Source organism: Micromonospora ferruginea, from assembly GCF_013694245.2.
Classification (GTDB): domain Bacteria; phylum Actinomycetota; class Actinomycetes; order Mycobacteriales; family Micromonosporaceae; genus Micromonospora; species Micromonospora robiginosa.
This window is the reverse complement of record NZ_CP059322.2, coordinates 917,556-1,032,898: the sequence shown is the minus strand read 5'-3', so window position 1 is coordinate 1,032,898 and position 115,343 is coordinate 917,556. Positions and strand designations below refer to the sequence as shown.

Genomic DNA, 115,343 nt, shown 5'->3' with positions numbered 1-115,343 from the left:
TACGAACGGCCGGCACTGAGGTCGACCAGCGTCAGATCGAACTCCTCCTCCAGCCGGAGGAAGAGTTCGGCGCAGCGCTTGGCGATGTCGTTGGTGAAGCCGAACTCGCTGCCGTTGCGCTGGCCGGGCAGGAGCACCAGCGGCCCCGAACCGATGGGCCGCTGACGCAGGCTGGACCGCTCCGAGGCGCCCCAGACGTCCAACTGTTCCGGAAAGGGGATCTCGCCACGCAGGTAGCGGTGCAGGCCGCCGCCGTTCGGCCCCGCGCCCTCCACCCCGTTGACGGCGTGCGGGATCTGGAACGTGATGCCGGCCGTCGGCGAGCCGAAGTCGAAGTCCAGGTAGCAGGTGGGGCGACCGGACAGGGCGCTGCGATAGGCGATGTTCGCGGCGGTCACCGACCGCCCGGTGCCACCCTTGTGCGACGTGACGAAGACCAGCATCAGATCCCCTCGCTGGCTTTCTGCTGCCCGGTGGTGACGTCGTTGAGCAGGAGCAGCAGCGTGTTCGCCAGGGCGGCGGCGGTGCCCGGGCGTTCGTCCACCAGCAGTTGCGCCCGGCGCAGGCTGGCCCGGATGCTGCGCATGCTGCGTTGCATCGCCTCACCGGCGAACGTGCCCCGCATCAGCTCGCGGTCGAACAGGTATTCCGCCTCGTCGATCAGATCCTGCGCGTACGCGGCCAGGCCGGCGGCCCGGGGGAAGGGCCGCTCCCAGAGCAGTTGACCGGCGTTGACGAGCGCGTGCACCACCCGCTCGGTCAGGTACCAGGAGGGGGCGTCCGGTCGGGGCGCCAGCCCCGGGAAGGCACCGCCGGCGTGGTCCCACAGCCCTCGGTGCCGGCCGTCGGGAACGCGGCGCAGCAGCAGGTGCTCCCACACCTCGTCAGCCAACTCGAGCAACTCACTGCGCCGCCGGGCGTTGCTCAGCAGGCCGGCGACGGTGATCGCCCGCTGGAGCAGGACGGTGGAGAACTCGTTCACGTTCCACGTCATGATCGGCTTGGACGTGTCGTCGTTGAGGACGACCCGCTTGCCCGGCGCGTGCACGAGCAACGCCAACTCGCCGGGCGACGCACGTCGGGTGACGCGGGCCCGCTGCGCCAGCTCCACGAGCACCGCGGCGATGCGCCCGAGTTCCTCGTCGCCGCCGCGGCCGACGGCGAGCAGTCCCTTGACCGCCAACGACGTCGCCTGGAGGGTGTAGTAGTCGGTACGGTCGCCGTCGGTCGTGCGCCACGGGATGTCCTCGATGGGCCAGCGCCGCCGGTTACCGAAGGTCGCCACCGTCGCCCAGTAGGTCCGGGTCAGTTCCCAGCGCAGTTGCAGCGCCCGCGACAGCCGCTGCTGTTCCTCGTTGAGCAGGCCGAGCAGGCGGGTCCGCTCGGAGTTGAGGTCTTCGATGGCGTCCATCGCGATGACCGTGAAGTAGAGGTAGGGGGCGTTCTCCGCCGAGCCCTCACGTTGCCGGCCGATCGGCTCGCTGGTCGGGACCTCCTCGGCCCCGGCGATGGTGCCCCACGACCAACCGCACTCGAAGAGCATCTCGCTGTTGTCCAGGTCCTCGGTGACCCGCCCCGACCCGATCACCACGCTGCGCAGGCTGGCCATGGTGTCCCGCAACTGTTCGCGCAGCGCCGCCACGAGTTCGCGGCGCGGTAACTCGTCCTGGTTGACCATGTCGCACAGCCGGCGGCCGTACTCGTCGGTGGACGTGAAGACGAAGGTGCTGAAGCTGCGCAACAGGCCCACCATGGCGGCGGTGAGCCGGACGCCGGCCATCGCCTCCAGGTCGTCCAGTTGCGCGAGCAGTTCCCGTCGCTGGGTGGCCCGGCGGTAGACCTTGACGAAACCGATTGTCGCCAGGGTGAGAGTGACGGAGACGGCGAACGAGTCGACGATGTCGAGGGACCGTTGCTCGTCGGTGAGCTCCGGGCCGCCCTCGCCCGGGTTGAGGTAGCTGCCGCCGCTGAAGATGGGCGTGCCGTCCTCGGCGGCGTACCGTCTGAAGTAGTCGACCATGACGCCGACCAGCCGGCGGGGAATCTCGATCGCGCCGCCGATCGGGCTGAGGGCCTCGATCACCTCGTCGTCGGCGCGGTCCGGGTCGTCGAGCGACAGCACGGGGACCTTGGCCGCGGGCAGGAGCAGGACCAGTAGTTGCTCGGCGTCGCTGATGGAGTTGCTACCGCTGCGGCCGCCCCAGTGCCACTCGCCGCCGTCCCAACAACTGCGCACCGTGGCCCGCCAGATGTCGAGGATCTCCTGACGCGGCTGTATCCGCATGATCCACCGCCGTCTGCATGTAGTCGCCGACTCGGAACCGCTGGTGTTGCCGTGCGCACGATGATCCACGATGACCGGCGCCGATGTGCAGTGCCATGGTAACGGGCCGGTCGAGTGCCGCCGGAGACTCGCCGCCGGCCGCGTGTCGGCGGGCCGGACGGACGCGCGCCGGCACTATCCGCGGACGCGCCCGGTGACCAGCATCATGCTCAGGTATCCGTCCCGCAGCGGCGGTCGGGGGCGCTCCTCGTGGACGCTCACGTCGTACGCGCCGGCCGCGATGGCGGCCACCACCTCGGCGCGTTGCAGCGCCACGGCGGGGAACGGACGTGGGCCGACGTGGTAGCCGGCGGACCCGAGCATGACCGCCACCGCGAAGGGCGAGCCGGGGCGCAGCGCCCCGAGGAAGCAGCCGACGGCGTCCTCGGCCTCCGCCCGCTCGGCCGAGATGGAGCAGGCCACGAAGAACATCGTGCCCGCGTCCCAGGTGGCCCGCGGCAGGTCGAAGACGCTGGCCCGCCGGACCCGGCCGACCTGTGCCAGACGCCGCCGCGGATCGGGCAGCGCCGCGTACGCCGGATGCTCGGCGCAGACCTGCCAGTACGGGTCCCAGAGCTCGTCGTAGCCGTCGACCTGGCGGCGCAGCCAACGCACATTCGACACCGACCATTCACAAAGGTCGACGGTGTGTGCGAACGGCAGGAGCGTCAGGGCCGGATAGAGGTTGGCACCCGACCCGACGTCGACACAGCGCGCGTCGGCCAGCGTCGCCCCGCCGAAGAAGTCCCGGGTGCGGCGGAGCAGTTCCCGATCGTCGGGGCGCAGGTCCGCGTAGTTGTGCCGGACGTAGGCCTGCGGGTCGAAATCGTCCCACTCGACCTCGGCGTTCAGCGGCCTCGCCGCGTGGATCGGCACCGAGGACACGGGCGAGTCACCACCAGCCCCGGCCGCCGGGGTCAACGCCATGGACGTGCCTCCATCGGTCTCGGCGGATCACGCTCGGTCGTCACCGCGGCGCGCTCGGTGTTCCGCCCATTGTGTATCGAACCTGATGGTTGCCCGCAAGGGGCGGCACCGCACCGCGGCGGCGCAGCCGGGCATTGACAGACGTCACTCTACTTGAGGGAGCCGCGGGGTGGCGGCCCGGAACGCTTCCTCCCCGCCCGGCGGGACACCGCGCCGAAGGTGCTGTCCGGCGCGTCACTCGTTCGGCAGAATGAACCGCACGACGAAGAGGCGCCGAGGCTGGAAATAGCCGGCCGGATTCGAATCGAGAACCCTGACCTCCCAGTTCCCCACCTATTCTGTCGCGTCATGCCGGAACGGCTCCGATCTGGTTGAGCCGACGCCTGCGAGCACTGTTGCCACGCTCTCGGCGCCACGGCCACCGACCGTATCTGGGAGATTCCACCCCTATCACCCCGAGCGGGTCGGACTGCGGTCCAGCCCGCACCTAAACCCCGAACCGCTCTCCGACAGTTGCGAGGCGTTGACATCGAGTGCACATCCCGGCAGGCTTTGCGAAACTCCCTGGGGCTGACGGCTCAAGGTTTTTCAAGTGGCGCAAGTCGATGCCTTGCAGTGATGTCAGGGAATGCGTAAAGCCTCGTGACAGCACCACGTCTTCTCTCGACGGATCGGAGAACTGATGCGCGTCGCCCTCCTCACCACGACTCAGCATGGTCACCTGAACCCGTATGTTCCGGTGGTCAACGCGCTCCGAGCCGCAGGCAGTGAGGTTGCGCTGCTGCTGCTGTCCGCGGACGGTGGCGCGCTCGACGAGCGGCGCCGCCAGGCACTGGGCGAGACCGAGGTCCACGCGGTCGGGCAGGTCGAGATGGCCCCGTGGAGCGGCGACCCGGCGAAGATCGGCCCGATGCTCCAGTCGTCGCCGGTGGCGGACCGGACGGCTGACGTGCTCCGCGCGACGGCACCGGACTTCGTGCTCGTCGATTCGCTGCCGGTCACGGCCTCGGCCATGGTCGGCGCGCAGGCGTCCGGCGTGCCGTACGGGATGAGCTGGGCCAACCTCGGTGGGGTGTGCCCGAGCGAGCATCGACGAGGTCGCTGGCCGTACGACGAGCAGGTCGGCGACTATCTGACCAGGCACGGAGTGTTGTGGTCGACCCGGACTCATTCGGCGCGTTCGCCGATTCTCAACGTGATGCCGACGATCCCCGCTCTCGTCGGGGACGACGCGGTCACCGACGACGGTGTGCGGCTGGTGGGGTTGCCTGGTGCGGCGGGCACCCGCGGCGACGAGGTAACCTTCTCCGGCCTGGATCGACTCGCCCCCGACCGGCCGGTGGTGTACGTCTCCTTCGGCACGATCTTCTACCGTCGGCCGGACCTGCTGCGCACGGTGATCATCGGGGCCGCGGCGACCGGCGCACAGGTGGTCGCCTCGGTAGGAGATCTCGCCGAGGAACTCGCGCTGCCCGACGACGTGCTCACCGCCCCGTACCTGCCGCAGCGTGAGGTGCTCGAGCGCGCCGACGTGTTCGTCACCCACGGCGGCTACAACTCCGTGGCGGAGTCGATCCGGGCGGCGACACCGATGCTGGTGATCCCGCTGGCTGTGGATCAGCCGATCCAGGCGCACTTCGTGGGTAGCGCGGGCTTCGGGGCGGCGTTGGAGCCGGCCGGCGTCACCGAGCAGGCGGTCGCCGCCGCCGTCACCGATCTGCTCGATCCCGCACGGGACTACCGGGCCCGGCTACGCGCCGCTCAGCCGGAGTGCGGCGATTCCGCCGCGCGCACGGCCGAGTTGGTCATCGGCACGGTCGAGGCGCTACCGCGGAAGGGGGAGCTGTGACCATCGAGCTGCGGCGGCCGGTGCGCGACCCGATCGTGATCGAAGATCTTGAGCGCCTCTCGTTCCGGGTGGATCGCCGCGCCTACACCGACGAGGAGTTGGCCGCCCGGGAGATGACCAGGATCTTCGATCGTTGCTGGTTGTACGTCGGACACGAGTCGGAGGTGCCCGGACCGGGCTCCTACGTGGCACGCGACGTCGGCGGGCGTCCGGTGCTCATGACGCGCGGGTCCGACGGCGTGATCCGGGTGTTCGCGAACAGCTGCACCCACCGCGGGGCTCTGCTCTGCTCGCAGCCGACCGGACGGGCCAGGTCGTTCCGGTGCCCGTACCACGACTGGACGTTCTCCAACCAGGGCGACCTGGTCGGGGTCCCGATCCCGGACGGGTACGGGCCGGGCTTCCGGAGGGCGGACTTCGACCTGGCGCGGCACCGCAGTGACACCTACCGCGGTTTCGTGTTCGTCACCTTCGACCCGGCGCAGCCGCGCACCCTGACCGAGTACCTGGCGGGTGCGACGGAGTACCTCGATCTGATCGACGACCAGTCGGAGGTCGGCATGGAGGTGATCCAGGGCGCGCAACTCCACGGGGCTCGGGCCAACTGGAAGCTCATGATGGAGAACAGCGTCGACATCTACCACTTCCGAGCCCTGCACAAGCGGTACGTCGGCTACATGGAGTCGCTGGGGTCGGTGCCACCACGACGACGAGGCGGCTTCGGCTGCGCCCTCGGGCTGGGGCACGGCGCCAACGAGCTGCCCCCGGCGGCGGCCCGGCCGCTCGCCTACTGGACGCCGATGTTCGGCGCCGAGGTCCGGCCGCGGATCGAGGCGACGGCCGCACGGTTCGTCGACCGGTTCGGCGCCGAGCGCGCCGGGCGGATCACCGGCACCAACCGGGCCGTGCTGATCTTCCCCAACCTGATGATCATCGACGCGATCGCCATCACGATCCGCAAGATCGACCCGGTCGGCGCCGGTCAGATGGCCATCACCTCGGTCGCCCTGGCCCCCCGTGACGAGGATCCGGACATCCGGGCACTCCGCAAGAGCCACTACCTGACCTTCCTCGGCCCCGCCGGCTTCGCCACCCCCGACGACATCGAGATCGTCGAGTCGTGTCAGCGGGGCTACCTCAACCGCACGGTCCGCTACTCGGATCTGTCACGCGGCATGAACAAGAAGGTTCCGGAGACGACCGACGAGCTTCCCGCCCGGGAGTTCTGGCGGCAGTGGGACCGGCTGATGTACGGGGCGGACCCGCGATGACCATCGAACTGACGGTCGACGACGCGATCCAGGTGCGGTTGTGGCACCGGGTGAGCCAGTTCCTGTTCCGGGAGGCGCGGTTGCTCGACGAATGGCGCCTGCTCGAGTGGTACGACGAGATGCTGACCGACGACATCCGCTACTCGGTCCCGGCCACCGACGTCCGCGGCGAGCCGGCCGACGCGCTCGGGCTCATCGACGACGACGCCGCCCGGCTACGTCAGCGGGTCGAACAACTCCTCAACGGTGAGGTGTGGTGCGAGAGCCCACGGTCACGAACGAATCGGATGATCAGCAACGTGGAGATCCTGGCCGATCGGGGCACGCACCTCGACGTGGCGGCGAATGTCGTCGCGTACCGGTTCGGGCACGGACGCTCTGACGCCTACGTCGGAAAGTACCGGTTCCAACTCGTCGTCGAGGGCGAGTCGTTCCGGGTCCGGAGACGGGTCGTGGTGCTCGACCACGAGACACTGTACGAGCACGCGAAGCTCAGCATCATCCTGTGACCGGACAGTGACGGCGGCCGACACCGGCAGCGTCCCACCCGTCGCCGCCGCCCAGCCGAGCCTCCCGCGCGAGGTCTACGTCCTCAGTGTCGTCGGTGGCTGCGTCATGCTGGGCCTGGGACTGGTGCTCCCGGTGCTCCCGGTGTACGCGGCGACGTTCGGGGCCGGGCCCACCCAGATCGGCGCGCTCGTCGCCCTGTTCGCGTTGATGCGGCTCGCCGCCAGTCCGTTCTGCGGCCCGCTCGGAGCACGCTTCGGGGAGCGGCGGGTCCTCGTCGCCGGCCTGCTGCTGTGTGCGGTCTCCTCGGCCCTGACGGCGTTCGCCGGGTCCTACGGGCAGTTGCTCGTGTTCCGCAGCCTCGGCGGCGTCGGCTCGGTGCTGTTCTCGGTGTCCGCGCTGGCGACACTCCTGGCGATCGCGCCGGCCGGCCAGCGGGGCCGGGCCGGCGCCGTGTTCGAAGCCGGCTTCCTGCTCGGCGGGATCTGCGGACCAGCACTGGGCGGACTGCTCGCGCTCATCGCCCTGCCCGCGCCGTTCGTGGCGTACGCCGTGCTGTTGCTCGCCGCCGCGGCGCTGGCACAGGCGGTGCTGCGCACCGGCCGAACCGCCGGCGCGGAGCCTCGCCGGGACGTGGTCCGGCTACCGGTCCTGCTGCGGGATCGACGCTACCTGGTCGCCTGCCTCGCCGCGTCGGCGCAGGGATGGGTCCTGTTCGGACTGCGCAGCGCACTGGTCCCCACGGTGGTGATGGCGTGGCGACATGACGTGACGTGGGTCGGCTGGGCGTTCACGACATCCGCTGTCGTCCAGGCACTGCTGATCGTGCCGGCCGGCCGGATCGTCGATCGGGCCGGACGCCGGCCCGCCATGATCACCGGCACCGGTGTGGCCGCGGCGGCGATCGGCAGCTTGGCGTTCGTGGACAGGTACGCCTGGCTCGTCGTCCTGCTCTGTGTGTACGCGGCGGGATCAGCGCTGCTCAACGCCGCGCCGGCCGCGCTGATCGGTGACGTCGTCGCCGGCCGGGCCGGCAGTGGCGTCGCCGTCTTCTCGATGTGCACCGATGTCGGCGCCGTCGTCGGACCGGTCGTCGTCGGGCTCATCGCCGAGCGGGCGGGTGTTCCGGCCGCCTTCGGCAGCGGCGCCGCGCTGCTGGTCGTCGCCTTCACGGCGTCATGGACGTTGACAAGTGTTCGACCAACCCGAAGGAGTTGAGCGATGGATCAGCCCTCTGCCCGACGTGAGCGGGGTGAGGCCATGTTCCGGCAGGTCTTCGGCCGTGAACCGCGCCCGGGTTCCTACCCGGAGTTCCTGCAGATCACCGTCGACCACCTGTTCGGTGAGATCTGGAGCCGCCCGCACCTGAGCGTCGAGGAGCGTGAGCTGGTCGCACTGGCCGCGGTCACGCTGGCGCGCACCGATTGGGAGTTGCGCGGCCACATCGGCGCGGCCCTGCACCTCGGGATGTCGCGGGAGAAGATCGTCGAAGTCATCATCCAACTCGCCTACTACGGTGGCTGGCCGGTCGCCAACAACGGGCTGCGCGTCGCCCAGGAGGTCTTCGCCGAGCTCGACGACGCCACCGGAAGGGACGCGGACCGTGGCCGGTGACACGAGTCCCCTCGACCCGGCCGAGAAGGTCGACCTGTGGCGCCAACGGTTCTTCGAGGCCCAGGCCGCTGCGGAGGAGTTCGTCCTGGGCGAGCACGGCGAAGCGGGGCTCGCCGCGTGGATCGCGGCGAACTCCCGCATCACCGCGACGCTGCTGCGAGCGCAACAGCCCGCCGACATGTCCGCCACCGATCACTTCATGACCCGACTGGAGCGTCAGTTGTTGCTGTACGACTCGGCAGTGACCAGTGAGTCGCAGCCCTCGGGCACCGTCCTGCGCAACGCCGACTGTGGGATCCTCCGCTACCGCAGACGGGCCGCCCGCGCCGGCGTCACACTGACGTTCTCGTCACCGTGCCCGTACTGCCAGGAACTCAACACCGCCATCGCCGCCCGCTACGTGGAACCGGACGTCACGGTCTCGTGCGAACAGGCAGGCGACGGATGCACCTGGCGCGCGGAATCTCCTCACGCGCCAGGAGCGGACGCGGCCGGGTCACCGCACCGCGGGCGAGCCGATGGTTGAACCAACGGCAGTGTCGCCCGTTCGACGGCCGGTGACCGGCTGACGTCGAGCGTCATGCCCAGTTGCCGCCCCACGGCCACACACAGGTCGACCGCGGCGGTACGGGTCAGGTCCGGATGGACGTTCTGGGTGACGCACGCCGACGCCACGTTCTTGTTCCGTAGCCGCAGATACCACGGGAACAACGATCCGAGAGCGGGCTCGGTCAGCATCGTCCGCGAATGCACGATCGTCCCCACCAGCAGGTCGCCGAACGGGCGTTGCGTGGCGTTCATGAAGCTCTTCAAGCGTTCTTGGAAGATCTTCAGCACCGCGGGCACGTTCCCCGCGTACACCGGCATGGCGAGCAGCATCGCCTGCGCACCCTCGGCCAGGTCGACGACGCGCGCGAAGTCGTCGTCGATCGTGCACCGGCCCACCTCGGGATCGAGGCAGGTGTCCTCGCCCTCGCACATCGCGATGCGATGGTCGATCAGCCGGATCCGCTGAATCTCCGCGTCATCGACCTCCCGGACGACACCGGAGATCGCCGCCTCGAGCAGCGCGTCGGTCAGCGACGGCAGCCGCCTCTGCGTGCAGGACAACGCAATGATCTTCATCCGAAGGCCCCTTGCCCGCTCGGCGCCACCCAGGACCGGGGGACCTGACGAGATCCCCCACCTGGCCACCCCAGAGGCAGCCCAATCTACCCACGATCGCGCACCACCGAAACGCGCGCGCGGTAGACGGAGTAGCCCAGTGGCCGGGCGGACCTGACATGAGCTCCAGTCGCCCCGAGCCCCACCGGCGGCGCGCGAAGGAGCTGTCGCGCCTATTCGAATCCTGCTCCGCCCCACCGCCGCCGTCATGGTCGTCGCGCTCGCGACCAGTGGCTGCACGTCCACGAGAAGCTCCACGAAGACCACCGCGACTACGACCGTGGCCGGGCCGCCACCGGGTGGGCGGCGATACCGATCGTGTCCGCCGGGCCGAGGGCAGACCACAGCGGTTTCTGGTACGGCTCCGACGACAGCGGACCGTGCCGTCGAGGCACGTGAGTTGTTCGCGTCAGCCGACTGTACCGGCAGGTCTGTCGGTCACAGCTCGAACAGGGCTTCCTGCTTGGTGTCGTGCAGGTCGATGGGGTGCCCAACGCCAGGCGTGTACAGGTGCGTGTCCTGCATGAAGAGTCGCCGGAACTCGTCGTCCCGAACGAGGCGTCGCAGCAGAGCCTTGCTGACCACCTGAAGGTCGTCGCCGTTGGACAGCAGACCCAGTATCCGGTCGACCGGCAGGTCGCCGCCAACGCCGGTAACGTAGTAGTTCTGCCGCAGCTTCCTCCGGATGAGCTGCTCGAACTTCTTGATGCCCTGGTCGATAGTCGGAAAGCTTGACCGCTGTGACGGACGAGCCCGCTGCTGGCGGTCACCCCACGTCGAAGCGACGGTGCTCTGTGCCTGGTCGCAGAGCAGCAATGCGGTGTAGGCACGGTTGCGGTGGTGGCCCGGATCGAGCAGCGCCATGTCGACCTTCAGGACAGAGGCGCCGGTGCTCCCGCCGAACTGCGCGTTGATTGGTGTCGTCGCAATACCGCTGAGGGCGAGCCTGGATGGTTCGAACAGCGGCCTCGGCAACGCATCGAGCGCGAAGTAGTCGAGCGCCGAAAACCGCTCGTCAGGAATGATCCTGGGCGTGCCAAGTGTCGAGTCGAACAACACGGGCACATGGGCGTAGGGAATCTCGGTGCCATAGGTGAAGAACGTCGGCCCGATGAGCGCGGCCTGTCCGAGCAGGCCAGTCTCCTCAAGAAGCTCTCGCCGCGCGGTCTCAACCGGGGATTCGTTCCATTCGACATGCCCACCGGGGAGGGCCCACTGCCCCTCGCCCGCCGTGCGGTACCGCTTGCCGAGAAGCACCCGGGTCGTGGCCGCATGTTGCGGACGTTGCAGCACGATGCACTGCACACCGCAGTAGAATTCCTGGTTAGTGTTCTGTGCTGGCATCTCGGCCACCGTGAACCACCCTGTCCCAAATCTTGACAGCGGCATCCGCCACATCTTCGGCCGCGTGCCCGGTGGTGTCGATCACGTGAGTGTTCGGGCCGGACCGCAACCGTCGGGCGACAGCGGTCCGAAACGGCTCGCTGTCGTTGAGCGCCTTCTCGAATGGATCGAGGGGAGTGGCTCGGCCGTTGAGACGGGCGCGCCTGCTCTGCTCGTCGGCGGTGAGATACACCGTGAGCGTCGGCGCCGGAAGCGGCAGGTCGCGCAGGATCTGGGCGGCTTCCCCCGCCACGTGAAGGTGCAACGCATGGGCCGACGCGACATACCGGTCGGCGACCACCAGCACACCGGATTGGGCAACGACATCGGTCGCGGCGGCGGCACTCAGGTAATAGAGATATCGGGCGAGCGAGTCGTGACGACGGAGCAACGCCGTCGTCCGCAGCAGCAGTTCGGGAGGTGGCAAGGCGACATGAGCAGCGTTGAGTCGCGCGGCGAGAAGTCGGCTCACCGTGGTCTTACCGACCCCGTCCAGGCCCTCGACAGCAAGAATCACGAGCCGCTCCGGATCCTGGCCTTACACGGACGCGCAGAGGCCCGGCTCAGGATGTTTAGAACAGTCGATGGTGCAGGGTCGCTGAGCCGGTCCAATCCTCGGTTGACCATGCAGTTGTAAACGAAGCCCCGCGGGTCTATGCGGGTGCCGGTCAGCCAGCACAGGTCGAACGCGCAAAGATATCGACAGTATCGGATCTCGATGCCGTCGATCCGACAGGCGACATTGGACTCACCGAACTCGGGCGTTGGGACCAGTTCGACTGTGGTCCCCAGAGCCTGGTTGAGCTGTCGCTCGAAGTGTTCCACCGGCACCTGTGGCCGCGGCAGCATCTCGCCAACGTTGTCCACCGTGCCGTACTCGTCGACCTCCACGTGCTCGAAAAACTTGATCGACAACCCGTTCGTAACCGCGAAGCGTGCCAGGTCACCGAGTTGATTCCGGTTGTACCGAGTCACTACGGTGTTCAGGTCGACGAGAATCCCGAGCGCCCGTGCCGACGCCACGAGCTCCTGAATCCGGAATGGTGCCGCCAGCCTGCCGGGCGACGGGCGCGGTTTCGTGTCGTCGAGGGAATCCACGCCGAGACGCAACTTCCGGAGTCCTCTCCGCGCAAGGATCCCAAGTTGCGCCGGACGTGCCAGGATGCCATTGGAGACCATCGTGACGTGATCGGCGAAAGCGTCGGCGAGCCCGATGATCTCGGCCAACTCCGGGTGGAGCAGAGGCTCACCCCCGCTGATCGTGACCTCCGACGCCCGCAGCGAGGCGGCATCGAGGGCACCGCCGATCACTTCGACCTGCACCGGCGAGATGAACGTCTCCTCTTTGGCCTGACCTTCGTTATGGCAGTAGAAGCAGTCGAGGTTGCACTTCGCTGTGACGATCAGGCGGATCTTCTCATTGGCCAGCGCAGGCATGGGGAGTGGTCCCGTCAGTCGAAGGGCGTGGGCCACTGACTCGTGTAGTAAGGATTGCTCCATGGCGGTGCCGCGCACCAGGCCAGAAAACGCGGGTCAGCAGAGGAACGTGACAGGTGGTAACGAGCGGGTGGCGGAAGAATTGCGGCCCACCAGTTGGAGCCGCTGAAGTCAGCGAGCTCGACGTTCGCGCATGATCGAAAATCGGCGAGCAGCAATTCGCAGTCGATGAGCCGCCATGCTCGGACGTCTTGAGCACCCAGGTGGGCACGCTGCAGTCGGCAGTGGATCGCCGTCAAGCTGCCGGTCATGGCAGGAGGGAGGTCGAGTGAGGCGACGTAGGCCCGCGTAGTGGCATCGATCTGGTCCCACGCGCCGTCATTGACCCCATCCCAGACGTCCGCGAGGTACTGCTCAACCGGGTCGTGACGGCCGCTCAGGCAGGAGTGCAACGCTGCCACGTTCCCGCTCATCAACTTGGTGGTCGCACCGGTCACCGCGATGTCGAGAATGTCCTCGTATCGCCACGACCCGTCGTTCGGCAACAGTTCCGCGAGGGTCGACTCAGCCGAGGCCCGCAGTGGCAGCCCAGAGGCCCATGCCCGAGCGGTTAGCCAGACACGACTACCGCCCCGATATGCGCTGTGTTCGCTGGCCTGCACCTCGTTCAACATCCGGACGAGGCCAGGCAGCGAACGTCGCATCGCGTGCAACAGTGCCGCTTCGACCGCGGCCGCTACTTGCGGGCCGATCGTCCGCACCTCGGAATGGTCCGGCCCTTGCAGGGACAGGTCTCGGAAGACGAGCAACTCGTCAGGAGAGAGGCGCGCACGCAGCGTTGCGAGGACCGGACCCAGGTACCCCATCGCAGTGAAATCGGCTCCCGCGATCGATGTCAGTTTCCGGTCGACTTGGGCGGTCAGGTCGCCCGGATCGTACAAACCTCTCAGGGTGTCGAGCACAGAGGTGCGCAGTGGTGAGATGATCGGCGTAGTGGTGCGTACGGCGAGGACGCTACGTAGGACCCGGGCGGCCGCGAGGTCGGCCCACGCGGGCGAGTCTGGCTCCACGTGCTCGGCCTCCAAACGCAACGGACCGCCGACCTGGGCGCGCAGATGCGCGCGGTCGAACCGATCGTCCAGCAGGTGACTGAGCTGTTCCAGGTCAAGGACGACCGGCTCGCCCTGCAGTGTAAGCGTTCCCACCAGCTCCCACATAGCACGCCGCGCGTCCCGGTCGAGGGAGCCATTGCCTGCTTCGATCCACCGCGCGGCCAGTACGTCACGAATGCGAGACGGGGTCGCCTGCGGCCACTGCTCGGACGTGTTCGAGGCCATCGCCAGCACTCCGGCGCGACGAAGCGACACATCACGGTAGCCGTCGGCATCGAGGCCGAGCTCACCGCAGAGCGTCGCGAGCTCCTCGTCCGAATAGGTGCGGAGAAAATGAGCCTCGAACGGCACGTCGGGCAGGGCCTTGTTGAGCATCACCTCCGGCGGTAGGCGGTAGACCTCGGTAAAGCTCGTTCGCCAGTCCGTGCTGAGCGCGAGGATCAGGCGGGACAGCCCGGCCGAGAAGAGCGCGGGTAATACCCGGTCGAAGATGTCGAAAGCGGCCCGAAACCTTTCAACCTCCGCGATTCGGTCCAGGTGGTCGATGAAGACGACCGATGCTGCAGGCTGGGTCGGCAGGGCTTGGCGCCAGTCGACCAGGGACAGATCGAGGTAACGAACGTCGTCGCCCTGATCGCGATAGTCCACGACCAGCTTCCGCAACAGTGTCGACTTTCCCGATTCATCGATTCCTATGAGCACGTCGATCCGACGGTGACGATTCTCGGCGAGTCGGGCCAGGAACTGGCCGACATCCATACGAGTTGCACTGGGAATCGGGAGTAGCCGTCGAGTGGCGTCCCCAGGCTGCGGTAGCGAGAGCGGTGGCTGCGCGGCACCGGTGAGGTCACGCAACCGGCGTACGAAGTCCGCGCGCGGCATCCGTCCGCTCGTCACATCTTCGTGCTGGATGCGGCTGAGGCCGAACGTGACGTTGCCCTTCAACAGCAGCGGCAGGAGCGGCTTGCCGTGAGCGCGCGCCCGATCGACTTCCGCGTTCACCCAGTTCGACTCCTCGGCTGCGGGGGACATGACCAGGACGACCACGGCAGCCGTATCAATTCTATCCTTGAGCACCTGGTCCCACCGGGTCCCGTTGGGGATTTGCTCATCCATCCATACGTCGATGTGGAGGTCGCGAAGGAAAGCGACGAGACGTCGGACGTACCCGATGTCGCGGCGGGAGTAGCTGACGAACACGTGCCCCCGCCGGCCGGATTTCGAAACGTCGGGCGCCCGAGACTGGCGGCGTGCGTTCGCCACGGCCCAGAGGACAGCTGCCGCGGACATCAACAGGCCGGTTCCGGTGACAGCGAGATACGCGCTCGTGGTGGTCGTGGATGCGGCGAGCGCCATGAGGACGACCGCTACGGCGGTCACCGCCCCGGCAAGGCCGAGTCGGGCTGTCCGGGACATCACGACCTCCACTCCGGGCATCGTGCTGGTTTGCCGGTCGAAACCGATTCGGTCTCGATTGGCGAGCGGTGAGGATTGCTGATGCGGACGGTCATCCTCCGCGGCTGCCGACCAGTTGTGCGCCTGGGATCACAATCTCCAGGATGACACTGACCGGCGAGTCGGATAGTCCCGTCACGGGCGGGGTCATCCCCCACCCGTCCACCGGCGGTGGCCCAGGCCGGCCCGGCACCGTCGAGGACGTTCCTGGCCTACCGGTCGGCGAAGGGTCACGCGCTGATCGACCGGCAGCTCTACCTTCCGACGTCGTGGACCGATAACCGGGAGCGGTGTCGGGCCGCCGGGATCCCGGACGAGGTGCAGTTCGCCACGAAGGTGCAGATGGCCCGCCGGATGCTGGGCCGCGCGTGCCGGTGGGGTGGGTGACGATGGACGAGGCCCACGGGCAGTCGAAGTCGCTGCGGCTGTGGTTGGAACACCGGGATGTGGGTTATGCGGTCGCGACCCGCCGCTGGCGGTGGGCACTGCCGACCATTCAACCGGATCTGGCCTTCTCCACCGCCGCGGTGCGCGGATGACGCCGACAGACGCCCTTGGTGCCGGCCCACGCCAGCCGACGTTCGCCGGTCCCGCGCCGGCGGGAGGGCGAAGACGGCGACCTCACCCTCCCGCCGGTTCTACTCATGACCTGCGGTACGCGTCCCCGGCCGGGGTCAGGACGCCCTCCTCGCGATACAGGCCGATCGCCGCCGTCTCCCCCGACGCGGGCAGCGCGAACAGGGCGAAGCGCTCGACGTACGGGGCCGCCTGCAGCCGGGCGGTGGCCTGGCGGACGAACTCGGTCAACTGCCCGGCGCTCGGGTAGCGCGGATGACCAGCGAAGTTGATCAGGCTGAACTCGGTGACCCACACGGGCAGTCCGTAGCGCTCGTGCACCGCCTGCACGTAGTTCATCAGGTGTTGCGGGGCGGCCTCGCCGAAGTCCGAGCCGTACCAGTGCAGGGCGATGAAGTCCACGCGCATGCCGCGCTGACGCGCCCCGCTCAGGAAGCGGTCCAGCCACCCGCCGGGGACCTCGCCACCGAACGCGACGGCCGGGCTGCCCAGGCGCATACCGGTCCGTTCGAGCCGCGGCCACAGCTCCAGCGCCTGCTCGACGCTCATGTTCGCCTGCTGCGGCAGGTCGGGCTCGTTGAAACCGAGCAGCGTGGTGCCCGAGCGCCGCGCGGTGTCGAGTTCGCCGTCGTCGACCGCGCCGGCTCCCCAGATCATCGGTACGAACTCCGCCTGCGCCGGGACGTCCGCCGGGTCCGCGGACCAGTCGTAGTACCAGCCGGCCCCCACCGCGTGGACGCCGTCGGCGACGCGGGGGAAGGTCCACGTGCTCACGCCCTTCTTCCCCGCCCCGCCGGCCGGCCGCGGCGCGCCCGGCACGTTCCACCGCTGGTTCGGGCTGCCGGTGCAGGTCCACAGCCGCAGGTGCGTGCCGTCGGCGTCGCCGGGGGCGTCGAGGCACTTGCCGGAGCCGGTGTTGACCAGTTGCCCGTCGGTGAACCGCCACTGTTGCGCGCCGGTGCCGTTGCAGTCGAACAACTGGATGCGCGTGCCGTCCGCCCAGACGCTGCCGGCGACGTCGAGGCACTTCCCCAGCGCCCGCACCGACCCGGAGCCGTCGTGGGACCAGTCCTGGGCGATCGTGCCGTTGCAGTCGGCGACCTGGATCGGTGTGCCGTTGGCGGTCCGCGTCCACGCCACGTCGACGCATCGACCACCGGCGCCGACGATGGTGGTGCCGGAACCGGCCCGCGCGGTGGGCACGACGGCCAGCCCCGCTCCGAGCACGACCCCGACCGAACCGAGGACCACGACGGCGCGTACCGCCCGGTTCGCGCCGTCCCGCTGCCACCTGTGCATTCGACCCTCCACCACTCGCCGGACCCGCCCCACGGCGGGCGGGACTGCGCCTTCAACGTTCGGAGGCGGCCTTCGGTTCACCGATCACCAGATCCGGGCGGTCCGCGGTCGCCGCCCGCGAGACGTACGTGTTCACCCCGACCGGACCGCAGCTCGTGCCGACGCCGCGCGCGTTGTCGACGGCCGAGGCGCCGGGTGAGGTGGAGTCCATCGCGGCGGCGGATCCGTCTCCGGGCGCATCCGGTTCGCCGTGGAGGCGGTCGCGGCCACGATCGGCGCGCACCGCATCGGGTTGCGGTTGTCGCCCGGCGCCGGCATCGCCGACGCCATCGACACCGACACCGACACCGACGAGGTGTACGCCGCGCTGCTCGCCGAACTCGTCCCGCTCGGACCGGCGTACGTGCACCTGGCCGGCACCGACGAGCCGACGGCTACCTCACCTATCCGGCGTACGCCCACCCACGCCTGACCGCGACGCCGGCCTGACGTGGGTGCCGCTAGGGACCGGCCGTCTCCTCGGCGAGGTCGACCGGCCGGACCTTGAGCTTGGTGGCGATGCGCATCAGCGCGCGTCGGTCGGCGGGGGTGAGGGGGTCGAGCACGTACCGCCGCACCGAGCGCACGTGCGCGGGCGCGGCGGCGACGACGACGTCGTAGCCGGCGTCGGTGAGGGTGGCGATCGTGTACCGGCGGTCCCCCGGGTCGGGGAAGCGCTCCACCCAACCGCGCTGCTCGAACCGCTTGACCACGTTGGAGAGGCGGGACAACGAGCCGTTGGCCAGGTAGGCGAGTTCACTCATCCGTAGGCGTCGGTCCGGCGCCTCGGACATGTGGCTGAGGGTCAGGTAGTCGAACAGGCTCAGGCCGGCCGCCTGCTGCAGGGGCGTCTCCAGCCGGCCGGGCAGCAGCAGGACCAGCGAGGCCAGGCCGGTCCAGGCGTCCTTCTCCTCCGGCGAGAGCCAGAGCGCCCGGTCGGCGTGCTCGCCGTCGGGACCGGGGGTGGCGGTGGTGGCCATGCCGACACGATACCCAGCCGGCATCACTTCATGCTTGAAGTTATTCGTGCTACGTTGACTTCAAGCATGAAGTCATAGACAGGAGAAGAGCATGACTGAGCCACAGTTCTTCGACACGCCCGGCTACGGCCTGTGGATGCTGGAGAACCGGCACTACCACCAGGCCGTCCGGATCGGCGACCGGGTCGACATCTCCGGCCAGGGCGGCTGGGACGACCGACTGGCCTTCCCCGAGTCGATCGAGGAGGAGATCGTCCGGGCCTTCGACAACGTCGAGCGCACCCTGGCCACGGCCGGAGCCACCTGGCGGGACGTCGTCTCCGTCGACTCCTTCCACGCCTCGGACTCCCCCGACGTCCTCGGCGAGGTGCACGCCCCGGTCATGATCGAGCAGTTCCGCAAGCGGATGGGCGACCGGTCGCCCATCTGGACCATGCTCGGCGTCGCGACGCTGGCCGCGCCGAACATGCGCGTCGAGATCAAGGTGACCGCCGTCGTCGGCCGCACCTGACCCGTCACGGTCGACCCGTGACGACGCGGACCGGGTGTGCCGGGCCGGCCCGCCGCCGACCCGGCGCACCCGTCGGGAAGCCGCCCGCCCGCCAGCGGCGAGCATCGAGGTCAGTGCGGAAGCTCGGCGGCGCAGCACGCCTCACCGTCGGCGGAGAGCAGACCCTCGAAGTCCGCACACTTGATCTTGAATCGGCCGCGCTGGCCCCAGCCGCTCCCCCACGAGTTCTGGAACAGGTACGCCTGCTCGGAGTCCAGCCGGTCCAGCATCACGTAGCAGTGCCCTCCGGCCACCTTGCCGGTCGGCTTCACGTAGCCGTCGGCGTCCGGGTGGAACATGTCGTCGGTCCAGTTGGTGCCGACCACCACCGAGCCCTGGGAGTTGATCCACTGGTCGATCTCGGCCAGCGAGCCGGCGAACGCGAACGCCGCGAGCCGGCCCCGGTTGCGCAGCGCCAGCGCACCGGACCGGACGGTCGAGCCGTTCTCCGCCCGCGGCTCGCCGTCGATCACCTTGCACTCGTAGTACAGCGCGTGCGCGTCGGCGTTCTGGAACTCCCCGGGGACCGGCGTGGCGTCCACCCAGCCCGTCCAGCCGAAGCCGACGCAGTGCCCGGTGTCGCCCTGGTCCAACTGGATCGGCAACTGCCAGGCCGGGGCCGCGTCACCACCCGGCGTCGGGCCCGGCCCGGGTGGGGTCCCGCCGGCCTGCTTCTTGAGCCAGCGCCAGAAGACGAGGTACGCCCGCCAGTCGGTGAAGTAGGTGGTCTCGCCCAGCACCTGCTCGATCGTCCGCTGCCGGATGGAAGCCGGCGGCTCGGCGATCTCCATCAGCCGCGGCAGGGACCAGTCCCGCGGGTCCGGCCGGTACACCCGGCCCAGCAGACGGGGGCCGACCACCTCGCTCGCGCTGCGTTCCGGTGGGTCCTGCGCCAACCGCCGATCGAGCTCCATGACGGCCTCCCTCTCGCACCAACCTCCAGCAGGGGTGTCCAGCTCTCACGATGCGCCCCGGCCGGCGGCCGACACAGTCCGGTTGACGACTGCCGGCGCGGATATCCGCTGTTCGGGTGCGGTCGAGGAGCGGCTGGTGTCGTCGCGCCGATCAGGCGCCGACGCGGCGTGTCTCGTAGGCCCACATGACGATCTCGACGCGGTTGCGGGCGTTGAGCTTACGCATCAGGGCGGCGATGTGGGTCTTGACGGTGCTGAGGCTGATCGACAGCTCATCGCCGATCTCGCTGTTGGTCCGCCCGCGGGCGGCGGCCAGCAGGACCTGTTCCTCGCGGGCGGTCAGCGGCTCGACCGGCTCGGGTGGCACCGGGCGCGAGCGGCTGTTCGCGAAGGACGACAGGAGCCTCGCGGTGATGTTCGGTGCGATCAGGGCGTCACCGCGGGCGGCGGCATGGACGGCCTGGGTGAGCATCTCGGCGCCGGCGTCCTTGAGGAGGAAGCCCCGGGCACCCGCCTTCAGCGCGCCGTGGACGTACTCGTCAAGATCGAAGGTGGTGATGACCACGACGGCCAGCGGATCGGCGACGTCGGCCCCGGCGAGCTGGCGGGTGGCTTCGATGCCGTCGACCTCGGGCATGCGGATGTCCAGCAGGCACACGTCGGGACGCAGCGCACGGGCCATGGCGATCGCCCGGCGGCCGTCGGCGGCCTCACCGACGACGGTGATCCCCGGTTGGGCGTCCAGGATCATGCAGAGCCCCGCCCGGACGATGTCCTGGTCGTCGGCGACCAGCACGCGGATGGTCATGACGCCCGTCCTCTCCGCGGCAGCGAGGCGTCGACGCTCCAGCCGCCGTCCGGGTCGGGTCCCGCCCGGAGGGTGCCGCCGAGCAGGCTCGCCCGCTCGGCCATGCCGCGCAGCCCGTAGCCGGCGTGCGGGGAGCCGGCCGTCGCCGCCTCGCCGTCGTCGCGCACCCGCAGGTGCACCCGGTTGCGGGACGCGGTGACGTCGACGGTGACCCCGGTGGCGCCGGAGGCATGGCGGGTCGCGTTGGTGACCGCCTCGGCGGCGATCAGGTAGACGGCGGTGCCGACAGCCGGCTCCACGGCCTCGACGTCCCCGGCGACCCGCACGCGGACGCCCAGCACCTCACCGCCGGGACGCGCGAGTCGTTCGACGTCCGCCACCCCTCGCCGGGGGGCGAGATCGGCGTCCGTCCCGTCGCGCAGCACACCCACGAGGGCGCGCATCTCCTTGAGTGTCCGGGACGCCTCTTCCTCGATGGTGACCAGGGTGGCCAGCGCGCGCTCCGGATCCGCGGCGGACAGCGCGCGACCCGCCTGCGCCTGGACGGCGATGGCCAGGACGCGGTGGCCGACCGTGTCGTGCAGCTCGCGGGCGAGTTCGTTGCGCTGGTGGAGCCGCACCTGCTCGATGTCGCGGTCGCGGCTTCTGGTGCGGTACCGCACCGCCGCACCGAGCGCGGCCGAGAACAGGAAGAAACCGTAGCCGGCGACCTTCTCGGCAGGTGAGGTCGGGTCCGCGACGAGGGTGACGGGTAGCCAGACGAGGATGACGCCGAGCCCGAGGGCGGCCTCTCGACCCGCTCCCCAGCGCAGCAGGGCGTAGGGCAGCACCAGCAGCCCGGCGATGCCCAGCAGACCGGTGGTGTCGATGACCGCGATCCGCGCGATGTCGAACGCGAGGACGGTTCCGAAGGCCACGGTGACGGCGGCCAGCGGCCGCGTGCGTCGCCACAGCAGGCACGCCGCCACCACGACGCTGACGCCGACCAGCAGCGGCGCCCAGGCCCGGTCGTCGCGCAGCAGCAGCTCGACGAGCGAGATCACGACAAGGGCCGAGGACAACGCCCAGTCCCGCCAGACCCGCGCCGGCGGGCCTGCGGGGCGAGGCTCAGCCCAGAACCCAGCAACCATGCGTCCCCCTCCCGGACAACGTAGGGGGACCGCCGCACGGGCGAATCAGCCGAAAGTACGGCGGATTTCTCGTGCCGGGGACCGGGAAAGGGCGAGCCCGCGAGCGGATGTGGCAGCCGTCGGCGCTGCTCATAGTGAGGACATCGAGTGAGCCGACCCGGCTGACACCAGCACACCGGAGACGTGATGACCAGAACCGACACACCAGCCCGTGCGCTCCAGGAGTCGCACCTCCCGGTCCAGGCGAAGCTCGCCGCGGCCTGGGCCAGCTTCATGTTCCTCTACATCTACGTCGACTACCTCGCCCTGTACAAGCCCGGCTTCGTCAACGAGATCCTGGGCGGCGTCGTTCACGAGTTCGACACCGGCCCGACCTTCGTCGCCCTCGCGCTCACGCTCATGGCCGTCCCGATCCTCATGATCCTGCTCTCCATGGCACTCCCCGCCCGGGTCAACCGCGCCACCAACCTCGTCGTGGCCGCGCTCTACATCCCCGTCACGGTGTACAACGCGGACGGCGAGTCCTGGACCTACCTCTACTTCTACGCCTTCTCCATCGGGCTCGAGCTGCTGCTCCTGGCCTTCATCCTGCGCGCCGCATGGACCTGGCCGCGGACCGTTCGCGCCACCGCCGACCGTGACCTCGCCCAGGCCCCGGTGTGACGCCGGCGGCAACCTCCGTCGTGCGGGGTCGGTGACAGCGGACGTTCCGATCACACCGTTGGACGTGGCCCGCACAAGGCGTCGGGCCACTCCATCGACGCCGCACCATCGCCATGTCGACCGCCGGCCGGAAACGCCTACCTCCGCTCGGCATTCGCTCCGTAAGATCACCGGCGATCAAGGGGGATGAAGCGGTGGGTGATTTCCAGCAGTTCGTGGCTGATGTGACGTCGCGCCTGTCCACGATGTCCAGGAACGAGTTGTACGCCGTCGGCGACGGTCTCGACCGGGACTCGCTCTGGCTCACCTTCCTCGACTCCTTCCCCGCCGGCACCAATCCGCGCTTCCGCGAGCGATCCGAGTACGACTGCTCGACCTGCCGCGGCTTCATCAAGCACTTCGGCAACGTCGTCGAGATCCGCGACGGGCGCGTCCGTACGGTCTGGTCCGGGGTGTCGGCGTCCGACCCGGTCTTCTCCGTCGTCGCCGCCGCTCTGGACGAGTTCGTGCTGTCGCTGCCGTTGTCCACCGTCTTCCGGTCCGCTCAGCCGCAGTACGGCACGAAGACCACCCGGACCCTGCGCGACGGCCAGGTCGAGGTGTGGCACCACCTGCACGGCCGGGTGGAGGAGCGGCACCGCACCGAGGACGTCGGCGCGGCGCAGGGCTCCTTCGACGCCGCGGTGCAGGTCTTCCAGCGCGGCCTGGCCGAGCTGACCCGGCCCGCTCTGGACACCGTCGTCGACCTCGTCGACGGCAACGCCCTCTACCGCGGCGCGGAGCATCGCCGGGCGCTGACCGAGTTCCGCTCGCTGCAGAGCCGGTGGAACCAGGCCGCCGACCGACGTGCCTTCGTCTTCGCCAACGCCATGAACCCGGCGGCCCGTCTCCGCAACACGGTGATCGGCACCCTCGTCCAGGATCTCTCCGCGGGCGTCGACCTGGAGCAGGCGGTCCGGTCGTTCGAGGCGAAGGTGGCGCCGCAGAACTACCGGCGCCCCACGGCGTTGATCACCCCGGGCATGGTCAAGGCCGCCATGAAGACCATCGCCGAGCTGGGCATCGAGGAGTCGTTGCAGCGACGGTTCGCCCGGCTGTCCGACGTGTCGGTCACCAACGTGCTGTGGGTCGACAACGACACCCAGCCGCGGATGAAGGACGGCATCGAAGGGCTGCTCATGCAGGCGGCCACCCCCCGGTCGTCAGGTGCGCTCCTTCGCGACGCCAAGCCGGAGGAGATCCCCGTGGTCTCCTTCGTGAAGGACGTCCTGCCCGGCGCCGCCACCGTCGACCTGTGGGTCGCCAACTCCCACGAGCCGCACCTCGTCAGCCTCACCACCGGCCGGCACCCGGCGGCTCCGCGGTTGTTCACGTGGGACAACGACTTCGGCTGGTCCTACGGCGGCAACGTCACCGACTCGATCAGGGAGCGGGTCAAGCGGGCCGGCGGCAACGTCACCGGCAGGCTGCGGGTGAGCCTGTCCTGGTTCAACCACGACGACCTGGACCTGCACGTCTACGAACCCAACGGCGACCACATCTGGTACCAGGAGAAGCGCAACAAGCTGGACGTCGACATGAACGCCGGCGGGACGCTCTCCCGCGAGCCGGTGGAGAACGTCACCTGGTCCGACCGTGTCCCCGACGGTGAGTACCGGATCGAGGTGAACCAGTACCGCAAGCGGGACAGCAGCCAGGTCGGCTTCGTGATCGAGACCGAGAGCAACGGGAAGATCGAGAATTACCGCCACGAGCGCGCGGTCGGCCAGAAGGAGACCGTCGAGGTGGGCCGGATGACGGTGGCCGGCGGGGTCATCACCGCTTTCCGGCCGGGTAGGGACGTGCAGCCGGGCAGTGCCGGCAAGGAGTTGTGGGGCATCACCACCGAACAGTTCGTACCGGTGTCCACCGTCATGTACTCGCCGAACTACTTCGACGACAACGAGGTCGGCAACCGGCACTACTTCTTCATCCTGAAGGGGTGCGTGAACGACCAGCCGACGCGCGGGATCTACAACGAGTTCCTCCGCGGCGACCTGCAACCGCACCGCAAGGTGTTCGAGGTCCTGGGCGACCGCACCAAGTGCGAACCGTCCCCGGATCAGCTTTCCGGCCTCGGCTTCAGCTCCACCGTCCGCAACTCCGTGGTCGCCAAGGTGACCACGACCGGCGGCCGGCGCCGCCTCATGAGCATCCAGTTCTGATTCCCCACCCGTACATTCCAGAGAGGTCGCCGTGACCATTTTCGAGAAGGCCACCCGGGAGAAGTTCCGCTATCCGTCGACCAAGGGACTGCTGAGCACGGAACAGCTCTGGGAGCTTCCGCTGACCGCCAAGTCCGGCTTCAGCCTCGACGACGTGGCCAGGGCGGTCAACGCCGAGCTCAAGGCCGTCGACACCGAGTCGTTCGTGGCCACCGAGGCCAATCCGGCCAAGGCGACCCTGGAGGCCAAGCTGGAGGTCGTCAAGCACGTCATCGCCTTCCGCCTCATGGAGGACCAGGCGGCGAAGGCGGCAGCGGCCAAGAAGCTGGAGAAGGAGCGGCTGCTGGCGGCCCTGGGCCGCAAGCAGGACGCAGCCCTGGAGAATCTGACCGAGGCAGACCTCCTGGCCCGGATCAACAACCTGTAGCCCACCGAGGATCAGCGCCGCTCCGGGGACCCGGTTCACCGGTCCCCCACCCCCGACCGAACCCACCCGGGGGAACCTCAGCTTGCGTCTCCTCCGTTCGACGGGCGCAGGTGGCCGATGCCGTGCCGGTCGAGCCAGGTGACCGTCCGCAGCACGAACGTCGGCGCCGCCGAGCCGGCGCGGACGTCGGTGGCGATCAGCGGCACCTGGGCGGCGACCGGGAGCAGGGTGGCCTGCCAGCAGGCCGGCGTGGCGCAGGCCGAGCGGTCGTCGACGCGCCAGGCGGCAGCCACGCTGCGGCCGTCCGGGTCGGCCGGGCGGTATTCCAGCCACCGACGCAGGTCGTTGCCGCCGTCGATCCCGGCGGCGAGGACCAGGTTGAACGAGCCTCGGACGCGAAGCAGCCGGATCTGCTCCTGCACGCCGAAGGTCGGCAGACTGGTGCCCAGGCATGCGGGACCGCCGTCGCGCCAGCAGGTCCAGACCGTAGCGGGATCGGTCCCGCCGGCTGCCGGGAAGTTGTCGGGCGAGATGTCGAAGACCACCGCGTTGTCGTCCCCGAACACCTCCGCCGCCGCGCTCCAGAACGAGCGGGCGGCGAGATCATCGGTCTGGCGCAGCGACACGATGGGTGTGATGCCGGCCCGGACGAGTCGGTCGACGTACCCGGCCGCCTCGTCGAGGTAGCCGACGCGGTTCCGTCTGTCGGTAGGGCTTCCGGTGTAGATGTGGCAGGCGTCGCTCAGCACGACCCGCACCGCGTCGACGCCGCGGGCCCGCAGCGCGACCACGGAAGCGTCGTCGACCGGGCCGTCCCAGCGGATCGGTCCCCAGGCGCACTCGGCGGGCACGACCGACCGAATGATTCCGCGTGGCCGGTAAGGCCTCGGGCCGGCGGTGACCGTGAGGATGCGGTTGCCGAACGCCTTCAGCGCGGGTGCGGCGCCGGGTGCCGGCGGTGGGAGCACCCGGAGGCCGCGGACCTCGGCGGTGGCCTGGGCGCCGCTGCTGTCGTAGGCGGTGGCGGTGACGCGGGTACCACTGGTCGGCGGCACGCCGCGCCAGTCGAACCCGTACGGCGCGGTGGTGTCCACGGCGAGCAACGTTCCGCGCTCCCGGAACTCGACCCGCTCGATTTGTCGGCCGGCCGCCGCCGTGGCCTCCGCCCGGATCGGGATGACGCCCGGCGCGGCGAAGAAGTCGTTGGGCAGGGGCGAGGTGAGCGCCACCGACGGCCCGCCCGGCAGCGGGCTGGGGCTGGGCTGCGGGCTGCCCGATGCCGACGGCGGCGACGAGTGGGTCGGGCCGGCGACGTCCACGTCGCACGGCTGGCCGCTCAACACCCAGTCGGTCGGCTCGGGGTCCGCGACCCGGTGGTTGCCGCCGAACCGCACCGTCACCGCGGCGCCGGACGCAAGCGTGGACCCCGGCGGTGGGCGGAGCGTGGTGATCGGGTACAACTCGCCGCTGCCGAGCGTGTATCCGTCCGGCAGCCGGTCGAGACCCATGGTGATCGTCTGATCCCTGGCCTGCCGGAACCGCAGCCACCAGTCGGTGACGGGAGAGCCCAGGTTGGTGACGGTGAGCTCGGCCCAGAAGCCGTTGGACCACTCCCGGGTGATCGTGTAGTCCACGGTGCACACCGCCGCGGCGTAGGCCGGCCCCAGCACCATCGTCACGCCCCCACCGACGACGACCGCAGCAGCCGTGGCCAGCGCGAAGATCCAACGTCGCATCACGCCCCCGCATTTATCGATAGGTATCGCTCTGTAGAGCCTCAGCGTTCGGGACACGCGCTGTCAATACCGCGGTGACCCGGGCAGCGCCGTCCACGAAGGAGGGCGTGGGGCGTGGCATCATGAGGCGGAGCCGAGGTCCGGGCACAGGGCAACCTCAGGGCACCGCCATCGATTCCCGAAGGGAATGCTCATGCGCATCCGGCTCCACGGATCCACGCGCCCATCTCGTACCCGGACAGCCGTCGTCGGCGTGGCCACGACGGTCGCACTCGCCGCGACCGGTCTGACCCTGGCCCCGGTCGCGGCGGCTCAGACGCTGCCCTACCAGGATTCGTCCCTGCCCGCGTCCCAGCGGGTGGCGGACCTGTTGTCGCGAATGTCACTGGACGAGAAGATCGGCCAGATGACCCAGGCCGAGCGCGCCAAGGTCAGCCCCACCGACGTCACCGCCCGCCGGCTCGGCTCCGTCCTCTCCGGCGGCGGCTCGGCACCGTCACCGAACACCCCGGCCGGCTGGGCCGACATGTACGACGCCTTCCAGCGGGGCGCGCTCGCCACGCCGCTCGGCATCCCGATGCTCTACGGCTCGGATGCCGTGCACGGACACAACAACGTGGTCGGCTCGACGATCTTCCCGCACAACATCGGTCTGGGTGCCACCCGCGACCCAGGTCTGGCCGAGCGGATCGGTCGGGCGACCGCCGAGGAGGTCACCGGCACCGGCGTGGACTGGACCTTCTCGCCCTGCCTCTGCGTGGCCCGCAACGACCGCTGGGGCCGCACCTACGAGTCGTTCGGCGAGAAGCCCGAGTTGGCGACGCAGATGAGCAGCATCGTCACCGGCTACCAGGGCACCACACTCGGCGGACCGGCCAGCGTGCTGGCCACCGCGAAACACTACGTCGGCGACGGGGGGACCACGAACGGCACCGACCAGGGCAACGCCCAGCTCTCCGAGGCGGAACTGCGGGCCATCCACCTACCGCCGTTCGTGGAGGCCATCCGCAGGGGCGTGGGCTCGATCATGGTCTCGTACAGCAGCTGGAACGGGCAGAAGCTGCACGGCAACCGCTACCTGATCACCGACCTGCTGAAGAACGAGCTGGGCTTCACCGGCTTCGTGGTCTCCGACTGGAACGGCATCGACCAGATCGACGGCGCTCCCGGCTTCACCGGCGCCGAGGTGGCGCAGGCGGTCAACGCCGGCATCGACATGGTGATGGCGCCCGACGCCTGGCAGTCCTTCATCACGCTCCTACGCGCCGAGGTGCAGGCGGGCCGGGTGCCCATGTCGCGCATCGACGACGCCAACCGGCGAATCCTGACCAAGAAGTTCGAGCTGGGCCTCTTCGAACGCCCCCTCGCGGACCGCTCGTACGCGGGCACTCTCGGCAACGCGGCACACCGCGAGTTGGCCCGTGAGGCGGTGGCCGAGTCGCAGGTGCTGCTGAAGAACGGCGGCGCGCTGCCACTGCGCACCAACAGCCGGATCTTCGTCGCCGGCAGGAACGCCGACAACATCGGCAACCAGAGCGGCGGGTGGACCGTCAGCTGGCAGGGCGGCAGCGGCAACACCACCCCCGGCACGACGGTCCTGCAGGGCATCCGGAACACCGTGGGCTCGGCCGGCACCGTGACCTACAGCCTCAACGGCAGCGGCATCGACTCCTCCTACGACGTCGCGGTCGCAGTGGTCGGCGAGACGCCGTACGCCGAAGGTCAGGGCGACCGGCCCACCGGCATGGGTCTGGACACCACCGACCTGAACACCATCAACACGCTGCGCGCGGCCGGCGTGCCGGTGGTGGTCGTGCTGGTCTCCGGCCGCCCGCTGGACATCGCGGCCCAGGTGCCGAACTGGAACTCCCTGGTGGCCGCCTGGCTGCCCGGCACCGAGGGCCAGGGCGTGGCGGACGTGCTGTTCGCCGTGCGCCGGCCCACCGGCAAGCTGCCGGTGACGTGGATGCAGTCGGTCAGCCAGCAGCCGATCAACGACGGCGACGGCAAGGCCCCGCTGTTCCCGTACGGTTTTGGGCTGAGCTACGGCAACCCGGCGCCGGACACCACCCCGCCGACCGCGCCGACCAACCTGCGCGCCACCGTCAGCGGCACGTCCGCCACGCTGACCTGGTCGCCGTCCACCGATGACGTGGGGGTACGGGAGTACATCGTCCACGAGACGACCGGCACGTCCGACACGGTGTACGGCCGGACGACCACTCCGTCCGTCACGATCAGCGGACTGGTTCCCGGCGCGTCGCGGCAGTTCTTCGTGGTGGCGGCCGATGCCGCCGGCAACACCTCGCCGGCCTCGACGACGGTCGTGGTGCAGGCGGCGGGCGTGGACCCCACGCCGACCCCTACGCCCACGCCCACCCAGGGCGCGGCCGCCTGCCAGGTCACCTACGCGACGAACGACTGGGACGGCGGCTTCAGCGCCACCATTACCGTGCGCAACACCGGCACCGCCGCGCTGTCCGGTTGGACGCTGCGCTTCGCGTTTCCCGACGCCGGCCAGCGGGTCACCCAGGGCTGGTCGGCCACCTGGTCGCAGAGCGGCACGGCAGTAACGGCGGGCAACGCCGCGTGGAACGGCTCGCTGCCGGCCGGCGCGTCCACCGGGCTCGGCTTCAACGGCACGTACGGCGGCACCAACCCACGCCCGACCTCGTTCACGCTCAACGGGGCTCCGTGCACCGCTGGATGACCGGACAGCCGTAGCAGATCGTTCCGCACCACCTGCGGTGTGTCGGTGTCGTCACCTGGTGACACCCCGGCACACCGCCGGCGGTGGACTGTCGGCCGACCAGGCGAGTCGACGGCCGTCTGGCCAGGGCGCGTCCTTGACATGGATATCGATGGACATTACTGTTTGCGATAGCTGAATTTCAATGCCGGAATGAATTTATAACGCAAGGTGCGCCCGCCGACCGAGGCGAGCAGATGAACCGTCGACGCGGTCACCCCTTGCCCCGGCCGCCGCACCACCCCTGGAGGTTCGTCCATGACCCCGTACCCAAGTGACTCAGCACCGCGGCGACGGCTGCGCTCACCGGCCGCCCTCGCCGCCGCGGTCACCCTGACCGCGGCGGCGGCGCTGGCCGTGGTCGACGTGTCCGTCCCGCTCGGCTCGACACCGGCCGCCGCCGCGAGCGCCTGCGACGACAAACTGGTCGGCTGGGCGACCGTGGCGGGCAGCGGCCTCGGCACGACCACCGGCGGCGGCAACGCCAGCCCGCAGACGATCAACAACCTCGCCGACCTCAAGCGGTACGCCACGGACTCCACCCCGCGCGTGCTCAGGATCTCCGGCACGATCGACACCGGCACCAGCGCGGTGGACATCGCCAGCAACAAGACGTTGGTCGGCGTCGACGCCAACGCGACCATCGACGGCGGCGTCAACATCGCCGACGGACGCAGCAATATCATCATCCGGAATCTGAACCTCCGCGGCGCCGGATCCGGCAACTACCCGGCCGACACGGCCGCCGCGCGCGGCTCACATCACCTCTGGTTCGACCACCTGAACATCTGGGACGCAGGAGACGGGCTACTCGATCTCACCCGGGGCTCGGACTTCATCACGGTCTCCTGGGTGAAGTTCTGGTACACCAACGCCCACCCACACCGCTTCGCCAGCCTGGTCAGCGGCGGCGCCGACCACGACGACACCGACGTGGGCAAGCAGAACGCGACCTTCCACCACAACTGGTTCGCCTCACTCGTCGACCAGCGGATGCCGCGGATGCTCTACGGCAAGGGCCACGTCTACAACAACTACTACACCGCCACCGGCAACACGTACGCGGTCGGCGTCGGTTCGCTCGCCTCGGTCCTGGTGGAGAACAACTACTTCAAGGACACCAAGAACCCACACCAGTTCATGTACGACCGGCCGTCCTACATCACCGCCCGGGGCAACATCTACGACAACACCTCCGGCAAGCGCGACAGCGGAGCCGGCGGCATCGGTGGCGGCGTCACCCCGTTCACCACTCCCTCGTACGGCTACACGCCGGACAGCGCCGGTAACGTTCCGGGGATCGTGAGCAGTTGCGCCGGGCCGACCCTGTCCGGCACCTCCGACCCGCTCCCGACACCGACATCCTCTCCGTCCCCGTCTCCGTCGCCCACGTCGAGTCCGACGCCGGCCCCGACGACGCCCCCGCCGGCCGGCGGGGCCTGCGGCGCCAGTTACCGCACGACCGGCTCCTGGGACGGCGGCTGGCAGGGTGAGGTCATCGTGAAGGCGGGCAGCGCGGCGATCAACGGCTGGACCGTCAAGTGGACTCTCGGTGGCGGCCAGAGCATCACCCAGGTCTGGGGCGGCACGCTGAGCACGAGCGGTTCGGCCGTGACGGTGCGCAACGTCGACTACAACCGCTCGGTCCCGGCCGGCGGCAGCACGACGTTCGGTTTCATCGGCACCGGAACGCCGTCGTCGCCATCGCTCACGTGCACCAGCCCGTGACCTGAGCGGCCCGACCCCGCGGGCCGTCGGGCGGTGTGCGGGACGTCCGGCCCGGCTCCGAGACTGCCCGGGTGGATGTGGCTCAACCGAAATCAGGATTACGGCGAACAGCGGGATCTCCGGTAGTGCACCCAGAGGCCACATAACAACGGCGATTCGCTCGCTCCGGAGCCGCGACGGCCAGTTGAAATGGTCCTGCTGCACCTGGCACGTGCTTCCGAGTACGCGCGGCGGGCACCCGAAGGAAGCAATACCGATGAGTATCGTCGTGGTGGCATCTCTCACGCAGCAAGGGGCAGGCGCGGACATTCCGCTCCTGCCCCTCGGCGTTCGCCGCAACTTACGCCTGGACCGCCGGCGTCCAGGAGAAGATGGCGTTGTTCGCCGTGCTGCACGGGTAGAGAATGAGGTCAGAACCGTCCGACGTCGTGCTGCCCTGCACATTGAGACACTTCGCGGGGTTCAGTCGGCTCTTGAACTGGTAGAAGTCGAACCCGCCAATCTTCCGCACGAACTGCGGATACCACTGATCGTTCAGGGTGCCGCTGCCACCACAACCGTACTGGACGATCTTCGTGCTATTGACGTCGGTGCTTCCCTTGATGTTCGCGCACATTCCCGTCTTACCGTTGACGATGCGCTGGTAGCCGCTGGAGGTGGGCCGGAAGATCCACCGCTGGTGCAGCGGCGTGACACCCCCGCCCCAGGTCGCGCAGGTGTAGACCTGGACCTGCGCGCTGGACGCGGTCGACCCACCCTGGACCTCGACACACTTGTCAACAGCGCTGGCGGGGAACACCTCCCACGGTCCGTTGTCCGCGGCGAAAGCGGCGGACGGTGCCACCACTCCACCGGCGACAAGCCCGACCAGCGCCGCCAAGGCAGCGGCGAATTCGCGTAGCTTCATGCCTGTTAACCCCGATTCATCGGACAAACAATGGACACGACCCTACCCGGCGCACCGAGACATGTACATCTCTGATTGCATTTCGGGTGGCAGGCGTGGACACCGGCACCAGCTCGTCTTCCACTTCCCATCAGCCGCCAGGTCACCCGATGCACTGTTCACCCCGCTTGGCCGCCGGCACAATAGCTTCCCGCTCCGGGGGTCGGCCCCCTACAACAGGCGCCAACTCCCGTCGCTCGCCCGCGTTTGCGCCCGTGCAGGAGGATTGGTCGAGGTCGAAGTAGTCAATTGACTCGGCCACCGGAACCGTTCAGTCAACCACTCTCTTCCCCATGTCGTCGGGCGCCATTGGGGCTGACCGTTGCCGGGGCGACCGACGCTTCCTGATTCTACTTCGGACACTCCGGCTTCGTCACCCCGCTCGATGACAACGGCTGGACCTCCGAGCAGTCGGAACAGCGGCTGACCCCCGGGCCGCCGCGGCTCTCCGCTGAGACGCCTGCCTCGGCGCGCAGGTGATGGCCGACGTTGAGGCGACCGGCGCATGGGCAATGCCTGATCCACGCCTGCGGAGGTGTCTGAACCACGCATGCCGTTCCCGCACCTCTGGCCCCGAGCGGGACCGCCCTGGCAACCTGAGATGATCAGAGCACGACTGCAATCAGCCTTGAATTTACATTCAGTTATACTCCTCCCGTGAGCATCAGCGTTCGACTGCCGTCGAAGGAGTCTTGGTGACCAGCGACAGCGGCAACCTCCGCGAACCGGCGATCGGAGGCGTGGCCCCCAGCCAGTTGCGGCTGCTGACCAAGGTGGCCCGCATGTATCACGAGCACGGGGTGAGGCAGCCACAGATCGCCGAACAGCTGCACATCTCCCAGCCCCGCGTCTCGCGGCTGTTGAAGCAGGCCACCGTGTTGGGCATCGTGCGCACCACCGTGGTCACCCCGGCCGGTGTGCACGCCGAGCTGGAGGAGGAGATTGAGCGCCGGTACGGGCTGCGCGACGTCGTGGTGGCCGACACCGGTCATTCGTCCCCCGACGAGCCGTCCACGCTGAAGGCCATCGGCGCGGCGGCCGCGGTCTACCTGGAGACGACACTCACCGGCGGTGATCGGATCGGCATCTCGTCGTGGAGTTCGACGTTGCTGTCGACCGTCGACGCGATGCGCCCCCGGCCCAATCCGGTGGCCGAGCAGGTCGTCCAGGTCATCGGCGGGGTCGGCAGCAGCACGTCGCAGATCTACGCCACCCGACTGGCCGACCGGCTGGCGATCCTGACCGGGGCGAAGGCGGTGTTCCTGCCCGCGCCCGGCCTGGCGGCGTCGCCGGCGGCACGTGAGGTCCTGATGGCCGATCCCCACATCAACGACGTGATGGGCGCCTACAGCGGCCTGACGATGCTGCTGGCCGGCTTGGGGAGCCTGGAGCCGTCGCCGTTGCTGGTGGAAAGCGGCAATGCCATCGCCGACGCTGAGCAGCAGGCGCTGCGTAAGCTCGGCGCGGTCGGCGACATCTGCCTGCGGTTCTTCGACGAGAACGGTGATCTGGTCAAGTCGGCACTCGACGAGCGGGTGCTGGGCATCGACAGTCTCACGCTGCGCTCGATACCGCGGGTCGTGGCGATCGCCGGCGGGGCGCGCAAGTTCACCGCGATCCGTGCGGCGCTGCGCGGGGGCTGGGTCGACGTCCTGGTCACCGATCTCGACGTGGCGCGACGGCTGGCGGCGGAACCTGCCCGGTAGCGCGGCCGGCACGCCCGTGTCCCGTGCCGGCCGGTGACGGCGCGACACGGGACACGGGCGTCGGTGCGGCTACTTGCGGCCGAAGACACCGAACTGGTCGGCGTTGGCCTTGGTGACCAGCTCGCAGTCGATGGACTGCTTCTCGGCGGCGCCGGTCGACCCGGTCTTGATGAACTTGTCGGCCTGCTGCACCGCGGTCTCGGCGCCGAGCACGGCGGGCTGCAACGCGGTGGCGTGCATCTGGCCGGCCTTGATGGCGGCGACCGCGTCGGGGCTGCCGTCGAAGCCGACCACGACGACCTTTCCGGTCAGCCCGGCGGCCTTGAGGGCGGCGACGGCGCCGAGGGCCATGGTGTCGTTGCCGGCGATGACACCCTGCAGGTTGCGGTTCTTCTGCAGGATCGTCTCCATCTTGCTGAAGGCTTCCTGCTGGTCCCAGTTCGCGCTCTCCTTCGCGACCAGCTTCATGTCCGGGTACTGGGAGATGACGTCGGTGAAGCCCTTGGAGCGGACGCCGGCGTTGGTGTCGGACTCCTTGCCGACCAGTTCGACGTAGTTGCCCTTGCTCGACAACGCCTCGACGAAGGACTCGGCGGCGAGCTGGGCGCCCTGGGCGTTGTTGGACACGATCTGCGCGGCGGCCACGCCGGTGGCGTTGATCTCCCGGTCGATCAGGAACACCGGGATGCCCGCGTCCTTGGCCTTACGGACCGGCCCGATGGAGGCGTCGGCGCCGGCGTTGTCCAGGATGATCGCCTTGGCCTTGCGGGAGATCGCGGAGTCGATCAGCTCGCTCTGCTTGTTCGGGTCGTCGTCGTGCGAGGCCACGGAGGTCTGGTAGCCGAGCGACTCGGCCTTGGCCTTGGCGGCGTCCGCCTCGGCCTTGAAGAACGGGTTGTCGGCGGACGGGGTGATGACGGCGATGAGGCCGCCGGCTTCCTTGCCACCGTCGCCCTTGGCTGATCCGTCGTCGTCGGAGCCGCACGCGCCGAGGAGAAGCACGGCACCGACCAGGGGCACGACGGCGAGCGCTCGTCTGCGGGACGCCGCGAAGGGTGAAGAGAACATGGGGACTCCATGGGGATGGTGTGGTGGGGTTATGGGTGTAGCAGGTGGAGCCGATATCAGGCGGGGCCTGGTGTGGTGGCGGCCGCAGCGGAGGCGACGGCCCCCTGACGCCGCTGGAATCGCTGCTGGCCCTGGTCGAGCATGACGGCGAGGACGATCACGGCGCCCTTGATCAGGATCTGCCAGAACGTCGACACACCCAGCAGCACCAGGCCGTCGGCGAGGAAGCCGATGACGAACGCGCCGACGAGCGTGCCGCGGACCGTGCCGCGGCCGCCGCTGAGCGCGGCGCCGCCGATCACCACCGCGGCGATGGCGTTGAGCTCGTAGGTCTCCCCCGCCTGCGGTGCGGCGGAAGTGAGTTCCGAGGCGATGATGAGGCCCGCTACCGCCGCGCAACCGCCGGCGATCACGTAGACGACGGTCTTGACCCGGTGGACCGGCACGCCGGACAGTTCGGAGGCGCGCTCGTTGCCGCCGGTGGCGTACAACCAGCGCCCGAACGGGCTCTTGATCAGCACCAGGGCGATCACGGCGGTGAGCACCGCCATCAGCCAGATCGAGGTGGGCAGTCCGAGAGGGCGTCCGCTGCCGAGGAAACCGAAGCCGGTGTTGCCGAGCTCGGGGCTACCGGCGAGGTTGGGGTAGGTGGTGCCGTTGGAGATCAGCAGTGCCAGTCCTCGGGCGACGTAGAGCATGCCGAGGGTGGCGATGAACGGCGCGACGCGGAATCGGGTGACGAGGACGCCGTTGACCAGGCCGACGAACATGCCCACCGCGACGCAGAGCACGATGACCGCCCAGACCGGCGGGTACGCGATCGTGTCGAGGAATCCCAGCCGTACCCCTTGCAGCAGCTCGCCCGCGACGACGCCGGACAGGCCCACGACGGAGCCGACGGACAGGTCGATGCCGCCCTTGAGGATGACCAGCAGCATGCCGAGCGCGATGATCGCGTTGATCGCCACGTGCTTGGTCATCGTGATCACGTTGGTGACGGTCAGGAACGCGTCGGACAGCACGCCGAACACGATGATCAGCACGGCGAGGGCGATGAAGGCGCGCAGTTCGAACACGCCGTTGAGCAGTGACAGCCGGCGTGCCTTCGTGGCCAGGTCGGCGGCGGAGGTGGCGTCGGGCCCCGCCGGCGCCGGCAGGGTGCTCTGGGCGGTCATCGCGCCGGCTCCGTGCGCGTCGAGGCGGCGGCGCGGCCGTCGGACAGGCTCATCAGGTCCTCCCGGGTTATCTGTCCGCGTCGGAACTCGCCTACCACCGCGCCACGGGCGAGGACGAGTAACCGGTCGGGGATGTGCAGGGCTTCCTCGGCTTCGGAGGTGGCGAAGAGCACCGAGAGTCCGCGGCGGGCCTGCTCGGCCATGAGTTCGAAGATGTCCGCCCTGGCGCCGACGTCCACGCCGCGTGACGGTTCGTCGAGCAGCAGCACACGAGGGCGGGTCAGCAGGGCCTTGCCGATGACGACCTTTTGCTGGTTGCCGCCGCTGAGCGAGCCGATGGCGGCGGCGGCGCCGCTGGTCTTGACGGTGACCTCGGTGATGGTCCGCCGGACCGCGTCCCGCTCGGCGTCGCGGGAGACGAACAGGTTGCGGACGAAGCGCGACAGCCCGGCCAGGCTGAGGTTCTGCCCCACCGACATGGACTGGACCAGGCCGTCGCGTTGACGGTCCTCGGGGACCAGCACGATGCCGCGGGCGATGCGGGAGCGGATGTCCGGGTCGGCGAGTGGTACGCCGTCGAGGGTGATCGTTCCCGCGGCCGGTGTGATCCGTCCGGCGAGCGCTTCCAGCAGTTCGGTGCGGCCGGAGCCCATCAGGCCGTAGATGCCGACGATCTCGCCCTGGTGGAGGGTGAGGGAGACCTGGTCGACGGCGAGGCGGTGGGGGTTCTGCGGGTCGGCGACGACGATGCGGTCGGTGGCGAGCACCGCGGCGCCGGCGGCGGAGTCACGGTCGGGGAACAGGGTGTCGGGGTCGCGGCCGACCATGTGCCGGACGATCCAGCCGAGGGTGGCCTGGTCGGCCGTGGCGGCGGCGACGAGGGCGCCGTCGCGCAGCACGGCGACGTCGTCGGCGATCTCCAGCGCCTCGTCGAGGTGGTGGGAGATGTAGACGACGGCGACGCCGGCGGCGGTCAGTTCGCGGATGATCCGGAACAGGACGGCGACCTCGGGTGCGGTGAGGGCCGAGGTGGGTTCGTCCATGATCAGCACTCGGGCGTTCTGCAACAGCGCCCGCGCGATCTCGACGATCTGCTGCTGGCCCAGGCGCAGGTCGCCGACCAGGTGCTCGGGGTCCACGTCCTCCTCCAACCGGCGCAGGACCGCCAGGGTGGCCTGTCGCTGCGCCTGCCGGTCGACGACGCCTCGGGTGCGCAGTTCGCGGGCGAGGAAGAGGTTGTCCTGGACGCTGAGGTTGGGGCAGAGGCTGAGTTCCTGGTGGATGATCGAGATCCCGCGGTCGGCGGCTTCCCGGGCGGAGCGGGGATGGATGGGCGTGCCGTCGAGCTCGATGTGGCCGGTGCTGGGTTGCTCGATCCCGGCGAGGATCTTCATCAGGGTGGACTTGCCGGCGCCGTTCTCGCCGAACAGTGCGGTGACCCGGCCGTCGGCGACCGTGAAGTCGACGCCGGTGAGCGCATGGGTGCCGCCGTAGACCTTCGTCACGGCGCGGGCGCGTAGAATCGCGGTCATTGCGCCCGGCCGATCTCGATGGGCGTGATGGTGACGACCGACGGCGTGACGAAGCGGAACGCGCCGGTGAAGGTGATTTTCTGGCCCGCCAGGTCCGCGGGCTTCAGGTCGGCCAGCACGCTGCCGCGCATCTGGTTGTTCAGCGCCGTCGCCGCGTCGGCGTACTGCACCTGGTTGAGGAACTGGCCGAAGGTGATGAACCCGGCGGCGTCGCGCAGGGCGGTGCCGTTGATCGCCGGTCCCACCTGCAGTGACACTCGCGTGGCCGTTGGGAGGCCGGTGCCGGTGACGAGCATCAGGTTGCCGGTGGTCCTGCCGGCGACGCCCTCGCCGGTGACCGCGAAGCTCCAGGGGCCGGTGCCCTCGCGGTGGCCGTATCTGCGGCCGGCGGCCTCCTTGTCCGCGGAGAGGGCCGCGAACAGTTCTGGCAGCGGCGTGGCGTTCTGCCGGATGGCCGGCACCACCTTGCTCTGGTAGGTCTCGCTGCCGTAGCGGGCCGGGTCGAAGGCTTGCGCCTGGGCGGCCGAGGGGGCGTCCGCGGGCCGGTACTCGGTGCTGAGCAGGATCGCCGCGACGAGCACGGCGACGGCGGCCAGCCCGATCCACCGAGGACGTCGTAGGCGGGTCACGCTCTGCTCCTTGCCGTTGCGGGGGCCGACCGGGCCCGGTCGATCGCGGTGTGCCACCGGGCCCGCTGGGCGGCCCGGACCGCGCGATCGGTGGCGGGGTGGTATTCGTCGACGGGTCGTACCCGCCCTTCGAGGTCGGCCCGGGTCCACAGCCCGGCGACCAGGCCGGCCGCGTCGGCCGCCCCCAGGCAGGACAGGTCCTGCTCGGCGGAACGGCCGACGAGTCGACCGCCGACGTCGGCCTGGGTCTGCATGAGCCGGCCGCTGCGAGTCAGGCCACCGTCGCACAGCAGGAGCCGCACCTCACCGACGGTGGACTCGACGGCGGTCACGACGTCGTCGACCTGGTGGGCCACCGCGTGCAGCGCCGCGGCGGCGAGATCACCGCGGCGGGTGCCCAGGGTCAGGCCGCTGAGCATCGCGGTCGCGTCGGGGTCCCACCACGGCGCGCCGAGGCCACCGAAGGCCGGCACGAACTGCACCGGACCCGAGGCGGGTGGCGCCTCGTCGAGCAGGGTCTGCACGTCGGTGCCGAACAGCTCGGCCAGCCAGCTGAGGGTGCGGCCGGTGGCGCGGATGTTGCCTTCGACGGCGTGGACCGGTCCGTCGATGTCCCATGCCACGCTGCGGCACAGCTGCGGGCTGTCGCCGCCGTCGCCGACGGCCATCACGGACGAGCCGGTGCCGTAGGTGGCCTTCACGACACCGGGCCGCCAGCCGGCGTGGGCGAACATCGCCGCGTGCGAGTCCCCGAGGACCGCCCGCACCGGGACGCCGTCCGGCACGGGCCACAGATCGCGTACGGCCGGGAAGTCGCCGCCGGAGCCCACCACCCGGGGCAGCACCGCGGCCGGCACCCCGAACAGGTCGAGCAGACGCTCGTCCCACTGCCGGGTGTCGATGTTGAGCAACTGGGTGCGGGAGGCGTTGCCGACCTCGGTCACGTGCTCGCCGCCGAACCGGCTCAGCAGCCAGGAGTCGACCGTGCCCAGGCACAGCTCGCCGGCCTTGGCGCGCCGCCGTTCCGGGTCGTGGATGTCCAACAGCCAGCGCGCCTTGAGCGCCGAGAACATCGGGTCCAACGGCATCCCGCTGGCCGACCTGACCAGCGGTCCGCTGCCGGACGCGGTGAGGTCGCGACAGGCGTCGTTGGTGCGTTGGTCCTGCCAGCTGAGCAGCGGGCCGAGCGGCTCGCCGGTGCGGCGATCCCACAGCACCAGCGACTCCCGCTGGGTGCTCAACCCGACGGCCTCGATCCGGTGGGCGACGGCCGGCTCGACGCAGGACGTCACGGCGGCACGGACGCTGTGCCACAGTTCGTCGGCGTCCTGCTCGACCCAGCCGGGTCGGGGCTGTCGCTCCGTCACGGGCGCGACCGCTCGCGCGACGACCTTTCCGGCGGCGTCGACGAGGAGCGCCTTGGTGGAACTCGTCCCCTGGTCCACCGCGAGGACGAGCGGCCCGTCAGCCATGGTCACCGTCCGGTTCCGCGGCGGCGTACAGCTCACGTACCGCGTCGGCGATGCCGTCGGCGGTCAGCCCGAAGTGGTCCAGCAGGTACGCGGTGTCGCCGGTCGGGGCGAAGACCCGGGGGATGCCGAGGATCCGCATCGGGGCGGGTCGGCCGGCGGCGACGATCGCCGCGACGGCGGCACCCAGCCCGCCGGTCGTGGTCGCCTCCTCGGCGGTCACGATGCCGCGGGTCTGGGCGGCGGCGGCCAGCACCGCGCGGGTGTCGATGGGGTCCACGAACGGCATGTTCAGGACCCGGACCTCGATGCCTTCGACGCGCAGCCGGTCGGCGGCGTCGAGCGCCCGTGAGGTGAGCGATCCGATCGCGATGACCGTGACGTCGTCGCCGTCGGTCAGGCGGACCGCCGTGCGGGGGGCGAAGGGCGCGTCCGCCGGCGTGACCGCGGGTACCTTGAAGCGGGGAATCCGCAGGTAAGAGGGGCGGCCGGAGGTGGCTGCCCACCGTACCGCGGCACGGGTCTGGGCCGGGTCCGCCGGCACGATCACGTCGAGGTTCGCCACCGCGCGCATCCAGGAGAGGTCCTCGATGGAGTGGTGGGTCGGCCCCAGCTCGCCGTAGGCCATGCCGGGGCTCTGCCCGCAGAGCACGACGTGCGCGTCGCTGTAGGCGACGTCCGCCTTGATCTGTTCGAGGGCTCGGCCGGTCAGGAACGGCGCGGCGGCGCAGACGAAGGGGATCTTGCCGGCGTTGGCCAGCCCGGCGGCGACGCCGACCAGGTCCTGTTCGGCGATGCCGACGTTGACCAGCCGGCGGGGGAACTCATCGCGGAAGCCGACGAGGTTGCTCGATCCGACCGAGTCGTTGCAGACCGCCACGACGCGCTCGTCGACCCGGGCGAGGGCGCGCAGTTCGTCGGCGAAGGCCTGCCGGCAGTCGAAGAGGGCCTGCTCCACGATCGTCATCCGACCAGCTCCGCGAGCGCCCGCTCGGTCTGCTCGGGAGTGGGCACCTTGTGGTGCCACTCGACCCGGTCCTCCATGAAGGACACGCCCTTTCCCTTGATCGTGTTGGCGACGACCGCCACCGGCTGGCCGGTGGTCGACGGCCCCAGGGCGCGCAGCAGCGCGACGTGGTCGTGCCCGTCGACCTCGCGTACCTCCCAGCCGAAGCTGCGCCACTTGTCGGCGAACGGCTCCAGACGCTTGGTGTCCTCGGTGCGGGCGCCCTGCTGCAGGCGGTTGCGGTCGATCACCGCGGTCAGCGAGGACAGGTCGTGGTGGGCGGCCGTCATCGCCGCCTCCCAGTTGCTGCCCTCCTGCATCTCGCCGTCGCCGAGCACGACGACGGTGCGCCAGGACGCGCCGGCCAGCTGTGCGGCGATGGCGCAGCCGGTGGCGACCGGAAGCCCGTGGCCCAGGGCGCCGGTGTTCGTCTCCACGCCCGGCACCTTGAGCCTGTTCGGATGCCCGTTGAGCGCCGACAGCGGCGCCATGAACGTGTCGAGCTCCTCGGGGTGGAAGAACCCGCAGTGCGCCAGGGTGGAGTACAGGGCCGCGGCGCAGTGACCCTTGCTGAGGATGAAGCGGTCGCGGTCGCGCCACGCCGGACGCTGCGGGTCCAGCGACAGCGCGCCCCAGAAGCAGGTCACCAGGATGTCGGTCACCGACAGGTCACCCCCGATGTGTCCCATCCGGGCGCGGTCGATCATCCGGATGATGCTGCGGCGTACCTCTCGCGAGATGCGCCGCAGCTCGACGGCGGCGACGTCGGCGTCGGAGGAGCGCAGGCGGGCGGACAGGTTCCCGTACCGCTGGGCGCGCTCGGGGTCAGCGGACAGTCTCACCGGGGCCACCTCGTCGACATGTTCCGTCACGTTGGTCAACTCTCGTACCGGCCGTAGAGGGCGTCCTGGATGATCCGTTGCGCGGCGAGGGCGTCCTGGGCCTGCTGGGCGGCGTGCAGCGCCTCCCGGTCGACGGCGCCGATCGCCCGGTGGATGCGCTTCATCACCCGGATGCCGTCGGTGGCCGCCTGCACGCTGTCCTCGCGGAACGGGAACTGGTCCAGCTGCCACACGCCCTGCCAGCCGGCCTCGACCAGGGCGTAGAAGAACTCGAACGTCTCGATCGGGTGCATGGAGCCGACGACCATGTCGTCGTCCCAGCCGCGATAGTTGTCGTTGACGTCGATGGCGAACAGCCGGCCGCGTGCGATCGCCATGCGGGCGGCGTCGGCCGGCGACTCCCCGCCGTAGAGGGAGTGCCCGAAGTCCAGGAGGATGCCGACGTTGGGCAGCCCGATGTCCTCGATGGCCAGCAGCGTGCGGGCCACCGAGGAGAACACCATCGCGTTGCGCGGCTCGCGTGGCTTGTACTCGATGGCGAAGCGCAGGTCGGGGAAGGCGGCGGCCAGTTCGCGGACCGCGTCGACGGAGTACTGCCACAGCTGCCGGTGGTCGGCCTGGAAGGGGTAGTCCCAGCCGTCCTGCCCGGGCCAGAGCTTGACGTAGTCGCAGCCCAGCTCACGCGCGACGTGGGCGGCCTCGGAGACCAGTTCGATCGCGGCGCGCCGCACCTCGGCGTCGGGGTTGGTGAACGCGCCGCGGTTGAACCGGCGGGTGTAGATCTCCGGGGTCACCGCGACCGCACGCAGCCCGTTCATGGTCAGCACGCCGGCGACGTCCGCGACGGCGAGCCCCGACGGGTCGAACGGGTAGGTCAGATCGACCACCGACAGGTCCTCGACCTTGCTGGCCAGGTTGATCGCTTCGAGCGTGTTCACCGGCGGGCCGTAGCCGTCGGTGGCGTACCGGTCCACATATCGGCCGAAGTGCCAGATGCCCGCACCGAAGACCGGCAATGGCATATCTATTCGCGCTTGATCGGACATGACACGAGCGTAGGACTGCCGAACCAGCAATGTCAATCGCCCGCGTCCGCCATCATCCGTTCACACGTCCCTGGCAGGTCGGCCACCGAGGTGGCGCGGTTCGCCGGCCGGGACCGGACGCGCCCGGGCAGTCCGACAGCCGCGCCCTCGGCCCTGGTCGGGCCGAGGGCAGGGCCGCCGCCCGCGTCAGGCGATGGTGAACACCACGCGTTGGTAGTGGGTCAGGCTCGGAGATCCGTTGTCGACGACCTCGAGGATGACGTGGATCCTCTTGCCGGGTTCGTTCGGCACGACGAAGGTGGCGCCGGTGCGTGCGGTGTCGTTGCTGATCGTCGGCCGCGCGCTCACCGAGTCGGCGTCGGCGTACTGCCACCACTTGTAGGTCAGGGCGTTGCCGTCCGGGTCGGTGGTCGGCGAGGCGTCGAGCGTCACCGTCTGCCCGGGCGACACGGTACGCGTCAGGCCACCGGCGACCCGCGCCACCGGTTGGTGGTTGGCGTCGCCGAACCTGGTGGCCACCTGCCAGTCCATCCGCGCGGCGTAGTCGTTCTCCGCAGCCGGGATCCACCGCCAGAACGGCTTGTTGGCGTTGCCGTCGTCGACGCCGTCGGTCATGTGGTTGCCGGTGTCGAAGACCGGCCGGCCACCCCACCCACCGAGGGTGTAGTCGGCGTACTGGGTCAGCCCGTTGTCGATCATCGGCAGGAACGACGGGGTGTCACCCTCGCTGACGTACGTCTGCGGCACGACCGCGCCGAGCGGGCCGTGGTTCCGCTTGACGTTCGTGTCCAACCAGCCCTGCGTCATGTACGCCTTGACGTAGTCCGGGCTGGGCCCGGTGAGGCTCTGGTAGTCCCAGACGTTGTCCCACTTGTACGCCTCGTAGATCCTGGCTCCGGGGATGTTGTCCTCGATCCACTGACCGCCGCCGTCCTGGTACCAGATGCAGTAGATCCACAGTCGGGACACGGCGCGGTCGTACTGAGCCGCCGGGTACTGGGTCTTCAGCTTGTAGAGCGCGTACGCGAGCGTGTTGGCCCCGCCCCAGGCCGAGACGTGCACCGGTCGGGGATCGTTGTCCAACAGCCGGTCGATGATCAGCTGCGAGCCCGGGGTGTCCCTGGTCGCCATGTCCGCCGGCGCCCTGGTCAGGTCGCCGCTGTTCTCGTTGCCGATCCGGACGACCCCGCGCAGCGTGGCGGTGTCGGGATACCCCGCCTTGTGCAGCCGCAGGTTGGGCAGCACCTGCTGGTACCGGTCGAGTTGCGCCTCGATCCATCGGTCGCCGCTGTGCCCGCTCTTCTGGTATCGCGAGTTGGTCTGGATGATGCCGGCGACGTCGTAGTCCGAGGCGTAGGTCAGGAAGCGGACCATTGAACTGCGGTCGTCGACCTCGCCGTCGGTCATCGCGATCATCCGCGGCCGGGTGGTCGACGGCGGTGGGGCGTCGTTGACAGTGAGACTGGCGGGGTCGCTGGTGACCGAGCCGAGGGAGTTGGTCACCACGACGGTGTAGTCGCCGGCGTGGGCGGACTGCACGTTGGTGAGGGTGTAACTGCTGGCGGTGGCGCCGGCGATGTCGACGCCGTTGCGCCGCCACCGGTAGCTCAGCGGTGACGCGCCCGTCGCGGCGACGGTGAAGGTGATGGTGGCGCCGGGGGCAACCGTCTGGCCGACCGGCTGGGCGGTGATGACGGGCGCGGACGCCCCGTCGTTGGCGGCGACGACGATGTGGTCGATGTTGGCCAGGTCCTGACCGTTGGTCTCGAAGCGGATGGTGTTGCCGCCGCTGTTCAACGGCACCGTCAGTGAGGTGCTCTGCCAGGTCGTCCAGTTGCTGGTCGTGGGGAAGGTGATGTCCTGGCCGGCCCCGTTGACCACCAGCCGGCCGGTTCGCGTCTTCCCACTTCCGTTGGCGAACCGGATCGTCAACCCGGCGGAACCGCCGCTGCCGCCGGCAACGCTGCCGAACTGCAGCGACCCGCCGCCGGTCGGGAAGTTCGCGAATCCGCCGCCCGTGTAGCCGGCGTTGTTCGAATCGATCGTCGTGCCGCCGCCGACCGTGCCGGCCTCGGCCTCGTAGGTGGTGGACACCGCATTCGCCACCGCGCCCTGGCGCCCGGCGGCCGTGGCGGCGTGACCGCCGGTGACGACCAGGGCGGCAGCGAGGGCCGTCGCGGCCCATGCCGTCACGCGGCACCCGGAGAAGGCATGTCTTCCCGTCGTCGGCATGGCGCAACACCTCGCAGTTCTGAATGAATATTCATTGCCGATTCACAATTCGACAACGTGGGCGCAACCTAACGTTTACCCTCATCGATGTCAAGCGCGGTCGACGCGGTCGCTTGCGGCGCAACCGCGCATACCAATTCACTGTCTGTTAGCCATTTACGCCCCTCCATCGACATGCTTACATGAGAAAGCGCTTGCTGAGTGGGCGCGGGGCGGGAGCCGAAGAAACAGCTCGTCCATCGGCAGGGGCACGGGCCGCCGGACCGGTCGACCCACCGGCGCCAACCGGGCAGGCGCCGAGATGGTGGGAAGCCGGCCGGCGGAACCGTCCCCGCCGTTCCGAAGGGAAACACCATGTCCGTACGACGGCGCGCCAAGCTGGCCGCCATCACCTCCGCCGTCGCCACCACCGGCGCGGCCCTGCTCGTCGGCGGGGTCCTGACCGCCGGCACCGCCCACGCCGCAGCCGGCTGCCGGGTCACCTACTCGGTAGACGGCCAGTGGCAGGGCGGGTTCACCGGCAACGTGGCCATCACCAACCTCGGCGACCCGATCTCGTCCTGGAGCCTGCGCTGGTCCTTCGGCGCCGGGCAGCAGGTCAGCTCGGCCTGGAACGCGAACGCGACGCAGAGCGGCAGCCAGGTCACCGCCACCAACCTCGACTACAACGGCGCCGTCGGCACCAACGGCACCGCCTCGTTCGGCTTCAACGGCACCTGGAACAACTCCAGCAACCCGGTGCCGTCGAGCTTCGCGCTGAACGGGGTCACCTGCACCGGCGGGACCGCGCCCACCACTCCGGCGGGCACCCCCACGGTCACACCGCCGAGCACGCCGCCCCCCACGTCCGGACCGACCACGTCCCCGCAGACCGGGCTGGTGGGCTGGGCCACCCAGAACGGGGGCACCACCGGCGGTGGTAACTCCTCCCCCACCACGGTGACCAACTCCTCCGCACTGAGCAGCGCGATCCGGGGCACCAACGCCGCGGTCATCCGGGTCTCCGGCACCATCTCCTGCTCCGGCATGCTGCAGGTCGGATCCAACAAGACCATCCTCGGCAACCCGGGCGCGACCATCGTGGGCTGCGGCCTCAACGTCAGCGAGCAGCACAACGTCATCATCCGCAACCTCACCTTCCGGGACTGGAACGACGACGCCGTCAACGTCCAGAGCGGGTCGACGAACGTCTGGATCGACCACAACACGCTCAGCAACGGCTACGACGGCGCGGTCGACATCAAGCGTGGCTCGGACTTCGTCACGGTGTCCTGGAACCGCTTCTTCAACCACAACAAGACCGCGCTGCTCGGGCACAGCGACGGCAACGGTGGCCAGGACATCGGCCACCTGCGGGTGACCTACCACCACAACTGGTTCGACGCCACCACCCAGCGTCACCCCCGGGTCCGCTTCGGCAACCCGGTCCACGTCTACAACAACTACTACAACAGCAACGGCGGCTACGGCGTCGCCTCCACCATGAACGCCGGCGTCCTCGTCGAGGGCAACTACTTCGAGAACGTCAAGGACCCCTACCACCTCGGTGAGGGCGACTCCGGGCCGGGCAGCCTGGTCGCCCGCAACAACTACTTCGTCAACTCCGGCAGCGGTCAGGCCGGCGGCAGCGTCGCCAGCATCCCGTACTCCTACCCGCTCGACAGCGCCAGCAGCGTCAAGTCGATCGTGACGAGCGGCGCCGGCGCCGGCCGGATCACCCCCTGACCGGTCCGACGAGTGCCCCTCGGGTCGCTGGCTGATCCGAGAGGCCACGGCGGAACGGCTGCCGGTGGCGATAGCGGTGAAACCAGCGGAGCGCTCGGCCGGAACCATCCGGCCGAGCGCTTCGCCGTCGGACGCCTCTCCCGCTGCGCGGTACCGGGCGAGGAAACGCCGACCGCCCGGGGGCATGCTCCCGGGCGGTCGGCCGGATGCGCTATCGGACGTTGATGACGGCCCGACGGTAGCTGTACAGGGTGGGCGTGCCGCTGTCGCGGATCTCCAGGATGATGTGCAGGCTCTTCCCGCCGGCGTTGGCCGGGACCTGGGCGGTCGCGGTGCTGCTCGTGCTGTTGTTGATGGTGACGGCGCCGTTGTAGGAGCTGGGCTCGTCGTAGTACGTCCAGGAGTAGCTGAGCGAGTTCCGGTCGGGATCGCTGGAGCCGACGGCGCTCAGGTTGACGGTGGAGCCGGCGGCGGCGGAGAGCTGGAGCACCTGCCTGGTGGTGTCACCGTTGAGGACGGCGGCCGGCTGGTGGTTCGCGCCGGAGTAGGAGCCGTTGACGGTCCAGTCCATCCGGGCGGCGAAGTCGTTGTTGATCGCCGTGCTCCATCGGCTCGTCGAGCTGCCGCCCTCCGGGGCGTCGCTGTACATGTAGTAGGGGTCGTACGACGGCTCCGCGCCGAGTCTGCCGCTCTCCGTCATGCCGCGAACGCCGGCCTTCTTCACCGGGTCGAAGCGACCTCCCCAGCCGCCCCAGTCGGCGTGCTGCGGATCGGTCAGGCCGTTGGGCAGCTGGTAGAGGAAGGACGGACTGTCCCCCTCGAAGGCCCAGATCCGGTCGGGATACTGCGCGCCCAGCGGGCCGTGGTTCTGGACGTTGTTGTCGACCCAGCTGTCGGAGGGCTGCCAGTTGTAGACCAGATTCTTGGCCCGGATGTAGAACAGGTTGGGGAACGTCTTCGTCATCCACGCCCCGGCCTCGTCCTGACCCAGGACGTCGTACACCCGCAACTTACTCACGAACTGGTCGACCTGTGCCTGGCCGCGCGTGTTCTTGACCTTCCACAACGCCTGCGCCAGCGTGTTGCCGCCGCCCCAGAAGTTGACCCAGACCGGACGCGCGTCGTTCCGGTCGACCGCGGCGATGATCAACTCCGAGCCGGGGCTGTCCTTGCCGGCGCCGACGTCACCCATGCCGTACCCCCGCTGGCCCAGCTTCGAGATCGACTGCAGGTGTGCCAGAGTCGGGTAACCCTGGGCGTGCTTCTGGAGATTCGGCAGGACCTGGCCGTACGCGTTCAGCCGCGGGTTCAGCAGGTTGGCCATGTTGGTCGCGTCCTGCGTCGGCTTCCAGCAACTCGTCGTCGCGATGATGCCCTCGAGATCGACCTCGTTGGCCGTGACCAGCATCCGGACCAGCGACTCCAGATCGTCCGGATCCGCACCGAGGTCGGTCATGTTGATCACGCGGGGCTTCACCCCGGCCGAGCCCGTCGGCGACGGTGTCGGGGTGGGCGTGGGCGTGGGCGAGGACGGCGTCGGCGTGGGCGTGGGCGAGGACGGCGTCGGGCTGGGCGTGGTCGGCGTGGTGGGAGTCGGACCGGGACCGGTCGAGCCGGTGCACGTCACACCGTTGAGCGCGAAGGTGGTGGGCGCCGGATTGGTGCCGCTCCACGTACCGTTGAAGCCGGGGGTGACGGTGGCATTGGTGCCGAGGGCGCCGTTGTAGGACAGGTTCGTCACGGTCACGCTGCCGCCGGCCTGGGTGACGTTTCCGTTCCAGAGTTGCGAGATCTTCTGACCCGCGGCGAAGGAGAACGTCAGCCTCCAACTCGACACCGGGTCACCGAGGTTGGTGATCGCGATGTTGGCGCCGAAGCCACCATCCCACTGGTTGGTGACGGTGTAGTCGACGCGACAGCCGGCTGCCGCGTGCGCCTGGGTGGAGACGCCTACCACCATCACCGACGCGGTGACCAGCGCGGCCGCTGCCGCGCCACTCCGGCGCAGGCGCTGCCGCGCCCGTCCCGGTTGGAAAACGGGTTCCATCTGAGCTGCTCCATTCTCGAACCGCTGTCAGCGGATGGGGTGACGAGGGGTCACACCCCCGGTCACATGAGTGCCTGGTGATCTGGTCGTGGAGGCGGTCCTACACGGTGGGTTCGAAGACGATCCGGCGATAGGCGCTGAGCCGGTGCGGACCGTCGTCGACCACCTCCACCACGACGTGGAAACTCTCGCCTGCCGCGTCCGCGGGGACGTTGACGGTGGCGATACTGGAACTGCCACCCACGATGTCGACCGGACCCGGATAGGTGCCTGCGTCGGGCTGGACCCACCAGGTGAAGCGCAACCGGTCGCCGTCCGGGTCGAAGGTTGCCGAGGCGTCGACCGTGACCGCCGTCCCCTGCCGGGGGGTCCTCCGCACCACGCCGACGCCGTGCTCGCCGTCGAGCACGATGACCGGGTTCCGATTCCCGGAGCCGGACTCCGCCCAGTCCATCCGGGCGGCGAAGTTGTTGAAGGACGCCGTGTAGAAGCGCCTGTTGTACGCCTCGCACGAGGCGGCGCCGGTCCACACGTTGCGGGAGTCGCCGGTGAAGGTGCCGCCCCAACTCGCCTGGCACGGCGAGTCGGGATCGTTGAGCCCGGTGGGCATGAGGTAGAGGAAGGAGGGGGTGTCGCCCTCGACGCCGTAGACGTACTTCGGGTACTGCCGACCCAGGTTGCCGTGGCCCTGGATGTGCGTCTCGTACGCGCTCCAGTTGGCCTTGCCGGTGCCGTTCTGGAACTTCCAGGCGCACTCGTCCCAGACGAACAGGAGCTCGCCCGCCGAGACGCGGCGCATCCACTGGTGCGAGCTGGAGCTGAGCGGCTCGGTCTGGGACCTGTCCTGGTCCGTGATGGCATAGACGCGCAGCTTGCGGAGGAAGGCAGCCAGCTGGTCGGCGGAACGGTCCTGCCGTACTCGCCAGATCGACTGGGCGAGGGTGTTCCCACCGCCCCAGAACGTCACCCACAGGGGCCGGTCGTCGCTCTCGTCGGCCAGCCGGATGATCAGATCGCTGCCGGGTGAATCGTTCGTGTCGCCCAGGAAGCGCACGCCCCGGTTCCGGCTGCCGGTCGTCGTGCGGTCCCGCAGATGCTGCGCGCTCGGCCAGTAGCCGATCTCCTGTGGGCTCCCGTCCTGGGTGAATCCGACCTGCCCCGACCGCTTCATCAGGTTGGGCAGGTCCCGCTCGTACGCGTCGATGGCACCCTGGACGATGTTGATGAACCCGCTCGTGACCGGGTCGTCGAGAGTCTCGTAGCTCCACCCGGTCGTCAGGACCAGGCCCTGGATCTCGAACATGTCGGCGTGCACGAGGAGCCGGGTCAGCGACTCGTGGTCGTCGGGTTCCCAGGTGGAGATGTCGGTCAGCACCACCAGGCGCGGCTTGAGCGAGGCGCGTCGCGCCGGCCGGTCGCCGGCGGAAGATCCGGCACGGCCGTCGTTGCGGGCGACAGTCACGGTGCGGTCATCCTTTCGAAGGTCGCCGGGGTCGCCCTCTTCCCGGCAGGTCCCGCGGCGACCGCGACTGCCGGGCATCCGAGGGCGACGCCCGGCAGTCGCGGCTTCTCACTGAGGATCAGTACGGCGAGCACCGATCAGGTGGTGGTCAGGACACGTTCCAGTCGGCGCGTTGGGCGAAGGACGACTGGAACTGGGAGCGCCACTGCGAGATGGTGCCGCCGCCGGGTCCGTCGACCCAGTGGTTGGTGGAGCCGTCGCGGCGGTACTGTCCGCCCCAGCTCGGCTGGGTGGGGTCCTCGGGGTTGTTCAGCCGACGGTTGGCGCTGAGCAGATGCAGGAAGCCGGGTGAGTCACCCTCCTGCACGCCGGTCACGCAGCACCCCTTCGGCGGGTAGGTGGCGCCGAGCGGACCGTGGTTGTTGCGGATGTTCGCGTCGAGCCAGGACAGGTTGCAGATCGAGGTGTCACCGCTGTTGCAGAACATGCCGAAGTACGTGTTGTTCGAGTGGATGATGAAGAGGCTGGGGAAGTTCTGCTTCATCCAGTCGATCGTGTCGTCCTGGTGGGCGATGGCGAAGATCCGCATCTTGGCGATGAACTTGTTGAAGTCAGCCGAGCTGCGGGTGTTCTGTACCTTCCAGATCGCCTGCGCCACCTGGCTGTTGTCGCCCCAGATGCTGAACCACACCGGCCGCGGATCCGGCTTGTCCACGATCCGGATGATCGCGTCCGACGCCTCGCTGTCCTTGCCGGCGCCGATGTTGTTCGCCGTCGACTTGCCCCACGTGCCGTCCCGACCCTGGAAGGTGACCGAGCGCAGGTAGGCCGGGCTGGGGTAGGCCGGGTCGTGCTTGCGGAGGTTCTCGTCCACCTGGTCGTACTTGTCGATCGCGGCCAGGATGTTCGCCTTACGGGCGATGTTGGCGTAGGTGGCGGCGGAGGCGATCAGGCCCTCGACGTCGAACTCGTTGGTGTACATCAGGAAGCGGACCATCGACTGCACGTCGTCCGGGTCGCTGTTGGCACCGTCGAGCGTCGGGAAGTCGGACGAGATGACGATCCGGTACTTGCCCGACGGGGCGGTGGGCGTCGGAGTGGGGGTCGGGTTCGGAGTCGACGTGGTGGGACTCGGGCTGGGAGTCGTCGGGGTTCCGGAGAACTGCAGCCAGTCGACGTTGACGTTGCCGTTGACGAAGACGAGCTTCACGTCCTTGAGCCCGCTCTGCGTGGGCAGCGTGAGTGACCTGCTCTGGTAGGTGTTCCAGCCGCCGGTGCCGCCCACCGTGAGCGTGCCGGTGTTGACCCCGCCGACCCACACCTGGATTCCGGTGTTGCCGCCGCCGTTGGCGACGTTCAACTGGATCGCGTTGGTCCCGGTGTGCAGGTCGACACCGTTGTACTGCACCCAGGCGCCGGCACCGACGTAGCACAGGACCCCGCTGCACACCTGCAGCGCGCCGCCGGAGGCCTGGTAGCTCTCCGCTTCGATCCTGGACCAGCCGTCGGCGTTCGCCTGGGTGGACGCGGCATCGGCCGGCGTCAGCCGGAGGCCGCCGACCAGGAGGAGCAGCGCTGCCAGGGGGATGGCGAGCAAGGCGATCGACAGTCGATGTCTCGACAGGAGCATGGTGGTCTCCATCAAGGTTGGCGGTACGCACGGAGCGGTCTGCAGGGGATGCGGCCGTAGCGGTCGCGAGCCACTCCCGGACCGTTCTGAATAGATATTCCCTGCCGACGATGCATGCGCCAACGGTAGTGTTAACGACTTGGCAATGTCAATGACCTGGGCTCGCAACACATCGACGCAGGACAACGCGCAGGCCGCGCGGCGATTAACCGTCGCCAACCTCACCGCCAGCCCACCGCCAACCGGGAGGCCGGCCGCCACCGCTACCGTAAGCACTCGCGTTGACACCGAAGGTAGGCGACCGCCACCTCATGCAAGCTGGACGTACGCCGACAACCTCATCATGCTGAATATTTACTCATGCATGAATGGAACTTGTCGCAGCGGTTCGGTCGTGCAATCATCACAGCCAATGTGATAGGCCGAGGCAACCGTCTCGTCCGATCGGATGGATCGACAGCGTCGGGCTACGACGGAGCTCATCGCCGCACCCTTCGACGGCGGCCGGGCGATGCCTGGTGTTCCGAATTCGTCGAATGTCGTGCGCCGTTCCACGGCCATGACAGGGAAGGAAATGCGGTATGAAAATCATTCGGCAGCATGCCGCCGCGCACTTCCGACCTAGCTGGCCCGGCGCGGCGCGGTAGCTTCTTCAATCTGCTGACGCGGGCCACTCAAGCCTGTTTGCCCGACGCACTGATATCGGCTCCGAGTTGAGCGCACCACGGCAGGTCGTAACGCGCCCTGTCGCACGGTGGCGTGCTCGGAGCGCCGTCGCGCGCATCAGTGCGAGATCAACTGTTTCCGGCCGTTGTTTCTCGTCTTCTCTTTCTTGGAGGTTGTGGTGTTATCGATGAGGTATCGGTTGTCGGTGGCGTTGGTGACGGTGCCACTGCTGGTGTTGACGGCGTTGTGGTCCGACGCCCGGCCGGTGCACGCACAGGCCGCGGCTGCCGCGGTGGACGGCTGGTCGAAGATCGAGGCCGAGAGCTACACCAGCTCCGGCGGCTCCCTGCAGGTCTGCAACGGCGTGCTCTGCTACGTCGGCGCGAACGCCTGGACCCAGTACAACGGCGTCGACCTGCACTCCGGCACCAACACCATCCAGATCAACGCCGCCAACGGCGGCGGCGGCAACACCGCAATCCAGGTCTGGGTCGGCGGGGTCAACACCGGCACCCTCACGGTGAGCGGCACCGGCGGATGGGACACCTACCAGACCAAATCCCTGACCCTGCCCGCCCAGAACGGCCTGCAAGACGTGCGACTCGTCTTCGTCAACGGCAACGTCAACGTCGACTGGCTGCAATTCGCCGGCACCACCGCCCCACCACCACCCGCCCCGACCTCCTTCGCGGTCAACGTCGGCGGCCCCGCCTACACCACCACCGACGGCACCGCCTTCACCGCCGACACCGGATACACCGGCGGCTCCACCTACACCAACGCCGTACCCATCGCCGGAACCACCGACGACCCACTGTTCCAGAGCGAACGCTACGGCAACTTCTCCTACGCCAAGACCCTCACCAACGCCACCTACCAGGTCACCCTCTACTTCGCCGAGACCTACCACACCCAGGCCGGCAAACGGGTCTTCGACGTGCTCATGGAAGGCACCGAGAAGATCACCGACCTCGACATCTACGCCAAGGCCGGCGCCAACACCGCCTACACCACCCAGACCACCATCGCCGTCACCGACGGCACCCTCAACATCCAATTCGTCTCCAACGTCGAGAACGCCAAAGTCAACGCCATCAAGGTCACCCCCGCCGGCACCACCGCCGCCTTCACCCACACCCCCACCAACCCCACCGCCGGCCAGACCGTCACCCTCGACGGATCCACCTCCACCTCCCCGGCGCCACCATCACCACCTACGCCTGGAACTTCGGCGACGGCACCACCGCCACCGGCGTGAGCGCCACCCACGCCTGGACCACCCCCGGCGACAAAACCGTCACCCTCACGATCACCGACAGCAACGGCAACACCGCCACCACCACCAGAACCATCGCCATCAACAACGGCGACCCCATCGCCGCCTTCACCATCACCCCACCGAACCCCAAACCGGGCGACACCGTCACCCTCAACGGCACCACCTCCACCGACCCCAACGGCACCATCACCACCTACACCTGGAACTTCGGCGACGGCACCACCGCCACCGGCCCCACCACCACCCACACCTGGACCACCGAAGGCACCTACACCATCACCCTCACCGTCACCGACAACGACGGACACACCGGCACCAAAACCACCACCGTCCCGGTGCGGAAGTCGTCGTCGAAGCCGCGCGTGGTGGTGCTGACGGACATCTCCTCCTGGGAGCCGGACGACCACGAGTCGTTGACCCGGCTCTTCGCGCACGCGGACATGTACGAGATCGAGGCGCTGGTGCTGACCACCGGCTGGAGCATCGACACGCTCAACGACCCGACCAAGAGCGGCTTCATCAGCATCATCAACGACACGATCAACGCGTACGAGAAGGACCTGCCGAACCTGATGAAGCGGTCGGGTCAGACCGGGTTCGCCCAGGACGAGAGCCGGCAAGACATCGGCTACTGGCCGAGCGCGCAGTATCTGCGCGACCGCACCATGACCGGCAGCCGCAACCGGGGCGTCCAGTTCCTCGGCGCCACGAACGACTCACCCGGCAGCAACCAGATCATCCGGCTGGCCGACGAGAACGACGCCCGCCCCCTCTACGTCACCGTCTGGGGCGGCGGGAACACCGTCGCCCAGTCGATCTGGCGCGTCAAGCAGGACCGCACCCAGGACCAGTTCACCTCGTTCCTGCGCAAGCTGCGCGTGTACACCATCACGGACCAGGACCGGTCCTCCTCGCAGCCCATCAGCGCCAGCTCGCACCAGTGGATGCGCAGTGTCTCCGGCGGCAACCTCCTGTTCATCTGGGACGAGTGCGCCTGGAAGTTCCAGAACGGCACCGGCAAGTCCAACTGGAGTCAGTACCAGACCCACATTCAGGGGCACGGCAATCTCGGCCGGCAGTATCCCAACTACGTCTACGGGGTCGAGGGCGATACGCCTTCCTTCCTCTACGTGACGCCGACCGGGCTCAACGATCCCGACTCCCCGAACCAGGCGAGCTGGGGCGGCACCTTCACCGGCGACTCGAACAACGTGTGGACCGGCGCCGGCTCGTGCGGCACCTACAACAGTCGCTTCTATTCGGCGTCCTTCAACAACTTCGCCGCCAGGATGGACTGGGCTCAATCGGGGACCGGCAACCGGAACCCGGTCATCGTCCTCGACGGTGACGACGGCGTCAGCGTCCTCCGGAAGACGCCCAAGCAGGGGACGTCGGTCACGCTCGACGCCTCCAAGACCTTCGACCCCGATGGCAACGGCCTGCGGTACAACTGGTGGATCCAGTCCGACGCCGGTACGTACTCCGGGCCCGTCACCATCTCGAACAGCACCTCCAGCACCGCCACGATCAACGTTCCCGCCGACGCGGCCGGGAAGAGCTTCCACGTGATCCTGGAAGTGGTCGACAACGGCACGCACAACCTCAGTGACTACCGCCGGATCGTCTTCCAACCGACCTCCTGAGCGGCACCGCAGCAGGCGATGCCGGCCGGAGCGGAAAGCTTCGGCCGGCATCTGTGGCCCTGTCGCGCCGACGGCCGTACGCCCTCACCCGGCGGGGTCTGCCCGGCACCACAGCGCCTCGGGAGGCACCCGTCGTCGCGGCCTCGCGCCACAAATGCGAGCGCAGAGAAGGAAGATCACCATCGTCTGCGACCAGGAGCACCGCACACCAACCATAGAAAAATCCGCGCAGGTCAACCTGCGCGGATCATGATCGATATGTGGTGATGATGTGTCCGAGGGGGGACTTGAACCCCCACGCCCTATACGGGCACTAGCACCTCAAGCTAGCGCGTCTGCCATTCCGCCACCCGGACCTGCCCGTCCAGCCTACCCAATCGACCGCGATGATCGTCTCACCGCATCCGGTCGACCCGGCGGGCCGCACGGGGGATTACTGTACACGGCCCAGAACGATCATGCACATCACCACCGCCGCAGCACGTTTGCGCAGGTCGTCGACCCTGCAATCCGGGCGGGTAGCGCGGGACCGGCGAGTCCGGGCAGCATTGCTCACGTGTCCCACCCCTCCCCGCTGACCGCCACGCAACACCAGGCCCTGGCGCTGCGCGCCGCGGGCGACCTGACCGGCGCCCGCCGCCTGCTCGCCGACGCGATCACCGCGGCCCGACCGGCCTACGGCGAGGACCACCAGGACGTCCTGGCCACCGGGCACCTGCTCGCCCGGCTGCACCGGGAGGCCGACGACCCGGCCGCCGCCCGGCGGGTCCTCGAGGAGGCGTACGCGGCGGGCGAGCGCCGTCGCGGCGACGCCGACCCGCTGATGCTCGCCCTCAGCTTCGACCTCGCCGGCGTGGCCGAGGAGCTGGGCAACCGGCACGAGGCCCGCCGCAACTACTACCGGGTGGCCACCGCCGGGCCCGCCGTGCTCGGTCCGGACCACCCCGCGGTACGCGCGGCCCGCCACTACCTCGGCGGCTCCGCCGCCGCTCCCGACGGTTACCACCCCTCTCCCGGCGGCTCCGCCGCCGCTGCCGGCCGGTCCCCCGATCCGGCGCTGTCCGGGCCGACGGTGTCGATGCCGGCGGTCGCGCCCCCGTACCCTCCCCGGCCCGTCCCGCCACCGCCCGCGGCGGAACCGGTGCCCGGCGCCGAGTGGGCGCCCCCGCCGGGACCGGCCTCCCGGACGCCCTGGCCGGGGTCCACGTCGCCGTCCCGGGGCGCGCGTCCGCCACTGCCTCCGCCGCCGGTGATCCCCGCGTCGGCGCCTCCGGTTCCGCCCGCCGGGGCACAGCGGCAGGCGAGTCCCTGGGCACCGCCGGCGGTGGCGCCCGGCGACACGACCACGCGTTTCCCGGCGTCACCGGAGGAGACCACCACCCGCTTCTCCGCGCCACCGGACGAGGCCACCACCCGCTTCCCGGCACCACCCGCCCCGAACCCCGGCCGGTCCTCGACGGCGCCCGACCGGGTCGCCGCGCCCGTCCCCGATCCTCCCCACCACGCCGCCCCGCCGTTCTCCACGCCTCCCCAAAACGCCGCGGCGCCGTTCTCCACGCCTCCCCACCAGGACGCCCAACGTTCCTCGCAGCAGCCCGGCCACGCGGCCCCCACTCCCCGGCGTCGCCCGGCGCCGGCCACGGCGGCCTGCCGTCCGCAGCGGAGCCGCGCACCCCCGCCGCCCCGCAGGTTCCCGGAGTGACGCCGGTCGCGCCGGGCCACGGGGTGACCCCGGTGCCGCCCCGACCGCCGGCCGTCCAGTCGCCGATCCCCGGACGATCGACACCGACCGCGGCGGCCGTACCCCTGCCTCCGGCACCGGTCATCCCGCCGCCCCGCCTGCCGTCGTCGCCACCCGCCGTCGGGCCTCGTCCAGGACCGTCGGCCGGCACGATGCCCGCCTCCACTGCGCCGCCCCCGTCCAGCGTGCCGCCGGGCCCGCGCCGTCCAGCGCCGGTCTCGGGTCCGCCGTCGAGTCAGGTCCCGTCGTCGAGTCAGGTCCCGCCGCCGCAGAGCGCGCCGGTCACCCGGCCGGCCCCGGCGCCCGTGTCGGGTCCGCCGGCGCCCGTACCACCGCCGACCTCGGCTCCGGGCCCGGGACCCGCACCGGCGGTCACCCCGCCCGCGCGCACACCGGAACAGCAGGTGGGCGACCCTGACGCCGGCGCGGCCACGACCGGGCCGGGCTGGGACACGCCGACCATTCAGGTGCAACAGATCGGCCCGTTGCTGCGCGAGGAGGCGGAGCGGCAGGCCGCCGCCGCGTCCTCGGCCGACGCGCCCGCCCCGGCGAGCACGCCGCGCACCGATGCGCCGACCGCCGCACCACCGGTCAACGCCCGTCCGGTCAGCGGACCACCCGTCAGCGGACCACCCGTCAGCGGACCTTCCGGTGCTCCGGTGAACGCACCACCGGCGCGCCCCGCGGGGCATTCCGTGAGCGCACCACCCGCACACCCCGCCACCGGCCCCGGCCACCCCGTGAGCGCACCACCCGCACACCCCGCCACCGGCCCCGGCCACCCCGTGAGCGCACCACCCGCGCACCCCGTGAGCGGGCCGCCGGGGTATCCGGTGAGCGGGCCCGGCGCCTATCCGGTGAGCGGGGTGCCGGTCAGCGGCTATCCCCCGCCGCCGGTCAGCGGGCCGCCGGCCGCGCCGGTCAGTGGCACGCCCGTACCGCCGTGGGGGTTGACCGCGCCGCCGTGGAGCAGCGTGGCGCCGCCGCAGCCGGTCGAGCGGCCGGCCGGCGCGGAGCCGACGGCCGATGGCCACGGCACCGCCGGAGGCGGTCCCGGCACGGTCGAGGAGCGCCGGGACGTCGAGGAGCGCCACGACACCGTCGGGGAGGACCGGAGCGTCGGACCGGACGAGCAGGTCGAGGGGCGGCCACTGCCGGTCTACGACGGATTGCTGGACTTTCCCGAGGCGACCCGGCCGGAGCCGGCGGCGTACCCGGAGCAGGGCTCCTGGCCGGCGGTGCCGCAGGCTTTCCACCAGGCCGCCGCGTACCCGGTGGCGGAGGAGCCGGAGCCGCGCGGTCGCAACCGGACGGTGCTGGCCCTGGTGGTCGGCGGCGCGGTGCTGGCGGTGGTGGCCGCGGTCGCCGGGGGCGCGGTGTGGCTCAACCGGGACGCCGCGCCGCCCGCGCCGGCGCCCACGGCGGTGAAGCCGAAGGTGACCGGGCCGCCCCCGGTCGACCTGCGGCTGCGCGACGACACCACCACGATCACGGTGACCTGGACCGACCCGACGAGCGGCGGGGTGCCGTTCGTGGTGGCCGGTGGCCGGGCCGGGCAGAAGCTCGGGGTGATGGCCACCGTGGACGCCGGGCAGACCCGCTACACGGTGAACGGGTTGAGCGCCAAGCTGGACTACTGCTTCACCGTGCTGGCGGTCTACTCGACCGACTCGTACGCGACCTCGGGTCAGGTGTGCACGGACCGGGAGGGCGTCGCCACGCCGAACTGACCGGACACCGGGGACACGCTCGGTGTCCACAGGGAGACGGTGCGGGTTTCACCGGCCCCGGCCGGCACCTATGATGGCTCCCGGCTCTGGGGAGGGTCGGTCACGCGTGGCGCCTCCCCCACCGACGGGAAGGCAGCCGGCTGTGACCACCATCGAGGACGTCACGAGCACCGCCGGGCCGGACACGGCCCGCCCCCGGAAGCGGTTACGCGGCGGGCTGGTGACCATCGGCACCGTGACCGCGCTGCTGGCCGCGATGGGGTTGACGGTGCTCGGACTGGGCGCCGCCGACAACGCGGTCGCCAACTTCGACTCGTCGTCCTGGCTGTGGAGCACCACGCGCAGCGAGCTGGCCCGGGTCAACGGCATCACCGCCCGGGTGGACACCCGGATGGAGGTGCCCGGCGGGCGACGCCACCAGATGCAGGTGGCCCAGACCGACCGGCTGCTGATCCTGCGCGACCTCAACACCGGCCAGGTCAGCTCGCTGGACCTGGCGACGTTGCAGATCACCGCGACCACGCCGACCGCGCCGGGGCTGGGCGTCAGCGTCGCGCTGCACGACGGCGTGGCGTTCGTGGTCGACGCGGTGCAGGGCATCGTGCGGCAGCTCGACCCGCGGGCGTTGACCCCGGTGGGCGAGCCGGTGCGCTACCCCCCGGGCATCACCGGCGGCACGTTCGACGGTGAGGGCAAGCTGTGGGTCGCGGTGCCGAGCGAGGGCACCGTCTCGGCGGTCACCGCCGCCGACCTGCCGGCCACGCCGGGTGACGCGCCGCCCGCCGGGCTCAGCCCGAAGCGGGTCGAGACGTACGACGTGGCGGAGCCGGCGCACGAGCTGGTGGTGTCCACCCTGGACGCCGGGGTGGCGGTGCTGGACCGCACCTCGGCGTCGCTGGTGACGGTCACCGGCGGCGAGACGCGGCGGGCCGACCTGACCGGCATGTCCGCCCCCGGCAACCTGCCGGCGCGCACCAGCGGGCCGCAGGTGCCGGTCACCGTCCCGGGCGACCGGTCGGTGCACGTGGTCCGCGACGGCGCCGAGGTGAAGCGGTTCACGGTCCCCGGGGCCGGTGCCCGGCTCAGCCCGGCGGTGGCCTGGGCGGGGCGGTTCTACTGCGCCGACGAGGACACCGGCACGGTCTACTCGTTCGACGCCGCCGGGCAGCTCGTCGAGACGATCAAGGGCTCCGGCCGGCCCGGTCCGATGGAGCTGGAGGTTCGCGAGAACCACCTGTTCATCAACCCGCCGGACTCGTCCACCGCGCAGGTGGTCGACGACCGGAACCGGGTCCGCGAGGTCAACAAGTACGCCAACGACGTGCTCGGCGGCGACCCGCCGCCGGCGCCCCCACCGCCGCCCCCGCCGAAGAAGCCGAAGGTGAGCGAGCCGGGCGCGCCGAAGTCGGTCCGCGCCGCCGCCGGCAACGCCTCGGCGCGGGTGAGCTGGCAGCCCGCCGCGTCGAACGGCGCCGAGATCACCCGGTACGTGGTGGAGGGCGGCGGCCAGACCCACCAGGTGGGCGCGAACCAGCGCGCGCTGGAGATCACCGGTCTGACCAACGGCGAGACGTACACGTTCTCGGTGCACGCGGTGAACGCCAAGGGCGACGGCCCGGCGCGCCGCAGCAACCCGGTCGTGCCGACCGCCGAGGTGCCGGACCCGCCGGCGTCGGTGACCGCCGAGGCGCGGCCCGACGGCACGGTCCGGGTGAGCTGGCCCGCGGCCAACGGCCAGGGCAACAAGGTCGCCCGGTACGCGGTGACCGCGACCTCGGCCGGCGCCAGCGCCCCGGCCGGCGAGTCGCCGAAGACCGAGCTGGTGGTGCCGGCCGGCCAGTTGGAGTACGGCACGCAGTACGCGTTCACGGTGGCCGCGGTCAGCGAGAAGGGCGCCGGATCGAAGGCGTCGCCGGTGAGCAACACGGTGGTGCCGTTCGCGGCGCCGAACGCGCCGACCGAGCTGCGCGCGTCCACCGTGGCCGACCGGCCCGGCACCGTCGCGGTGCAGTGGTCGCCGGCGGTGGAGAACGGCCGCCCGGTGACGAAGTACGTGGTGGAGGCGGGCGGCAGGACCGTCGAGGTGACCGACGTGCGGGCGACCGTGGACGGGCTGGGCAACGGGCAGAACGTGACGGTGAAGGTCAAGGCGGTCAACGAGGCCGGTGCCGGCGCGGAGGCCAGCACCACGGCCCGCACCGTGGCCGCGCCGCGGATCACGGTGACCGGCTCGTCGGCGGACGCCACCTCGGTGACGGTGACGTTCACCGTCGACGCCGGCGGTGGGCGCGCCACCTGCACGGCCGCCACCGGTGGCAAGACGGCCACCGGGAGCTGCGCCAGCCTCCGGGTGACCGGGCTGACGCCGGGCACCGCCTACACGGTGACGCTGACCGCGAGCAACGCGGCCGGCAAGAACACCGCCACCCGCGCCCAGAGCACCGACGCGCTCTACGGGATCGCGACCTGCAAGAACGGCTCCTCCGGCGCCGAGGCGACCTACTGCTCGCGGGACGTGCCGGGCGAGCGCAACGGCAACGAGATCTTCGAGGTCACCCAGCAGGACAACAACAGGCAGGCGGGCTGGGAGCCCAACGGCGCCCGGCTGAAGGCGTACTGCAAGAAGTCGGGCGAAGAGGTCTACGCCTACATCTACAACAGCGACAAGCGCAGCACCTGGTGGGTTCGGGTGGACCACCGCAAGGGCCGCGACTACATCCCGTACGCCTGGCTCAACCTGGAGGGCGGCGACAACATCAACCTGCTGCCCACCTGCTGACCGCCGCATCCGGAGAAGGGCACCCCGTGAACACGCACGAACCGCTGAGCCAGCCGGAGGTACAGGGCTTCGCCGCCCTGGCCGCCCGGCTCGCCGACAATGTCAACGCGGTCGTGCTGGGCAAGCCGCAGGTGGTGCGGCTGGCGTTGACCGCGCTGTTCGCCCAGGGCCACGTGCTGCTGGAGGACGTGCCGGGCGTCGGCAAGACCACGCTCGCCCGGGCGGTCGCGGCGACCGTGAAGGGCGAGTGGCGGCGGATCCAGTTCACCCCGGACCTGCTGCCCTCGGACGTGTCCGGGGTGACCATCTTCAACCAGGCCAGCCGCGGGTTCGAGTTCCACCCGGGGCCGGTGTTCGCGAACATCGTGATCGCCGACGAGATCAACCGGGCGTCGCCGAAGACCCAGTCGGCGCTGCTGGAGGTGATGGAGGAGCGGACCGTCACCGTGGACGGCGTACGCCACCCGGTGCCGCAGCCGTTCCTGGTGGTCGCCACGCAGAACCCGGTGGAGATGGACGGCACCTACCGGCTGCCGGAGGCACAGCTCGACCGGTTCCTGGTGAAGCTCTCCGTGGGCTACCCGGACGAGGCGGTCGAGGTGGAGGTGCTGCGCGGCGCCACGGTCCGCTCCCCCGACTCGCTGACCGCGGTCACCGACACCGCCACGGTCGGCGAGATGGTGAAGATGGCCCGGCGGGTGCACATCGCCGAGCCGCTGTACGCGTACGCGGTGCGGCTGGCCGCGGCGACCCGCACCCATCCGCAGGTGCGGGTCGGGGTGAGCCCGCGCGGGGTGATCGCGCTGACCCGGGCGGCGTGCGCGTACGCGCTGATCGACGGGCGGGGCTGGATCATGCCGGAGGACCTGAAGGCGCTGGTCGAGCCGGTCTTCGCGCACCGGCTGCTGCTCACCCCGGACGCGCAGGTGCGCGGCGTGACGCCGGCCGAGGTGCTGCGCCAGGCGGTCGCCTCGGTGCCGGTGCCGCTGCCGTCGGGGCAGCCCGCGCCGGTGCACGGCTGAGCGTGGGCGTCACCGCCCGTGGGGTCGGGTTGCTCGCCGCCGCCGTGGTGCTGCTCGGGGTGGGCTTCCGGTTCGCGTACCCGGAGCTGACCGTGCTCGGCGCGGCGGCCGCCGTGGCGGTGGGCTACGCCGTGGTGACCGCCGCCTGGCGGCCCCGGTTGACCGTCGAGCGTCGGGCCGACCCGGACCGGGTGGCCCGGGGCGAGCCGGCGGCGATGGAGCTGGCGGTACGCAACACCGGCCGGCTGCGGGCGGCGAACCTGGTGGCCGAGGACCGCTGCGCCGGGGAGCTGGTGCCGGTGCCGCTGCTGCGGCTGCGTCCCGGGCGGGACACCCTGGTGCGCTACCCGGTGCCGACGCAGCGGCGCGGCGTGGTGCCGGTCGGCCCGCTACGGGTGGTCCGCCGCGACCCGCTCGGCCTGGTGGCGCTGGCCCGCAGCTACGGCGGCACGGCGCCGGTGTGGGTGCACCCGCGGATCCACCCGCTGTCCGCGGTGCCCACCGGCGCCGGGCGCAGCCTGGACGGGCGCGTCGACAGCGTGCCGCACGGGTCGATCACGTTCGACTCGCTGCGCGAGTACGTGGTCGGTGACGAGCTGCGCCGGGTGCACTGGCGGACCAGCGCCCGGGTGGGTGAGCTGATGGTGCGGGAGAACGTGGACACCAGCCTGCCGCGGCTGGTGGTGGTGCTGGACAACCGCGCCGCCGCGCATCCGGTGCGCCCGGCCGGGGTGGCGGAGTCGTTCGAGTCGGCGTGCGAGGCGGCGGCCTCGGTGGTGGCCGCGGCGGTGCGGGAGGACCTGCCGGTGCACCTGCTGCTGGTCGCGCCGGCCGAGGTCGAGCCGGCGGGGGCGGCCGGGCCGCTGGACCGGCTCGCCGCGGTGGAGCTGACCGGCGGCGGGGCGGAGGTGCTGTCGGCGGCGACGAGCCGGCTGCGTCAGGAGCGCCTCGGCGACACGCTGGTCTTCCTGACCGGGCCGGGCGCGGGCGACGAGCTGGGGCACGTCGGCGCGCTGCGCGGCGCGTACCCGTCGGTGGTGGTGGGGATGTTCGGCGCGGGCGCACCGACGGCGGCCGCCGCGACGGGCCTGGTGGTGCTGGACGCGGCGGACGGCGCGGCGTTCGCCGCCGAGTGGGACGGGATCCGCCGGTGGTGACCGTGACGCCGCCGCGCCCGGCCGCCGCGCCACCGCCGGCGCCGCCGGCGCGCGGGCGGTTGGCCGGAGTGCTGCGCGCGGCGCCGCTGCCGGCGGCGCTGGTCGTGCTGGTCGCGCTCTCCGGCGTGGTGCTGGGCCGGGTGTACGCGGACCCGCTGCTGACCCGGCTGATGGTCGGTGCGGCGGCCGGCTCGGTGCTGGTCGGCGTGGCCGCCCGGCGGCTGCCGTCGTGGCTGGTGGCACCGGTGTCGGTGGCCGCCATGGCCGCCTGGACGCTGCTGTCGTTGCGGCTGGCGGCCAGCCACGCGGCGCTGCCCGGCGGGCTCGGCGAGGTGGCCGGCGACGCCGCGCGCAACGCGATCCCCCGACTGCTCACCGCGATGATCCCGGTGCAGCCGGCGCCGGACACCGTGCTGGTGCCGGTGGTGGCGGCCTGGCTGGCCGGGCTGACCGCCACCGAGGTGGCGCTGCGGGCCGGCCGGGTGCTGCTGGGCTACCTGCCGCCGGCGCTGCTCTACGCCGGCGTGCTCTACGTGGTGGGGCCGAACGCGGCGCCGGCGGTCGGCCCGACCGTGCTGTTCGCGGCCGTCGCGGCCGTCGGCCTGGCCGCGCCCGGCCGGGTTGCCGACGCGGCGGCAGCCGACCCGGTGGCCGGGCTCGCCCCGGCGGTGCGGGCGGCGGTGCGGCTGCGGCTGGCCGCCGCCAGCGCGGCCGGGCTGGCCGTGGTGGTGGCGCTCGCCGCGCTGCTGGCCCCGGTGGTCGCCGGCCAGGTCGACGAGCGGCCGGTGGACCCGCGCCGCTACGTGGAGCCGCCGCAGGTGGAGTCGCTGGACGAGAACCCGCTGATCCGGATCTCCGGCTGGGCGTTGAACCCGGACCAGCGGCTGCTGGACGTGCGCACGGTCGCCGGCTCCACCGAGGGCGGGCCGCCGCGGATCCGGCTGGCGGTGCTCAGCGACTACGACGGGGTGACCTGGCGGGTCGGCGCCACGTACCGCAACGCGGGGCGGATCCTGCCCGCCGTCGACCCGGCGCCGGGCGCCACCACCGAGGCGGTGCGCCAGGAGATCACGGTGGCCGACCTGACCGGGCGGCTGCTGCCGGCCGTGCCCACGCCGCGCGAGGTGGGTGGCGCGCGGGTGGCGTACGACCCGGCGAGCGGGACGCTGATCCGACCGGAGGGGCTCACGCCGGGGCTGCGCTATGACGTGTCCTCGGTGCGGGAGTCGCCGGACCCCAACCTGGTCGGCACCGCGAACGTGCCGGCCGGCGACGCGGTGTCGCGGGTGTTGCGGGTGCCCGACGGCGCGCCGGAGCAGATGCGCCGGCTGGCCACCCAGCTCGCCGAGTCCAACGGCGCCCCGTACGCGCGGGCCGACGCGATCGCCACGTTCCTCGCCGAGCACTACCGGGTGACCGCCGACGCGCCCAGCGGGCACGCCTACCCGAACCTGACGTTCTTCCTGTTCGGACCACGCAACGGCGGTGGGCAGCGGGGCACCTCGGAGCAGTTCGCCGCCGCGTTCGCGGTGCTCGGCCGGATCGCCGGGCTGCCCACCCGGGTGGTGGTCGGGTTCCAGCCGAAGGCGGACGGGCCGGTGCGGGCCGCCGACGCGTACGCCTGGCCGGAGGTGCTGTTCGAGGGCGTGGGCTGGGTGCCGTTCGACCCGATGCCGCGCCCGGACTCCGATCCCCGCCCGGTGGAGGAGGACTTCCGGCCGAAGCCGGAGGAGCCGCCGCCGTCGGAGGTGCCGGCGCCGACCGAGCAGCCCACCGCCACTCCCCCGGCCGCCGCGCCGGCGTCGGGCCCGGCGCGGGGCGGCCCGGGGACGCCGGTGCTGGTCGGCGGCGGCGTGGGAGGTCTGCTGCTCGTGGTGGGGGCGGTGCTGGCGGCGCTGGCCGCGATGCGCCGCCGGTTGACCCGGTCGCGGCTGGAGCGGGGTGACCCCGATGCGCGGGTCGCGGGCGCCTGGCGGGAGCTGACCGACGCGCTGCGGCTGGCGGGCCGGCCGGTGGGTGACGACCTGGCGGCGGCGGAGGTCGCCGAGCGGGCGCGGGTGGCGCTCGTCGAGGCCCGCGCCGCGGTGGCCGGAGCGCCGGCCGGCGGCGGGAGCCGGGCGGGTGGCGGGAGCCGGGCGGACGGCGGGAGTCCGGCGGGTGGCGAGGTGCACGAGCTGGCCGAACTGATCAACCAGGTGGCCTTCGCCCCGGCCAGCACCGCGCCCGGTCAGGCGGAGCGCGCGGCGGCGCTCGCCTCGGCGTACGGCGACGCTCTGCGCGACGCCCGGCCCGGGTGGCGGCGGCTCTGGTGGCGGGTGCGCCCGGGTCCGCTGCGCTGGCGGCGCTGACTCTCCGCCGACCGCGTCCTCCCGCCTCCTCCCGTGTCCTCCCGGCGTCCTCCCGGCGGCGAGCGGCCCGGTCGGGCCGGTGCCGGTGCCGGCTGGTCTCTGCCACGGCTCGGGGAATGCCTCGTTGCGCGTGCCTGTCGAGCTGATATCAGCAACGACTCGGCCCGGCGACGGCTCACCGCGTGGGCCGTCGCCGGCGGAGCGGAGCGTTGCCCGTTCGCGACCCGCCCGGCTGGGCGGCGAGCGGCACCCACCGACGGGGCCGACGAGCCCCCGACCTGCGGACCCGACGGACTCGGACTCGGACTCGCCGGCGATATCACCAACGACTCAGCTCGACAGGCCCGCGAAGGAGAGCGGCCGCGCGGCGCCGGTTGACGAACCGCGGCTCACGACCCGGGGCGGTTCGAGAGCGACAGGGTCAGGTGACCGGTCAGCGGTCGGCGGCGCGCAACCTGCGAACGAGCTTGCGCAGGCCGGCCTGCCAGCCGTCCGGGTCCTCGGCCCGGCGGCGGGCGTAGTCGGCCACCTCCGGGTGCGGCAGGATGAGGAACCGCTCCTCGGCCAGCCCGGCCACCACCGCGTCGGCGACCTGGTCCGGGGTGAGGATCGCCCCGGACGCGGCGATCACCCGGGCGCCCAGGTGCCGCTCGGCGAGGCCGTCGGCGAGCATCGGGGTGTCCACGCCCTGCGGGCAGAGCGCGCTGACCCGGATGCCGTCGTCGCGGTGGGTGATCGCCACCCACTCGGCGAGGCCGACCGCCGCGTGCTTGGTGGCGGTGTACGGGGCGTCGCCGACCGCGGTCAGCAGACCCGCCGCCGAGCAGGTGAGCAGCAGGTGCCCCTGCCCTCGGCGCAGCATCCCGGGCAGTACCGCCCGGACGCTGTGCAGGAGCCCGAGCACGTTGACCCGCCACGCCCGGTCCCAGTCGGCGTCGGGCGCGTCGAGGCCACCGCCGGTGGCCACCCCGGCGTTGGCGCAGAACAGGTCGATCCGGCCGTGGCGGCGCTCGGTCTCGTCGACCAGCGCGCGGACCGCCGCCTCGTCGGTGACGTCCAGCCCGACGCCGGTGGCGACCGGGCCGATCGCCTCGGCCGCCCCGCGGGCCGCGTCGGCGGCCAGGTCGGCCAGCACCACGGCGGCGGCGCCCTCGGCGGCGAACCGGCGGCCCAACGCCGCGCCGATGCCGCCGGCCCCACCGGTGATCACGACCACCCGATCGGTCAGGTTCATCTCAGGCCACCTCTCCGGCGCCGGCGCCGAGCCGGGGCAGCAGGTCCGTCCAGGCCGCCGCGCCGCCCGCGGTCGTCTCCGGGGTCGGCAGCACCGCCAGCACCGGCACGTCGACGCCGTTCGCCGCGTACCGGCGGGCGTCGGCCGCGCACCGCTCGGGCGAGCCGTGCAGCACCAGCGCGTCGACCACCTCGTCGGGCACCGCGGCGGCGGCGCCGCGCCGGTCCCCCGCCGCCCACGCCCGCCACATCTCCCCCAGGCTGTCCTGCCGGCCCAGCCACCGGTGGAACGCCGCGTACGCGGGCACGGTGAGATAGCCGGTGATCAGGCGACGACCCAGCGCACGCGCGTACCCGGCGTCCTCGGTGGGGCAGACGAAGATCCGGGCGGCGACCTCGAAGCCGGGGCGACGCTCGCCCACCTCGGCGAGCGCGGTCGGCACGTCGTCGGCGGCGAGCCAGTTGAGGATCACCCCGTCGGCTTCGGCGGCGGCGAGCCGCAGCATGCCCGGCCGCAGCGCGGCGAGCAGCACCGGCGGCGGCTCGGTCGGCGGGCGTTCCAGGGTGAACCGCCGGACCTCGAAGGTGTCGAAGGCCCCGTCGACGGTGTCGCCGCGCAGCGCCGCCCGCAGGAAGCGCAGCACGTCGCGGGTCCGCCGGAACGGCTCGTCGAACGGCACCGCGTTCCAGTCCCGTACCACCACCGGCGAGGACGCCCCGACGCCCAGCGCGAAGCGGCCCGGCGCGGCCTCGGCCAGCGCGGCGGCGCTCATCGCCAGCAGCGCCGGCCCCCGGGTGAAGACCGGGGTGATCGCGGTGCCCAGCCGCAGCCGGGGCGACCAGGCGGCGGCGAGCGTGAGCGGGGTGAACGCGTCGGTGCCGGCCACCTCCGACGACCAGACGTCGGTGAAGCCGGCCTCCTCCAGTGCCGCGTAGACGGCGGCGTGGTCGGCGAGCGTCACGCCGCCCAGCGGAACGGTCATGCCCCATCGGTTCGTCATCCGGTCGATCGTGCCCGCCGGCACCGCCCGGAGCAAGATCGGAGGCGATACGCGCGATCCGCACCGTGCTGACCGGAAAGAGTGTTACGACTGCCGGGTGGACGCGACCGAGGGCGGGAGACGGCGGTGAGGATCGCCGAGCCCGCCGCGCTGCGCTCGGGCGACGACGACGGCGACCGGGCCACGTTCCTGGAACTCTTCTTCGACCTGGTGTACGTGTTCGCGCTGACCCGGATCTCCGCGCGCGCGTTCGAGGACCTCGCGCTGCAGGGCGGGCAGACCTACTGGTCGGCGGTGACCGGCGGCGGCAAGACGTTGCTGCTGCTGCTCGCGCTCTGGATGCTCTGGCAGGGCACCGCGTGGACCACCAGCCGCTACGACCCGTACCACCTGTGGCTCCAGGTCATCGTGATCACCGCGCTGGTGTCGGCGATGGTGATGGGGGTGGCCATTCCCCGCGCGTTCAGCGGCTCCGGGCTGGCGTTCGCCGTCGCGTACGTGGTGGCGCACGTGGTCCGGTCGACGATCCTGCTGCTGGTGCTGCGCCGGCTGCAGTACCGCCGGTTGAAGCTGCGGATGCTGATCACCTACTGCGTGGCCGGGGCGCTGTGGCTGGCCGGCGCCGTGCTGCCGACCAACCCCCGGGTGGTGCTCTGGAGCGTCGCGCTGCTGGTGGAGTATCTCGGCAACCGGTTCGGCTGGCCGGTGCCGGGGCTCGGCCGCTCGACCATCTCCCGCTGGGACATCCACGGCAAGCACCTGGCCGAGCGGTACCAGCAGATCTACCTGGTGGCGATCGGCGAGACGATCCTGGTCGCCGGCCTGACCTTCACCGGCTCGCCGGGCGGCTGGCCCAGCATCAGCGCGTTCGCCGCCGCGCTGGCCACCTCCGTGCTGCTGTGGCGGATCTACGTGCAGCGGGCCGGGCAGATCCTCGGTGAGGCGGTGACCGGGGCCGAGCACCCGGCCACCATCGGCCGCTCCGCCGCCGACACCCACCTCGTCATGATCATCGGTGTGGTGGCCACCGCGATCGGCTACGAGCTGGCCATCGAGCACCCCCGCGGGCACAACGAGCTGCCGTGGCTGGCCATGGTCCTGGGTGGGCCGGCGCTGTTCCTGGCCGGGCGGGCCCGCTTCGAGTACGAGGTGTTCGGCCGGGTCTCGCCGTCGCGGCTGGTGGCGATCGCCGCGCTGCTGCTGCCGATGCCGCTGCTGGTCCGCGTCGCGCCGCTGGTCGGGGCCGTCTGGGCGGTCCTGGTGCTGGCGGCGGTGGCGGTGGCCGACGTCCGCCGGGCCTGGGGCCGCCCGCCGGAGGCGCCCGCGACGCCGTTCTGACCACCCCGGTCACCTGCGGCCGGTGCGGGGACGCCGCGCCCGCACCCGGGCTACGATCCGGCCGTGACCTTCTCGCTCGTCGCCCGCTCCACCGACGGGCGCCTGCACGGTGTGGCCGTGGCCAGCCGGTTCCTCGCCGCCGGGGCGCTGGTGCCGGCCGCCGAGGCGCAGGTCGGGGCGGTCGCCACCCAGGCGCACGCCAACCTCGCCTACCGGGCGCAGGCGCTGGCCCTGCTGCGCACCGGCGTGACCGCCGCCGACGCGGTGGCCGGCCTGGTCGCCGCCGACCCGGGGCGGGACGACCGGCAGCTCGGGGTGGTGGGGGCGGCCGGCGCCGGAGCCACCTGGACCGGCCCGCGGTGCCATCCCTGGGCCGGCGGGCAGGCCGGCGACGGGTGGGCCGCGCAGGGCAACATCCTGGACGGCCCGCAGGTGATCGACGCGCTGCGCGACGCCTGGCTGACCGGCACCGACCTGCCGTTCCCGCAGCGGCTGCTGGCCGCGCTGGCCGCCGGCGACCGGGCCGGCGGCGACCGGCGTGGTCGGCAGAGCGCGGCGCTGCTGGTGGTGCAGCGCCACGGCGGCTACGCGGGCACTGGCGACGAGCTGGTCGACCTGCGCGTGGACGACCACACCGACCCGGTCGGCGAGCTGCGGCGGCTGCTCGGCCTGCACACCATGATCTTCGGCCGTCCCGACCCGGCGACCCTGCGCGACCTCACCGGCCCGCTCGCCGTCGAGGTGGCCGAGCTGCTCGCCGCCGCCGGGCACCCGGTCGGGCCGGCCGGCCTGGACGACGCGCTCGCCGCCTGGTCCGGCCTGGAGAACCTGGAGGAACGCTTCGTGCCCGGCCGGATCGACCCGATCGTGCTGGACCACCTGCGGCGCGCCGCGCCCGGCCCGCCCGCCGGATGAGGCGGAGCAGGCCCGCCGCCGAACCGCCCGGCCTCAGCCGCCGAAGGCGAGCCGGCGGATGCCGGCCGCGGCCAGCGCCGCGCGTTCCACGTCGGTCAGCGGCAGCCGGCCGGTGGCCTTGCGCAGCACGGTGCGCGCGTCCCCGCCGAGCGCGTCCGGCACCGGCCGCCCGGCGGTGAGCACGCCGACCACCACGGCCGCCGCGGCCGGCGCCGTCCAGGGCGGCCGGTCCAGCGCGTCGGCCAGGTCCAGGCCGTGCACCGCGACCTCGACCACCCGGGTACGCAGGAACTCGGTCACCGCCATCGCGTCGCCGTGGCGGGTGCGCACCACCCGTTCGGGCGCCTCGGCGGCGACCGCCGCGTCCGTGGCCCGCCAGGCCCGGCCGAACTCCCGTGCCGCCTCGGCCACGCCGGGACGCTCCCGCGCCGCCGCCCGGGCGCCCTCGATCCGCTCCCGGTCGACCGCCGGCGCGAACTTGGCCGCGCCGAAGTAGTCGGACGCGGTCACCATCACCTCGGGCCGGGGCGGCGCGGGCTCGGCGAGCATCCCGACCAGCCGGCCGGCCCCGGTGCTCACGTGCGCCAGCAGGTCGCGTACCCGCCACGGCGGGCAGGGCGTCGGGCGGTCCAGGGCCGACTCGTCGAGCCCGCGCAGCACCCGTTCCAGCCGTTCGCACTCGTCGCGGAACGCGGCGTGCACCGGCTCCATTCCGCTGACCTCAGCCCTTCCAGCGGGGCACCAGCCGGTGCACCACGGCGAGGACCAGCGCGGCCACCACGGCGATCGTGCCGACGATGCCGGCCGCGCTGCCCGCGTACCCGACGAGGAGCGGACGGCGGCCGAGCTCCTCGACGGCGACGGTGGAGCGGTCGACCAGCCAGGACAAGGCCAGCGCGGACCCGAGCAGGGCCAGCGCGCCGCCGACGCCGAGCACGGCGGCGGCGACCCGGTGCGCGTCGCCCGGCTCGACCACGGCCCGTTCCCGCTGGAAGACCAGCAGCACCAGCCCGGCGACCGCGGCCCACGCGCCGACCAGCAGGTAGGCGGCGACCGCGTCGCTGGGCCGGTGCCAGCCGGCGGAGAGCGTGGCCACGCCGGCGGCGGCCGCGTAGCCGGCGCCGAGAAACGCGCCGGCCACCCGCAGCTTGCGGGGCAGCACCAGGATCAGCGCGACCGCCACCGAGGCGGCGACCGTGGTGTGGCCGCTGGGCAGGCTGTTGCCGGCGGCGGCCCGCTCCGGGTCGATGCCGAAGTCCGGGCGGGCGAGGAAGTATTTCAGTGCCTGGGTGCTCACGTTCGCGCCGGCGATCAGCAGCGTCGCGGTGACGGCGAGCGCCTTGCGCCCCCGGATCAGCGCGATGAAGCCGATCACCGCGGTCGCGGCCAGCAGCGACACCGCAGACATGGCGTTCAGGATGGTGTCGACCGGCCCGTCGACGCGGTCCTGCCCGATCTGGTTGCCGGTCAAGGCGACCGTGTCCAGCCACTGCCCCAGCCTGGTGTGCACGGCGAGCCGCCACAACACCAGGAACGCAGCCGTCTGGACCAAGGCCAGTACGACCAACCAGACCGCCGTCCAACCCCTCGCCGTCTCCCGCACCCGGACAACTTAGCGGTCGGCCCGCCGCCGCGCGCGTCGGAGCACCCCCGATTCCGGCGTAGGTTGAGTCGGGCGTTGTCGAGGAGGTGGCAGGTGACCGGTACGCCGGATCGGCGGTGGTCGGCCGAGGCGCGGCCGGAGTCGCTGGCCGACCTGCTGGGTGGCCGGCGGGGGGCGGTGGACGCCACGCTGCCCCCGCTGGCGTTCGGGCTCGGCTGGGTGCTCGGCGGGCTGGGCGGCGGGGTGCTCGCCGCGGTGCTGGCCGGCGCGGCGGTGGCCGGTTGGCGGTGGCGGCGCGGCGACCGTCCCCGCTCGGTGCTGGTCGGACTGCTCGCGGTCTGCCTGGCCGCGTTGGTCGCGGTGCGCACCGGCCGGGCGACCGACTTCTTCCTGCTGCAGATCGTCTCCAACGCGGCCAGCGCGTTGGCGTGGGCGGTCAGCGTGGTGGTGCGCTGGCCGCTGCTCGGCGTGGTGGTCGGGTTGGCGCTCGGGCAGCGGGCCCGGTGGCGGCGCGACCCGGCGCTGCTGCGGGCGTACGGCCGGGCGAGCTGGGTGTGGACCGCCACCTATGTGCTGCGCCTGGCGGTGTTCGTGCCGCTCTGGCTCGACGGGCAGGTGGTCGCGCTGGCGGTGGCGCGGGCGGCGCTGACGTGGCCGCTGATCGCGGCGGCGCTGGCGGTGAGCTGGGTGGTGATCCGGCGGTCGCTGCCGGCCGGGCATCCGGGGCTGCGGCACCCGGTGGGGGCGTCCGATCCGGACGGCGCACCGGTGACGGGGCCGGAAAAGTAGTGGAGAGGCCGCCACGGGGGGAGCGGCCTCTCCGTCAAATACGTTACTCCGTCCGCGCCACGGATGTGATCCCGTGGAACGTTGATTTTTGCGTGCCTTTTCGCGCCATGGGTCGTCCCCGGGCGGAGTGGTGGGCCGGTCCGTCCGCTGCGTCGGCCGGACGGCCGGCCCACCCGACCTGACCGTGGGCGTCAGGCCGTCCGCCGACCCGGCCGCTCCGTTCCCCCATCGGCCGGGTGGGCGTCCTCCGTGGGCGGGGCCTCTCCCGCCCACGGAGGAGTCGTCACCTCACCCCTGCGGGAAGTAGGTGCCGTAGTCGGCGTACGCCATGGCGACGTCCGCCTGGGCCCAGAACCGGTGGTAGTTGAAGACCGGCTCCGCGCCGCCGTTCAGGTACGCCTGCACCTTCGGCCAGTCCGGGTCCTTCTTGTAGAAGGAGCGGATGTCCAGGAAGCTCTTGCCGGCGGCGATGGCGTCGCCGTTCGGCATCTTCCCGGTCCAGCCCGGCGGCACGTAGAGACCCTGGCCGTCGGCGGCGTTGTAGACGTCGTCGAAGCGCTTGTAGTCGCCGCGCTTCTCCGGCATCGACACGCCCTTGCTGTCGGCGGCCGCCGAGAGCGCGTCCAGCAGGCCCTTGGCGGTGGTCTTCGCCGCGACGTTGCCGGACTTGGCCGCGTACGCGATGAGGGTGCGGGCGTAGGCGGCGGCGACGCCGACGTCCTGGCCCTTGACCGTCACCTCGACGTGCAGGTTGGTGTTCGGCTGCGGGCTGCTCGGGTTCCAGTTGGCCGGCTGGCCGGTCCACTTCATGTCCGACGGGATCGACCAGTTGGTGCCGGTGGTGGTGTTGGCGATCGCCCACGGCACCCACTTGTCGAGCAGCGCCTTGGCCTTGGCGTTGCCGGTCTGCAGGTAGAGCTCGGCGATGCGCTGCATCGACCAGGCCTGCATGCCGAACCACTGGTTCGACGGCGGGTCGTTGTAGACCGGGTCGACGTCGTAGAACATGCCGTAGAAGGTGGCGGTGCCGGCCGGCGGCTGGGCGTAGCTGCCGTCCCAGCTGTTGGTGGCGCCACCGGCGATGCCGCCCTCGGCGGACTGCAGCCAGGTGTAGAACTCGAGCTGCCGGTCCATGCTCTTCTGCCAGTCGGAGACCGCGGTCGGCGACTTCGGCTTCAGCTCCGCGACGTTGGTCATCGCCCAGGCCGCGAACGGGTTCTGGTAGCCGAAGTGGCTGTGGCTGGAGCCGATCCGCCACGACCAGTTCTGGCCGGCGTCGTACGCGCCACCCCAGGCGTAGTACCAGGAGAGCAGGTAGTGCGCCGAGTCACGGCCGCTGCCGGCCGGGCACGCGGACGCGCCGACGCAGTTGCCGATCTTCTTGAAGTACTTGTCGAACAGCGCGTAGCGCAGGTAGTCGCCCATCTTGGCGGCCTTCGCCACGGTGGCCGCCACGTCGGCCTCCTTGCCCTGCGCCTTGGCCCAGGTCAGCGCCCAGTAGGCGGCCTGCACGGCACGCGCGTCGGCGTCCGGCGCGTTGGTGTACTTCCACTGCTTGGCCGGGGCGTTGGACTCCTTGACGAACAGGTCGAGGTAGCCGTACTGGCCGCCGTGCTTGAACGTGTCGCAGGACGGCTGCGGCACGGTCTCCCACACCGACTCCTGGGTGCCCCGCTGGAACGTGTTGATGTAGGCGGGCTTGGTGGTGCCGTCGCCGCACCGGCCGTAGCCGTAGGTGTTGTCCACGTCGAGCAGCCAGTGCATGCCGTAGATGTCACCGGTGCCGTAGGTGGACTGCAGCTCCGAGCGCAGCGGGTCCTGGCCGACCGGGACGCTGGCCTCCAGCGCCGACGGGTACTGGCTGGGCAGGTTGTGCTCGGCGGCGTACTGCGGGGTGCCCGGCGCGCCGGCCGTGGCCTGGTCCGCGTGGCTCGGGATGATGTACTTCTCGGTCACGGTCCACGCGTTGTTGAACGGACCCCAGTTCTGGGTGACCCGACCGTACTGGGCCTCCAGCCAGATCCAGAAGCTGAACGCCTCGGACGTGGTCTCGTGCCCGTAGTCGGGCGCCTCGACGATCAGCGTCTCGATCGAGTGGTACGGCACGCCCTCGGGGCTGAAGTACCCCGAGTTCTTGATCTTGCCGTACTGGTCGAGGAACTTCTTGATGTAGGCGTTGTCGCCGCCCGGGGTGTCGTTGTCGATCTCGGTGGCGACCACCGAGACCGGCGCGTACCCGGTGGCCGACGCCGTCACGGTCGCGGTGCCACCGACGGTGTCGGCGTCCTCGGCCGCGGAGACGGTGGCGGTGACGCCGGTGCTCCAGTTGCTCGGGGTGAGCGTCAGCGTCGACGGCGACACGGTGATGTCGCTGTCCCCGGTGACGGCGAGGGTCACCGGGACGTTGGCGCTGGGCGCCGCGCTGAGCGTGTAGCGGACCGTGGCGCTGCCGCCCTCGTCGACGCTCACCGCCGACGGGGTGGCGACCAACTTCGGCCCGGTGGCCGCGGTCACCGTGAACGACTTCTCCGCGGTGGCGGTGCCGCCGGCGTTGTCGTACGCCTTGGCCTGCACGGTGTAGCTGCCGGCCGGCAGGCCGAGCAGGTCGTAGCCGTACGGGGCGGTGGTGTCGGTGTTGACCAGCAGGCCGTTGCGGTAGAACTCGACCTTGCTGATGGTGCCGTCGGGGTCGCTGGCGGTCGCCGTGAGCGGAACGTCCGCCGGGGCGGTGAACGGGCCCGCCGGCACGCCGAGCGAGACCGTCGGCGGCTGGTTGGTGGAGGCCCCGTTGCAGGCGACCCCGTTGAGCGTGAACGCGCTCGGCTTCGGGTTGCTGCCGCTGAACGAGCCGTTGAAGCCGATGTTCGTGGACGCGCCGGTGGGCAGGCTGCCGTTGTACGACTCGTTGGTCGCGGTCACCTCGCTGCCGGACTGGCTCCACTTCGCCGACCAGCCCTGGGTCACCCGCTGGCTGCTGTTGGGGAAGGAGAACTTCAGCGACCAGTTGTTCAGCGCGTCACCCAGGTTCTTGATGGTGACGTTGGCGGTGAAACCGCCGCTCCAGTCGTTTGTCGCGTAGGTGACGTCGCAGGCGGGTGCGGCCTGCGCGGCGGTCGCCGGCAGGGCCACCCCGCCGATGGCGAGGGCGGTGGCGGCGAGCATCGCCGTGCGGCGACGTCTGGCCATGAGTCTCATGTGGGCGGTGTCTCCTCGGACCGGGCCGGGACCCGGGGTCCCGGCGGGGCGCCTCCACGCGGCCGACGGGCGTACGCGGGGGGACGGAGGCGTCCGGAAAGGGGGTCGTCCCGGCCGTGCCGGGGATCGGGGCGCCGCACCGGTTGTTCACCGGGTGCCCTCGGCGGCCCGTGCTCGCGCGAGCTGGCTCCGCGTCGCGTCTCCGGAGTCTGCCATGGAAGCGCTCCCACCACAATGGCCAGGGCAGACACCCACGTCCATGTTTCGATCTCGTTTAGGGGCTTTCACAAAGCCGTGACGCGGGTTACAGTCGCAGCATCGCCGATGGGAGCGCTTCCATCGACGGAGATGTAAGTCAGTGAATCGTCGGGGACACCCGTGCCCGACGTATCCGGCCCAGTGGCCGGCGGCGATACCAGCCCGGACGCCGCCGCCGGCCATCACCCGCCAGACGGAGGGAGGTGGAACCAGAGCCACTCGCGTGGCCCGGCTCCCGCGCGACACGCATGACGGACGCCAAATCCCAGTCGTGCGTGTGTGCATCTCGGTGGGGACGGGGGTTGCCCTCCCCCGTCCCCACACTAAACCCCCGTTGTCGACGGCAAAAGAGGCCGACGGGACAGGCGTGACACGCCACCCGGACGGCCTTTCGCGCTATCCGCCCCATCCTCGCCGCTCGCCCCCGCCCCCGAGCGACACCCGCCCACCCCACTCCGGCCGCCCGCCGGCCGCGCCGCGCCCGCGCCGCGACCGCCGGATCGAGGCCGGCCGCCTCCGGCCTATGCTGGGAGCGCTCCCGGCCCCCGGGCGGCCCGTCACTTCGAGGAGAAACCCCATGTCGTTACTCACCCGACGGCGCCTGCTCCGCCGCGCCGCCCTGTCCGCGACCGCCGCCGGCGCGGCCCGGACCGGGCTCGCCGGCGCCACCGCGGCCGGGATCGCCGCCTCCGCCACCGCCCTCGGCGGCTGTGACTCCCCGCCCGAGCGCGACACCGACGCGGAGCGCGACGGCACGCTGCGCTTCCCGCCCGGATTCGGCTGGGGCGCGGCGACGTCGGCGTACCAGATCGAGGGGGCGGCCAAGGAGGACGGGCGGGGCGAGTCCGTCTGGGACACCTTCAGCCGCACCCCGGGCCGCACCCGCAACGGTGACACCGGCGACGTCGCGGCCGACCACTACCACCGCTACGCCCAGGACCTCGACCTGATGCGCGACCTGGGACTGCGCAGCTACCGGTTCTCCATCTCCTGGCCGCGGATCCAGGCCGACGGCTCCGGCCGCCCGAACCAGCGGGGCCTGGACTTCTACCGCCGGCTGGTGGACGGCCTGCACGAACGCGGCATCGCGCCGATGGCCACCCTGTTCCACTGGGACCTGCCGCAGGCGCTGCAGGACGACGGCGGCTGGGAGAACCGCGACACCGCCGAGCGCTTCGCCGACTACGCCGACGCCGTGTTCCGCGCCCTCGGCGAGCAGGTGCCGGTGTGGCTCACCATCAACGAACCCAAGACCGTGGTGCAGAACGGCTACCTCACCGGCCACCACGCCCCCGGGCACACCGACGAGGCCGCCGCCTACCTGGTGGCCCACCACCTCCAACTCGCCCACGGCCTGGCCGTGCAGGCGCTGCGCGCCTCCGGCGTGCCCGGGCGGATCGGCCCCGCGCTCAACCTGCACCCCTGCTACCCCGCCGACGACAGCGCCGAGGCCGCCGCCGCGACCACGCTCTACGACGGCTACGAGAACCGCCTCTACCTCGACTCGATCTTCAAGGGCGCGTACCCCCAGGACGTGCTCGCCGACCTGGGCGCGGACAGCCGGATGGCCAAGGGCGTCCGGGACGGTGACCTGAAGATCATCTCCAGCCCGGTGGACCTGCTCGCGGTGCAGTACTACACCCCGATCTACGTCACCGGCGGCGGCGGCACGGTCCGCCGGTGGCCCACCTCCGAGGCGGACTGGCAGCAGATCTACCCCCAGGGCATGTACGACATCCTGACCCGGGTCACCCGTGACTACGGCCGGGTGCCGATCACCATCACCGAGAACGGCCTGCCCTGCCCCGACGCCCCCGGCCCGGACGGCACCGTCGACGACCCCAACCGGGTCACCTTCCTGCGCGACCACTTCACCGTCGCCCACAAGGCGATCAGCGACGGGGTGCCGCTGGAGAGCTACCACGTCTGGTCGCTGCTGGACAACTTCGAGTGGAACGAGGGGTACGAGCAGCGCTGGGGCCTGATCTACGTGGACTACCCGAGCCAGCGGCGCGTGCTCAAGCGCAGCGCCCACTGGTACCGCGAGGTGATCCGCCGCAACGGGCTCTAGGCGGGCGCGGCCCGGCCGGCGACGCCGCCGGCCGGGTGCCCGTCAGCACCCGTCGCCGCTCAGCGCGGCAGCGCCTGGTTCGGCTCAGCGCGGCAGCGCCTGCTGCAGTTCGGCCCGCAGCGCCGGGGTCAGCATCTCGCCGGCCTGCTTGGCCAGCCGGGCCATCTCGTAGCCGACCACACCGATGTCGGCGTCCCCGCCGGCCAGCGTGGCCAGGATCGAACCGTCCCGGATCTGCATGACCAGGAAGTAGCCCCGGCCCATCTCGACCACCGTCTGCTTCACGACGTCGCCGTCGAACATCTGCGCCGCGCCCGCGGTGATGCTCATCAGGCCCGAGGTGACCGCGGCCAGCTTGTCCGCGTGGTCGCGCGGCAGGTGCGCGGAGATCGCCACCAGCAGCCCGTCGGAGGACACCACCACCGCGTGCGCCACCCCGGGAACCCGCTCGGCGAACGCGTTCACCAGCCAGCTCAGGTCACGTGCCTCCTGGCTCAACGTCGTCACTGTCGTCGTCCCCCTTCGTCGCGCGGCAGGTACATCTCGGTGGTCTCCTCGGCCTCGGCCCGTCGCACCCCGCCGTAGAAGCGGGACAGCATACCGCCGACCGCCTCCGGGTCCGGTTCGTGCCGCACCGCCGCACGGTCCGGCCGGTCGGCCGACGAGACCGCGGCGAGCTGGGCCATCGGTACGCGTACCGGCAGGCCCCGCTCGTTGGTCCCCCCGGTCACCGGCGTCCGCGCCGGCGCCGGTGTCACACCGAGCACCGACGACGTCGGTCCCTGCCGGGAGAACCAGCCGCCGGCCGCCGTCGCGGCGGCGACCGGGGCGAGCACGTCCGCGGCCCGGCCGGGTACCGGCCGGGGGCGCGGCACCGCGGCCGGCGGGCCGGCGGGCGGCCCGGCCGGCGCCGGCTCCACCACGTCGCCGAGCGGCCGGCCGGTCAGCGGCGAGACCGGCAGCGCCGGCGGGCCCGGCTGCGCCGGCGACCTCGGCGACACCGGGTGCCGGCCGGCGACCGGCAGCTCCGCGGTGGCCGCGCCGAGCGCCCGCGACGCCGCGGCGGCGTGACCGGTCAGCATCCGCGCCGGCACCGGCGGGTCCAGCCCCGGCGGCGGCGTCTCGGCCAGCAGGTCGGCCGGGATGCGGACCCGGGTGACCAGGCCCTCCCGGCCCGGACGCAACTGCACCCGCACCCCGTGCCGGAAACCCAGGTGGCTCACCACGAACAGACCCATCCGCTCGGACGCGGACACGTCGGCCGCCGGCGGCTCGGCCAGCACCGCGTTCGCCTCGGCCAGCGCGCCCGCGCTCATCCCGAGCCCCTGGTCGACGATCTCCACCAGCGCGCCCGGCCCGTCCGCCTGGACCACCACCCGCACCGCCGTCTCCGGCCGGGAGAACGCGGTGGCGTTCTCCAGCAGCTCGGCGAACAGGTGCACCAGGTCACCGACGGCGTGCCCGACCAGGTGCAGGTCGGTGCGGTTCTCGTGGCGCACCCGCTGGTACTGCTCGATCTCCGCGCTCGCCGCGAGCAGCACCGCGCCCAGCCCCACCGGCCGGTTCCACCGCCGGGTGGACTCGGTGCCGGCGAGCACCAGCAGGCTCTCGTCGTTACGGCGCATGCGGGCGGCGAGGTGGTCCAGCTTGAACAGGTTCTCCAACTGCTCCGGGTCGCTCTCCTCCCGCTCCAGGTCGTCGAGCAGCTCCAACTGCCGCTCCACCAGCACCTGACTGCGCCGGGCCAGGTTGACGAACATCGCGTTGACGTTGCGACGCATCATGGCCTGCTCGACCGCCACGTCCACGGCGCTGCGGTGCACCGCCACGAACGCCTCCGCCAGCTCACCGAGCTCGTCCTGCGAGTCGACCACCGCCGGCGGCACGTCGATCACACCCACCGGCCGGTCCACCGTCCGCAGCCGCTGGAGGGTCATCGGCAGCTCCACCTGCGCGATGCGCAGCGCCTGGCCGCGCAACTGACGCATGGCGCGGGCCACCGACCGGCCCACCAGCAGGGAGATGAGCACCGCCACCAGGAGCACCGTGACGATCCCGCCGGCCACCAGCAACGTCTCGCGCAACTGCCGGGCGCTCGCGTCGTCGGCCCGGGTCACCGCGTCGTCGACGATCTCGCCCTCGAGCTGACGGAACAGCTCCTGCCGCTGCTCGGTGGCCGCCCACCACTGCGGCGCGGACGGCAACGCCGGCTCCGCCCCGCCGGTGGGCAGGGTCCGTTCCTCCAGCCGGGTGGCGGTGACGAAGGCCGGGTCCACCGACGTGCGGTCGTAGCGGCGCACCTGCTCGGCGGTCGCCGCCACCCGGAACGCGCCCAGCGCGGTGAGCTGCTGGGCCCGCAGGTCGGTCAGCGTCACCTGGTCGTCCGGCTCGTAGCGGCCGGCGCGGGCGGCCGCGTACAGCTCGGCGCGGATCCGGGAGGACAGCTCCTTGACCCGGGCCAACTGCACGTAGCGCAGCACCGCCTCGGTCAGCGCCCGCTGGCCGTCGCCCGGCGACGGCTCGGCCAGCAGGTTGAGCAGCGCCGCGACGGCGCGGTGGTAGTTGCTGAGCACGGTGTCGGCGGAGAGCACCGCCGGCGGCACCGCCGCCCGGATGCTCACCACCTGGTCGTACGCCTCCAGCGCCTCCGAGTAGGAGACCCGCCAGGCGGCGTCTGCGTCGGCCAGCGGCTCGGCCGCGGCGCGCAGCTCGTCCACCGCCCCGTCGGTAGCCTCCTGCAACGGCCGCAGCGCGGCGACCGCGGCGTCCCGGTCGGCGCCGGTGCCGGCGCGGCGTAGCGCGGCCAGCTCGCCCGCGGAACGGTCCCGCTCCTGCTGGAGCCGGTCCACCACGGCGGTGATCTGCCGACCGATGCCGACCTGCTCGGCGAAGTCGCTCAGCGCGGTGGTCTGCCCCACCAGGCCCCGGGTCTGCACGCCGGCCAGGACCAGGAACGCCACCGAGGGGATCACCAGCACGGTGGCGAGCTTGGTGCCCATCCGCCAGTCCCGCAGCCGGAACCCGGAGCGCCGCCGGTGCGGCGGCGGGGCCGCGCCGCGGGCCGGGTCGGGACCTGCGCCCACACTTGCCTCCTCGGTCCGCTCCACCACGCCGGGGAGCGGGATCCATCCAACCAGGCCGGCCGGCCCTGTCAACGCCCGCCCGGACGGCATGAGCAGGACGGTCAGCGGCTATCCGTGCGGCGCGGCGTCGGCGTCGATCGGGCCGACGCCGCCGATGTCGGCCGCCTCCGGCACCCGCCCCAGGGCCACCGACGCGGCGCCGGTCGCCCCGATCTCGGGGTTGCGCTGCCACCGCACCGTACGCGGGACGAGCGCGTCGGCGAAGGCTGTGCGCCACCACGGGGAGGCGGTCAGCGCACCGCCGCCGAGCACCACCTCCATCGGGTCACCGACGCCGGCCTCCAGCAGCGCCAGGTCGTCGGCGACGAGCCGGCACAGCCCGCTCATCAGCCCGACGAGGATGTCGACCGCGGTGGTGCCGAAGCTCAGCCCGCCCAGCTCGCCCGACCCGGCCGGGGCGGTGCCCGGGGGCCGGTCCCCGCCGAGGCGGGGGTTGGCCCGCACCCGCCGGCCGGCCGCGGCGCGGTGCAGCGCCGCCTCCAGCTCCGCGCCCCGCGGCAGCCGCAGCTCGCGGTTCGCCCAGGCGAACAGGTTGCCGCCGCTGGAGTACGCCGCGCCGGTCACCACCCGGTCGTGGTCGACCCGGTAGCGCCACAGCTCGTCGGGCAGCGGCGGCAGCTCGGCGCCGGCCGGCACGGCCTGGATCATGCGGACCGCGGCGGAGGTGCCGATGGTGACCGCGGCCCGGGACTCGTCGACACAGCCGGAACCCACGTTGGACGCGGCGCCGTCGCCGACCGGCGCGGCCCAGCGCGCCCCGGCGAGCTGCGGCCAGCGCCTCGCGTGCTCCCGGTTCAGCTTCCCGTGCCAGTCCGGCGGGGCCAGCGGTCCCAGCCGCTCGGGCCGCACGCCGGCCAGCGTGCACGCCTCCGCGTCCCAGTCGAGCCGGCGCAGGTCGAGCAGGCCGGTGCCGGAGGCCAGCGAGATGGACATCGGGGCGTCGTCGAGCAGCGCGCCGAGCACGTACTCGGCCAGGCCGGCGAACCGGCCGGCCGGGTCGGCGCCGCGCTCGGCCAGCCAGGGCAGCCGCACCGACCAGTAGCAGCGGTGCCACCAGGTGCCGGTGCGCTGGTGGTAGGCGTCCGGGTCGGCCGGGCCGGCCACCGCGGCGGGTGGCGCGGGCCGGGTGTCCAGCCAGGTCAGCACCGGCCCGGACGGGGTGCCGTCGGCGGCCAGCGGCAGCACCGAGTGCCACTGCGCGGACGTCGCCACCAGGTCGACCTGCTCGAGGTGCCCGCCCGCGGCCAGCTCGTCCAGGCACTCGACGAGGCACGCCAGGTAGCCCGGGCCGTCAAGCGTCCCGGCACCGTCGTCGCCGGTGGCCAGGTGCACCTTGCGGCGGGCCAGCGCGCCGGGACGCGGCACCGCGTCGGCGTCCAGCACCAGTCCGCGTACCGAGGAGGTGCCCAGGTCCAGAGCGAGAATGTCCATCGCCGGACAACCTACCCGGCGCGGCCGGTGACCCTGATCGGGTTCCCCGCCACCGCCCGCTCGCGTACAGTGATCGTCATGCCCGCGCACCTGTCCTGCTGGTGGCCCGCCGACCCGGCGGCCCACCCCCGCGCGTAGCTTCCTGACGCGGCCGCCCGACGAGGCGGCCGCCGGTCTCTCCCGGCTCCCGGGTCGCCCTCGCCGGCGGCCACCGGCCCACCGAGGAGACCCGATGACCATCCCGTCCGACCCGCTGGCCGCGATCGCCGCCGGCCGCGACCCCGGCCCGTTCGCGCTCGTCCGCCGCGAGGGCGCCGACCACGTCGACCTGTACGCCGGCCCGGCCCGGCGCGCCGAACGGCTGGCCGACCTGCCGTTGCCCGACGGACCGGCCGGCCCGCGCACGCTGGCCCTGGTGCCGTTCCGGCAGATCACCGAGCGCGGCTTCGCCTGCGTGGACGACGGCCTGCCGCTGGAGTTCCTGGAGGTCCGCCAGCACCGGCGGATCCCGCTGGCGGAGGTGCTGGACACGCTGCCCGACGCGCCGGTACGCACCCGCGACGCCGGCTTCGACCTCTCCGACGACGAGTACGCGGCCGTCGTCGAGCGGGTGCTGACCGACGAGATCGGCCGGGGCGAGGGGGCGAACTTCGTCATCCACCGCACCATGCGGGCGAGCGTGCAGGGCGACCCGCTGGCCGCGGCGCTGGCCGCGCTGCGCCGGCTGCTGGTCGGCGAGCGCGGCGCGTACTGGACCTTCCTGGTGCACACCGGCGCCCGCACGCTCGTCGGCGCCAGCCCGGAGCGGCACGTCAGCGTGGCCGACGGCCTGGTCGAGATGAACCCGATCAGCGGCACCTTCCGGCATCGCGGCGCGGCGGCCGACCGGGCCGCGCTGCTGCGCTTCCTGCACGAGGAGAAGGAGGTGGAGGAGTTGTACATGGTGCTCGACGAGGAGCTGAAGATGATGGCCGTGGTCGCCGAGCACGGCGGCCAGGTGGTCGGGCCCTACCTCAAGGAGATGGCACACCTCACCCACACCGAGTACCTGCTGGCCGGGCGCTGCTCCCGGGACGTGCGGGAGGTGCTGCGGGAGACCATGTTCGCGCCGACGGTGACCGGCAGCCCGATGGAGAACGCCTGCCGGGTGATCGCCCGGCACGAGCGCGCCGGGCGGCGCTACTACGCCGGCGTGCTCGCCCTGCTCGGCCGGGACGCCCACGGCCGGCAGACGCTCGACGCGCCGATCCTGATCCGCACCGCCGAGTTCACCGGCGACGGCGCGCTGCGGGTGCCGGTCGGCGCCACCCTGGTCCGGCACTCCACCGCCGCCGGCGAGGTGGCCGAGACGCACGCCAAGGCGGCCGGGGTGCTGGCCGCGCTGGGCCTCGGCCCGGACGCCCCACGACCCGACGCCGCGGCCGCCGTCCGGCACGCCGACGATCCCGAGGTACGCGCCGCGCTGGCCGCCCGCAACCTCCCGCTGGCCCGGTTCTGGCTGCGCCAGCGGGAGCCGGGGGCGATCGCGTTGCGCGGGTTGGCCGGCCGCCGGGCGCTGGTCGTCGACGGCGAGGACACGTTCACCGGCATGCTCGCCCACCAGCTCGGGGCGCTGGGGTTGACGGTCACCCGCCGGGACTGGTCGCGGCCCGGCCCGCTCGACGCCTACGACCTGGTGGTGGTCGGCCCCGGCCCGGGCGACCCGCGCGACCCGGCCGCGCCGAAGATGGCGGCGATGCGGGCGGTGCTGACCGAGCTGCTCGCGTCGGGCCGACCGACCCTGGCGGTGTGCCTGGGCCACCAGTTGCTGGCCGGGCTGCTCGGCCTGCCGCTGCACCGGCGCGACGCGCCCTACCAGGGCCTGCCGCGCGACGTGGACGTGTTCGGGGTGACCCGCCGGGTCGGCTTCTACGCCAGTTTCACCGCCCGGGCCGACACCGACCGGGTCACCGGCGCGTACGGCCCGGTCGAGGTGTCCCGGGACCCGGCGGACGGCGCGGTGCACGCCCTGCGCGGCGCGGGTTTCGCCGGGGTGCAGTTCCACCCGGAGTCGGTGCTCAGCCGCGACGGCACGGCGGTCCTGGCCGACCTGCTCGGGCATCTGCTCGACCGGCCCGCGCTGAGCGCGCATGGGGTGGCCGATCGGGGGTAGGCCTACCGCGACCGGTGGTCCGCACGGGTTCGAGAGCCCCCGCCCGGACCACCGGTCGCCCGTCCGGCGCCGGTCAGCCGGCCATGCCCCGCTTGAGCGCGGCGCCCATCAGCGCCGCCCGCTTCGCGGTGAGCGCGGTGGCGGCCAGCGCGACGTGGTCGGGCGCCACCTCGCCGTTGTTGCTGGTGTGCGACGCGCCGTACGGGTTGCCGGCGACGAACTGGCTGGGATCGGTGTAACCGGGGGTCACCACGACCCCGCCCCAGTGGTAGAAGATCGTGTAGAGCGACAGCAACGTCGCCTCCTGACCGCCGTGCGAGGTGGCGGTCGAGGTGAAACCGGTGTAGACCTTGTCCGCCAGCGCGCCGTTGGCCCAGAGCGGGCCGGTGGTGTCGATGAACTGCTTGAGCTGCGCGGCGATCATGCCGTAACGGGTGGGCGAGCCCATGATCACGACGTCGGCCCAGGACAGGTCGTCCGGCTCGGCCTCCATCACGTCCTGGGTCTCCAGCCGGTGCGCCTGCCAGCCCGAGTTGGAGCGGATCGCCTCGTCGGGCGCCAGCTCACGTACCTTGCGCAGGCGGACATCGGCACCGGCCTCCTCCGCCGCCTCGACCGCCGACCGCGCCATCTGGTAGGTGATTCCGGTCGCGCTGTAGTAGATCACCGCGACCTTGACCTGGCCATCCATCAGACGTTCCTCCTCGATTCGCGGGTAAGCTCCGGCGACTACCCGTTACTTGCGGCGTCAAACGGCGCTCAAGATTTGCGCAAGTTCGGCGGGCAGCCGCTCTCCCGCCCGCGCGCACCGGGGATCCTGTTCCCACCGGCGCCGGCCGTACGCCGCCCCGCGTCGGGAACCTGAACGGGGGATCGCGCTCCGTCGGCAGCGCAGCCGGCGTAGCGCGATCAGGGGCCCCTCGCCGGCCCGCCCGACCTGTCGGCGCTCCGACCTATGCTGGCCGTCCACCTGCCGACGGGAGGCCGCCGTGACCGTACGCCTCAACCGCGCCGAGGCGCTCGCGCTGCGGATGACCAGCCTGTTGCTGCGCCCGCATCCGAGCCTGCGACCGCGGGGCGTGTCCGACGTGGTCGAGTGGTTCGGCGCCATGCAGGCGCAGGACGCGGCGAGCGGGGTGTGGTCGCTCGGCGTACGCCTGCCCGGGGCGACCCGCGACGACGTCCACGCCGCGCTGGAGCGGCGGGAGGCGCTGCGCACCTGGCCGATGCGGGGCACGGTGCACCTGGTGCCCGCGCGGGACGCGCACTGGATGCTGGCCGTCACCGGCGTCCGCTCGCTGGGCGGGCTCGGCGCCCGGTGGCGGCAGCTCGGGCTCACCCTCGCCGACGGCGACCGCGCCGGCGACGTGCTCGGCGAGGCGCTGACCGGCGGCGGCCGGCTCACCCGCGCCGAGTGCCTGGCCACGCTGCGCGCCGCCGGGCTGGACACCGCCGGCCAGCGCGGCTACCACCTGCTCTGGTACGCCAGCCAGCGCGGCATCACCTGCATCGCCCCGCACGTCGGCACCGAGCAGACGTTCGCGCTGCTCGACGAGTGGGCGCCGGACCCGCACCGCCCGGAGCGCGACGAGGCGCTGGCGATGCTGGCCCACCGCTATGCGCGCGGCCACGGCCCGGTGACCCGGCACGAGCTGGCCCGGTGGAGCGGCCTGACCCTCACCGACGCGACCCGGGCGCTGACTTTGGCCGGCGACCGGCTCGCCCCGGTCGAGGTGGACGGCGAGGCTGCCGTCGTCGACGCCGCGCTGCTCGACGCGCCCCGCACCCCGGTCGACGACGTGCACACGCTGCCCGGCTTCGACGAATACCTGCTCGGCTTCAAGGACCGGTCGTTGATGCTCGACCCGGCGCACGCCGACGCCGTGGTGCCCGGCAACAACGGCATGTTCCAGTCCACCGTGGTCCGCGGCGGCCGGGTGGTCGGCACCTGGAAGCGGACGCTCGGGGCGAAGGCGGTGACCGTGACCGTGCGGCAGCTCGTGCCGTTCGACGGGCCGCTGCGAGCCCGGGTCGACGCGACTCTGGCCGGCTACGCCGCATTCCTCGGGCTGGAGCTTCGTAACTCCTGGTAACAACGCGTCGATCCACCGAGTATGCCACAGCCGGTCACGCTGCGCAGTCGCCGCCTGCGTGCGTCGCCGACACCGCCGCCCTGCCGTCACGTCCCTGAACAGGTAATACGCGATGGAACGTTCGACCCGTCGGTCCACCTGTTCGCTGCCTTTGCTCTGCAGCCAAGGATGCATCAGGCCACGTGGAGTTACCGGTGCGTCGGAGGCTGCAGAGCAAAGGCGCCGCAGGCACCATCCGTCAGCCCGCCGGGGACATCACACACCGTGTCGAATCCCCAGGCCACGAGGACCGCGGAAGGGCCGGCGGCCAAGGCCGCCGGCCCTTCCGCGCGCACGTACGCTCAGTCGGCCAGCGCGCCGGCCGACCGCCCCTCGTGCAGCGTCAGGTTGCGGCCGCTGCCCGGGTCGAACAGGTGGATCTTCTCCAGGTTGAACCAGACCCGGCGCGACTCGCCCTCGCGCACCGGCGACTCCGCCGACAGCCGGGTGACCAGGCTGGAACCCGCGCCGGCGAAGTCGGCGGCGCCCGCGTCGGCGGCCAACTCCTCCAGCTCCGCGGCGGTGGCCCGCTCCCCCTCGACGGTGAAGTAGACGTACTTGTCCGAGCCCATCGACTCGACGATGTCGACGGGCGCCTCGAACTCCACGCCCCGGGCCCGGGTCTCGTCGTCGATCAGCGCCGCGTCCTCGAAGTGCTCCGGTCGGACGCCGAGGATCAGCTCGCGCGGCGCGTCGCCGGCCTCCAGCTCGCGGCGGACCCGCTCGCCGATCGGCACGTCGCCCAGCGCCGTACGCAGCCGCCCCTCCTCCACCTTGGCGTGCAGGAAGTTCATCGACGGTGAGCCGATGAACCCGGCCACGAACAGGTTGCGCGGGTGGTCGTACAGCTCCTGCGGCGGGCCGACCTGCTGCACCGCGCCGCCGCGCATGATGACCACCCGGTCGCCGAGCGTCATCGCCTCGGTCTGGTCGTGGGTGACGTAGACGGTGGTGGTGCCGAGCTGCTTCTGCAGCCGGGAGACCACGGTGCGCATCTGCACCCGCAGCTTGGCGTCCAGGTTGGACAGCGGTTCGTCCATCAGGAACGCCTTGGGCTGGCGCACGATCGCCCGCCCCATCGCCACCCGCTGCCGCTGGCCGCCGGAGAGGTTGGCCGGCTTGCGGTCCAGCAGCGCGGTCAGCTCCAGCACCTTGGCGGCCTCGTCCACCTTCTGGTTGATGGTCTCCTTGTCCATCTTCGCCAGGCGCAGCGGGAACGCCATGTTCTCCCGCACCGTCATGTTCGGGTAGAGGGCGTACGACTGGAAGACCATGGCGATGTCCCGGTCCCGGGGTGCCTTGTCGTTGACCCGGTCACCGCCGATGCGCAGCTCGCCGGAGCTGATGTCCTCCAGCCCGGCGATCATGTTGAGGGTGGTGGACTTCCCGCAGCCCGACGGGCCGACCAGGATGACGAACTCGCCGTCGGCGATCTCCAGGTCGACGTCCCGCACCGCGGACGTCCCGTCCGGGAACTGCTTGCTCACCTTGTCCAGCACGATGTCAGCCACTGTTACCACCTATCCCTTGACTGCGCCGGAGGTCAGGCCGGAGACGATGCGGCGCTGGAAGAAGAGCACGAACAGGATGATCGGAATGGTGATCACCACGGCGGCGGCGCAGATCGCCCCGGTAGGGTCCTCGAACTGCGACTCGCCGGTGAAGAACTGCAGGGCCACCGGGACCGTGCGGGACCGCTCGGTCGAGGTGAGCGTGATCGCGAACAGGAAGTCGTTCCAGCAGAAGATGAAGACCAGGATGGCCGTGGTGAACACGCCCGGCGCGGCCAGCGGCGCGATCACCCGCCGGAACGCCTGGCCCTGGGTGGCGCCGTCCATCTTCGCCGCCTTCTCCAGGTCCCACGGGATCTGCTTGAAGAACGCCGACAGCGTGTAGATCGCCAGCGGCAGCGCGAACGTGATGTACGGCAGGATCAGGCCGGGCCAGGTGTCGAAGAGGCCGAGCTGACGCTCGATCTCGAACAGCGGCGACACCAGCGACACCTGCGGGAACATCGCGATCAACAGGGACACCCCGACCAGCAGCTTCTTGCCGGGGAAGTCCAGCCGGGAGATCGCGTACGCGGCCATGGTGCCGAGCACCACGGCGATCACGGTGGCGATCAGCGCGATGCCGATCGAGTTGACCAGGGCGCGGACGAACTGACTGGTGTCGAAGATCGTCCGGTAGTTGTCCAGCGTCCACTCCCTCGGCCAGAACTTGCCGTCGGTGAGCGTGGCCGGGGTCTTGAACGACAGCGAGGCGATCCAGAGCACCGGCACCAGCGCGAAGACGACGACCACGAGATCGAGCACGCCCCAGCGCAGCTTCGCCCGGGTGGTGGTTTCCACGGCCATGTCAGCGCCTCTCCCCATCGTCGCTGCCGGGGGCAGCGGTGCCGAACAGCTTCACGAAGACGAACGCGATGATCGCCACGGTGATGAAGATCAGCACCGACATCGTGGAGCCGATGCCGAGGTTCAGGCCCCGGATCAGGTTGTTGTAGGCCAGCATCGACACCGACGAGGTCTCGTTGCCGCCGTTGGTCAGCACGAAGATGTTGTCGAAGACCCGGAACGCGTCGAGCGTGCGGAACAGCAGCGCGACCAGGATCGCCGGCTTCATCACCGGCAACATCACCTTGGTGAACCGCTGCCACGCCGTCGCGCCGTCGGTGGACGCCGCCTTGAGCAGGTCCTCCGGCACCAGCGCCAACCCGGCCATCAGCAGCAGCGCCATGAACGGGGTGGTCTTCCAGATCTCCGCCAGCATGATGATCGCCAGCGAGCTGGCCCGCTCGGTCAACGGCGCGCTGCCGTCGAACAGGTTCGCCAGATATCCGGTGCCGGGCGTCCAGGCGTACCGCCAGGAGAACGCCGCGACCACGGTGACGATGCCGTAGGGGATCAGCGCCGCGGTGCGCACGATGCCCCGGCCGACCAGCGTCCGGTGCATGATCAGCGCCAGGCCCATGCCGAGCACCAGCTCGACCGCGACGGTGACCACCGTGATCAGCATGGTCACCCCGAACGCGGTCCACCAGAAGTCGTTCGTCAGCACGGTGACGTAGTTCTCCAGCCCGACGAACTGCCGCTCGTCGGGGAACCGCAGGTCGAAACGCTGCAACGAGAGCCAGACCGAATACAGGATCGGGTACGCGGTGACCAGTACCATGACCAGCGCGGCCGGCGCGCAGAGCAGCCAGCCCAGGCGCCGCTCGGCGCGCTTGTTGTCGCTCAGCGGGGCGGCGGAGCCGCGACGGGCCCGCTGGGTGGGCACCGCGGCGTGGCGACCGGTCGACTGCTCCGCCTCGGCGGCGGCCTCCGCGCCGGCCGGAGTGGCGTTCACGCTCATGGCAGGACACCCTTCGACTCCAGCGCGTCGGCGATGGCCTTGCGCAGCTCGTCCGCGGTCCGCTCGGGGTTGATGCCTGACGGCGGCGACAGGATCGCCGACATCACCGTGGAGATGCTCTGGTACGCCGGGGTCAGCGGACGTACCGCCGGCTCCTTCAGCTCCTCCAGGATGGTCTCCTTCATCGGGTACGCCTTGGCCATCTCCGGGTCGTCGTAGACCGACTCGATGGTCGGCGGCACGCCGTCGTTGACCGCGGAGAACTTCTGGTGCTCCGCGCTGCGGATGCACCGGGCCGCCTCGAACGACTCGGTCGGGTGCTTCGAGTACGTGCTGACCGCCAGGTTGACCCCGCCGATGGTGACCTTGCTCGGGGTGTTCGCGTCGATGCCCGGCACCCGCGCCCACTTCACGTCCTTGGCCAGCTCGGGGTTGGCCTCCTGCATCGCCGGATACACGAACGGCCAGTTCACCTGGAACGCGCCGCCGCCGGACTGGAACTCCAGCCGCACCGGGTCCTCGGTCGCGTTGCTGAACGACGGCGAGGTCACGCCCGACGTGGCGAACGTCTTGAGCTGCTCCAGCGCGCGTACGGTGCCGGCGTCCATCACGGCCTTCTTGCCGTCGTCGCTGAGGATCTTGCCGCCGGCGCTCTCGGCGAGCGTGTTGTAGAGCACCACCAGGCCCTCGTACTGGGCGCCCATGGTGAGCACCCGGTAGGGCTTGTTCTGCTCCTTGAGCCGCTGCGCGGCCGAGATCATCTCGTCCCAGCTCTTCGGCGGCTCCTGCACCAGGTCAGAGCGGTACCAGAGCAACTGCACGTTGGTGTTCTTCGGCGCGGCGTAGAGCTTGTCCTCGTACCGGGCGGTGTCCAGCGGCCCGGCGAGCGTGCCCTGCTCGACCTCGGCCTTGTCCTGGCCGGTCCACTCCCGCACCCAGTCGGCGCTGGCGAACTCCTGTGTCCAGGTGACGTCCAGGCCGAGCACGTCCATGCCGCTGTCCTGCGCCGCCAGCCGCCGCACCATCTGCACCCGCTGCTCGTCGGCCTCCCGCGGCAGCACCCGGTAGGTGATCCGGTAGCGCCCCTGGGCCTGCGCGTTGCAGTCGTCGACCACCTTCTGCAGGTTCTGCTCGGGCGGGTAGTACAGGTTGATCGTCGGCGGGCCGCCGTCGCCGCCGGAACCGCAGGCGGCCAGCGGGGCCAACAACGCCAACGCGGCGGCCGCAGCCGCCGCGCGTCTCACCGGCCGCCGTGCGGCCGTGTCGGGGACTGTCGTCATCACCCTCCCCCTCTCTTCGGCGAAGAACCGGGGAGGTCACCCGTGCCCCGGCGCACGGCGAGACGGTCGAGGCACCGGCCCGTGCGCCCGACGCCCCGGGCGTTTCGTGGGCTCGAACGTGCCCGACCTGCGACGAAGCGAAACATCACGGTCACGTGACGGTCACCCCGCGCTGCGAGCCCACGCCCCCGCGCCTAGGTTGGTGGGATGGACGCCACCTTCTTCTTCGACCCGGCCTGCCCCTGGACCTGGCGCACCTCCCGCTGGCTCGTCGCCGTCGCCCAGGCACGCGGGCTGAGCGTCGAGTGGCGGGCGTTCAGCCTGGCCATCCTCAACGACGGGCAGGTCCCGCCCGAGTTCGCCGAGGCGATGGCGGCCTCCGGCCGGGTGCTGCGGATGGTCGAGGCGCTGCGCGCGCAGGGCCGGCACGACGACGCCGGCCGCCTCTACACCGAGCTGGGCACGCGCACCCACGACGCCGGCGACCCCCTCGGCGACAAGAGCGTCGCGGCGGCGGTGGACGCGGCCGGGTTGACCGACGCGGCGGCGGCGCTGGACGACGAGCGCTGGGACGCGGCGGTGCACGAGTCGCACGCGCTGGCGTACGGCTCGGCCGGGCCGGACATCGGCTCGCCGGTGTTGATGGTGCCGGACGCCGCCCGGGGCATCCACGGGCCGATCATCACCGAGGTCCCGGGCACCGAGGACGCGCTGACGATCTGGGACTCGATGCTGCCGCTGATCCGCCTGGACACCTTCCACGAACTCAAGCGAGCCCGCCGCTGACCACCGGCGTTTTACGCGTTGTACGCTGCTGTTGTGATGGAGCGTGAGTACGCCTGAACCGAGGCCGGCAAGGCGAGCGCCACGCGATGAGCGCTGGCCGTGATCCGCGGGCGATGAGCCGCGAGGAGTTGGTCGCCTACTTCGACCGGGGCGGCGACATCTCCGAGTTGCTGCGCGACGCGACCCGGGGGCCCGACCTCGGGCCGACGCCCGCGCCGGAGAGCGTCCCGATGGTGGTGACCGGAGTCCGGCTTCCCTCGACGATCGTTCGGCAGCTCGACGAACTCGCCGGCAACGACAAGGGCGGCCGGTCCGGTCTCATCCGCCGGGCGATCGACGAGTACCTGGCCCGACACGCCGGTGAGGCGGCCTGAGCCGCGTCCCACCAGGTGAACGGCGAGACTACCGGGCGGGACGGGGCTGGGCTAGCGTTTCCCTCACTCCGTGGCCCCGCGCGTCGCCGCCGCTGTCGACCCGCCGCCGGCTGTCCCCCACAGCCTGCTCGATCGGTGGGTTCTCCCGGGAACCGCCGCCCCCGTGCGTGCCGGTTGGGCAGGATTCGCCCCGAGGAGGTGCCGTCGTGCAGGACACCCGCGCTCTCGCCCTGTCGTTCGAGGTGAGCGGCCTGCCCCCGGTCAAGACCGAGGCCCTGTCCATCTTCGCCGCCGGCCACCGCCAGGCGACGAGGGTCCGCACCCTGCTCCAGGCCGCCTGCACGGCGGCCCAGCGCACCGGGTGGACCCCGCTCGCCGGGCCGGTGGAGGTGGACCTGACCCTGCGGTGTCCGCCCGGGCACCGCACCTCCGACGCCAGCACGCTGCTGGGTGGCGTGTGCGCGGTGCTGCAGGACAAGAAGCGGGTGTCCAGCATCGGCCTCGCCCACCTCGGGGTGCTGGTCGACGTCGCGCTCTGGACCGACGACCGGCAGATCCGCCGGCTGTCGTACGCCGAGGAGCCGGCGGAGGAATTCTCGTACCAGGTCCGGGTCGCAGCCGTACCGACGATGGTTTGACCGACGCCCGCGGTGGGGTACCGCGGACGCCGACGAAGGGAGCGCCGATGTCGGAGCCACATGTCACGCTCGATCCGAGCGGGCTCGACCCTGTGCAGCAGAAGCTGCGCGGCCCGCTGGAGGATCAGCTGACCTCGGCCCTGCAGGCGGCGGCCGAACGTGTGCGCGCCGGCTACGCCGGGGAACCCGTGGAGGACGTCTGCCGTCGGTTGCTCGACGAGACCCGGTCCGGCCTGCACCCGGACATCGCCGCCGGCTTCCAGCCCGACATGGACGAGTTCTGCCGGGTGGCCGTCGCCATCGTCCGCGGCGAGGTCGGCTGAACCGGTCTCCGCGGCCCTCCTCGCGGCCGACTCCGGGCGGAACGCCCACGTTCTTGAGCACTTCCAATCCGCTGGACGACGACTCAACGCGGGGTGAGCGCCGATGAAATCTCGAGCAGGTCGGCGGACGGATGCCCGGCCGGCCCCTCAGGGTTCCGCCGGCTGTACCGGCCGTCGCAGACGAGAGCACCGTCGGCCCGCGTCCGCCAACGAGGCCACCGTTCCGGCTCGCGGAGCAGGTAGGCGGCCAACTCGTCGGCCTCCGAGCCGGCGCCGCAGGCGCGCAGCGCGGCGGTCGTCATCGCCGTCGCCTCCGGCGGCACGTCCGCGTCTCCAAAGGTGGGCAACAGCAACAACAGCCGGGCGGACGGATCGACGACGCCGTCCGACGCACTCGAAGGATTCGCCGCACCGGTCAACTCCGGCCAGCTCAACCCCGGTCGGAACTCGTGCCCTCCCACGTTTGCCAGATCGACCTGGTATCCCCGCTCGGGCTGACAGAGAATGAAAAAATTGCCCTTTTCGCCGGGTTCATTCCAATAAACGAGATCAATCTCGTAACCGTCGGGGAGCGCGATCCGGAAAGATGGCCACGCATCAGCATCGGTAAGGCGCGAGAAGTAGTCGAAACAGTCATCCAGGGCGACACCGAAAGCCGAGGCGACCAGCGAGTCGCGGTGCGGCGCCATCGTGCCGGCCAAGAACGTCGGCCAGAAGAGCGCATCATTCAGCAGGGGCGTGCCGTCGACCAGGGGGATATCCTCGTATCCGGCAATCATCACAGCCCAGATCGTGCCACTCGTACGCGCCCCAGAGAAAGCACCCACCAGAGCACGCTCTCGCCCTCCGCCATTTTCCCGTGACGAAGTGCGGTCGCGCATGCGCTATTGCCGCCAGCCACGCGGCAGCTCCGCCCCTCGCAATTCCTGTTACTTCGACGGTGCCGGTGATCAGCCCCGCCGGACGTCGACGGAGACCACGTGGGTGCCGTCCGGGCGGGTGGACTCGCCCAGGCGTACCGGCACCAGCCCGCCGTCCGGCGGCTGGAGGCCGAGCCCGAAGCTCAGGTGCCCCTCGAAGTCGCCGGCCGCGGCCCAGCCCAGCAGCGTGGGGTAGCCGATGGCCGCCGGCGGCACGTCCGCCGTGCCGCCGCCGCGCGCGTCGTGCCCCCGCGCCGGGGAGAACCGCACCGACAGGTAGGCGGTGCCGGGCAGCTCGACGGGCGCGCCGCGCCCCTCGGTGACCACCTGCGGCACGTAGCCGACCCGGTAGGACGGGGTGGGCCCGCGGAAGGCGAACGTGATGCGGCTGAAGCCCTCCTCCGGATGGTCCCCGACCTGCACCGCGACCAGGACGGGCAGCGGTCCGCCGGCGTTCGGGGTGGCCGGTGCTCGCACCGCGTGGGTCACCTGGGCGGGCGTGGCGGGCACCGCCCAGCCCCAGGTCCGCCGCCACGGTCCGGTCGTCGCCGCCGCGTCGGAGGACGCGGGCAGGGTGGCGGCGGGAGGCGGGGCGGCCGTCGTGGCCGGCGCGGAGGTCGTCGAGGTCGGGGGTGCCGGATCCGGGCCGTCGTGGCCGGGCGTCGTGCAGGCCGCCGCGAGCAGCACGACCAGGCCGACGAGCGGCGGTACGCGCCGAAGAGTCATGACTCAGTGTCGCTCCGTCACGGGTCGGTGCGCCAGAGGCGTCCCGCCCGGCGTCGGCCGGACGGGTCAGGACCGGGTCCGCAACTCCCCGGCCCTGACCCCGGCCGTCCGGCAAGGTATCGGTTCGGGCCGCGGGAACACGGCGGGCGTGGCACGACGCCCACGCCGGGCTCCACACAGCGAACCGGTTCGCCCGCACTCAGCTCCACGGTGCTCTCACCACCGGACTCCGGTGCGCCCCCGACTCACCCCGACGAGGCGTGGACGCCGGCCCAGGTTAGGCAGGTCAGCCCAGGTCGGACAAGCTCCGGCCGAGCCGGTCGGCTGTGATTGATGTCAATGCCGAAAAGCGGCATGTCGACGTAACAAGGTCAGCCGATCGGGCGCTGTTCGTCTTCGAGACGCGGGCTGCGGTCGGCGTCTCCCGACCGCGCGGAGCGGGCCGCCGCGGCGCCCGCGATCAGCGCCAGCGCCCCGAGATGCAGCACGCGCACCCCGGCCGGCGCGGCGACGGTGGCCGCCGGCAACCCGGGCAGCAGCAGCGCACCCAGCGCGGTGACCGCCAGGGTAACCCGCCAGAAGACGAGCGGGTTCGTCTCCGGGAACGGTGGCGGGTCGCCGTCGAAGATCCCGCCCCGGCGGGCCGCGTACACCGCCGCGGCCACCACCAGCAGCCCGCCGCCGAGGCTGGCGACCACGTCCGCGAACTGCCACCAGTACCAGCCGGTCAGGGCGTGGAAGTCGGCGACGCCGAGCAGCCGTGGCACCCGCTCGGAGTGGCTGACCCAGTCCCACCCGACGTGGCTGAACGCGCCGATCAACGCCGAGCAGACGGTGACCTGCCAGGGGTGGCGCACCCCGGCCAGCGCGGCGTACTGCGGCCAGCCGAACAGCCTCGGCGCGGGCAGGTGCGCGGCGATGCCGGCGACCACCCGGCGGACGATCCAGGCGTACACGAGCGCGACCGGCAGGCCCCACCAGAGCAACCCACCCAGCGTGTGCGTGGTCGGCCCGAGATCGAAGCGGGTGCCGGTGAACAGGTAACCGACGTCCGGCGCGACCGCGCCGGTGGCCAGCGCCACCCCGTCGAACCAGTGCGGACGCCACCACTTCAGCGGCAGCACCGGCGCCAGGTGCGAAGGGAACGTCAGCGGCACATCCCGGACGTTACCGGCCGGGTCAGAAGTGCCGGACCAGGTCGGGGAACGCGGCCAGTCGGATCACTCCCGGGTCGGACGGATCCAACTCCTCGTGCTCCAGCACCCAGGTGTTCTCGTTCGGGATGAACACCGCGTTCATGCCCGCGGCCCGGGCGGGCAGGATGTCCGAGCGCGGCGAGTTGCCGATCATCCACGCCTCGCCCGGGTCGAACGCGTGCTCGCGCGCCAACCAGCGGTAGGTGTCCGCGTCCTTCTCCGGCACGATGTGCGCCGCCCGGAAGTGGTGCAGCAGCCCGCACGCGTCGAGCTTGCGCTGCTGCTCCTCGCGCTCGCCCTTGGTGAGCAGCAGCAGCTCGTGGCGGGTGGCCAGGTCGTCGAGCGTCCGGGCCACCCCCGGCATCAACTCCACCTGGTGCCCGACCAGCGCGGCCGCGAGCTGCTCGATCTCGACGCGCTCGGCGTCGGTGGCCGGGCGCTCGCGCAGCTTCTCCAGGCACTCGGCGAGGCTGCGCAGGAAGATCTTGCTGCCGTACCCGTGGGCCTGGGCGTTGGCCCGCTCCACGTCGTCGAGCACGGCCCGCAACTGCGTCCGGTCCAGGGTCGGATGGTCGAGCCAGGTGAGGAAGTCCTCGATCACCCGCTCGAAGAGGACGTTGTTCTCCCAGAGCGTGTCGTCGGCGTCGAAGACCAGCACGGCGGCCTTCCGGCGTTCCCCCATCGCACCCCTCCCCCTCGCGGCCCCGCCACCGTACTACCTGAAGGAGGGGCCCCCGCTTAACGTTTTCGGTAGGGCAGGGGCCCCCGCTTAACGCAAGGCGTTAAGAGGGGCCCCCTCCTTTCATGCCGGGTGGGTCGGCCGGTCGGCGGGTGGAGAGAGGCGGCTACCCGACTGCGGAAAACCTGCTCGGGCGGGATGCTTCAGCGATGACGACCTCACCCGCCCCGGCCCGGCCCCGGCGCCGCGCGTTCCTCGCCGGGGCGGCCGCGCTCGCCGTGGCCGGCGGCGCGTTCCCGGCGGCCCCGGCCCACGCCGTCAACGCCACCCACACCACCGTGGTCAGCGCGAAGCCGGCGGCCTGGACGCCGCACGCACTCGACGGCACCGTGTACCGGATCCTCCAGGTCGGCAACCGCGTCTACCTCGCCGGCTCGTTCACCAAGGTCCGCAACGCGAACACCACCGCGCAGCTCGCCATGCCCCGGCTGGTGGCGTTCGACGCCACCACCGGCCGGATCGACACGACGTTCAAGCCTGCGGTCAACGGCACCGTGAAGGCGCTCGCCGCCTCGGCGGACGGCCGCTCGCTCTACCTCGGCGGCGCGTTCACCACGATCAACGGCGTGGCCGCGCCCCGGGTGGCCCGAGTCGACGCGGCCACCGGCGCGCGGGTCGCCGGGTTCGCCCCCGCGGCGCTCAACAACCAGGTCAACGACATGCGGCTGGTCGGCAACCGGCTGCTCGTGGGCGGCGCGTTCCAGACCGTGGGCGGGGTGACCCGGCGCGGCCTGGCCGCCCTGAACGCGACCACCGGCGCCGCCGACGCCTCGGTCGACCTGCGGCTGGACGGCGCGCGGGTCACCTCCTCCGGGGCCACCTCGCCGGTCAAGGTGGAGGCGCTGGACGTCTCCGCCGACGGCGGCCGGCTGGTCTTCGCCGGCAACTTCAGCACCGTGTCCGGCGCGGCACGGCACCAGCTCGCGGTGGCCGACCTGGGCGCCACCGGCGCCACGCTCTCCGGCTGGGCCACCACGCGCTACCAGCCGCAGTGCGCCAAGACGATGCCGGCCTACCTGCGCGGGGTGGACATCTCGCCGGACGGCGCCTGGTTCGCGGTGGTCACCACCGGCGGCCCGTTCCCCGGCACGCTCTGCGACACCGCGGCGCGTTTCGAGTTCGGCGCCGCCACCGCGGGCAAGCAGCCGACCTGGGCCAACTACACCGGCGGCGACACGCTGCTGTCGGTCGCGGTCACCGGCGCGGCGGTCTACGTCGGCGGCCACCAGCGCTGGCTCGACAACCCGTCCGGGCGCAACTCGGCCGGCCCCGGCGCGGTGTCCCGGCCCGGCGTCGGGGCGATCAACCCGACCACCGGCAAGGCGCTGGCGTGGAACCCGACAAAGGACCGCGGGGTCGGCACCGCCGACCTGTACGCCACCGACCGCGGCCTGTGGCTCGGCAGCGACACCGTGACGGTGGCCGGCGAGTACCACGCGCGGGTGGCGTTCCTGCCACTGCCGTGAGGCGGTGCGACGGCGCCCGGCTCAGCGGCGCCGGGTGAGGATCAGGTCGGCGACCAGCGCCGTCCAGCCGGTCTGGTGCCACGCGCCCAACCCGGCGCCGTTGTCGCCGTGGAAGTATTCCGGGAAGCAGATCAGGTCCCGCCAGTCCGGGTGGGTCTGGAACAGTTGCGCCGCCCCGTAGATGGGCCGCCGCCCCCACCCGTCGCGGGTGAACAGCGAGATCAGCCGGGCCGAGAGGTCGTCGGCGATCTCGTCCAGCGTGTGCTTCACCCCGGAGCGGGTCGGGTACTCGACCTGGAGGTCGTCGCCGAAGAACGCGGCGTGGTCCCGCAACGCGTTGATCAGCAGGAAGTTCGTCGGCATCCAGATCGGACCACGCCAGTTGGAGTTGCCGCCGAACAGGCCGCTGGTCGACTCGGCCGGCTCGTAGCCGACGCTGAACTCCTGCCCGCCGAGCGTGACCGTGAACGGCTTGTCCAGGTGGGCGCGGGAGAGCGTGCGCAGGCCGTACTCGGAGAGGAACTCGTCGGTGTCGAGCATCCGGGCCAGCAGCCGCACCACCTGCTCCGGGCCGACCATGGACAGCAGCCGCTGCTGGGTGCCGTCCGGACCGAGCCGGCGGGCGCCGATCACGTCGGCGTACTCGGGGCGGTTGGTCAGGAACCAGCGCAGCCGGGCGCCCAGCTCGGGCAGGCGGCGCATGGTCCGCGCGGTGAGCCGGGTGACCGCGGCCAGCGGCAGCAGCCCCACCACCGAGCGGACCTTCAGCGGCACCTTCGTGCCGTCGGCCAGCCGCAGCACGTCGTAGAAGAACGCGTCCTCGGCGTCCCACAACCCCTGCTCGTACGCCGCCGCGGCGATGTACGCGAAGTGCTCGAAGAACTTCGTGGCGGTGTCGGTGTACGCGTGGTCGTGCTCGGCCAGCACGATCGCCATGTCGAGCAGGTTGAGCGCGTACATGGCCATCCAGCCGGTGCCGTCGGACTGCTCCAGCGTGCCGGCCACCGGCAGCGCGGCCGAGCGGTCGAACGGTCCGACGTTGTCCAGGCCGAGGAAGCCGCCCTCGAAGACGTTGTTGCCGCCGGTGTCCTTGCGGTTGACCCACCAGGTGAAGTTGAGCAGCAGCTTCTGCATCACCCGGGCGAGGAACTCGTGGTCGCGGGAGCCGTCGATCTCGAAGACCTTCAGCGCGGCCCAGGCGTGCACCGGTGGGTTCACGTCCCCGAACGCCCACTCGTACGCCGGGATCTGCCCGTTCGGGTGCAGGTACCACTCGCGCAGCAGGAGCAGCAGTTGCTCCTTGGCGAAGCCCGGGTCGACCCGGGCGATGGTCACGCAGTGGAAGGCCAGGTCCCAGGCCGCGTACCAGGGATATTCCCACGGGTCCGGCATGGAGAACACGTCGAAGCTGGTCATGTGCCACCAGGCGCTGTTGCGCCCGTGCCGGCGGCCGGCCGGCGGCGGCGCGGACCCGGGATCGCCCTCCAGCCAGCGCTTGACGTCGAAGTGGTAGAACTGCTTGCCCCACATCAGCCCGGCGATGGCCTGGCGGGCGATCAGCGCCTCGTCGGCGGTGGCCGCGGCCGGGATCAGGCTGTCGAAGAACCGGTTCGCCTCCGCCCGGCGGGCCCAGAGCACGGTGTCGAACCCGTCGCCGAGGTCGGCGGGGGCGGGCGGGTCGGCGGCCGGCGGCGGGGCGGTGCGGGTCAGCCGCAGTCGGATCTGCCGCTGCCCGCCGGCCGGCACGTCCAGCACGTAGTGCAGCGCGCCCTTGGTGCCGACGCGCTCCGGGTTGACGGTGGCCGCGCCGGCGACCACGTGGTCGTTGATCCCGTCCTTCGGGTACGCGGAGCGCCCGGCCAGCCCCCACAGCCGCTCGGCGTTGGTCTCGTTGTCGCAGAGCAGCGGCGTCGGGTCGCCGTCGCCCTCCAGCAGCAACTGGCCGAGCACCCAGTGCTCGCCGACCAGCCGGGAACCGGTGCCGTGCAGCGCCGGCACCCGGTCGGCGCCGGGCAGCCCCCACGCCCAGGTGTTGCGGAACCAGAGCGTGGGCAGCACGTGCAGGGTGGCGTCCTCGTCACCCCGGTTCGCGACCGTGACCAGCACGCACATGTCGGTCGGTGACGCCTTGGCGTAGTCGACGGTCACCGCCCAGTACCGGTCGTCGTCGAAGATGCCGGTGTCCACCAGCTCGTACTCGGTGTCGTCGCGGCCGCGCAGCGCGTTCACCGCGACCAGCTCGTCGTACGGGAAGGCGGCCTGCGGATAGTGGTAGCGCCAGCGCATCCACGAGTGGGTGGGAGTGCTGTCGAGATACCACCAGTACTCCTTGACGTCCTCGCCGTGGTTGCCGCCGTCGCCGCCGAGGCCGAACATCCGCTCCTTGAGGATCGGGTCCCGGCCGTTCCACAGCGCCAGCGCGAAGCAGAACGTCTGCCGGTCGTCGCAGACGCCCGCCATGCCGTCGTCGTTCCACCGGTAGGCTCGGGACCGCGCGTGATCGTGGGGGAAGTAGTCCCACGCCGTGCCGTGCTCGCTGTAGTCCTCCCGTACCGTCCCCCACGCCCGCTCGGACAGATAGGGGCCCCATGCGCGCCAGTCCTGCTCCCCGGCGTCGGCCTGGGCGAGGCGGTGCCGCTCGGGGTCGGAGGTCGCGGAGGTCGGGCGGTCGGTGATCACCCGCACATCTTCGACGCCGCCGGGGTACTTCTCCACAGCGGCCATTGTCGTCGTGGCATGTCACACCTCGCTGCCGGTGGAGGAAAGTTGATCGACATCCGGTTCGGCCCGCAGGTCTGCGGGGAGCTGTCCGCCGCCGCCGGGCGGGAATGGCTGGTCACGGACGGGCTCGGTGGTTACGCCACGGGCACCGTGGCCGGGCTGCGCACCCGCCGCTACCACGGGTTGCTCGTGGTGCCGGGCCGGACGCCGGCGTCCCGCAAGGTGGGACTCGTGAGCCTCGACCCGGCGGTCACCCTGCCGTCCGGGCGGCAGGTCCGGCTGGGCGCGCACGAGTGGTCCTCCGGGGTGGTCGACCCGCGCGGCTTCGAGCTGCTGGAGCGCTTCGACCTGACCGACGGGGTGCCGCGCTGGCGGTGGCGGATCGGTGACGTGGTGATCGAGCGGGAGATCGCCATGACGTACGGCCGGTCCTGCGTAGCCGTGGTCCACCGGCTGGTCTCCGGCGGCCCGGTCCGGCTGGACCTGGCCGCGGCCTGCACCTGGCGCGACGCGCACGGCGAGCGGCGGGCCGACGGTCCGGCGCCCCGGCTGGAGCCGGCGGCCGGCGGCGCGATCGTCGACGGCGCGTTCCGGCTCGCCGGGCCGGACTGGACCCCCGAGGGCCAGTGGTGGCTCGGCGTCCGGCACCGGGTCGAGGCCACCCGTGGCCTCAGCCCGGACGAGGATCTCTGGTACGCGGGCCGCTTCTCCGGCGCGCTGGACACCCCCGGCGCGACCGTGACGGTGCTGGCCTGGGCGGACGACCTGGCCGAGGAGCCGCCGCCGGCGACCGCGGTGGTCGAGGCGACCCGGCGGCGCAACCGGGCGGTGGTGGCCGCCGCGAAGCCCGACGACGCGGTCTCCGCGACGCTGGCGCTGGCCGCCGACGCGTTCGTGGTCCGCACCGCGACCGGCCCGGACGTGGTGGCCGGCTACCCCTGGTTCGGCGCCTGGTCCCGGGACACCATGATCTCCTACGAGGGGTTGTTCCTCTGCACCAACCGGGCCGACGAGGGCCGGGAGCTGCTGCGGGCGTACGCGGGGACGCTGTCGGCGGGCATGCTGGCGAACACCGCCGACACCGGCCGGGTCGAGCACAACACGGTCGACGCCACGCTCTGGTTCCTGCACGCGGTGAGCCGGCACGTCACGGTCACCGGCGACACCGACCTCGGCGACGAGCTGCTGCCCGCGCTGCACGGGGTGGTCGAGGCGCACGTGGCCGGCACCCGCTACGGCATCGGCGTCGACCCCGCCGACGGCCTGCTCACCCAGGGCGGCCCGCCGGACGTGGCGCTGACCTGGATGGACGCCCGGGTGTACGGCGTGCCGGTGACCCCGCGCACCGGCAAGCCGGTCGAGGTCAACGCGCTGTGGATCAACGGGTTGGCCGGGCTCGCCGAGTTGACCGAGCTGGCCGGGCGCGACGCCACCGCCCTGTGGGACCTGCACGGCCGGGCGACCGGCGCGTTCCGGGAGCGGTTCCCGGCGCCGGCCGGCTGGCTGCACGACGTGGTGGACGCCCCGGCGCCCGCGTACCCCCTCGGCGGCGCCCCGCACCACGACGACGACCTGCTGCGCCCCAACCAGTTGCTCGCCTGGTCCCTGCCGTACGCGCCGCTGGAGCCGGACGAGGTCACGCTGCGCCGGCTCACCGAGGCGCTGTTCACCCCGCTCGGCCCGCGCAGCCTCGCCCCCGACTCCCCCGGCTTCACCGGCCGGCACCGGGGCGGCCCGGCCGAGCGGGACTCCGCCTACCACCAGGGCACGGTCTGGCCGTGGCTGACCGGGCCGCTGCTCGACGCGTACCGGAAGGCGGGCCTGCCCACAGCGGACCTGCTGGTGGGGTTGGAGGGGCACCTGGTCGAGGACGGCCTGGGCTCGGTCAGCGAGACCGCCGACGGCGCCGCGCCGCACGCGGCCACCGGCTGCCCGTTCCAGGCGTGGTCGGTGGCGGAGCTGCTGCGCGCGCGGCGCGCGCGCCGGTAACGCGTTACAGACCGGCAACCGGCGCGTCGCCGCCGGTTATCGACCCGTGGGCAGGATGGGTGCCGACCCCACCGGACACCCGCCGCGGTGCCGCCTCCGGCGGGGACGACCACAACTTCAAGGGGGCCGCGTGTCCGCTGACGCCGAAGTGATCGACATCCAGCCCGCCCGGCGCCTGCGGGTGCTGCTGCTCTCCTGGGAATACCCGCCCGTGCTCGTCGGCGGCCTCGGCCGGCACGTGCACGCGCTCTCCGTCGCCCTGGCCGCCGCCGGGCACGAGGTCACCGTGGTCACCCGGCACGCCGAGGGCACACCCGTGGAGGAGTACGCCGACGGCGTCCGGATCGTCCGCGCCGCCGAGGACCCGGTCCGGTTCCCGCTGGCCACCGACTCGCTGCTGGCCTGGACCATGGCGTTCAACCACACGCTCACCCGCGCCGCCCTGCGCGCCGCCGGCACCGGCGCGTACGACGTGATCCACGCCCACGACTGGCTGGTCGCGCACACCGCCGTCACCCTGGCCGAACACCTGGACGTGCCCCTGGTCACCACGATCCACGCCACCGAGGCCGGCCGGCACCAGGGCTGGCTGCCCGGGGAGATGAACCGCACCATCCACGGCGTCGAGCACTGGCTGAGCAACGCCTCGGCCCGGGTGATCGCCTGCTCCGGCTACATGCGCGAGCAGGTGTCGCGGCTGTTCGACGTGCCGGCCGGGCGGGTCGACGTGGTGGCCAACGGCGTGGACGACCGGGCCTGGCGGGCCCGCCCGCAGGCGGTCGCCTCCGCCCGCGCCCGCTTCGCCGGGCGCGGCCCGCTGGTCGGGTACGCCGGCCGGCTGGTCTACGAAAAGGGCGTGCAGCACCTGGTGGACGCCGTACCGCACCTGGCCGACCGGCACCCGGGGCTGCGGGTGGTGATCGCCGGGGACGGCCCGTACCGCGACGAGCTGGTCGACCGGGCGCACCGGCTGCGCCTGGGCGACACGGTCCGCTTCGCCGGCTTCCTGGACGCCGGCCAGCTCCCCGCGGTGCTCGCCGCCACCGACGCCACCGTGATCCCCAGCCTCTACGAGCCGTTCGGCATGATCGCCCTGGAGGCGGCGGCCGCCGGCGCGCCGCTCGCGGTCGCCCGCACCGGCGGGCTGGCCGAGATCGTCGAGCCGGGGGTGACCGGGGTGACGTTCCCGCACGGCGACGCCGAGGCGCTGGCCGGCGCCGTCGACCGGCTGCTCGGCGACGAGGTCTTCGCCCGCCGGGTGGCGCGCAGGGCACGCGTCATGGTCACCCGGCGGTACGCCTGGTCGGCCATCGCGGCCCGCACCGCGGTCAGCTACGCCGCCGCGCGCCGGGAACACCACCCGTTCCAGGCCCGACGGGCCGCCGCGTTGCTGGCCGGCGGCCGTCCGGCCATCGCCATTCCGGACGGAAACCTGCTGGCCGGCGCGGCGAGCTGAGGCCCGCCGCCCTGATGGGATAGGTCCGACCCGATCCGTTGGCTATTGTGGACCAACCAGCGGTGAGGAGTGCGGTGCGGGAAGTGGTGATCGCCGGACGGTACCGCCTGATCGATCTGGTCGGCCGCGGCGGGATGGGCCAGGTCTGGCGAGCCCGGGACGAGGAGCTTCAGCGCGAGGTCGCGGTGAAGCAGGTGCTGCCGCCGAACTGGCTCGCCGAGAGCGAGCGCGACGAGCTTCGTGCCCGCACGCTGCGCGAGGCCCGCACGGCCGCCCGGCTCAACCACCCCAACGTGGTCCGGGTCTACGACGTGGTCCGGGTCAACGGCGACCCGTGGCTGATCATGGAGTACGTCCCGTCGCGCTCGTTACAGGAGATCATCGAGACCGACGGGCCGCTGCCGCCGCGCCGGGCCGCCGAGATCGGGGTGGCGGTGCACGCCGCGCTGCGCGCCGCCCACCGGGCCGGGGTCCTGCACCGCGACGTGAAACCCGCGAACGTGCTGCTGGCCCTGGACGGGCGGGTGCTGCTCACCGACTTCGGGCTGGCCGTGTTCGAGGGCGGCGACGGCGCGATGACCCGTCCGGGCCTGGTCCTCGGCTCCCCGCAGTACGTCGCCCCGGAGCGCGCGGCCGAGAGCGTGTCCAGCGTCGAGGCGGACCTGTGGTCGCTCGGCGCCACCCTGCACGCCGCCGTGGAGGGCCGCTCGCCGTACGCCCGCAGCACCGCGATGGCCACCCTGGCGGCGCTGGCCAGCCAACCCCCGGACCCGGCGCCGCACGCCGGCCCGCTGATGCCGGTGCTGGTCGGGCTGCTCCGCCGCGACCCGCGCAACCGGCTCGGCCACGACGACATCGCCCGGCTGCTCGCCACCGCCGCCGAGCCGCCCGCCGTCACCCCGGACCGGCCGGCCGCCGCCGAAGCGGGGGCGGCGTCCGCGTCCCGCACGGCCGGGCCGGGGACGGCCGTCCCGCCGCTGAGCGGCTCCCGCATCGGCATCCCACCGGTGCCCCGGTCCGGACCGGCGGTCCCGCCGTTGACCGGCTCCAGCATCGCCGTCCCGCCGGTGACGCGGTCGGGGTCGACCGTCCCACCGCCGGACGACGCCGCTCCCGCCGCTCCACCCGGCGCCGCGGTCGGGCGCGCCGCTCCGCCGATCGGCCCGCCCGGCTCCCCGGTGGCCGGGCGGCCGACCGGCGGGCCCGGGCCCGCCGGTACGCGCCACGCCGGACCCACCCGCGCCGGCCGGCCCGAATCGGACGGCTGGGACGCGTGGGACCGCACGACCGGCTGGGGCGGGACCGACGGCGGCTGGGACCGGACCACCGGCTGGGACGGCCCGGACGACGGCGACGACACCGACTCGGGCGCTCGACCGACCGTCGGCTATCCGGACCTGATGCCGCCGGCCGCCGCCGCGCGGGCCTGGAGCCGCGCGGCCCGGCGCAGCGAGTGGGCGCGACCGGACGAGGACGATCCGGCCTCGTCCGACGGGGCGGAGGACCGCCGCGCCGGCGAGGCGGCCCGCGCGGGAGACGACGGGACGGCCCGGGACACACCCGAGCGGCCCGTCGGTGGGCTGGGCCCGACGGTCCTGACCAGCTTCGTGGACCCGGGCAACCCCGCCGGCCCGGAGGGCCCGGCCACGCGGGCCGACGCCGTCAGCCCGGTGCACACCCCCTCGCCGGGCGGCATCCCCCCGCCGACCCCACCACCGGTCACCACCGGCGGCCCTTCCGACAGCGGTCGGCTCCGCAGCGCGACGGGCAGCGGCGCGCTCGGCGACGACCCCGCGCGCGGCGAGACGCGCCGCGGCGTACCCGGGCCCGGTGGCACCGCCCACGGCGCCCCGGTCCCCGGCGTGCGCGCGCCGCACGACGGTCCGGTCCCGGGCGTGCGCGCGCCGCACGACGACGCCGGCCGTGAGGGGCGCGACGACGACACCCCGGGCGGCCCACCCGCCGGCGGCGACCGTGGCCGGACGACCACCCGCCGCTGGGGTTTCACCGCGGGCGCCGTGCTGTTGGCGGTGCTGGCCGGCGTCGGCACCGCGCTCGCCGTCGACCGCGACCACCCGTCGGACGGCGACCGGCACGGCGAGCCCGTCGGTCAGCCCTGGGAGCGACCGGGCGGACCGCCCGGCGGCGGCGGGCCACCGCCGCCACCCCCGTTCCCCTGCATCCGGCCCGACGTGGCGGGCAGCCCGGTGCAGAAGGGTCCGCCGCCGGCCGACCCGGCGGTGACCGTGCCCGCCGGGTGGGTGTGGCCGGCCGACACCGGCGGGTTCCACATCGCCCTGCCCGCCGGCTGGCTCCAACTCCGCTCCGGGGACACCACCTGCTTCCAGGACCCGGCCACCCGGCGCATCCTGGGCGTCGAGCCCTACCCGGGCGGGGATCCGGTCGGCCGGCTGCGCTCGGCCGAGCGGGACCTCACCTCCGCGGGCCGGCTCCCCCGGTACGAGAAGGTCCGACTCGCCGCCGACGGCGACGGCGCGGTGTGGGAGTGCCGCTGGACCGCGCCGTACGGGGAACGCATGCACGCGCTGCGGGTGCTGCCCGGCGAGGAGGCCGGGTGGACGCTGGGCCTGACCACCTCCGACGCCGACTGGGCCGCCGCCGACGAGCAGTTCGCGCTGATCCGCGACAGCATCCGGCCGATCCGGCCCACCCGCACGGCGGGGTGACCGGGCGGCGTCCCATCGCCGACAGTCGGCACCACCGCGCCCACCTGTGCCGACATACTTCGTGATGCCCCGCCGTCGCACCGACTGACTACAGTGGCGTAGTTTCTGTCGATCAAGATCTCTGGGGAGGGCGAGCCGAGATGATGGGACCGTCCCACGCGCTGTCCGGCGCGGCGGTGTGGCTGACCGGCTCCTGGGCGCTGGACCAGTTCGCCGACTATCACCAGACTCCGCTGGCGCTGGCGGTGGGCACCGCGGTCTGCGCGGGCGGGGCGCTCTTTCCCGACCTCGACCTCTCCGGCAAGGTCACCCGCAACCAGGGCGGCGCCACCGTGGCCCGGACGTTCGGCGTGTTCAGCCTCTTCGTCGCCGAGGTGATGGAGAAGATCTCGCTCGGCGTCTACTACGCGACGAAGCTGAGCAAGGATCCGCGCCGCAACAACGGGCACCGCACGCTGACCCACACCGTGCCGTTCACGGTGCTGGTCGGCTGGGGCACCACCGCGCTCTGCGCCCACTACGGCAAGTGGGCGGTGGTCAGCATCCTGTTCTTCATGATCGGTCTGGCGCTGCGCGGTCTCTTCGACGAGTGGGCCGAGCGGGCCGGCTGGGTGGTGGTCACGCTGGTGTCCGCCGCCGCGGCCTGGTTCACCTTCGCCAACCTGCCCGGCGACCGGGGCTATCCGATGATCGGGCTGGCCGTCGGGGTGGGCTGTTTCGTGCACATCCTCGGCGACATGATCACCCGCGCGGGCGTGCCGATCCTCTGGCCCATCCCGATCAAACGGCGGATGTGGACGATGATCGGGCTGCCCAACAGCGTCGCGCTGCGCACCGGCAGCAAGGCCGAGACGGTGGTGCTGCGCGGGGCGTTGACCGTGCTGGCCGTGCTCGCCACGCTGGGCCTGGTCGCGCCCTCGGTGCTGCAACGCTTCGACATCCAGGTCTGACCGGCGACGTCGCCTCGGCGGTCCTCGCCGGCACGCGTCGGCTACGACGAACACCGCGCCGGGGCCGGGATCGGGATCGGGTGCCGTCGGTCTGGAGCCTTTCGAGCTGATAGCACGAACGACTCGACGCCGACGGGACAGCCGAGTCGTTGCTGCTCTCAGCTCCAAAGCGTCTCCGGGTCGGGTTGCGCCGCCTTCGGGTCACCCCGGCTCGGCTCGCGCTACCGGGGCGTCAGCACGCAGAACTCGTTGCCGTCGGGATCGGCCAGCACCACGTCGTCGGCGGTGTGCCGGCCGACACCGACCCGGGTCGCCCCGAGCGCGAGCAGCCGGTCGATCTCCGCCTCCCGGTCGCCGCCGGCCGGCGGCGCGAGGTCCAGGTGGATGCGGTCGCGGCCGTGCCGGGGCAGCAGCGGCGGGCCGCTCCAGGTGATCTTCGAGCCGCCCCGTGGCGACTGGATCGCGGTCTCCTCGTCCTGGTCCCAGACCAGCGGCCAGCCCAGCGCCTCGTGCCAGAAGTAGCCGACCGCCTGGGAGCCGTCGCAGTTGACCGCGCCGACGAAGCCGCAGCCGGCGAGGAAGTTGTTGCCCGCCTCGGTGACGCAGAACTCGTTGCCCTCGCCGTCGGCGAGCACCACGTGCCCCTCGTCGCCCCGCTGGCCGACGTCGGCGTGCCGCCCGCCCAGCTCGATCGCCCGGGCCACCGTCTCCCGCTGGCCCTGCGACGACGCGCTGGTCAGGTCGAAGTGGATGCGGTTCTGCCCGACCTTCGGCGTGTCGGCCGGCAGGAACCGGATGCGGAGGACGGCGTCGCCGTCGGGCCGCAGCGCAACCCCCTCGCCGGGGTCGTCGACCACCTCCCGGCCGAGCAACCCGGCCCAGAAGCGCGCGAGCCGCAGCGGCTCCCGCGCGTCGACACTGATCGCGAAGAGGTCGATCGTCATCGCGGTGTTCGTCTCCGATCCGCTGCCCGGCCCGAAGGCGACCCAGCCGGCCCGTGGGCAGCAACCCGGCCGGCTGGGCGCCGAGCGTAGGACGCGACGGCCGGCGGCGCAGCCGATTTAACCGGGCGCGCGGGTCACTTCGCCGGCAGGCCGGCGGCCGTGCGGACACCCCGGTCGACCCACCGGGCCAGGTCGGCGTCGCGCGCGCAGGCCGACGGGTCGACGGTGACCCAGCCGCGCATCGGCCGCCCGCGCATCACGGTCGCCTCGGCGCCGGGCTCGGCGAGCGCCCGCGCGGACTCCGCCGGGTCGACGCGCACCATCAGGCCGCCCGCGCCCCGGATCACCACGGCCATGTTGCCGCGCAGCATCATCGCCAGGCCGCCGAACATGCGTCGTTCGTCGATGCCGGGCTCGCGCCCGACCAACTCGCGCACCCGGTTCGCCAGGTCCTCGTCGTATGCCACGCCGGCATCCTGGCAGGCGGGTCCGACATCGTGGCGGCGGCCGGTCAGGCGCCGATGCGCTGCTCGGGCACGGACAGGCCGTAGAGCGCCATCAGCTCCGGGCTGTCGATCCGGCTGCCGTCGGCCACCGCGTCGCAGGCGATGTCGACGATCTGGTCCTTGTGCGCCAGCAGGTAGGGCCGGGCGCCGACGTCGGCGCTGGCCAGCGTGGCGATGCCGGGCCAGTGCCGGCGGCCGAAGAGCATCGGGTAGTTGCGCAGGCCCTCGTAGGTGGCGCAGACCAGCGCGTCCGGGTAGGGCAGGGCGGCCACCCGCCGCACCGCCGCGGCGGTGAGACCGGGCATGTCCACCGGCACCACGACGACCGCCTCGATGTCGTCGTCGGTCAGCGCGGCGAGCCCGGCCCGGATCGAGGAGCCGACGCCGGTCCCCCAGGCCCGGTTGACCACGACCGTGGCGCCGGTCAGGTCGGTGGTCCGCCGCACCTGCTCGGCCGCCGCGCCGAGCACGACCACGACCTGCGCGCAGCCGGACTCGGTCATGGTGTCGACCATCCGGCTCACCAGCGGCTTCTCCCCCTGGTGCAGCAGCGCCTCGGGTCCGCCGATGCGGCGGCCGCCGCCAGCGGCGATGATCATTGCAGCGATCCGGTTCAGCGGTGCCCCCTCGACCAGGGGGACGGACCGGGCACAGCAGCGCCCGGTCCGTCCCGTCGTACGCACATGGGGCCCAACGAGCGCGCGCGGGACCGGGTAGCGGGGCAAAACGGAAAATTGTGTGACTATGCCGCATCGGCGTAGCAGTCCACCGTGGACACGTCGAGCGGGAAGCGGACCGGGGTGTCGCCGAACAGCAGCCGGGTGGCCCGCGCGCCGGCCGCGGAAACCGCCTCGGTGACCGCCTCCGCCGCACCGACCGGACAGTGCACCATCACCTCGTCGTGCTGAAAGAAGACCAGCTCACCGCCGGTGCCGGCCAGCTCGGCACGGAGCGTGGCCAGCAGCGTCGAAGCCCACTCGGCGGCGGTGGCCTGAATGACGAAGTTGCGGGTGAACCGCCCCCGGGAGCGGGCCGCCCGCGCCGACGGGCTGTGCGGATCCACCTCGCCGTCCGACGCCGGATCGTCGGAGTCGGCGAACCCCACCGCGCCCGGCGGGCAGGTGCGACCCAGCCACGACCGGACCAGCCCACCCGCCTCGCCGGTGCGCGCCGCCGCCTCGACGTAGCCGAACGCGGTCGGGTAGCTCTTCCGCAGCACCGCCAGGGCCGGCACCGCCGCGCCGCCGGTCTGCCCGTACATCGCGCCGAGCAGCGCCACCTTGGCCCGGGCCCGGTCACCGGCGAAGGCGTCGCGGGCCAGCGCCGCGTAAAGATCGCCGGCCCCACCCGCGGCGGCCAGCCGCTCGTCCCCGGAGACCGCGGCGAGGACCCGGGGTTCGAGCTGACCGGCGTCGGCCACCACGAACGTCCACCCCGGGTCGGCCACCACCGCCCGCCGGATCACCTTCGGGATCTGCAACGCGCCGCCGCCCCGCGTCGCCCACCGACCGGAGACCACGCCACCGGGCACGTACTCCGGGTGGAACCGGCCGCCGGACACCCAGGCGTCGCGCCAGGCCCAACCGTGCGCCGTCCAGATCCGGTAGAGCTCCTTGTATTCCAGGACCAGCGGCACCGCCGGGTGCTCCACCCCGCGCAGCACCCAGGCCCGGGTGTTCGGCAGCTCCACGCCCGCGCGGGCGAACGCCCGCAACAGCTCCGCCGGCGAGTCGGCGTGCAACCGGCGTACGCCGAACGCGGCGGCGATCCGCGCCTGCAGATCGGCCAGCCGACGCGGCGGCCCGCCGACCGGGGACGGCTCACCGAGCAGCTCGGCCAGGATCGCGTCGTGCACGTCGACCCGCCACGGCAGGCCGGCCGCGCCCATCTCGGCGGCCACCAGCGCGCCGGCCGACTCGGCGGCCACCAGCAGGCGGAACCGGCCGGGCTGGGCGGTCGCGGCGATCCGGGCGAGCTGGTCGGCGTACACCCGGGTCAGCGCCGTGAGGCCGGGGCCCGGCGGGCCGGACGGCGCGTCGAAGAGCGCGACCTGGCCGTGGCCGGGCGGCTCCGGCGGGCGGGGCGTCGGGTCGGGCGGGACCGGCGCGCCGGTCAGCCGGGCCCAGGCGGCGGGCAGCGCGCGCGGCTCGCCCCAGCGGCCGGCGTGCCCGAGCAGCAACGCCTCGGTCAGCTCGACGTCGTGGCAGCGGTCGAGCCGGACCCCGGCGCGCAGCAGAGCCGGGTAGACGCCCGCGCCGGCGGCCCACACCCAGCGGGGCCGCTCGGCGGCTTCGCGTGCGGCGACCGCGGCGGCCAGGTCGGGCGTCTCCTCGGCCGGGCCGGCCGGGCTGCCGTCGGCGTGCAGCGGTCGCAGCACGCCGCCGCCCCGCTCGTCCGTCACCACCGCCACCAGCACGGACGTGATTCTGCCTCGCCCCACCGACACGCTGCGCGTGTAAGGCGGGGGCCCCGCTTAACGTTTTCCGCATAGGCGGGGCCCCCGCTTAACACCACGCGGTTGAGCGGGGGCCCCGCCTGGCGCACGCCCCGGCGGGGTAGGGCGGCTACTTGCCGACGCCGGCGGTGAGGCCGGACTGCACCTGGCGCTGGAAGACGATGTACACGATCAGCACCGGCAGCATCGCCATGGTCACCCCGGCGAACAAACCGGACCAGTCGGACTTGTAGCCCTGGTTGACCGACAGCTCGATCAGACCCTGCGCGATCACCTGGTGCTTCGGCTCACCGGCCACCGACTGCATCAGCAGCGTCGGCAGGTACCACTGGTTCCACTGGCCGAGCACGTTGAAGATGCCGATGCTGATCAGGCCCGGCTTGGCCATCGGCAGCATCACGCTGAAGAACGTGCGGGTGTGCGACGCCCCGTCGACCTGGGCCGCCTCGGCGATCGAGTCGGGCAGCGTCCGGAAGAACGAGTGCATGAAGAAGATCGTGAACGACAGCGACCAGGCCACGTAGACCAGGATCAGCATCAGGTGCTTGTTCGGGCCGAGCAGCGGGAAGCTGATCCCGGTGTTGTAGACGCCCTTGAACAGCGGCACCGCCGCCAGGTAGATCGGCAGGGTCAGCCCGGACAGGAACATGTAGTAGATCAGCCGGTTGCCGCGGAACTCGAACCGCGCCAGCGCGTACGCGGCCATCGAGCCGAGCAGCATGGTCAGCGTGACGCTGCCGACCAGCACCAGCACGGTGTTCAGGAAGAACGCGCCGAGGTGCCCCTCGGTCCAGGCCCGGCCGAAGTTCTCCCAGTGCAGCTTGTCCGGGATCAGCGAGAGCGGCTTCCGGATCACCTCGGAGTCGTCCTTGAACGACGACATCACCACCCACAGCAGCGGGTAGATGACCATCAACGTCCACACCACGAGGAACACGTGGGAGAAGCCGTTGAAGATCCGGGAGCCGACACCGCCGCGGTGCCGCTCCCCTCGGCGTACGGGGCCCGGGGTGGACCCGGTGGCGGCCTTGTCGGCCCGGTCGAGACCGTGCGTCGCCGTGCTCATCGCCGCGCCTCCTTCAGTACTCGATACGGTCACGACGGGTGATCCTCAGCTGCAGCGCGGCGAGCAGGATCGTGAAGATCGCCAGCGCCACACCCATCGCGCAGGCGTAGCCGAACTGGCCCTTCTGGAACGCGGTGAAGTTGAGCACCGACGCGAAGATCTCACTGGCGTGGTTCGGCCCGCCCTGGCTCGGCGTCATGACGAAGACCAGCGCGTACATGTCCAGCGCGATGAAGCCGAGGTAGACCCAGGCGACCGAGATGGTGTCGCGCAGCAGCGGCAGGGTCACCTTGAAGAACGTGTGGAACCGGCCCGCGCCGTCGAGGATGGCGGCCTCGTAGATGTCCTTCGGGATCGACTGCATGGCCGCGGAGAAGAGCACCATGTAGAAGCCGGCGCCGCTCCACACCGCGATGAGCAGCAGCCACCAGAGCACCGCCGGGATGCCGAGGAACGGCTCCGGGTCGGCGGTGAAGGCGATCGGGTTGTCCGCGTCCACCAACCCGATCTTGATCAGCAGTCCGTTGATCAGCCCCTGCTCGTCGCTGCGGTAGATCTGCTGCCACATCACCGCGACGACGACCAGCGAGAGCACCTGCGGGAAGAAGAAGATGACCTTGTAGAGGCCGGATCCGAACACCCCTCGGATGCCGGCCCTGTCCTCGCGCCCGCCCACGTTGAGCAGGAACGCGAGGAGCAGGGCCAGCCCGATGGTGAACAGCGGCACGGTGACCAGGAAGAAAACGTTGTGCCAGAACGCCTTCCGGATCAGTTCGTCGGAGAACAGCCGGACATAGTTGTCCAGCCCGACGAAGCGCTGGGAGTCCGAGTACCCACCCCAGTCGGTCAACGAGTACCCGGCCGCCTGCGCGAACGGCCACACCACGTAGAACAGGTACAGCGCGACGGGCAGGGCCAGGAAGCCCGTGACGAAACGCGCGACTCCGTGCCGCATTTGACTCACTTCCTCGACGAGATCAGGCGGTGCGGGTCTGCTTCTTGATCGACGAGTCCTTGGCGACCTTGTCGGCGGCCGCCTGCATCTTGTCGACGAACTGCTGGGCGGTGAGCCGGCCGGCGAAGAGCTCCTCGGAGAGGTTCTGGCTCTCCTTGTCCAGGTCGGCGTAGAAGTCCGGGAACTTGACCGAGATCAGGTCCGAGCTGCCACCCTTCACCAGGGCGTTGGCCGAGGCGAGCGCGCTGTCCTGGACCTTGTCGCCGGAGCCCTTGGTCGAGGCCAGCGACTTGGTCAGCTCGGCGAACTTCGCCGAGCCCTCCTTGGACAGGATGGCCCGCAGGAACTCCTTGGCGGCCGCCTTGTTCGGCGCCTTGCTGGGCACCACGAAACCCTCGCCGGAGGAGGCGAAGACGTCCTTGGCGGACTTGTCGCCGCTGTTGCTCCAGTAGTCCGAGATGGTCAGCTCGAAGCCCGGCGGGATGGTCGCCGCCATCTCGTTCTTCAGCCACGTGCCGACCTGGATGAACGCGGCCTTGCCGTCCAGCCACGCCTGCTGCGACTGGGTGTGGTTGAGCTTGCCCGGCAGCAGCAGCTTGTCCTTGACCAGCTTCTCCCACGGCTGGAGCGCCGCGACGATGCCGTCGGCCTTCCAGGCGCCGTCCTTCAGGTTGTCGATGTCGATGACGGCCTGCTTGCCGACCGCCTTCCAGATGCTGGCGAACAGCCCCCAGCGCGGGTAGTAGCCGTGGATGGCGTCGTGCACGTACGGCGCCATGCCCTTGGCCTTGATCTTCGGCGCCAGGGCGAAGAACTCGTCCCAGGT

93 protein-coding genes, 1 tRNA gene and 1 pseudogene (2 of these 95 cut by a window edge) are annotated in these 115,343 nt (G+C 71.8%); 39 read left to right on the top strand and 56 right to left on the bottom strand.

Annotation, left to right across the window (positions count from 1 at the left end):
* The 3 genes from H1D33_RS04775 to H1D33_RS04765 all read right to left on the bottom strand — a co-directional run.
* A protein-coding gene (locus tag H1D33_RS04775) for an SCO2523 family variant P-loop protein (RefSeq protein WP_181569216.1) crosses the window boundary here: on the bottom strand, positions 1 to 443 show its beginning. Its footprint begins 487 nt before the window's first position; the window shows 443 of its 930 coding nt (coding positions 1-443); it begins with the start codon at positions 441 to 443; its stop codon lies off the left edge, out of view.
* The gene (locus H1D33_RS04770; RefSeq protein WP_181569217.1) at positions 443 to 2,284 is read right to left on the bottom strand and encodes an SCO2524 family protein; all 1,842 of its coding nucleotides are present in this window, start codon (positions 2,282 to 2,284) and stop codon (positions 443 to 445) included. The genes H1D33_RS04775 and H1D33_RS04770 overlap by 1 nt, the downstream gene beginning before the upstream one ends.
* Before the next feature lie 174 nt (positions 2,285 to 2,458).
* A complete protein-coding gene (locus H1D33_RS04765; RefSeq protein WP_181569218.1) occupies positions 2,459 to 3,250 on the bottom strand; it encodes an SCO2525 family SAM-dependent methyltransferase in 792 nt (263 codons plus the stop codon).
* Between the two features lie 682 nt (positions 3,251 to 3,932).
* Between H1D33_RS04765 and H1D33_RS04760 the strand changes: the two genes are divergently transcribed.
* From H1D33_RS04760 to H1D33_RS04735, 6 genes are read left to right on the top strand one after another with little or no spacing between them, the layout of a single operon-like run.
* On the top strand, positions 3,933 to 5,099 hold the full coding sequence (locus H1D33_RS04760; protein WP_181569219.1) for a glycosyltransferase: 1,167 nt from the start codon (positions 3,933 to 3,935) through the stop codon (positions 5,097 to 5,099).
* Positions 5,096 to 6,370 (top strand): aromatic ring-hydroxylating oxygenase subunit alpha, encoded by a 1,275-nt coding sequence (locus H1D33_RS04755; RefSeq protein ID WP_246411677.1) that lies wholly within the window; start codon positions 5,096 to 5,098, stop codon positions 6,368 to 6,370. Before H1D33_RS04760 ends, H1D33_RS04755 begins: the two co-directional genes overlap by 4 nt.
* On the top strand, positions 6,367 to 6,879 hold the full coding sequence (locus H1D33_RS04750; protein WP_181569221.1) for an aromatic-ring-hydroxylating dioxygenase subunit beta: 513 nt from the start codon (positions 6,367 to 6,369) through the stop codon (positions 6,877 to 6,879). Before H1D33_RS04755 ends, H1D33_RS04750 begins: the two co-directional genes overlap by 4 nt.
* Before the next feature lie 7 nt (positions 6,880 to 6,886).
* Positions 6,887 to 8,095: an MFS transporter gene (locus tag H1D33_RS04745; RefSeq protein WP_181569222.1), complete on the top strand. Its 1,209-nt coding sequence runs from the start codon at positions 6,887 to 6,889 to the stop codon at positions 8,093 to 8,095.
* A gap of 3 nt (positions 8,096 to 8,098) precedes the next feature.
* The gene (locus H1D33_RS04740) at positions 8,099 to 8,491 is read left to right on the top strand and encodes a carboxymuconolactone decarboxylase family protein (protein ID WP_181569223.1); all 393 of its coding nucleotides are present in this window, start codon (positions 8,099 to 8,101) and stop codon (positions 8,489 to 8,491) included.
* Positions 8,481 to 9,017, top strand: coding sequence for a hypothetical protein (locus H1D33_RS04735; RefSeq protein ID WP_181569224.1), 537 nt, complete (start codon positions 8,481 to 8,483; stop codon positions 9,015 to 9,017). The genes H1D33_RS04740 and H1D33_RS04735 overlap by 11 nt, the downstream gene beginning before the upstream one ends.
* Here H1D33_RS04735 and H1D33_RS04730 read toward each other — a convergent pair.
* The 5 genes from H1D33_RS04730 to H1D33_RS04710 all read right to left on the bottom strand — a co-directional run bounded on the left by H1D33_RS04730 (position 8,960) and on the right by H1D33_RS04710 (position 15,015).
* A complete protein-coding gene (locus H1D33_RS04730) occupies positions 8,960 to 9,616 on the bottom strand; it encodes a flavodoxin family protein (RefSeq protein WP_181569225.1) in 657 nt (218 codons plus the stop codon). The genes H1D33_RS04735 and H1D33_RS04730 overlap by 58 nt on opposite strands.
* A 477-nt stretch (positions 9,617 to 10,093) precedes the next feature.
* Positions 10,094 to 10,999: an NUDIX hydrolase gene (locus H1D33_RS04725; protein WP_246412263.1), complete on the bottom strand. Its 906-nt coding sequence runs from the start codon at positions 10,997 to 10,999 to the stop codon at positions 10,094 to 10,096.
* Positions 10,980 to 11,555 carry an AAA family ATPase gene (locus H1D33_RS04720; protein WP_181569227.1) on the bottom strand — a complete coding sequence of 192 codons (576 nt, stop codon included), beginning with the start codon at positions 11,553 to 11,555 and terminating at the stop codon, positions 10,980 to 10,982. The genes H1D33_RS04725 and H1D33_RS04720 overlap by 20 nt, the downstream gene beginning before the upstream one ends.
* Positions 11,552 to 12,475 carry a radical SAM protein gene (locus tag H1D33_RS04715; RefSeq protein ID WP_181569228.1) on the bottom strand — a complete coding sequence of 308 codons (924 nt, stop codon included), beginning with the start codon at positions 12,473 to 12,475 and terminating at the stop codon, positions 11,552 to 11,554. The genes H1D33_RS04720 and H1D33_RS04715 overlap by 4 nt, the downstream gene beginning before the upstream one ends.
* Before the next feature lie 14 nt (positions 12,476 to 12,489).
* Positions 12,490 to 15,015: a toll/interleukin-1 receptor domain-containing protein gene (locus H1D33_RS04710; protein ID WP_181569229.1), complete on the bottom strand. Its 2,526-nt coding sequence runs from the start codon at positions 15,013 to 15,015 to the stop codon at positions 12,490 to 12,492.
* A gap of 231 nt (positions 15,016 to 15,246) precedes the next feature.
* Between H1D33_RS04710 and H1D33_RS04705 the strand changes: the two are divergent.
* Positions 15,247 to 15,512 (top strand): annotated as a pseudogene (locus tag H1D33_RS04705) (transposase); the annotation flags it as partial.
* Positions 15,513 to 15,684: 172 nt separating this feature from the next.
* Here H1D33_RS04705 and H1D33_RS04700 read toward each other — a convergent pair.
* Together H1D33_RS04700 and H1D33_RS04695 are read right to left on the bottom strand one after the other, a co-directional pair.
* On the bottom strand, positions 15,685 to 16,917 hold the full coding sequence (locus tag H1D33_RS04700) for a glycoside hydrolase family protein (protein ID WP_181569230.1): 1,233 nt from the start codon (positions 16,915 to 16,917) through the stop codon (positions 15,685 to 15,687).
* Positions 16,918 to 16,969: 52 nt separating this feature from the next.
* The gene (locus H1D33_RS04695; RefSeq protein ID WP_181572964.1) at positions 16,970 to 17,128 is read right to left on the bottom strand and encodes a hypothetical protein; all 159 of its coding nucleotides are present in this window, start codon (positions 17,126 to 17,128) and stop codon (positions 16,970 to 16,972) included.
* A gap of 39 nt (positions 17,129 to 17,167) precedes the next feature.
* Here H1D33_RS04695 and H1D33_RS04690 point away from each other — a divergent pair, with 39 nt between their 5' ends.
* Positions 17,168 to 17,389, top strand: coding sequence for a hypothetical protein (locus H1D33_RS04690; protein ID WP_181572965.1), 222 nt, complete (start codon positions 17,168 to 17,170; stop codon positions 17,387 to 17,389).
* A gap of 28 nt (positions 17,390 to 17,417) precedes the next feature.
* Here the strand turns inward: H1D33_RS04690 and H1D33_RS04685 are convergent, their stop codons facing one another.
* On the bottom strand, positions 17,418 to 17,936 hold the full coding sequence (locus H1D33_RS04685; RefSeq protein ID WP_181569231.1) for a MarR family winged helix-turn-helix transcriptional regulator: 519 nt from the start codon (positions 17,934 to 17,936) through the stop codon (positions 17,418 to 17,420).
* Between the two features lie 91 nt (positions 17,937 to 18,027).
* Here H1D33_RS04685 and H1D33_RS04680 point away from each other — a divergent pair, with 91 nt between their 5' ends.
* Positions 18,028 to 18,447 carry a Rid family hydrolase gene (locus H1D33_RS04680; RefSeq protein ID WP_181569232.1) on the top strand — a complete coding sequence of 140 codons (420 nt, stop codon included), beginning with the start codon at positions 18,028 to 18,030 and terminating at the stop codon, positions 18,445 to 18,447.
* A gap of 110 nt (positions 18,448 to 18,557) precedes the next feature.
* Here H1D33_RS04680 and H1D33_RS04675 read toward each other — a convergent pair whose 3' ends face one another.
* The 3 genes from H1D33_RS04675 to H1D33_RS04665 all read right to left on the bottom strand — a co-directional run bounded on the left by H1D33_RS04675 (position 18,558) and on the right by H1D33_RS04665 (position 21,269).
* On the bottom strand, positions 18,558 to 19,400 hold the full coding sequence (locus H1D33_RS04675; protein ID WP_181569233.1) for a C1 family peptidase: 843 nt from the start codon (positions 19,398 to 19,400) through the stop codon (positions 18,558 to 18,560).
* Between the two features lie 151 nt (positions 19,401 to 19,551).
* On the bottom strand, positions 19,552 to 20,208 hold the full coding sequence (locus H1D33_RS04670) for a response regulator (RefSeq protein ID WP_181569234.1): 657 nt from the start codon (positions 20,206 to 20,208) through the stop codon (positions 19,552 to 19,554).
* Complete coding sequence (locus H1D33_RS04665) at positions 20,205 to 21,269, bottom strand: sensor histidine kinase (protein WP_246411679.1); 1,065 nt, start codon at positions 21,267 to 21,269, stop codon at positions 20,205 to 20,207. Before H1D33_RS04665 ends, H1D33_RS04670 begins: the two co-directional genes overlap by 4 nt.
* Before the next feature lie 255 nt (positions 21,270 to 21,524).
* Between H1D33_RS04665 and H1D33_RS04660 the strand changes: the two genes are divergently transcribed.
* The 3 genes from H1D33_RS04660 to H1D33_RS04650 all read left to right on the top strand — a co-directional run bounded on the left by H1D33_RS04660 (position 21,525) and on the right by H1D33_RS04650 (position 24,632).
* Positions 21,525 to 22,001 carry a DUF6326 family protein gene (locus tag H1D33_RS04660; protein ID WP_181569236.1) on the top strand — a complete coding sequence of 159 codons (477 nt, stop codon included), beginning with the start codon at positions 21,525 to 21,527 and terminating at the stop codon, positions 21,999 to 22,001.
* A 194-nt stretch (positions 22,002 to 22,195) separates the two neighbouring features.
* Positions 22,196 to 24,205 (top strand): hypothetical protein, encoded by a 2,010-nt coding sequence (locus H1D33_RS04655; protein ID WP_181569237.1) that lies wholly within the window; start codon positions 22,196 to 22,198, stop codon positions 24,203 to 24,205.
* 31 nt (positions 24,206 to 24,236) lie between these two features.
* Positions 24,237 to 24,632 carry a hypothetical protein gene (locus tag H1D33_RS04650; protein WP_181569238.1) on the top strand — a complete coding sequence of 132 codons (396 nt, stop codon included), beginning with the start codon at positions 24,237 to 24,239 and terminating at the stop codon, positions 24,630 to 24,632.
* Between the two features lie 77 nt (positions 24,633 to 24,709).
* On the opposite strand, the gene H1D33_RS04645 is transcribed toward H1D33_RS04650, so the two are convergent.
* Positions 24,710 to 26,368, bottom strand: coding sequence for an Ig-like domain-containing protein (locus H1D33_RS04645; RefSeq protein WP_181569239.1), 1,659 nt, complete (start codon positions 26,366 to 26,368; stop codon positions 24,710 to 24,712).
* 253 nt (positions 26,369 to 26,621) lie between these two features.
* Here H1D33_RS04645 and H1D33_RS04640 point away from each other — a divergent pair, with 253 nt between their 5' ends.
* A complete protein-coding gene (locus tag H1D33_RS04640; RefSeq protein ID WP_246411681.1) occupies positions 26,622 to 29,078 on the top strand; it encodes a glycoside hydrolase family 3 N-terminal domain-containing protein in 2,457 nt (818 codons plus the stop codon).
* Positions 29,079 to 29,236: 158 nt separating this feature from the next.
* Here the strand turns inward: H1D33_RS04640 and H1D33_RS04635 are convergent, their stop codons facing one another.
* Entirely contained in the window at positions 29,237 to 29,377 is a 141-nt protein-coding gene (locus H1D33_RS04635; RefSeq protein WP_181569241.1) for a hypothetical protein, read from the bottom strand.
* On the opposite strand from H1D33_RS04635, the gene H1D33_RS04630 reads away from it, so the two are divergent.
* Positions 29,376 to 30,845: a pectate lyase family protein gene (locus tag H1D33_RS04630; protein ID WP_246411683.1), complete on the top strand. Its 1,470-nt coding sequence runs from the start codon at positions 29,376 to 29,378 to the stop codon at positions 30,843 to 30,845. The genes H1D33_RS04635 and H1D33_RS04630 overlap by 2 nt on opposite strands.
* Before the next feature lie 340 nt (positions 30,846 to 31,185).
* Here H1D33_RS04630 and H1D33_RS04625 read toward each other — a convergent pair whose 3' ends face one another.
* The gene (locus H1D33_RS04625; RefSeq protein ID WP_181569242.1) at positions 31,186 to 31,752 is read right to left on the bottom strand and encodes an RICIN domain-containing protein; all 567 of its coding nucleotides are present in this window, start codon (positions 31,750 to 31,752) and stop codon (positions 31,186 to 31,188) included.
* A 734-nt stretch (positions 31,753 to 32,486) separates the two neighbouring features.
* Between H1D33_RS04625 and H1D33_RS04620 the strand changes: the two genes are divergently transcribed.
* Positions 32,487 to 33,497, top strand: coding sequence for a sugar-binding transcriptional regulator (locus H1D33_RS04620; protein WP_246411685.1), 1,011 nt, complete (start codon positions 32,487 to 32,489; stop codon positions 33,495 to 33,497).
* Between the two features lie 69 nt (positions 33,498 to 33,566).
* Here the strand turns inward: H1D33_RS04620 and H1D33_RS04615 are convergent, their stop codons facing one another.
* The 9 genes from H1D33_RS04615 to H1D33_RS04575 all read right to left on the bottom strand — a co-directional run bounded on the left by H1D33_RS04615 (position 33,567) and on the right by H1D33_RS04575 (position 44,457).
* Positions 33,567 to 34,565 carry a D-ribose ABC transporter substrate-binding protein gene (locus tag H1D33_RS04615; protein ID WP_181569243.1) on the bottom strand — a complete coding sequence of 333 codons (999 nt, stop codon included), beginning with the start codon at positions 34,563 to 34,565 and terminating at the stop codon, positions 33,567 to 33,569.
* Positions 34,566 to 34,621: 56 nt separating this feature from the next.
* Entirely contained in the window at positions 34,622 to 35,740 is a 1,119-nt protein-coding gene (locus tag H1D33_RS04610) for an ABC transporter permease (protein WP_181569244.1), read from the bottom strand.
* A complete protein-coding gene (locus H1D33_RS04605) occupies positions 35,737 to 37,245 on the bottom strand; it encodes a sugar ABC transporter ATP-binding protein (RefSeq protein ID WP_246411687.1) in 1,509 nt (502 codons plus the stop codon). The genes H1D33_RS04610 and H1D33_RS04605 overlap by 4 nt, the downstream gene beginning before the upstream one ends.
* 23 nt (positions 37,246 to 37,268) lie before the next feature.
* Positions 37,269 to 37,901: a DUF2291 family protein gene (locus H1D33_RS04600; protein ID WP_181569246.1), complete on the bottom strand. Its 633-nt coding sequence runs from the start codon at positions 37,899 to 37,901 to the stop codon at positions 37,269 to 37,271.
* Positions 37,898 to 39,373 (bottom strand): FGGY family carbohydrate kinase, encoded by a 1,476-nt coding sequence (locus tag H1D33_RS04595; RefSeq protein ID WP_246412265.1) that lies wholly within the window; start codon positions 39,371 to 39,373, stop codon positions 37,898 to 37,900. The genes H1D33_RS04600 and H1D33_RS04595 overlap by 4 nt, the downstream gene beginning before the upstream one ends.
* Positions 39,366 to 40,337, bottom strand: coding sequence for a transketolase family protein (locus H1D33_RS04590; RefSeq protein ID WP_181569248.1), 972 nt, complete (start codon positions 40,335 to 40,337; stop codon positions 39,366 to 39,368). The genes H1D33_RS04595 and H1D33_RS04590 overlap by 8 nt, the downstream gene beginning before the upstream one ends.
* Positions 40,334 to 41,218 (bottom strand): transketolase, encoded by an 885-nt coding sequence (locus tag H1D33_RS04585; RefSeq protein WP_246411689.1) that lies wholly within the window; start codon positions 41,216 to 41,218, stop codon positions 40,334 to 40,336. Before H1D33_RS04585 ends, H1D33_RS04590 begins: the two co-directional genes overlap by 4 nt.
* A 35-nt stretch (positions 41,219 to 41,253) precedes the next feature.
* On the bottom strand, positions 41,254 to 42,240 hold the full coding sequence (locus tag H1D33_RS04580; protein WP_181569249.1) for a sugar phosphate isomerase/epimerase family protein: 987 nt from the start codon (positions 42,238 to 42,240) through the stop codon (positions 41,254 to 41,256).
* Positions 42,241 to 42,450: 210 nt separating this feature from the next.
* Positions 42,451 to 44,457 (bottom strand): nucleoside hydrolase-like domain-containing protein, encoded by a 2,007-nt coding sequence (locus tag H1D33_RS04575; protein WP_181569250.1) that lies wholly within the window; start codon positions 44,455 to 44,457, stop codon positions 42,451 to 42,453.
* A 393-nt stretch (positions 44,458 to 44,850) separates the two neighbouring features.
* On the opposite strand from H1D33_RS04575, the gene H1D33_RS04570 reads away from it, so the two are divergent.
* The gene (locus H1D33_RS04570; protein ID WP_181569251.1) at positions 44,851 to 46,221 is read left to right on the top strand and encodes a pectate lyase family protein; all 1,371 of its coding nucleotides are present in this window, start codon (positions 44,851 to 44,853) and stop codon (positions 46,219 to 46,221) included.
* A 211-nt stretch (positions 46,222 to 46,432) separates the two neighbouring features.
* Here H1D33_RS04570 and H1D33_RS04565 read toward each other — a convergent pair whose 3' ends face one another.
* The 3 genes from H1D33_RS04565 to H1D33_RS04555 form a co-directional block, all read right to left on the bottom strand.
* Positions 46,433 to 48,268, bottom strand: a complete 1,836-nt coding sequence (locus H1D33_RS04565) for a nucleoside hydrolase-like domain-containing protein (protein ID WP_181569252.1) — start codon at positions 48,266 to 48,268, stop codon at positions 46,433 to 46,435.
* Between the two features lie 100 nt (positions 48,269 to 48,368).
* The gene (locus H1D33_RS04560) at positions 48,369 to 49,730 is read right to left on the bottom strand and encodes a DUF1593 domain-containing protein (RefSeq protein WP_220138716.1); all 1,362 of its coding nucleotides are present in this window, start codon (positions 49,728 to 49,730) and stop codon (positions 48,369 to 48,371) included.
* Between the two features lie 148 nt (positions 49,731 to 49,878).
* Positions 49,879 to 51,360, bottom strand: a complete 1,482-nt coding sequence (locus tag H1D33_RS04555; RefSeq protein WP_181569254.1) for a nucleoside hydrolase-like domain-containing protein — start codon at positions 51,358 to 51,360, stop codon at positions 49,879 to 49,881.
* Between the two features lie 853 nt (positions 51,361 to 52,213).
* Here H1D33_RS04555 and H1D33_RS04550 point away from each other — a divergent pair.
* Complete coding sequence (locus H1D33_RS04550; RefSeq protein WP_307755347.1) at positions 52,214 to 53,284, top strand: malectin domain-containing carbohydrate-binding protein; 1,071 nt, start codon at positions 52,214 to 52,216, stop codon at positions 53,282 to 53,284.
* Positions 53,206 to 54,948 (top strand): nucleoside hydrolase-like domain-containing protein, encoded by a 1,743-nt coding sequence (locus H1D33_RS04545; protein ID WP_307755421.1) that lies wholly within the window; start codon positions 53,206 to 53,208, stop codon positions 54,946 to 54,948. The genes H1D33_RS04550 and H1D33_RS04545 overlap by 79 nt, the downstream gene beginning before the upstream one ends.
* A gap of 272 nt (positions 54,949 to 55,220) precedes the next feature.
* Here H1D33_RS04545 and H1D33_RS04540 read toward each other — a convergent pair.
* Positions 55,221 to 55,304, bottom strand: a tRNA-Leu gene (locus tag H1D33_RS04540).
* 200 nt (positions 55,305 to 55,504) lie between these two features.
* Between H1D33_RS04540 and H1D33_RS30255 the strand changes: the two genes are divergently transcribed.
* Positions 55,505 to 56,650: a tetratricopeptide repeat protein gene (locus tag H1D33_RS30255; protein ID WP_414685484.1), complete on the top strand. Its 1,146-nt coding sequence runs from the start codon at positions 55,505 to 55,507 to the stop codon at positions 56,648 to 56,650.
* A 502-nt stretch (positions 56,651 to 57,152) separates the two neighbouring features.
* Here the strand turns inward: H1D33_RS30255 and H1D33_RS04530 are convergent.
* Positions 57,153 to 57,284: a hypothetical protein gene (locus H1D33_RS04530; protein WP_307755346.1), complete on the bottom strand. Its 132-nt coding sequence runs from the start codon at positions 57,282 to 57,284 to the stop codon at positions 57,153 to 57,155.
* Positions 57,285 to 57,522: 238 nt separating this feature from the next.
* On the opposite strand from H1D33_RS04530, the gene H1D33_RS04525 reads away from it, so the two are divergent.
* From H1D33_RS04525 to H1D33_RS04505, 5 genes are all read left to right on the top strand, one after another.
* A complete protein-coding gene (locus H1D33_RS04525) occupies positions 57,523 to 58,419 on the top strand; it encodes a hypothetical protein (RefSeq protein ID WP_307755345.1) in 897 nt (298 codons plus the stop codon).
* A gap of 142 nt (positions 58,420 to 58,561) precedes the next feature.
* Positions 58,562 to 61,198: a fibronectin type III domain-containing protein gene (locus H1D33_RS04520; protein WP_246411691.1), complete on the top strand. Its 2,637-nt coding sequence runs from the start codon at positions 58,562 to 58,564 to the stop codon at positions 61,196 to 61,198.
* 26 nt (positions 61,199 to 61,224) lie between these two features.
* Positions 61,225 to 62,220 (top strand): AAA family ATPase, encoded by a 996-nt coding sequence (locus tag H1D33_RS04515; protein WP_181569257.1) that lies wholly within the window; start codon positions 61,225 to 61,227, stop codon positions 62,218 to 62,220.
* A gap of 2 nt (positions 62,221 to 62,222) precedes the next feature.
* The gene (locus H1D33_RS04510) at positions 62,223 to 63,377 is read left to right on the top strand and encodes a DUF58 domain-containing protein (RefSeq protein ID WP_181569258.1); all 1,155 of its coding nucleotides are present in this window, start codon (positions 62,223 to 62,225) and stop codon (positions 63,375 to 63,377) included.
* Positions 63,353 to 65,725 (top strand): transglutaminase TgpA family protein, encoded by a 2,373-nt coding sequence (locus H1D33_RS04505; RefSeq protein ID WP_181569259.1) that lies wholly within the window; start codon positions 63,353 to 63,355, stop codon positions 65,723 to 65,725. The genes H1D33_RS04510 and H1D33_RS04505 overlap by 25 nt, the downstream gene beginning before the upstream one ends.
* A gap of 433 nt (positions 65,726 to 66,158) precedes the next feature.
* On the opposite strand, the gene H1D33_RS04500 is transcribed toward H1D33_RS04505, so the two are convergent.
* Positions 66,159 to 66,959 carry an SDR family oxidoreductase gene (locus H1D33_RS04500; RefSeq protein ID WP_181569260.1) on the bottom strand — a complete coding sequence of 267 codons (801 nt, stop codon included), beginning with the start codon at positions 66,957 to 66,959 and terminating at the stop codon, positions 66,159 to 66,161.
* Position 66,960: 1 nt separating this feature from the next.
* Entirely contained in the window at positions 66,961 to 67,941 is a 981-nt protein-coding gene (locus H1D33_RS04495) for an LLM class F420-dependent oxidoreductase (RefSeq protein ID WP_181572912.1), read from the bottom strand.
* A gap of 144 nt (positions 67,942 to 68,085) precedes the next feature.
* Between H1D33_RS04495 and H1D33_RS04490 the strand changes: the two genes are divergently transcribed.
* On the top strand, positions 68,086 to 69,297 hold the full coding sequence (locus tag H1D33_RS04490; RefSeq protein WP_181569261.1) for a low temperature requirement protein A: 1,212 nt from the start codon (positions 68,086 to 68,088) through the stop codon (positions 69,295 to 69,297).
* A gap of 63 nt (positions 69,298 to 69,360) precedes the next feature.
* Positions 69,361 to 70,212 carry a DUF1028 domain-containing protein gene (locus H1D33_RS04485; RefSeq protein WP_181569262.1) on the top strand — a complete coding sequence of 284 codons (852 nt, stop codon included), beginning with the start codon at positions 69,361 to 69,363 and terminating at the stop codon, positions 70,210 to 70,212.
* 33 nt (positions 70,213 to 70,245) lie between these two features.
* Here H1D33_RS04485 and H1D33_RS04480 read toward each other — a convergent pair whose 3' ends face one another.
* Both H1D33_RS04480 and H1D33_RS04475 read right to left on the bottom strand, forming a co-directional pair.
* Positions 70,246 to 70,923, bottom strand: coding sequence for a maleylpyruvate isomerase N-terminal domain-containing protein (locus H1D33_RS04480; protein ID WP_181569263.1), 678 nt, complete (start codon positions 70,921 to 70,923; stop codon positions 70,246 to 70,248).
* Between the two features lie 10 nt (positions 70,924 to 70,933).
* Positions 70,934 to 71,815 (bottom strand): phosphatase PAP2 family protein, encoded by an 882-nt coding sequence (locus tag H1D33_RS04475; protein WP_181569264.1) that lies wholly within the window; start codon positions 71,813 to 71,815, stop codon positions 70,934 to 70,936.
* A gap of 93 nt (positions 71,816 to 71,908) precedes the next feature.
* Between H1D33_RS04475 and H1D33_RS04470 the strand changes: the two genes are divergently transcribed.
* Entirely contained in the window at positions 71,909 to 72,604 is a 696-nt protein-coding gene (locus H1D33_RS04470) for a DUF3159 domain-containing protein (protein WP_181569265.1), read from the top strand.
* A 288-nt stretch (positions 72,605 to 72,892) separates the two neighbouring features.
* On the opposite strand, the gene H1D33_RS04465 is transcribed toward H1D33_RS04470, so the two are convergent.
* Positions 72,893 to 75,790: a glycoside hydrolase family 48 protein gene (locus H1D33_RS04465; RefSeq protein WP_181572913.1), complete on the bottom strand. Its 2,898-nt coding sequence runs from the start codon at positions 75,788 to 75,790 to the stop codon at positions 72,893 to 72,895.
* An 844-nt stretch (positions 75,791 to 76,634) separates the two neighbouring features.
* On the opposite strand from H1D33_RS04465, the gene H1D33_RS04460 reads away from it, so the two are divergent.
* On the top strand, positions 76,635 to 78,128 hold the full coding sequence (locus tag H1D33_RS04460; protein WP_181569266.1) for a GH1 family beta-glucosidase: 1,494 nt from the start codon (positions 76,635 to 76,637) through the stop codon (positions 78,126 to 78,128).
* An 84-nt stretch (positions 78,129 to 78,212) separates the two neighbouring features.
* On the opposite strand, the gene H1D33_RS04455 is transcribed toward H1D33_RS04460, so the two are convergent.
* The 3 genes from H1D33_RS04455 to H1D33_RS04445 all read right to left on the bottom strand — a co-directional run bounded on the left by H1D33_RS04455 (position 78,213) and on the right by H1D33_RS04445 (position 82,702).
* Entirely contained in the window at positions 78,213 to 78,635 is a 423-nt protein-coding gene (locus tag H1D33_RS04455; protein ID WP_091066554.1) for a roadblock/LC7 domain-containing protein, read from the bottom strand.
* Positions 78,632 to 81,211 carry a sensor histidine kinase gene (locus H1D33_RS04450; protein ID WP_246411693.1) on the bottom strand — a complete coding sequence of 860 codons (2,580 nt, stop codon included), beginning with the start codon at positions 81,209 to 81,211 and terminating at the stop codon, positions 78,632 to 78,634. Before H1D33_RS04450 ends, H1D33_RS04455 begins: the two co-directional genes overlap by 4 nt.
* Before the next feature lie 108 nt (positions 81,212 to 81,319).
* Positions 81,320 to 82,702, bottom strand: coding sequence for an FGGY family carbohydrate kinase (locus H1D33_RS04445; RefSeq protein ID WP_181569268.1), 1,383 nt, complete (start codon positions 82,700 to 82,702; stop codon positions 81,320 to 81,322).
* Positions 82,703 to 82,934: 232 nt separating this feature from the next.
* On the opposite strand from H1D33_RS04445, the gene H1D33_RS04440 reads away from it, so the two are divergent.
* Positions 82,935 to 84,854 carry a chorismate-binding protein gene (locus H1D33_RS04440; protein ID WP_181569269.1) on the top strand — a complete coding sequence of 640 codons (1,920 nt, stop codon included), beginning with the start codon at positions 82,935 to 82,937 and terminating at the stop codon, positions 84,852 to 84,854.
* Between the two features lie 73 nt (positions 84,855 to 84,927).
* Here the strand turns inward: H1D33_RS04440 and wrbA are convergent, their stop codons facing one another.
* Entirely contained in the window at positions 84,928 to 85,545 is a 618-nt protein-coding gene (wrbA, locus tag H1D33_RS04435; protein ID WP_181569270.1) for an NAD(P)H:quinone oxidoreductase, read from the bottom strand.
* Positions 85,546 to 85,843: 298 nt separating this feature from the next.
* Here wrbA and H1D33_RS04430 point away from each other — a divergent pair, with 298 nt between their 5' ends.
* Positions 85,844 to 86,947 (top strand): winged helix DNA-binding domain-containing protein, encoded by a 1,104-nt coding sequence (locus H1D33_RS04430; protein ID WP_181569271.1) that lies wholly within the window; start codon positions 85,844 to 85,846, stop codon positions 86,945 to 86,947.
* A gap of 341 nt (positions 86,948 to 87,288) precedes the next feature.
* On the opposite strand, the gene H1D33_RS04425 is transcribed toward H1D33_RS04430, so the two are convergent.
* From H1D33_RS04425 to H1D33_RS04410, 4 genes are read right to left on the bottom strand one after another with little or no spacing between them, the layout of a single operon-like run.
* The gene (locus H1D33_RS04425) at positions 87,289 to 88,497 is read right to left on the bottom strand and encodes an ABC transporter ATP-binding protein (RefSeq protein ID WP_181569272.1); all 1,209 of its coding nucleotides are present in this window, start codon (positions 88,495 to 88,497) and stop codon (positions 87,289 to 87,291) included.
* A 9-nt stretch (positions 88,498 to 88,506) separates the two neighbouring features.
* On the bottom strand, positions 88,507 to 89,343 hold the full coding sequence (locus tag H1D33_RS04420) for a carbohydrate ABC transporter permease (protein ID WP_181569273.1): 837 nt from the start codon (positions 89,341 to 89,343) through the stop codon (positions 88,507 to 88,509).
* A 1-nt stretch (position 89,344) separates the two neighbouring features.
* Positions 89,345 to 90,340 (bottom strand): carbohydrate ABC transporter permease, encoded by a 996-nt coding sequence (locus H1D33_RS04415; RefSeq protein ID WP_246411695.1) that lies wholly within the window; start codon positions 90,338 to 90,340, stop codon positions 89,345 to 89,347.
* A complete protein-coding gene (locus H1D33_RS04410; protein ID WP_181569274.1) occupies positions 90,337 to 91,620 on the bottom strand; it encodes an ABC transporter substrate-binding protein in 1,284 nt (427 codons plus the stop codon). Before H1D33_RS04410 ends, H1D33_RS04415 begins: the two co-directional genes overlap by 4 nt.
* A 207-nt stretch (positions 91,621 to 91,827) precedes the next feature.
* On the opposite strand from H1D33_RS04410, the gene H1D33_RS04405 reads away from it, so the two are divergent.
* The 4 genes from H1D33_RS04405 to H1D33_RS04390 all read left to right on the top strand — a co-directional run bounded on the left by H1D33_RS04405 (position 91,828) and on the right by H1D33_RS04390 (position 93,741).
* Complete coding sequence (locus tag H1D33_RS04405; protein WP_181569275.1) at positions 91,828 to 92,406, top strand: DsbA family protein; 579 nt, start codon at positions 91,828 to 91,830, stop codon at positions 92,404 to 92,406.
* A gap of 86 nt (positions 92,407 to 92,492) precedes the next feature.
* Positions 92,493 to 92,780: a ribbon-helix-helix domain-containing protein gene (locus H1D33_RS04400; protein WP_107156908.1), complete on the top strand. Its 288-nt coding sequence runs from the start codon at positions 92,493 to 92,495 to the stop codon at positions 92,778 to 92,780.
* A 206-nt stretch (positions 92,781 to 92,986) separates the two neighbouring features.
* Entirely contained in the window at positions 92,987 to 93,418 is a 432-nt protein-coding gene (locus tag H1D33_RS04395; protein WP_181569276.1) for a RusA family crossover junction endodeoxyribonuclease, read from the top strand.
* A gap of 47 nt (positions 93,419 to 93,465) precedes the next feature.
* Positions 93,466 to 93,741 carry a hypothetical protein gene (locus H1D33_RS04390; protein ID WP_181569277.1) on the top strand — a complete coding sequence of 92 codons (276 nt, stop codon included), beginning with the start codon at positions 93,466 to 93,468 and terminating at the stop codon, positions 93,739 to 93,741.
* 83 nt (positions 93,742 to 93,824) lie between these two features.
* Here the strand turns inward: H1D33_RS04390 and H1D33_RS04385 are convergent, their stop codons facing one another.
* The 4 genes from H1D33_RS04385 to H1D33_RS04370 all read right to left on the bottom strand — a co-directional run bounded on the left by H1D33_RS04385 (position 93,825) and on the right by H1D33_RS04370 (position 97,265).
* Complete coding sequence (locus tag H1D33_RS04385; protein WP_181569278.1) at positions 93,825 to 94,523, bottom strand: hypothetical protein; 699 nt, start codon at positions 94,521 to 94,523, stop codon at positions 93,825 to 93,827.
* Positions 94,524 to 94,691: 168 nt separating this feature from the next.
* Entirely contained in the window at positions 94,692 to 95,387 is a 696-nt protein-coding gene (locus H1D33_RS04380; protein WP_181569279.1) for an AMIN-like domain-containing (lipo)protein, read from the bottom strand.
* Between the two features lie 371 nt (positions 95,388 to 95,758).
* Entirely contained in the window at positions 95,759 to 96,544 is a 786-nt protein-coding gene (locus H1D33_RS04375; RefSeq protein ID WP_181569280.1) for a DUF4184 family protein, read from the bottom strand.
* Positions 96,545 to 96,566: 22 nt separating this feature from the next.
* Positions 96,567 to 97,265, bottom strand: coding sequence for an HAD family hydrolase (locus H1D33_RS04370; protein WP_181569281.1), 699 nt, complete (start codon positions 97,263 to 97,265; stop codon positions 96,567 to 96,569).
* Between the two features lie 206 nt (positions 97,266 to 97,471).
* Between H1D33_RS04370 and H1D33_RS04365 the strand changes: the two genes are divergently transcribed.
* A complete protein-coding gene (locus H1D33_RS04365) occupies positions 97,472 to 98,788 on the top strand; it encodes a hypothetical protein (RefSeq protein ID WP_181569282.1) in 1,317 nt (438 codons plus the stop codon).
* Between the two features lie 21 nt (positions 98,789 to 98,809).
* Here the strand turns inward: H1D33_RS04365 and H1D33_RS04360 are convergent, their stop codons facing one another.
* Positions 98,810 to 101,512 carry an MGH1-like glycoside hydrolase domain-containing protein gene (locus H1D33_RS04360; RefSeq protein WP_307755344.1) on the bottom strand — a complete coding sequence of 901 codons (2,703 nt, stop codon included), beginning with the start codon at positions 101,510 to 101,512 and terminating at the stop codon, positions 98,810 to 98,812.
* Positions 101,513 to 101,554: 42 nt separating this feature from the next.
* Between H1D33_RS04360 and H1D33_RS04355 the strand changes: the two genes are divergently transcribed.
* The 4 genes from H1D33_RS04355 to H1D33_RS04340 all read left to right on the top strand — a co-directional run bounded on the left by H1D33_RS04355 (position 101,555) and on the right by H1D33_RS04340 (position 108,591).
* Positions 101,555 to 103,498, top strand: a complete 1,944-nt coding sequence (locus tag H1D33_RS04355; protein ID WP_181569283.1) for an amylo-alpha-1,6-glucosidase — start codon at positions 101,555 to 101,557, stop codon at positions 103,496 to 103,498.
* A 130-nt stretch (positions 103,499 to 103,628) separates the two neighbouring features.
* Complete coding sequence (locus tag H1D33_RS04350; protein WP_181569284.1) at positions 103,629 to 104,954, top strand: glycosyltransferase family 4 protein; 1,326 nt, start codon at positions 103,629 to 103,631, stop codon at positions 104,952 to 104,954.
* 74 nt (positions 104,955 to 105,028) lie between these two features.
* Positions 105,029 to 107,641, top strand: a complete 2,613-nt coding sequence (locus H1D33_RS04345; protein WP_181569285.1) for a serine/threonine protein kinase — start codon at positions 105,029 to 105,031, stop codon at positions 107,639 to 107,641.
* Between the two features lie 140 nt (positions 107,642 to 107,781).
* A complete protein-coding gene (locus H1D33_RS04340) occupies positions 107,782 to 108,591 on the top strand; it encodes a metal-dependent hydrolase (protein WP_181569286.1) in 810 nt (269 codons plus the stop codon).
* 221 nt (positions 108,592 to 108,812) lie between these two features.
* Here H1D33_RS04340 and H1D33_RS04335 read toward each other — a convergent pair whose 3' ends face one another.
* From H1D33_RS04335 to ngcE, 7 genes are all read right to left on the bottom strand, one after another.
* The gene (locus H1D33_RS04335) at positions 108,813 to 109,535 is read right to left on the bottom strand and encodes a VOC family protein (RefSeq protein ID WP_181569287.1); all 723 of its coding nucleotides are present in this window, start codon (positions 109,533 to 109,535) and stop codon (positions 108,813 to 108,815) included.
* Positions 109,536 to 109,669: 134 nt separating this feature from the next.
* Entirely contained in the window at positions 109,670 to 110,002 is a 333-nt protein-coding gene (locus H1D33_RS04330) for a TfoX/Sxy family protein (RefSeq protein WP_181569288.1), read from the bottom strand.
* A 44-nt stretch (positions 110,003 to 110,046) separates the two neighbouring features.
* A complete protein-coding gene (locus H1D33_RS04325) occupies positions 110,047 to 110,640 on the bottom strand; it encodes a nucleotidyltransferase family protein (protein WP_181569289.1) in 594 nt (197 codons plus the stop codon).
* Positions 110,641 to 110,783: 143 nt separating this feature from the next.
* Positions 110,784 to 112,457: a bifunctional 3'-5' exonuclease/DNA polymerase gene (locus H1D33_RS04320; RefSeq protein ID WP_246411697.1), complete on the bottom strand. Its 1,674-nt coding sequence runs from the start codon at positions 112,455 to 112,457 to the stop codon at positions 110,784 to 110,786.
* A 148-nt stretch (positions 112,458 to 112,605) separates the two neighbouring features.
* Complete coding sequence (locus H1D33_RS04315) at positions 112,606 to 113,562, bottom strand: carbohydrate ABC transporter permease (protein WP_181569290.1); 957 nt, start codon at positions 113,560 to 113,562, stop codon at positions 112,606 to 112,608.
* A 13-nt stretch (positions 113,563 to 113,575) separates the two neighbouring features.
* On the bottom strand, positions 113,576 to 114,517 hold the full coding sequence (locus tag H1D33_RS04310) for a carbohydrate ABC transporter permease (protein ID WP_091066649.1): 942 nt from the start codon (positions 114,515 to 114,517) through the stop codon (positions 113,576 to 113,578).
* A gap of 22 nt (positions 114,518 to 114,539) precedes the next feature.
* Positions 114,540 to 115,343 carry the 3' portion of an N-acetylglucosamine/diacetylchitobiose ABC transporter substrate-binding protein gene (ngcE, locus tag H1D33_RS04305; RefSeq protein WP_181569291.1) on the bottom strand. The gene runs 609 nt beyond the window's last position, so 804 of the gene's 1,413 nt are visible here — the last part of the coding sequence; the start codon falls outside the window, past its right edge — the gene reads right to left on this strand; it ends in the stop codon at positions 114,540 to 114,542.

Bases quoted from the DNA above. Each gene is read 5' to 3' on its own strand.
- H1D33_RS04770 (WP_181569217.1), bottom strand. From the start codon at position 2,284: ATGCGGATACAGCCGCGTCAGGAGATCCTCGACATCTGGCGGGCCACG.
- H1D33_RS04765 (WP_181569218.1), bottom strand. From the start codon at position 3,250: ATGGCGTTGACCCCGGCGGCCGGGGCTGGTGGTGACTCGCCCGTGTCC.
- H1D33_RS04760 (WP_181569219.1), top strand. From the start codon at position 3,933: ATGCGCGTCGCCCTCCTCACCACGACTCAGCATGGTCACCTGAACCCG.
- H1D33_RS04750 (WP_181569221.1), top strand. From the start codon at position 6,367: ATGACCATCGAACTGACGGTCGACGACGCGATCCAGGTGCGGTTGTGG.
- H1D33_RS04740 (WP_181569223.1), top strand. From the start codon at position 8,099: ATGGATCAGCCCTCTGCCCGACGTGAGCGGGGTGAGGCCATGTTCCGG.
- H1D33_RS04730 (WP_181569225.1), bottom strand. From the start codon at position 9,616: ATGAAGATCATTGCGTTGTCCTGCACGCAGAGGCGGCTGCCGTCGCTG.
- H1D33_RS04725 (WP_246412263.1), bottom strand. From the start codon at position 10,999: ATGCCAGCACAGAACACTAACCAGGAATTCTACTGCGGTGTGCAGTGC.
- H1D33_RS04715 (WP_181569228.1), bottom strand. From the start codon at position 12,475: ATGCCTGCGCTGGCCAATGAGAAGATCCGCCTGATCGTCACAGCGAAG.
- H1D33_RS04700 (WP_181569230.1), bottom strand. From the start codon at position 16,917: ATGCACAGGTGGCAGCGGGACGGCGCGAACCGGGCGGTACGCGCCGTC.
- H1D33_RS04695 (WP_181572964.1), bottom strand. From the start codon at position 17,128: ATGGACTCCACCTCACCCGGCGCCTCGGCCGTCGACAACGCGCGCGGC.
- H1D33_RS04685 (WP_181569231.1), bottom strand. From the start codon at position 17,936: ATGGCCACCACCGCCACCCCCGGTCCCGACGGCGAGCACGCCGACCGG.
- H1D33_RS04680 (WP_181569232.1), top strand. From the start codon at position 18,028: ATGACTGAGCCACAGTTCTTCGACACGCCCGGCTACGGCCTGTGGATG.
- H1D33_RS04675 (WP_181569233.1), bottom strand. From the start codon at position 19,400: ATGGAGCTCGATCGGCGGTTGGCGCAGGACCCACCGGAACGCAGCGCG.
- H1D33_RS04670 (WP_181569234.1), bottom strand. From the start codon at position 20,208: ATGACCATCCGCGTGCTGGTCGCCGACGACCAGGACATCGTCCGGGCG.
- H1D33_RS04660 (WP_181569236.1), top strand. From the start codon at position 21,525: ATGACCAGAACCGACACACCAGCCCGTGCGCTCCAGGAGTCGCACCTC.
- H1D33_RS04645 (WP_181569239.1), bottom strand. From the start codon at position 26,368: ATGCGACGTTGGATCTTCGCGCTGGCCACGGCTGCTGCGGTCGTCGTC.
- H1D33_RS04630 (WP_246411683.1), top strand. From the start codon at position 29,376: ATGACCCCGTACCCAAGTGACTCAGCACCGCGGCGACGGCTGCGCTCA.
- H1D33_RS04635 (WP_181569241.1), bottom strand. From the start codon at position 29,377: ATGGACGAACCTCCAGGGGTGGTGCGGCGGCCGGGGCAAGGGGTGACC.
- H1D33_RS04625 (WP_181569242.1), bottom strand. From the start codon at position 31,752: ATGAAGCTACGCGAATTCGCCGCTGCCTTGGCGGCGCTGGTCGGGCTT.
- H1D33_RS04615 (WP_181569243.1), bottom strand. From the start codon at position 34,565: ATGTTCTCTTCACCCTTCGCGGCGTCCCGCAGACGAGCGCTCGCCGTC.
- H1D33_RS04610 (WP_181569244.1), bottom strand. From the start codon at position 35,740: ATGACCGCCCAGAGCACCCTGCCGGCGCCGGCGGGGCCCGACGCCACC.
- H1D33_RS04595 (WP_246412265.1), bottom strand. From the start codon at position 39,373: ATGGCTGACGGGCCGCTCGTCCTCGCGGTGGACCAGGGGACGAGTTCC.
- H1D33_RS04590 (WP_181569248.1), bottom strand. From the start codon at position 40,337: ATGACGATCGTGGAGCAGGCCCTCTTCGACTGCCGGCAGGCCTTCGCC.
- H1D33_RS04580 (WP_181569249.1), bottom strand. From the start codon at position 42,240: ATGCCATTGCCGGTCTTCGGTGCGGGCATCTGGCACTTCGGCCGATAT.
- H1D33_RS04570 (WP_181569251.1), top strand. From the start codon at position 44,851: ATGTCCGTACGACGGCGCGCCAAGCTGGCCGCCATCACCTCCGCCGTC.
- H1D33_RS04565 (WP_181569252.1), bottom strand. From the start codon at position 48,268: ATGGAACCCGTTTTCCAACCGGGACGGGCGCGGCAGCGCCTGCGCCGG.
- H1D33_RS04555 (WP_181569254.1), bottom strand. From the start codon at position 51,360: ATGCTCCTGTCGAGACATCGACTGTCGATCGCCTTGCTCGCCATCCCC.
- H1D33_RS04550 (WP_307755347.1), top strand. From the start codon at position 52,214: ATGAGGTATCGGTTGTCGGTGGCGTTGGTGACGGTGCCACTGCTGGTG.
- H1D33_RS04500 (WP_181569260.1), bottom strand. From the start codon at position 66,959: ATGAACCTGACCGATCGGGTGGTCGTGATCACCGGTGGGGCCGGCGGC.
- H1D33_RS04495 (WP_181572912.1), bottom strand. From the start codon at position 67,941: ATGACCGTTCCGCTGGGCGGCGTGACGCTCGCCGACCACGCCGCCGTC.
- H1D33_RS04480 (WP_181569263.1), bottom strand. From the start codon at position 70,923: ATGGAGCCGGTGCACGCCGCGTTCCGCGACGAGTGCGAACGGCTGGAA.
- H1D33_RS04465 (WP_181572913.1), bottom strand. From the start codon at position 75,790: ATGGCCAGACGTCGCCGCACGGCGATGCTCGCCGCCACCGCCCTCGCC.
- H1D33_RS04460 (WP_181569266.1), top strand. From the start codon at position 76,635: ATGTCGTTACTCACCCGACGGCGCCTGCTCCGCCGCGCCGCCCTGTCC.
- H1D33_RS04445 (WP_181569268.1), bottom strand. From the start codon at position 82,702: ATGGACATTCTCGCTCTGGACCTGGGCACCTCCTCGGTACGCGGACTG.
- H1D33_RS04440 (WP_181569269.1), top strand. From the start codon at position 82,935: ATGACCATCCCGTCCGACCCGCTGGCCGCGATCGCCGCCGGCCGCGAC.
- wrbA (WP_181569270.1), bottom strand. From the start codon at position 85,545: ATGGATGGCCAGGTCAAGGTCGCGGTGATCTACTACAGCGCGACCGGA.
- H1D33_RS04420 (WP_181569273.1), bottom strand. From the start codon at position 89,343: ATGGCCGTGGAAACCACCACCCGGGCGAAGCTGCGCTGGGGCGTGCTC.
- H1D33_RS04415 (WP_246411695.1), bottom strand. From the start codon at position 90,340: ATGAGCGTGAACGCCACTCCGGCCGGCGCGGAGGCCGCCGCCGAGGCG.
- H1D33_RS04410 (WP_181569274.1), bottom strand. From the start codon at position 91,620: ATGACGACAGTCCCCGACACGGCCGCACGGCGGCCGGTGAGACGCGCG.
- H1D33_RS04405 (WP_181569275.1), top strand. From the start codon at position 91,828: ATGGACGCCACCTTCTTCTTCGACCCGGCCTGCCCCTGGACCTGGCGC.
- H1D33_RS04400 (WP_107156908.1), top strand. From the start codon at position 92,493: ATGAGCGCTGGCCGTGATCCGCGGGCGATGAGCCGCGAGGAGTTGGTC.
- H1D33_RS04390 (WP_181569277.1), top strand. From the start codon at position 93,466: ATGTCGGAGCCACATGTCACGCTCGATCCGAGCGGGCTCGACCCTGTG.
- H1D33_RS04380 (WP_181569279.1), bottom strand. From the start codon at position 95,387: ATGACTCTTCGGCGCGTACCGCCGCTCGTCGGCCTGGTCGTGCTGCTC.
- H1D33_RS04370 (WP_181569281.1), bottom strand. From the start codon at position 97,265: ATGGGGGAACGCCGGAAGGCCGCCGTGCTGGTCTTCGACGCCGACGAC.
- H1D33_RS04365 (WP_181569282.1), top strand. From the start codon at position 97,472: ATGACGACCTCACCCGCCCCGGCCCGGCCCCGGCGCCGCGCGTTCCTC.
- H1D33_RS04360 (WP_307755344.1), bottom strand. From the start codon at position 101,512: ATGGCCGCTGTGGAGAAGTACCCCGGCGGCGTCGAAGATGTGCGGGTG.
- H1D33_RS04340 (WP_181569286.1), top strand. From the start codon at position 107,782: ATGATGGGACCGTCCCACGCGCTGTCCGGCGCGGCGGTGTGGCTGACC.
- H1D33_RS04335 (WP_181569287.1), bottom strand. From the start codon at position 109,535: ATGACGATCGACCTCTTCGCGATCAGTGTCGACGCGCGGGAGCCGCTG.
- H1D33_RS04325 (WP_181569289.1), bottom strand. From the start codon at position 110,640: ATGATCATCGCCGCTGGCGGCGGCCGCCGCATCGGCGGACCCGAGGCG.
- H1D33_RS04315 (WP_181569290.1), bottom strand. From the start codon at position 113,562: ATGAGCACGGCGACGCACGGTCTCGACCGGGCCGACAAGGCCGCCACC.
- H1D33_RS04310 (WP_091066649.1), bottom strand. From the start codon at position 114,517: ATGCGGCACGGAGTCGCGCGTTTCGTCACGGGCTTCCTGGCCCTGCCC.